Origin of the sequence: Nocardia sp. NPDC058176, from assembly GCF_042883805.1 — a bacterium.
GTDB lineage: Bacteria > Actinomycetota > Actinomycetes > Mycobacteriales > Mycobacteriaceae > Nocardia.
The window spans coordinates 2,043,324-2,158,666 of sequence record NZ_JBHVVA010000001.1 but is presented as its reverse complement, the minus strand read 5'-3'; the positions used below and the strand labels follow the sequence as shown (position 1 = coordinate 2,158,666).

The following is a 115,343-nucleotide window of genomic DNA, read 5'->3' as shown; positions in this document are numbered from 1 at the left end:
CGAACCGAACAGGTACACCCCGACCACCCCGCCCGGATCCGCATGATCCAGGTGGTCACGAATCCGCTCGATCACCGCGTCCACCGACCCCACGCTAGCGCCGTGGGTCAGCGGCTGCCGGGACACATCACCGGGTCATCGGGATCGACCTGTCGGCCGGCATGCTGCGCCGGGCCGACGACGACCCCACCGGACGGGCCCGGACACACGGCAACCCTCCTGCTGGTCGAGCAGGAGGGTTGCCGGAAGTGGCGGTGGCGTCGGCTAGGTGGTGACCGGGGTGCGGGTGGCGCGGTCGATGAGGTACTCGACCAGGTGGGTCAGTACCGCTTTGGCCGAGGGGCGGTCGCGGGCGTCGCACAGGATCACCGGGGTGTTGGGATCGAGGTCGAGGGCGTCGCGGACCTCGTCGACGGTGTAGCGGGGGGCGCCGTCGAAGCAGTTCACCGCGATGAGGAACGGCAGGCCGCGGCGTTCGAAGAAGTCGACGGCGGCAAAGGAATTGCTGAGGCGGCGGGTGTCGGCGAGCACGATCGCGCCGAGGGCGCCGCGGCACAGTTCGTCCCACAGGAACCAGAAGCGGTCCTGGCCGGGGGTGCCGAACAGGTACAGCACCAGGTCCCGGTCGATGGTGATGCGGCCGAAGTCCAGCGCGACGGTGGTCGTGGACTTCTGTTCCACCCCCGACAGGTCGTCGACACCGGAGCTGACCTCGGTGATCAGCTCCTCGGTGCGCAGCGGCGCGATCTCGCTGATCGAGGAGACCATGGTGGTCTTGCCGACGCCGAAGCCACCGGCGATGAGGATCTTCACCGAGGCGGCGAGGTGCTGCCCGCCCGATGATGCTGGGTCAAAGTTTTCGGATGCCATCCAGAACCGCTCGCAATATGTTGAGGTCACCGGCACCGGCCTCGGCCTGTACCGGAGCCCGGAAGATGAGGTGGCCCTCGCCGATGAGATCACCGACGAGGATCTTGGTCACCGCCAGAGGAAGTTTCAGCACGGCCGAGACCTCGGCCACCGACTGCGGACGCTTGCACAGCTGTGCGATCGTCGCGTACTCGGGTTCGGGACGTCGCAAGGTGGGGGCGGGATGCACCGCCACCACCACCGTGAGCATGTCCAGGTCGTGCGCCGCACCCATGGTGCGTCCGCGGGTCACCGCGTACGGCCGGACCAGGGGTCCGGCCGCGTCGTCGAACCACGGATCGCCGAGTCGAGTCATGGTGACGCTTCCTATAGCTCCGCAAGACCGTGCCGCGGCTCGGTCGACAGATAGCTGCCGACCCGCTGCACGGTGAGATTCATTTCGTAGGCGACCATGCCGAGATTGGCCGACTCGTTGGCCTGCAGGGCCAGGCAGGCGTTCTCGCCCGCCGAGGTGACGAACAGGACCGCGCGATCGAGTTCGATCACCGCCTGGCGCACGCCGCCGCCGTCGAAGCGGCTGCCCGCGCTGCGCGCCAGCCCGTAGAGGGTCGACGACATGGCGGCGAAGTGTTCGGCGTCCTCGCGCTTCATCTGCGAGGAACGTCCGAGCAGCAGCCCGTCGGTGGACAGCACGACCGCGTAGCGGACCCCCGCCAGCCGGTCGACGAGATCGTCGAGCAGCCAGTTGAGATCACCTGAGTGCGAAGTATTCACCTCAGCCTTCCTGTTCGTCCTGATTCGATGTGGTCAGTGGTTTGCGACCCTGCCGGGTGCCGTTCTCGATCGCGGACATGATGTCGCGCGCCTGCTCGGCCGAGCGGGGCCGCTCCGGGGTGGCGGGTGCCTCGGCGGCGGGCTCGGCGAGCTCGGGCGCGAGGTTGGTCTGCCGGTTGCGGCGCGGCAGCGCGGGCCGCTCGTCGGTGTCGTGCCTGTGCGTGGTCGGCACTTCGGGCGCGGGCGCCACCGGACGCGGGGTCGGGATCGGATCGGCGACCAGCGTGGCCACCGGCGCCGGCGCCGATTCGATGGCCGCGACCGTCGCGGTCTCCGTGGGCACGGGCAGCCCGCGGCGCATCGGTCCGGTCATCGCGGGCGGCAGGCTCGCGGGATCGGTCTCCCCGGCCAGCAGCTGCTGCGGGATCAGCACGATGGCCCGGATGCCGCCGTAGTCGGATTCGCTCAGGCGCACCGACACACCGTGCGCGGTGGACAGGCGCGCGACCACGAACAGGCCGAGGCGCGAATCCGAGGACAGCGTGCCGACGCCGAAGTCCGGCGGATCGGCCAGCATGTCGTTGTAGCGGGCCAGGTCCTCGGCGCTCATGCCCATGCCCTGGTCGGTGATCTCCACGACCACGCCCTTGCCGACGATGTTGCCGCCCGCCTCGACCCGCGACTGCGGCGGGGAGAACGCGGTGGCGTTGTCGACGAGCTCGGCGAGCAGGTGCACGAGGTCGGCCACGACGGTGCCGACGACATTGACCTCGGGCAGCTTGGTGACGCGCACCCTGGCGTAGTCCAAGGTCTCGCCGATGGCCGAGCGCACCACGTCCATCACCGGAATCGGGTTGCGCCACTGGCGACCCGGACGACCGCCACCGAGGATGATCAGGTTCTCGGCGTTGCGGCGTTCGCGGGTGGCCAGGTGGTCGAGCCGGAACAGCGTCTCGAGCAGCGCCGGATCCTCCTGGCGGCGTTCGGCCTCGTCGAGGATCTCGAGCTGGCGGTGCACCACGATCTGGCTGCGGTGGGCGATGTTGAGGAACACCGCGCGCACGCCCTCACGGGTGCGGGCCTCGTCGACGGCGGCCTTGATCGCGGCGGAGGCGGCGTGTTCGAAGGCCTGGGCGACCTGACCGATCTCGTCCTTGCCGAAGTCCAGCGACGGGGTGGTGTCGGCGGGGTCGACCTCGCCGCCGTCGCGCAGCGCGCGCATGGTGGCGGGCAGCTGCTCGTCGGCCAGCTTGAGCGTCTCGGTGCGCAGGCGGCGCAGGCGGCGGATGATCCGGTTGGCCAGGACCACCGCGACCAGGAAGACCAGCACACTGAGCGCGAGCACTCCGCCGCCGGCCAGCGCGGCGTTGACCTCGGCCTGGCGGGCGGTGTCCTGGGCCAGCTTCTGGATGTGGCGGTTGTGCGCGCCGTAGGCGTCGAGCAGACCGCGGTTGACCTCGGCGGCGGCGCTCTGCCACTCCGGCGTCGACAGCGGCAGCTCGACGGTCGTGCTGGTCGAGGACCTGCTGGTCGACCCGGTGGTCTGGGTCGAGGCGGGGACCGCGAAGCGCTGCACCAGCGCCGATTCCATGTCGGCGAGCTGCTGCCAGATCGGCGAGCTGGTCAGCGCGAGAATGCCGGTGCGCTGGGCCTCGTCGAGTTCGGCGGTGACGTTGGCGATCTCGTTGCGGTAGAAGCCGCTCTGGCGGATGAACTCGTCGAGCCCGATCGTGGTCGGGCCGTCCGCGGACACCATCGCCAGGCCGAGGGCGTTGCTGCGCGACATCGCCTCGGCGGCGTTGAGCAGGCGCATGCCCTCGCCGACGCCGGAGGCGACGACGGCATCGGGGGCGGCGCGCTCGGCGACCTTGGTGCCCTGGGTGAACACGTCGAGCAGCGCGTTGTAGAAGGTGTAGGCGTCGGAGGCGGGCAGCATCCCCACATCGGCGCCACCGCGCACACCGGCCAGATGCGTACCGAGGGTGGCGAATCCGCCCTTGTCGTCACCGATGTTGGAATCGTCGACCTGGCGAATGCCTTCGGAGATCTCGATCAGGCCCTGGAAAGCGGCGTCGAGCCGGGCGCGCGCGGGCGGCAGCGCGGCCATCGCGGTCTGGTCACCGGCCAGGTGCGCCAGGGTGAGCTGACGTTCGGATTGGACCGCTTCGATCAGCTCGCGGGTGTACGGCACCGCCGCCTGCATCTCCGACGCCCAGGTCTTGGCTTTGTTGCTCTCTTCGACCAGGTAGCCCGCCGTACCGACGCCGACCACCACCAGGGTCAGACTGGGTATGAGAGCGATCGCCAGAATCCGGGTGCGAACACCGAGTCTCGCTAAGAACATCGCCATAACGTAACGGAATCGTTGCAGTGTTGTCGTGCGTGTCTCGCTGAGCGAGACGCGATTTGGTTTGTGCCGGAACGGGTTTGATATATAGGCAGACACACGAAAAGGCGAGCTCGCCCCGCCGGCTGAGCCGCGATGGCCCAGTCGGCGGGGGCTCGCCGTGACCGGGCAGCGCCGGGAAAGGTCCAGCCAGGTCAGGTCTTTCGGCGCCGCTACAGCGTGCGGTCGGCGCCCGTTCGGGGTGGCGGGGCGGCTGCCAGGGCCGCGTTCTCCGCCGCGGTCAACTGCCGGGCCCGCAGGACGAAGCGCTGGCCCTGACCGGCTTCGAGCGAGCCCTCGCCCGCCTGGCCGCGCACCACGTCGACGGTGAGGTGCGTGTCCTTCCAGAACTCGAATTGTTCGGGGCTGATCCAGAACTCGGTGTGCCAGCTCAGCCGCCCGAGTAACACGTCGGCCTTCTCGATCGGGAACTGCTTGGCCGATAGGCACACCGGCGCGGTGGCGTCGTCGGCCTGACGGAACAGCACCGGACCGTTGTCCTCGATCAATCGGCGCAGCAGCGTCTGGGCTCGTTCGGTGATCTCCACACGGTGGATCCGGTTCTGCATCAGAACATCCCGAGTTTCGTCGTCGAATAGCTGACCAGCAGATTCTTGGTCTGCTGGTAATGCCCGAGCATCATGGCGTGGTTCTCCCGGCCGAATCCCGATTTCTTGTAGCCGCCGAACGCGGCGTGCGCGGGATAGGCGTGGTAGCAGTTGGTCCAGACCCGGCCTGCCTTGATGCCCCGGCCGAGTCGGTGAGCGGTGTTCATCTCGCGGGTCCACACGCCCGCACCGAGACCGTAGAGCGTGTCGTTCGCGATGCGGATCGCCTCGTCGACGGTGTCGAACCTGGTCACCGCGACGACCGGCCCGAAGATCTCCTCCTGGAAGATCCGCATCGTGTTCTCGCCCTCGAAGACGGTGGGTTCGATGTAGTACCCACCGGGCAGGCCGTCGACCTTGCGTGCTTCCCCTCCAGTGAGCACGCGGGCGCCTTCGGCTCTGCCGATGTCCAGGTAGGACAGGATCTTCTCGTACTGGTCGTTACCGGCCTGCGCGCCGATCATCGTCTCGGTGTCGAGCGGATGACCGGACACGATGGCCTCGGTGCGGGCGATGCAGCGGGCGAGGAACTCGTCGTAGATCGACGAGTGGATCAGCGCGCGAGACGGGCTCGTGCACACCTCACCCTGGTTCAGGGCGAACATCACGAAGCCTTCGACGGCCTTGTCGAGATAGTCGTCGTCGGCGGCCATGATGTCGGGCAGGAAGATGTTGGGGCTCTTGCCGCCCAGTTCCAGCGTCACCGGAATGAGGTTCTCGGCGGCGTACTGCATGATCAACCGGCCGGTGGTGGTCTCGCCGGTGAAGGCGATCTTGGCCACCCGCGGACTCCGGGCCAGCGGCTTGCCCGCCTCGACGCCGAATCCGTTGACCACGTTGAGCACTCCCGGTGGGAGCAGGTCGGCGATCAGTTCCACGACCAGCAGCAGCGAGGCCGGGGTCTGCTCGGCCGGTTTGATCACCACGCAGTTGCCCGCCGCCAGGGCGGGGGCGAGTTTCCACGCGGCCATCAGGATCGGGAAGTTCCACGGGATGATCTGGCCGACCACGCCGAGCGGTTCGTGGAAGTGATAGGCGACCGTTTCGGCGTCGATCTGCGAGATCGAGCCCTCCTGGGCGCGCAGCACACCGGCGAAGTAGCGGAAGTGGTCGATGGTCAGCGGCAGGTCGGCGGCCAGGGTCTCGCGCACCGGTTTGCCGTTGTCCCAGGTCTCGGCCACGGCCAGCGGTTCGAGACTGTTCTCGATCCGGTCGGCGATCTTGAGCAGGATGTCGGCCCGCTCGGCGACCGAGGTCGCGGCCCAGCGCTCGGTGGCGCGGTGCGCCGCCTCGAGGGCCATGTCGATGTCGGCGGCGGTGGAACGGGCCACCGCGCAGAAGGTCTCGCCGTCGACCGGCGAGGTGTTGTCGAAATACCGGCCTTCGACCGGGGCGGCCCACTCACCTCCGATGAAATTGTCGTATCGGGCGGCATAGCTGACTATGCCGGTATCCGATCCGGGCTTGCCGTAGATCATGCGCCTCGCTCCTCGCGACCTGTGCGTGGTGGCTCACACTATGGTCGGCGAAGGTTGGTACGAGGTTGGTGACGGTGTTCGCCCTGCTCAGCCCTGGCGCGCGGTGTACAGCCGGGCCGTCACGACGGCCCGGCGGACATCGTCGTGGGGCAGCAGGTGCAGGGCGTGCTCGTGGATGGCGACATCGCCGGGGCAGCGCTGCCCGAACGCGACGGCGTGTTCGGGCCGATCGCTGGCCAGCACCGCGTTGCGGATGCCGACGTCGAGGTGCGCGCGCCACTGTTCGACACCGGGCAGCTCCGAACCGGGCAGCAGCGGTCCGCGATACAGCCACAGCGCGGAGGTGAGATCGCCGCCTTCGATGGCGGCCAGTAGATCGACCGCGTCGCAGGACACGGGTCCGGTGAGCATGTAGCGCCGGTTGGCGATCTCGCCGCGGGTGGCCCGGCGCAGATGCGAGACATCGGCTTTGAGCGTGTTCAGCGACACCGACCGCTCGCCGTAGACCGCGGCGTGCAGCTGCTCGGGGGTGTAGCCCTCCGGTTCCAGGGCCAGTAGCGCCAGGATCTGGAGCTGACGCGGCGGCAGCGGCACCGGCCTGCCGTCGCGCAACAGCCGGGCTGCGCCAAGACATTCGAGCCGCACACCCGGCGCCGGGGTGGGCGCCTCGGCCCGCAGCATGGTCTCGACCGCGGTGACCAGGGCGCGCACCGAGGTCATCACCATCGGGTGCGAGCGTTCCCAGACCGAGGACAGGTCGAGTACGCCGACCTGCCTGCCGTCGGGGCCGTGGATGGGCGCGGAGTAGCAGACCCAGCCGTGCAGGGCGGCGACGAGATGTTCGGCGGAGAACACCGTGACGGGTTCGTCGTCGTGCAGGGCCAGCGACAGCCCGTTGGTGCCCATGTGGCTCTCGTCCCACACCCCGCCGGGAGCGAAGTTCATCGCCTCGCCCTGACGGCGCAGGGTACGGTCGCCCGCGGTCCACAAGATGGTGCCCGATTCGTCACTGACGACAGCGAGATAGCCGGATTCCTCGGCGATACCGCGCAATTGGCCCGCCAGTTCGGTGACGGGCCTGCGCAGCGGCGATTCCGACCAGCGATCACTGATGTCGTTGAAGCCGGGCGCGACGGTCTGGCTCGGGTCGACGGTGTGCAGCGAACGCTGCCAGGAGCGGGCGACCTCCTGGCGTACCGGTCCGGTGTCGCGCGGCAACTGCATCGGGCGCGACGGCGCGGCCAGCTTGTTCCACTGCTTCTCGAGCGCGCCACGATAGTCCGAGAGCCGGTCGGGCCTCGGCGGACCGGCGATCGGGTCGTCGTGTGCGCCCACGTTCACTCCCTGCTCGTCGGTGACGCACCGGTGCGCGTGCGCGACCGGTGCGGCGTCTCCTGTCTATCAGCTGCGCCGTCGGCGTGTGCGTCGATCGACCGAGAACGACCAGGTCACCGGGATATGCCGTGTCGCGTCGCCTTGACGGCTACTTGTTGAGGAACAGCCCGGCGATGTCGGCGTTCTTGATCGGGGTGTCGACATTGCGCTGTCCGGCACAGAGCAGGTCGACCTGCACGATCATCGAGTCGACGACGGTGCCCGCCGGTTCGTTGTCGGTGCCGGTCTGCTGCTTGATCGCCTTGGTGATGGTGACCCGCTTGGTGTCCGGTTCCTGGGCGACGTAGTCCCGGCAGGTGGTGTCGCCACCCTGGTTGAGCGCCCGCTCGATGTCGCTGCAGCCGGTGGCCAATGCCGCCAGCACCGCGACGCCCACCGCGACGGCACCGGTTCGGGTGGTGGCGTGCATGGTTCCTCCTGGAGTCTCCGCCGTGCGCGCGTGCGCATCGAGTCGCTGACAGCCTAAGCGGTGGGTCTCAGCCGCGGTGGATTCGGAGCGGAACCAGGAGTTCGGCGGCGGTGAGCGAGCCGTGGTGGCCCACCATCATCGACTGCAGCGGTTCGGCGCCGGTGCGCACGACACCGCCGTCCCCGCGCGCGACGACGACGAGATCGCCTATGCGGTAGGAAGATTCGTCGCTGACCCGGGGGCCGAACCAGCCCGCCGCGACGGCCTCGGCGCGGGTGCGTACCAGGAAGTCGTCCCCGAGCACGCCCCGCCAGGTGTCGGCGACCGCGGCGGTGGCGCCGTCGACGGTGTAGACGTGGCGGGCGCGCGGTTCGCCGCCGAGGGTGATCACGCCCTCGGACAGGTGCGGGTGGGTGTCGAAGTCGATCCGGTCGATCAGTTCGACCATGCCGTGATCGGCGGTGACGATCAGCGCCGAGCGCGCGGGCAGGCGGGTGGCCAGTTCGGCGGCGATGCGGTCCACATTGGCGAGTTCGAAGCGCCAGGCCCGCGAGGCGGGGCCGCGGACGTGGCCGGTGGTGTCGAGCTCGGAATGATAGGTGTAGACCAGCGTTTTCGGCGCCGAGGTCAGGGCTTGCAGGACGCCGTCGACGAGGTCACCGACCGAGAAGGTGGGCCGGAAGCCGCCGCCGCGCCACCCGGCTCTGGTCAGCCCGGATCCGTCCTGATATCCCGGTGCTACCTGGACCGCCGTGATCCCCGCCGCGCTCGCGCGTTCGAAGACGGTGCGCTGCGGCTGGATTCGTTCGGGCGGGAACGCGGTGAGGGCGTCGACCTTCGGGCCCTCACCGTTGAGCCGCCAGCGCAGGGTGTTGAACAGCCGTTCCTGCTCGGGCAGGCGCATCAGGTACCCGATGATGCCGTGCTCGCCCGGTGGCAGGCCGGAGCCGAGGGTGGTCAGGCTCGTCGCGGTGGTGCTCGGGAAGCCCGCGGTCACCGAGACCGGTGGCAGGCTCGACAGGAACGGCGCGGCCTCGGGGTGCTCGGCCAGTGCCGTCGCGCCGAGGCCGTCGACGAGCAGGACGCACACGTGGTCGACGTCGAGCGCGAGACCGAGCCGGTCGGTGTCGTCGGGGCTGCCGAGGCAGGCGAGTGCCGAGGGGAGCAGATCGGCGAGGGAACCGTCGCCGTAACGGGGGGTCAGCAGAAGATCGTCGTTCACGCCTGTCCGGTTTCGAATCGGCTGATCAGCCCGTCGCGCAGGACGAACCGCCAGGTCGTGCGCATCGAGCCCCAGCGGCTGTTGGTGTAGTCGGCGGTGAGGGTGAGGCCGTCGGAGTCGACGGACTCCACTTCCAGATGTCCGTTGCTGCTGAAGATCTCGGCCTCGGTCCACTGCGCCAGATTGCGTTCGACCCCGTCGTCGGACATGGTCGCGTCCTCGGTGAGCACGCCGTAGAACTGATCGGCGTCCTGGGCGTTGAGCGCGTCGACGAACGCCTCGACCACGGGATCGAGTTTCGCGGTGGCAGACATCCGGTCTCCTGCTCGGGTCGGCTACGCAACGGACAAGTGCGGTCGACCCCACTGTAGGGGAGGAGTAGCCCGTGATCGGGGGAAAATCGACGGGCGCGTCAGTCCGGCGCCGCCGCGGGCGTGATCAGCGCGGTGAACGCGCGCATGATCGCGTCGACGAGATCGGGCGTGTGGGTGCCCATCTGCTCGCTGCGCTTGTCGAGCTGGCCGTCCAGCCACAGCGAGGCCAGACCGTGGGCCAGGCCCCACCAGGCGATGGCGAGGGTCTCGGCGCGGTCGGCGGGCAGCACGCCTGCCGCGACGCACGCGGCGACGGCCTCGGCCAGCACGTCGAAGGCCGCGTCGCCCGCGACGTGGGCGTCGGGGTGTTTCTCCGGCTGGGAGAGTTCCGGCCGGAACATGAGCCGGAACTGCGCGGGGTGAGCGCGAGAGAACCGCACGTAGGCGGTGGCGAGGTCGGTGAGCGCGGCCAGCGGTGTGGCGGCCGCGGCCCTGGCGGCGGCGAGGTCGGCGGCCAGCTGCTGGAAGCCGTCGACCGACAGCGCCGAGAGCAGCGCGGCCCGGTCGGCGAAGTGGTGATACGGCGCGCCGCTGCTGACCCCGGCTTCCCTGGCGACGCGGCGCAGGCTCACCGCGGCCAGTCCCTCGCTCTCGATCAGGCGCAGGCAGGCGTCCATCAGCGTGGCCCGCAGGTCGCCGTGGTGGTAACTGGTGCGCTTCACCCTCCGAGCGTATGCGAGCCGTGGCGCGGAATCGGCACTGGACAGGAAATCTATGCAGTGTTTAGATTATTTGAGCACCGCTCAGATGAGTGGGCTCCGCCGACGAAATGGGTGAACACCATGACCATTCGGGTACTCGTCACCGGCGCGACAGGATTCGTCGCCGGACACTGCGTCGCCGAACTGCTCGAGCACGGTTACGCCGTGCGCGGCACCGTCCGCGACCTCACCGCGCACGCCAAACGCGCGCACCTGACCGAACTCGCCCGGCGCACCGGCGGTGATCTGGACTTCGTCGCCGCGGCACTCGACGACGACGCGGGCTGGGCCGAGGCGGTGGCCGGCTGCGATGCTGTGCTGCACGTCGCCTCGCCGTTTCCCGATACGCCGCCCGAGGACGAACGGGCGCTGATCGCACCCGCGGTCGAGGGGACACTGCGGGTGTTGCGCGCCGCGTCGGCGGCCGGGGTGCGACGGGTGGTGCTCACCTCGTCGATCGCCGCGGTGGCGCATGGGCACGCGAACGACGATGTGCGCACCGAGGAGGACTGGTCGGTGGTCGAGCGGGTTCCGGCCTATCAGAAGAGCAAGACCCTGGCCGAGCGGGCGGCATGGGAATACGTCGAATCACTCGGGGGCGGTGTGGAATTGGTGGCGCTGAATCCGGGGATGATCCTCGGTCCGGTGCTCGAGGCGCGGACCAGTACCTCGCACGAACCGGTGCGTCGGCTGCTCTCGCGCGGTGTGCCCGGGTCGGTGCGCACGGGTTGGTCGACGGTCGATGTCCGCGATCTGGCGGTCGCGCACCGGTTGGCGCTGGAAGTGCCCGCGGCGGAGGGTAATCGGTACATCTGCGCGGGGGAGCCGCTGTGGATGGGGGAGCTGGCCGCGGCGCTGGCGCGCGAGTACAACCCGCGGGGATTTCGGGTGCCGACCAGGGTGCTGCCGAACTGGCTCGTGCGTGTGGTCGCGGTGTTCGACAAGGGTGTGCGCCTGACCGTGCCGGTGCTCGGCCGCACCGAACACGTGAGCGCGGCGAAGGCGCGGCGCGAGCTGGGCTGGACCATGCGTCCGATCGAGGAGACGATCCGCGACACCGCCGACAGCCTGATCGACTTCGGCATCGTGCCCACGCCGGGTGGTCACGGGCCGGCGCCCGCGACGGCCTCGGCCGTAACCCGTTGAGGCAGGGGAGAAGACGATGCTCGTCACCGCTCTGGTACTCGCGATCGCCGGTGTGATCCGCCGGGCCGTCCGTCGTCGGGCGACCGACGACGCCGAATCCGTCCCGCCGCGCGAGTCCTTCGGGGACCAGCTGGAGCGGGTGCTGGCCGCCACCCTGCGCGGTGCGCAGCGCCTGCTGCGGGAACCGGCCCCTGCGCTGTCCGTCGCCGTCGCCGTGACAGGCCTCGCACTCGCCGGGACCCACCTGGTCTGCTCGGGCCAGGTCTGAACACGGCTGCGTGGCCGAGTTGTTCGCGCATCGCCGGACTGCTGAGCTACTACTCGACGATCTCGGTCGGGTAGGCGCCGGTGGTCGACACGGCGAGGTGGCTTCGATATCGCCGGGCCGCTATTCGATGGTCGGCAGCCAGTCGCTGGCCGGATCGTATTCCAGCCAGCGTCGCCGGCCCGCCGTGTAGACCAGCGCGGTGAGCAGCGGTTCGAGCAATGGTGGTTCGGGGCGGGTGCGCCAGATCAGCGACCAGGCGTAGAGGGGTGTCGGGTCGACGAGGGGGACGGCGTGGATCCCGGTGATGTCGGGGAATTCGACGTCGGCGGGCAGCAGGGCGATGCCGCGCGGATCGGAGCGCAGGCCCGAGAGTAGTGGCGCGAGGCCGAGATTCGGGCCTGCGCGGTGCTCGTGGATGCCGAAGCGTTCGCTGAATCGGGCGAGGAAGTCGAGGCGGTCCAGGGTGGCGGGGGTGTGCAGGACGCTGTCGGTCAGCTGGTCGGGGCGCAGTGCGGTGGCTCCGGCGAGGGGGTGGTCGTCGCCGAGGACGACGTCGACCGGTTCCAGCCGGATGAGCCGATGGGTCAGGCCCTCGGGCAGGGGCGGGTGCACGCGGCCGAATCCCGCGTCGATGTCGCCGCGGATGAGGGCGGCCGCGACCGCGGGCAGATCGCGGCCGTGGCCCGGCTGCAGGGTTGGCGCGTCGGGTGCGGTCGCGACCTGGGCGAGCGTGCGCAGCGGGGCGTATTGGTGGCCCCACACGTCGATACGCACGGGGCCGCGCGATTCCGCGAGACCGGCGACGGCGCGCTCGGCCGCGGCCAGGGTCTCGCGGGCGCCGGGCAGGAACCGTCGGCCGTCCTCGGTGAGGCGCACACCGTGGTGATCGCGGTCGAGCAACCGCACGCCCAGTGTGGACTCCAGCCGGGCCACCCGCTTCGACAGCGCCTGCTGGCTGATCCCGAGCGCGGCAGCGGCGTGACCGAAGTGGAGTTCCTCGGCGGTGCGGACGAACGCACGCACGGTCGCCAAGTCCAGATCCACGCTCGTACTCTAGGCCCCGAGCCGCCCGCGCCAGGGAAGCGGTGTTCGGTGCGGTGATCTGGTGTGACAACCGGTCGTTGTCGGTCATCCCGTGCGGTTGTTGGCCGGTTCGTGGGCGGTGGCGGTTACCTGGGCGGTATGCAGCGTTTGATTCCGACCGGCGATCCGGATCGTCCGGTCACCTTCACCGAGGCGGCCGAACCGCTTCCCGCATCCCATGAGGCGCTGGTGCGCGTCGAAGCCTTCGCCCCGAACCGTGGGGAGACCTTCCTGTTGGAGAATCCGCGTTCCGGTCTGCTGCCGGGCAAGGATGTCGCCGGGCTCGTCGTGCAGGCCGCCGCCGACGGGTCGGGGCCCGCGATCGGCACCAGGGTCGTCGGTCATCCGCCGCTGGGTGGCTGGGCCGAATACGTGGCGGTGCCGACGGATTCGCTCGCCGCGCTGCCCGACGGAATCGACGCGATCCACGCGGCGGCGCTGCCCCTGGCCGGGATCACCGCGCTGCGCCTGCTCCGAGCGGCCGGGCCTGTTCAGGGGGCGCGTGTCCTGCTCACCGGCGCCTCGGGCGGGGTCGGTCACTACGTCACCGAACTGGCGGCGCACGCCGGTGCCGAACTCACCGCCGTCACCGCGACCCCGGAACGCGGACAGCGACTTTCGGCACTCGGCGCGACGCGCGTCGTCCACGACCTCGCCGAGGCCACCGGCCCCTTCGACATCGTCCTCGAATCCACCGGCGGCACCGCGGTCGCCACCGCACTGTTTCAACTCGCCCCCGGAGGCACGATGATCTGGTTCGGCCAGGCCAGCCGCACCCCCGCCACCCTGGACTTCTTCGATTTCTTCGCCGGCCCCGAGAACGCCACCCTCCGCCACTTCCACTACGCGGGCGCACCCTACGACCGCGACCTGGCCACGCTGGTCCGGCTGGTGGACACCGGCCGACTACACCCGGAACTCGGCCGGGTCGCCGACTGGTCCGCGACCGCCGAAGTGCTCGTCGACCTGCGGGAACGACGAATCCGCGGCAAAGCCGTGCTCACCACCGGGGCAGCCCGATGAGCGCGGAGTTGGTCGAGGCGATGTTCGGCCGCGCCACCGGCGCCGGGATCGATGCCCACGACTACCGCCGCACCATGAGCGATGTCGCGGAACCCGCCGACTGGGCACCGGCCTGTGCGCGGGCCGCGGACCACTATCGCGCGATGGCCGGACCGACGGCACGGACCGGCTCGTCCGCCGTGACGCGCGGCGAGTACCTCCTGCTGGCCGCGCGGTGGTCGCACCTGGCCACCCTCATCCCCGATGAACACCAGATCACCCACGCCCGCGCGGCTGATTCCGCTGCCGAAGAAGGCTTCTCGCTGCTCGAACCGGGGACGCGATCGATCACGGGACATGACTTCAACGGCCTTCTCCGCACGCCCGCGGCAGCGGTGGGGACCGTCGTCATCGTGCCCGGGCTCGACTCGAGCAAGGACGAATTCCACCTCATCGCGGATGCGCTCGTGCGGCGCGGTGTCGCGGTGTTCGCCATGAACGGGCCGGGGCAGGGCGCCCAGGTCGCGACTTCGCCGATGTCCGCGGACCATCCCGCGGCGATCAGCTCGGCGATCGACGCGCTCGGTGTGGATCGGGTCGGTGTCGTCGGATTGAGCCTGGGCGGCTACTACGCGGCGACGGCCGCGGCCCGCGACCCGCGAATCACGGTGGCCGCCACCGTGAGCGGACCGCACCATCTGGAATGGACGGACCTGCCGGAACCCATCCGCGAGTTGATGACTCGCCGTGCGGGTTCGGTCGAAGCCGCCGAGACTTTCGCGGCCACCGTCGACCTGTCCGGCACCGCACCGCGCATCACCTGCCCACTGCTCGTCGTCGACGGCACCGACGACATCATCCCCGGCGTCACCAACGGCGAACCACTCGCCCGCCTCGCCCCGCGCGGCCGCTACCTGAGCGTCCCCGGCGGCGACCACCTCGTCGGCAACAACCAACCCGCCTGGTTGCCCGCCGTCGCCGATCACCTCACCGAAGGACTCGCATGACCCGCTACACCGACAAGATCGCCCTCGTCACCGGCGGCACCAGCGGCATGGGTCTGGCCACCGCGCGCCGCCTGATCGCCGAAGGCGCCCAGGTGGTCATCACCGGCCGCACCGCCGAACGGGTGCGAGCCACCGCGGCCGAGCTGGGGCCGAAGGCGATCGGAATCGCCGCCGACACCGCCGATCTCACAGCGCTGGACGCCTTGGCCGACACCGTCACCGACCGCTTCGGCCGCCTCGACCTCGTCTTCGCCAATGCAGGCACCGGCACCTTCGCGCCCTTCACCGACATCACCGAGACCGCCTTCGACCACACCATTGCTGTCAACCTCAAGGGCGTCTTCTTCACCGTCCAGAAGACACTGCCGCTGCTCACCGACGGCGCGGCGATCGTCCTCAACGCCTCCTGGACCCTGCACCGCGCCGACGGCGCGCTCACCCTCTACGCCGCGACCAAGGCCGCGGTCCACAACCTCGCCCGCACCCTCGCGACCGAACTCGGACCGCGCGGCATCCGTGTGAACTCCATCAGCCCCGGCTACATCGACACCCCGATGTCCGCCGCGGCCATGAGCGCCGAATTCGCCACCATGGCGGCGGGCCGGGTGATCGCGGGCCGCTTCGGTCGCGCCGAGGAGATCGCCGCGCTGGTCGCCTTCCTCGGGTCCGCCGAAGCGTCCTACATCACCGGCCAGGACATCGTCGTCGACGGCGGTCTGGTGGCGGCTTTCCCGCAGTGAGTCCAGGTCAGCGGGGGCGGTGCCAGAGCAGCGTGTACCGCCACATCAGCCGCCGCCGCACCTCTGCGCCCGGCAGGTACTCCGCCGCGGCCGCGCGGATCTCGGCGAAGGTGTCCTCCGGGTCGCGCACGGTCACCTCGGGCCCACCGGCGTGCCGGCGATGCCGCCGGTCGACGAGCCACATCGCGGGCAGCCGCAGCAGGTAGGGGAAGTCGTTGAGCGGGCGCACCTTCCAGAGTCCGACGACGGCGAGGGTACCGCCGGGCGCGACCAGTTCGCGCAGCGCGGCGACGCCCTCGCGCAGGGGGACGTGGTGCAGTGTGGCCACGGTCGTGACGACATCGAAGGTGTCGTCGAGATCGCGGAAGTCGGCCTTCTCGAGGTGCACGTTCGGCACGGCCGGAGCGTCGGCGATCACCTGGCCGTCGAGGTCGACACCGAGTACCGCGTCGCAGCGGGCGGCGAGTTTGCGGGCGAGCAAGCCGTCGCCACAGCCGATGTCGAGTGCCGTGCGGGCGTGTTCGGGCACCTGCTCGAGGATCCAGGGATGGTAGTGGGTGTTGTGGTTCCAGTAGGGGTCCGTCGGCATGCCAGGTCAACGGGCAGCGTCCCGGATGGGTTCCGGGCGCAAACCGACCAGCGCGCAGCCGGTTTCGGTGTCAGGTGGCCGTCGCCGCGTACCCGGTGAGCCAGTCGGCGAAGGCGGTGAGGTCGTCGAGGACGATGTCGGCGCCCGCCGCGCGCAGGCCGTCGGCGTCGTAGGGCCCGGTCGTCACCCCGACGGCGAGGACACCGGCCGCCTTGGCGCCGCGCATGTCGCCCGCGTGATCGCCGACGAAAACCCGCGCCGACTGTGCCCGCAGGACATCGGCTTTGCCGGTGGACCACAGATCACCGGCCAGGTGGTCGACCTGCCAGCCGAGATGGTCGACGTGCAGACGGGCATGCGGTTCGAATTTGCCGGTGACCACCAGCGTCCGCCCGCCGCCCGCGCGCACGGCGGCCAGCGCGTCGTGCGCCCCTGGCAGCGCGGGGATGCGGGTGATCACGTCGGGGTAGAGCTCGCGATAGCGGGTGACCAGGTGGGGGATCAGGTCGTCGGGTGCGCCCGCGTCGCCGAGCAGCGTCGCCAGCGGCGGGCCGAGGTGCTCGGCGAAGTGCGCGCCGACCATCGGGAGGTCGAACTCCGCGGCGAGGGTATCGATGGCCACGGCGACACCGGGACGCGAGTCGATGAGGGTCATGTCCAGATCGAAGCCGACGGTGATGGTCACGAGACCGAGCGTATCGGCCGGCTCGCGCACCCGCCGGAGCGCACGGGCGCGGGCACCGAGATCGATTGCCCCCCTGCGATTTCGTGCTGATTCACGTGGAACCCCGCGTGCACTCCGTGCCGAAATCCGCGCGGGAAAGCTGCACGCCGTGCCGAATCGGCATCGAATGCAACTGTGCCGCAACTGCCTTCAGGGATCTGACCGAACGCGAAAGGCGCCTCCCACCTGGGGAGACGCCTTTCGGAACAGATCAGCTCAGCTGCTCGCGGCCGCCGTGAACGGCGCGACCACCGGCACCTTCGTGGGCCGCGACGGGTGCTTCCACACGCCCTTGCTCTCCAGGATCGGCAGTACGCCCTCGCCGAACCAGTACGCCTCCTCCAGGTGCGGGTACCCGGACAGGATGAAGTGATCGATGCCGAGCGCGGCGTATTCGAGCAGCCGCTCGGCCACCTCGGCGTGCGAACCGACCAGCGCGGTGCCCGCGCCACCGCGCACCAGGCCGACGCCCGCCCACAGGTTGGGCGCGATCTCGAGCCCGTCGGTGCGCCCGTTGTGCAGCTGCGCCATCCGGCGCTGCCCCTCGGACTCGCTGTTGGCGAGGCTGGCCTGCACCCGCTCGATCTCCCCGGGCGCGATGCCGGAGAGGAGCTTGTCGGCCTCGGCCCACGCCTCGGCGGCGGTGTCGCGGCTGATCACGTGGATGCGCAGGCCGAAGTCGACGGTGCGGCCCTCGATCGCGGCCAGTCCGCGCACCCAGTCGAGCTTCTTGGCGACCGCGTCGAGGGGTTCACCCCAGGTCAGGTAGGTGTCGGCGTAGCGGGCGGCGACCGGGCCCGCCGGACCGGAGGACCCGCCGAAGAACACCGGCGGCACCGGGTCGGGGCGGGCGCTGAGCAGGGCGTCCTTCACCTGCAGGTGCTGACCGGTGAAGCTGATCGGCTCGGTCGAGTTCCACAGCTCACGCACGATGTGCAAGAACTCGCCGGTGCGGGCGTAGCGCTCGGTCTTGTCGAGGAAATCGCCGTAGGCCTGCTGCTCGCGCGGCTCGCCACCGGTGACGACGTTGAGCAGCAGCCTGCCCTCGGAGTGGCGCTGGAAGGTGGCCGCCATCTGCGCGGCCAGCGTGGGGCTGACCAGGCCGGGCCGCAGCGCGACCAGGAACTTCAGCGTCTCGCTGGTCTGCACCAGCATGGCGGTGGTGAGCCAGGCGTCCTCGCACCAGGCGCCGGTCGGGGTCAGCACGCCCTCGAAACCGTTGTCCTCGGCGGCGGCGGTGAGCTGGTTGAGGTAGCGCAGGGTGGCCGGTCGGTCGCCGGACATGAAGCTGCCGTGGCCACCGGCGACCAGTCCGCGCGAATCGCCGTAAGTGGGCAGGAACCAGTGGAACGACAGTCCGCGCTCGGTCATGTCCGCCTTTTCGTTCGAGGAATGGGAACAGTCTTCGATGCTGGCCGCCCTGGTCGCTGCCGTCACGGATTCGGATCACCGTGCGCCGAAGTCCGGACACGCCGCACCGACACCCGGCCCAACTAGACGTAACTAGGCGAAACACGTAATCTCGAAGGATGCTCGGGCGACGAGGCACGGGCGGTGACCCTACGAAACGAGTTTCCTCAATGACGCGGCATGTCGACGTACTGATCATCGGCGCTGGCCTGTCCGGAATCGGCACGGCCTGTCACCTCACTCGCGAGCAGACCGGACGCACCTACGCGATCCTCGAGCGCCGCGAGAACATCGGTGGCACCTGGGACCTGTTCAAGTACCCCGGCATCCGCTCCGACTCGGACATGCTCACCTTCGGCTTCGGGTTCCGGCCCTGGATCGGCACCAAGGTGCTCGCCGACGGTGCCAGCATCCGCCAGTACGTCGAGGACACCGCCAAGGAATACGGCGTCACCGACCACATCACCTTCGGCCGCAAGGTCGTGCAGCTCGACTTCGACCGCGCCGCCGCGCAGTGGACCGTGCAGGCCCTGATCGAGGCCACCGGCGAGACCGAGACCTGGACCGCGAACTTCGTCGTCGGGGCCAGCGGCTACTACAACTACGACGAGGGCTACCAGCCCGACTTCCCGGGTCAGGACGACTTCAAGGGCCAGATCGTGCACCCGCAGCACTGGCCGGAGGACTTGGACTACAAGGGCAAGAAGGTCGTGGTCATCGGCTCCGGTGCCACCGCCATCACGCTGATCCCGTCGATGGCCGACGACGTCGCCCACATCACCATGCTGCAGCGCTCGCCCACCTACATCCAGGCACTGCCGTCCGACGACCCGGTCGCCATCGGTTTCAAGAAGACCCGCGTGCCCGACGCGATCGCCTACAAGATCGGCCGCGCCCGCAACATCGCGCTGCAGCGCGCCAGCTTCCAGCTCTCGCGCACCAACCCCGAGCTGGCCAAGAAGCTGATGCTCACCCAGGTGCGGCTGCAGGTCGGCAAGAACGTCGACATGCGCAACTTCACCCCCACCTACAACCCGTGGGACCAGCGGCTGTGCGTGGTGCCCAACGGCGACCTGTTCAAGGTGCTCAAGAGCGGCAAGGCCGACATCGTCACCGACCGCATCGCCAAGTTCACCGAGAAGGGCATCCTGACCGAGTCGGGCCAGGAGCTCGAGGCCGACATCATCGTCACCGCCACCGGCCTGAACGTGCAGATCCTGGGTGGGGCGAAGGTCAACATCGACGGTGCGCCGCTCAAGATCAACGAGACGGTCGCCTACAAGAGCGTGCTGTACTCCGACATCCCGAACTTCCTGATGATCATCGGCTACACCAACGCGTCCTGGACGCTCAAGGCCGACCTCGCCGCCGCCTACCTGTGCCGCGTCCTCAACATCATGCGCGACCGCGGCTACACCACCTTCGAGGTGCACGCCAACCCCGAGGACTACGCCGACGAGTCCCTGATGGGCGGCGCGCTCACCTCCGGCTACATCCAGCGCGGCGACGGCGAGATGCCGCGCCAGGGCGCCCGCGGGGCCTGGAAACTGGTCAACAACTACTACCGGGATCGCACCCTCATGCACAAGGCACCCATCGAGGACGGCGTGCTGCGGTTCAGCAAGACCGGCACCGCCGTCGAGCCGGGGGAGAAGGTCCTCGGCGCCTGATTTCCGCCCATCTCCGCGACGGGGCCCGGCACACCACACGGTGTGCCGGGCCCCGTCGTCTGTGAAGCCGTCCTTCTCTTACTGCCGCGAAATATCGCCGCGGCCCGCGACACACGCGCGGAAACGCCGCTGCCGCACATTTTCCTCTACGCGATTCTTGGCCGATCGTTCATTACTCCTTCAGCGTGAAATGCATTGCCTACCTGGTGATCCGGGCAGCCAGTACTGTGTTCATGCTGAATTTATCCGTAGGTAATGGCGGCGCCGGAGTTTACGTTCTCCCTCGAGGCAATTCGTAGTGCCCCGCGAGAGAGGGAAATGTCGTGAGTGGCAGAACAACGCAGCGAGAGGTCCGCGCATGAGGATCTTCGGCAACAATCGTCTGATCCGGAAACTGGGTGCGATCTCGGCGCTGCTCGTCGCCGCCCCGGTATTGCTGGCCGGGTGTGGCAGCGACCGGGAAGAGGGCGTGGTCTATTTCCGCTTCGCCAACTCGCCGACCGCGCTGTCGCTGGTCCGGATCGCCGACGAGCTCGGCTACTGGGACAACGCGGGCGTGCGTCCCGAATACGTCGGACCGGCCACCGCCGTGCCCGCGGTGCAGCTGCTCGACCAGGGCAAGATCGATATCGCGACCGGCATGTTCAACAACGACATCGACGGCAAGGTGAAGGGCTTCAAGTTCACCGCCATCGCCTCGAGCATGCTCGACCTGCCCGACAAGCCGCACATGGCCTACTTCACCAAGGCCGGCTCGCCCATCACCAAGGACAACCTGAAGGCCATCGAGGGCAAGACGGTGGGTCTGTCGGGCTTCAACAGCTGCGTCGACCTGGTGATCATGCGGTACCTGCGCAACAACGGCGTGGATCTGGACAAGGTGAAGTTCCTCGAGCTCAAGAACGAGCTCATCGCGCCCGCGATCGAGCGCGGCGAGGTCGATCTCGGCGTCTTCCATCCGCCGCTGGTCGGCGTGCTGCTCAGCAAGCCCGAGACCTTCACCCAGGCCTTCACCTCCTACGACGACTGGGGTCCGCAGGGCGGCCAGGCGCCGTACGTGGCCAGCAACGCGTGGTTGCAGAAGTACCCGGACGCGGCGCGTGAGTTCGTCGGCATCATCGCCAAGACGGCCAACTGGGCCAACGCGCACCCGCAGGAGTCCGCCGAGATCGCGGGCAAGACCACCGGCTACCCGGTGGAGCAGACCACCAACTGGCACTACGCGCCCAACGCCCTGCTGGACAAGGCGAGCCTGCAGCTGTGGTGGGACCTGGTGGCCGAGGTCGGCGATCCGCTGCCCGGCTCGGAGAAGCTCACCCCGGGCGATATCGCCACCAACGCCTTCAACCCCTACGCCAAGTCCGCCGACCTGCTCGAGTCCCAGGACGAGAACACCACGATTCTCGCCGAGGAGCAGAACGACAAAGTCCTGAAGACACCATTGGTGGAAATCGCGGGCCTCGAGGAATGATGACATGACGCAACAAGTACTCGACGAGAAAATCGTCGAAGCGGCGGCGCCGGACGCGCCACGGATCGATGACACCGCGTGGAAGATCGAAGCGAAAAGGGTCGCCAAGATCTATCCGAAGCCGGGTTCGCGCTCGATCAAGAATGCCACCGCCGTGCTCGACGGATTCGATCTCCGGATCAAGAGCGGTGAATTCGTTTCACTGCTCGGGCCCAGTGGCTGCGGTAAATCCACCTTCCTCAACATTCTGGCGGGTCTGGAGAACTACAACGGCGGTGCCGTCCTCGTCGACGGCAAGCGGGTAGAAGGCGTCAACAAGAACGTCGGCGTCGTCTTCCAGGGCTATGCCCTGTTCCCGTGGCTCACCGCGCAGAAGAACGTGGAGGTCGGGCTCAAGATCCGCGGCGTGCCCAAGGCCGAGCGGCGCGAACGCGCGGCCAAGGTGCTCGAGACGGTGGGTCTGGGCTCGGCGGCGAACCGGCTGCCGCACCAGCTCTCCGGTGGCATGCGCCAGCGTGTCGCGATCGCGCGGGTGCTGGCCTACGAACCCGAGGTCCTGGTCTTCGACGAGCCGTTCGCGGCGCTGGACGCCCAGACCAGGGAGTTCCTGCAGGGTGAGCTGCTGCGGATCTGGGAATCGGGGGAGACGAAGAAGACCGTCCTGTTCGTCACCCACTCGATCGACGAGGCCATCTTCCTGTCCGACCGGATCGCGGTGATGACCCGCGCACCCGGCCGGGTGAAGACCGTCTTCGACGTGGAACTGCCGCGCCCGCGGGGCAGCGAATCACGCAACTCCGAGGAGTTCGCGCACATCCGGGCGCGCGTCGCCCGGATCCTCGAAGAGGAGGTGCGCCTTGGCAACGACGACGATTGAGCCCGCGGGACTCGAGGAGGAGATCACCCCGCCCAAGGCGCCCAACGCGTTCCTCGCCCGGTACGACCGGCTGATCTACGGTGCCCTCGGCCTGCTGGCCTTCCTGGTGCTGTGGTGGTGGATCGTGGCCGGCGGCTACGTCAGCGACCTGTACCTGTCGACGCCACAGGACACCTTCGGGGCCTTCGTGTCGGGGCTGGCCGACGGCAGCCTGCGATCCGAGGTCTGGCCGAGCGTGCAGCGAGCCCTGCTCGGGTTCGTGATCGCGCTCGTGGCGGGCATCTCGCTGGGCATCGTGGTGGGTTCGGTGCCGATCTTCCAGAAGCTGGCCGAACCGATCCTGCTGTTCTTCCGCAACCTGTCGCTGCTCGCGCTGCTGCCGGTGTTCGTGGTGTTCCTCGGGATCGGCGAGGAGTCGAAGGTCGCCATCGTGGTGTGGGCGTGCTTCTGGCCCATCTTCGTCAACGCGGTCGGCGCGGTCGGCGGGGTGGAACGCATCCTGCTCAATGCCGCGCGCACGCTCGGCGCGGGCAGGATCTACATCTTCACCCAGGTGGTCCTGCCCGCGGCGATCCCGGCGATCTTCCCCGGGATCCGGTTGGCCGCCGCCAACGCGTTCACCGCGCTCGTCGCGGCCGAACTCGTCGGCGGCGCCCAGGGCATCGGCATCTACATCAACAACGCGGCGCTGCGCTATCAGACGCCGCAGATGTACGCGGGCATCCTGGCGCTGGGCCTGATCGGCATCCTCGTCAACGGGGTCATGACGGCGGCCGAGTGGCGGCTGACCTCCTGGCAGCGCGGATTGACGAACAAGTGACCGGCATCCGGTTCCGCCGTCCGGCCGGGATCGCGGCGAGGTGGCGGGGCGCTCGTCCGCCCCGCCGCGTCGCCGGCGCGCTCACGGTGGCGCTCGCCCTCGGGCTGCTCGGGTGCGGTTCGCCCGTGCGGGTCGAGCACGAGTCGGTCGACGGGGAGCTGGTGGTCTACGTCGGCGCGGGGGAGGATCGCGAGATCCTGACCTACGCCGCCGAGCACCTGCTGCCGGACTCGGTGCGGGTGCGGCTGGTCGAGGCGACCGAGGACGCGAACGGCAAGGTCGCCGCGGGCGAGGGCGATCTGTCCTACTACCAGCACATCCCGGCGTTCGAGGCCGATGTCGAGCAGCACTCCTACACCGACCTGAGCATCGTCTCGACGGTGAATGTGGTGCCCTACGGCCTGTATTCGTCGAAGTGGCGCGATGTCGCCGACACCGAGAGCTGGGTGAACGTGGGCCTGGTCGCCGACGAGGTCAGCGGAGCGAGCCTGCCGCACGGCTCGCGGGTCGTCCTGCCCGCGACGCCAACCGGCTTCGCGCGCGGCCTGTACCTGCTCCAGAGCGCGGGCCTGGCCCGGCTGGACCGGCCGTTCGGCGGCACCGAGGCGGTGGATCTCACCATCACCGAGGCCAATGTGCTCGACTCGCTGCGCCACCTGTCACTGGTGGCACTCGGCTACGACGAATACCTCGACGCCATCTACCGCAACTACGACGCGGTGGTGCTGAGTCCCAAGCAGGCCGCCTCGATCGGCCTGGAACCGGCACAGGCGCTGGCGGTCGAACCCGGACCCGCCAATCCCTACGCGCACGTTCTCGTCGCGCCGTCCCGGCTGGCGGGTGACCCGCGGGTGCTGGCGCTGACCCACGCGCTGGAGAGCCCCGAGCTGGCGCGATTCCTGACCACCACCTACCGCGGCGCGAACATCCCCGTGACCGCGGCGACGACCAACTGACCCCGTACACCCAGATCGACAAGGAAAACGATGGTAGACAACGACTCCCGCAGGGCACCGGCGCGACGCACCCTCCTGCGCCGCTGCGGTGTCGCGTTCGTCGCGGTGGCGGTCGCCACGGTGAGCCTCGCCGCGCCCGTCGCGGCCCACGTCCGCTCCGACGGCGCGCCGCTGGCCAAGGGCGGCTACGGCATCGTGCGGCTGACCGTGCCCGGCGAGTCCGACACCGCCGACACGATCGGGCTCACCGTCACCATCCCGACCGGCGTCGACCTGAAATCGGCACGGACACAGCCTGTTCCGGGCTGGAACGCCACGGTCGAGCGGGAACGCACCGGCAGTGGCGAGCGGGTGTCGAAGATCGTGTGGACCGCCGACTCCGCCGGTGGGTACAGCGGCGCCGAGTACCAGGAGTTCTCGTTCTCGGGCGGACCGTGGCCCACCGATCGCGACAGCCTCGCCCTGCCCGCGGACCAGCGCTACAGCGATGGTTCGGTCGTCTCGTGGAACGAGGTCGCCCTCGACAAGGACAGCAAGCCCGAACATCCCGCGCCGGTGGTCGCGCTGACCGCGGCCACCGGTGACCACGGCAGCGGCCATGACACCGAGGAGCCGGACCACCACGGCGACACCGCCGCCGCCAGTGCCTCCTCGGGCGTGGGATGGCAGGCGCTGACGGTGGTGAACCTCGTGCTCGCGCTCGCCGCGGTCACCGCCGCGGTGACGGTGCTGCGGCGTACCCGTGGCACCGACGCGTAACGGCTGGCTGCGCTGGTGGTTCCTGCTGATCGCCGTCGCCGCGGCATCGGTGTGGGCCACCGGCACCGCGGCGGCGCACGCGAGCCTGGTCTCGACCGCGCCGGGCAACGGCGCGCACGCCGAGGAACCACCCGCTGAACTGTCGCTCCAGCTCAACGAGCCGGTCACCCTGGTCGACGGTTCGGCGCAGCTGATCGACAGCGCGGGAACACGATTCGACTTCGCCGAGGTGCGCCTCGACGACGGCGGGCGCCGCATCGTGTTGCTCCCGGCCGAACCCGTGCCCGACGGCGCCTACCTGGCCACCGCCCGCGTCGTCTCGGCCGACACCCACGTGGTGTCGCTGTCGATCCAGTTCACCGTCGGATCGGTGACCGAGCAGGGCGAGTTCGCCGAGAGCGCGGCGGCGGGAGCCGAGCAGTACCTGAACTCTCCGAGCAAGGCGATCACCTATCTCGGGCTGGTGCTGTCGGCCGGACTTTTCGTCGCGGCGCGCTGGGTGTGGCCCGCGGCGGTGCGTACGTCGCGATTCCGGGTGGTCCATCGGCTCGGCGCGGTGCTGCTGATCGTCGGCCTCGGCACTCGGTTCGTGGTCCTGGTCGCTCAGCAATCCGGTGGTATCGCGCGGGTTTCGGTGGCGGGCGCGTGGACGTTGCTCACGACGCCACCCGGGCTCGCCATCGGCGCGGCGATCACGCTCTCGGTATCAGCGCTCGTGGCGCGTGGGCGTCCCGCGGCGATCATCGGTGCGCTGCAAGCGATCACCGCGATCCTGGCGGTGACACTCGGCGGGCACGGCGGCTCGGTACAGGGCTGGCCGTGGTCGTTCGCGGGCACCCTGGTGCACGTCTACGGGATCACCGTCTGGCTGGGCGGAGTCGCGATCATCGTCGGGGTACTGCGCGGCGCACCGAACCTGCGGCGCTGGCACGCCGTCGCGGTAGGGCACGTCGGGGTGGTCGTGCTCGGCGGACTCGTCCTGTCGATCCTGCAGGTGCGCCCGCTCGCCGCCCTGGTGAGCACCACCTACGGGCTGGTGCTGGTGGCGAAAGTCGTTGTCGCGGTGGTGGTCATCGGCCTCGGCTACCTCACCTACCGACTGCTCCGCCGGACCGGGAGCAGCGACACCCGGCCGTGGACCGTCCTCGTGGAAGCTGTTCTGGCCGTGCTGATCCTGGGCGTGACCTCGGTGCTGACCACGCTGCCACCCGCGAAGGACGTCTACACCACCGACATCTCGACCACCCTCGACTTCGGTCCCACCGAGCGCATAGAAGTCGGTATCGATTCCATCCGCCGCGGCCCCCAGCAACTCACCGTCCACTACCCACGTACCGGCACGGACCGCCCCTCGGTCAGCATCGACATGTCCTCGGCCTCGGCCAATGTCGCCCGCCTGCCGGTCGATCTGACGCCCGCCCCCGACGGGGACGGCACGGTCGGGTGGCGCAGCGAGCGCCTGATCATTCCCGCCCCCGGCACCTGGAAAGTGACCGTCCGTTTCGAGGGCCGTGACGGTCCGAAGCTGGCGTCGTTCTCGTATGAAGTGATCTAGGCGAAGTAACTACGTCTACCGTACGATCGCGTCGAGGGACACCGCCCGGGGAGACGTGAGGAGGACGGTGTGGGAGTTCGTCTACCGGCGACCATCCGTGACGCGGGGACGTGGTTGCGGCGCTTCGCCGCGACGACGCCGGGTGTGCTCGGGCTGGTGCTCGTGGTCACGGCGCTGGCCTGCCTGATCGCCGGATCGACGGCGGGACAACAGCTCGGCGCGAAGATCGACCGCACCGAGCAGGTCCTCGACCGCACCGAACCGCTGGCCTTCGCGGCGCAGAGCCTCTACGTCTCGCTCTCGGCGGCCGATGCCGGTGCCGCCACGGCCTTCCTGTCCGGTGGCATCGAATCACCGCAGGTCCGCGACACCTACGAGCAGGCACTCGCCGAAGCCGCTGCCGCACTGGCGGAAGCGACCGCGGGCGCCACCGACGCCGAGACCAGGGCGATCGTCGCCCGCATCGCCGCCGACCTGCCCACCTACACCGGCCTGGTGGAGACCGCGCGCGCCAACAACCGTCAGGGCTTTCCGGTCGGCTCCGCCTACCTGCGCCAGGCCTCCGACCTGATGCAGACCTCGCTGCTGCCGCACGCCGAACAGCTCACCGAGGCCCGCTTCGCCGCCGTCGGCGAGGACCAGCGCCACATCGGCGCGCTGCCGTGGACGACGATCGCGCTCCTGGTACTCGTTCTCGCCGCCTTCGCCGCCGCCTCGATCCTGCTGCTGCGCCGCACCAATCGGCTCGTGAACGCCGGGATCGCGCTCGCCGCCGCGGCCACCCTGCTGGCCCTGCTGTGGACCGTCGGCGCCACCGTCACCGCCGCGCAGCTGCTCGACACCGGCAGCTCCGGCGCGGGCGCCCGGGTGGAGAACCTGGCCGGTGCCCGCATCCTGGCCCAGCAGGCCCGCACCGACGAAACCCTGGCCCTGATCACCCGCGGCGACATCACCGCGCCCGAGGCCGCGTTCCGCACCCACACCGGCGAGCTGGAACAGCGCCTCGCCGCCGCGGGCATCGCCGACTCCGATGCCGCACGGACACTGACGAAGTGGACCGCGGGCCACAACGCCCAGCGCACCGCCTACGAGAAGGCCGACTACCCGGGCGCGGTCGCCCAGGCGATCGGCACCGGCCCCGACAGCTCGGCCACCAGCTTCACCCGCCTCGACCAGGAACTGCGCGACGCGCTCGCCCAGGCCCGCGACGACCTGCGCGACGGCGTCGACGCCGCGGGAACCGCGTTGACCCTCAGCCCCTTCGGCGTCCTCGTCCTGCTGCTCGGCGCGGCGGGCGCGGTGATCACCGGCCTGTGGCCCCGACTGAAGGAGTTCCTGTGAACACCCGCCGGAGTCTGCTCGCGGCCGCGCTGGCCGCGGTCGCCCTGCTGGTCGCGGGCTGTGGCGACGCGCCGGAACCGTCGACCATCCCCGCCACCGCCGTCGCGCCCCCGCTGCCCGGCGCCGAGGCGATCACCGAGGCGCCCCTCGAACAGGGCTCCGGCGTCTGCGACACCGAGGGCACGCTGTCGCCAGGCGCCCAGCCGCGACCAGGTGCGATGCCCGCCGGATCGGCCATGGCCGCGATCGTGGCCAACGGCAGGCTGCGGGTCGGCGTCGACCAGAACACCTACATGTTCGGCTTCCGCAACCCGTCCACCGGCCTGCTCGAGGGCTTCGACATCGACCTGGCCCGCGAGATCGCCCGCGACCTGTTCGGTGATCCGGACCGGATCGAACTGCGCTCGGTCACCGCCGCCGACCGGATCCCGCTGCTGCGGGACGAGAAGGTCGACATGATCGTGCGCACCTTCTCCGCCACCTGCGAACGGCGCCGCGAGGTCGGCTTCTCCAGCGCCTACTACCGTGCGGCGCAACGCATCGTGGTTCCGCGCGGCGGCGGGATGAGCACCGCGGCCGACCTGGCGGGCAAGCGGGTGTGCGTGGCCAAGGGCACCACCGCGGCCGCCCCGCTGTTCGACCTCGACCTGCCCACCCCGCCCTCGGTGCTCGGGGTGACCAACTGGACCGACTGCCTCGTCGCCCTGCAGCAGGGCGTGGTGGACGCGATCAGCGGCGACGAACCGATCGTGGCGGGTCTGGTCGCCCAGGACCACAACCTCGAGATGGTGGGCGATCCGATCGGCACCGGCGCGTACGCGGTCGGTGTCCCCAAGGGCAGCGACGAGCTGGTGCGCTTCGTCAACGGTGTGCTCGACCGGATGCGCACCGATGGCACCTGGCAGCGCATCTACCAGCAGCACCTGTCCTCGCTCGGCGCCTCGCCGGGCCCACCCGAGCCCCGGTACGTCGGATGAGCTGGCCGATACTCGACGTCGTCGAGATCGATCGCGAACTGGCCGCGCGCACAGCGGAATTGACGAAGGTGACCACGACACTGCTCGAACTGGACCGGCACCCGGGACTCGTGCTGGTGCGCCGGTACCCGCCACAGGGGGAGACCGCTCGCCGCTGGGGGCCCGTGGACAAGGCACTGGGTGAACTCTGGGAGGACCTGGGCCGGGTGCGCGCCATCCTGAGCGAGGCCGAGACCGTGCGGGGCGGACGCGGGCGACTCGACGACCGGGCCCGCGCCCGGCTCACCGAGCTGCTGCGCGGCCGCCCGCACGAAGTCGCCCGGATCCCGATCCCGTTGGCGCAGCGCGGTCTCACCGGTCCCGGCGAGACCGTGGTGACGGTCGGCATCGCCGACACCCTGGACCGGATGCGTGGCGCGTTCGGCTTCGTCGCGCCGTTCGCCGACGAGGTCGAGGCCGTCGACCGCCAGGTGCTCGGCGCGCTCGCGCCCCTGCAACAACAGGTCGAACAGGCACACGGCGCCCTCGATGCCGCGGCCGAACCCCTTGCCGCACTGCTGCGCCGAGCGGGCACCGACCCGCTCGGCTTCGCCGAGGGCGAGATCGCGACCGCGCTGGCCTCGCTCACCGCCCTGATCGAAACCGAATCCGCCCGCCACGCCGAACATCTCGGCCTCGCCGCCGACCTGCCCGGCGCTGTCGCGGCCTTGCGCACGCGCCTGACCGAACTCGGCGAACTCCAGCGCGACGCCGACGCCACCGCCGCCACCGCCGAGCACAAGATCGCCACCGCCGTGCTGCCCGCGGGCGGCGAACCGGCCATCCGGCTGCGCACCGAACTCGACGCCCTCGGCGCCGAACCCACCCGTCCGACGGTGGAACACCTGATCGCCCTGCGCGTGCGCACCGCCGATGCCGTCGACAAGGCGACGCGCCGTCAGGAATTGGCGCGCGGACTGCTGGACCGGCGGGCCGAACTCCGCGGCAGACTCACCTCCTACCGCGCCAAGGCATCCCGGCTCGGCGTGGCCGAGGACCGCGATGTCCTCGCCGCCGACCGCATCGCCGCGGGCCTGCTCGGTCGCACCCCCTGCGATCTGGGCGCCGTCACCCGGGCGGTCGCGGACTATCGTTCGATCATCGGGGAGAAAGCGGGGCGGACGGCATGACGTGTAGGGAACCGGGGTGCGGGGGCACCATCGAGGACGGCTACTGCGCCGTCTGCGGCACCGCCCCCGTGGCGACCGCGCCACCACCCGAACCGGTCGCGGCGCCGAAGGGCCGTGGCCGCACCACCGCGCAGCCACGCACCGGCGCGCCACTACCAGCGCCACCGGCCGCACCCGGCGCCTGCGGCGAACCCGACTGTGCCGGAACGATCGTCGACGGCTACTGCGACACCTGCGGCACCGCCCCGGTGACCGCGACCGTCCACAGCCCCTCGGCACCGACGGTGAGCGCGAGCGGCCGCACCTCCGGCCGGTCGGTGCGCACGCACAGCTCCGGCTCGGCGCGCTCGACCGCCCGCGGCAGGCTGGGCGCCGGTCTGGTCGAGGTGCCGCCGGTGCCGCGCGTCGACCCGTCCTCGGCGATCCTGGTCGACCCGCAGGTCCCCGAGACCGACCGCTACTGCGGCCGCTGCGACAAGCCGGTCGGCCGGACCCACGATGGCGTGCCGGGCCGCAGCGCCGGATTCTGTCCGCACTGCGGCACCCGCTATTCGTTCGTCCCCCGCCTGCGCGCGGGCGATCTGGTCGGCGGCCAGTACGAGGTGGCGGGCGCACTGGCCCACGGCGGGCTCGGCTGGATCTATCTGGCCACCGACCACCGGGTCAACCGGCGCTGGGTGGTGCTCAAGGGCCTCATCGACACCGGCGACAGCGACGCGCTGGCCGCGGCCCTGGCCGAGCGCCGCTTCCTGGCCGAGGTCGACCACCCCAACATCGTCAAGATCCACAACTTCACCGAGCACGCCGACACCGACGGCGATCCGGTCGGCTACATCGTCATGGCCTACGTCGGCGGCACCTCGCTCAAGCAGATCCTGCGCAAACACCGCGCCGAGACCAAGCGCCACCTGCCCCCGGCCCAGGCCATCGCCTATGTGCTGGAGATGTTGCCCGCCCTCGGCTATCTGCACGCCCGTGGCTGGGCGTACTGCGATTTCAAACCCGACAACGTGATGCAGACCGAGGAACGGCTCGAGCTGATCGACCTCGGTGCCGTCATCGCGATGGACGACCGCACCAGCCCGATCTACGGCACCCTCGGCTACCAGGCGCCCGAGATCGCCGAGACCGGCCCCACCGTGGCCACCGAGGTCTACACCGCGGGTCGCACGCTGGCCGTGCTGATGATGCGAGTGCCCTCCGTCGACGGCAAACTCGGCCCGCTGCCGGGCCCCGAGGACGAACCGCTGCTGGCCGAACACGATTCGCTGTACCGGTTCCTGCTGCGCGCCACCGACCCCGACCCGCTGGCCCGCTTCGGCTCCATGAGCGAGATGGCCGACCAGCTCACCGGCGTCCTGCGCGAGGTGCTCGCCACCGGCGACGGTATCCCGCGCCCCGGCATGTCGAGCGCCTTCGGTCCCGCCCGCGCCGTGTTCGGCATCGACAGCGCCACACCCGAACCCGCCGCCCTGATCACCGGGCTGCCCGCCCCGCTGGTCGAACCGGGCGACAGCGGCGCCGCGTTGCTGGCCACCACCGACGCCGCGACCCCCGCCGAACTGGAACAGGCGCTGACCGCCGGTCTGCGCGCGGTGGTCACCGGCGGCCGGCGCTCGGTGGAGATCCCGCTGCGCCTCGTGCGCGCCGAACTCGAGGCGGGCGATCCCGACGCGGCCCGCACCCGGCTCGGCGCGCTGGACGAGGACCTGGAATTCGACTGGCGTCCGGTCTGGTACCGCGCCCAGGCCGCGCTGCTCAGCGGTGACCATGGCGCGGCCGCCGCCGATTTCGAGGCCGTCTACGCCGCCCTGCCCGGCGAACCGGCCCCCAAACTCGCCCTGGCCGCCGCACTGGAACTCGGCGCGGGCGCGACCGAACCCGGGCCGCCACCCGCCGACTACGCCCGCGCGCTGGCGCTCTACGAACTGGTGTGGCGCACGGACCGCACCTACCTCTCGGCGGCCTTCGGCGCCGCCCGGCTGCGACGCGGCGCGGGCGACCGGACCGGCGCGGTGACGGTGCTCGACCAGGTCGACCGCACCTCCTCGATGTACACCGAGGCCCGCGTGGCCGCGGTGGAAACGCTGCTGGCGCGCCGGGATCCGGCCGATCTCGACGAGGCATTGCTGCGCGAGGCGGGCGAGCGGGTCGAGCGCCTGCGCCTGGACTCGCGCACCCGCGGCGCGCAGGTGCGGATGTATGTGCTCGAGGCCGCGCTGAACTGGATCCGGTCGGGACAGCGACCGAGCGCGGCAGGCAAGCTGTTGGATGTGGAATTCACCGAGCAGGGAGTGCGGACGGGGTTGGAACGATGCTTGCGGACATTGGCGCGCGAGGCCGAGGACATGTGGACCCGGTTCGTCCTGGTGGATCAGGCGAACGCGGTGCGCCCGAGGACCACGCTGTGACCGCGCCGGGGTGCCCCGACTGCGCGGGATCGGCGCGGTCGGGCCACCGCTTCTGCGAAGGGTGCGGACGGGAACTGGGCGTGCGCAAAGTGGCGGTGCCAGTACACGATCCGGTCGCGGTACCGCAGTGCTCGACGTGCGGTGAACGGAGCTACGAGGCGGGGTTCTGCGCGCAGTGCGGCAGCCCGAAGCCCGTTCCCGACCGGTTCGAGGACGATCTGGGCCCGGTGTATGTCCTCACCGATCGCGGGATCAGCCACTCCCGCAACGAGGACGCCGTCGCGGCCGCCGTGCGCGAGGGCGACGGCACCAGGGTGATCGTGGTCAGCGACGGCGTGTCCACCTCCCAGGACCCCCAGGCCGCCTCCGGCACCGCGGTCCGCACCGGCGTCGACGCGGTGCTGGCCGCCCTCGCCGACGGCCACACCGCCCAGGACGCCGTGATGGCCGGTTTGGCGGCGGCGACGGCGGCGGTACGCGGCATGTCGCGGACCCCCGAGTACGCGCCGTCGTGCACCTACGTCTCGGCGATCGTGCGCGAGACCGCCGAGGGCACCGAGATCACCGTCGCCAATGTCGGTGACAGCCGGGCCTTCTGGCTCGCGGCGGGCGACCCCACCGCCTCGCGCCGGCTCAGCGTCGACGATTCGTGGGCCCAGGCCCTGGTCGACGCGGGCGCGCTCGACGAGGAAGCGGCCATGCACGATCCGCGCGCGCACACCCTGCTGCGCTGGCTCGGCGCCGACGGCGGTGAGGAGCCGTGGTCGGCGCACTGCCTGCAACGCATGATCGTCGCCGAACCGGGAACACTGCTGCTGTGCAGCGACGGGTTGTGGAACTACCTGCCCGACGCCGTCTCCCTCGCCGGTTTCACCGTCGAGACCTCGCCGCAGGCCGCTGCCCGCGCGCTGGCCGACTTCGCGTTGAACAGCGGTGGCAGCGACAACATCACGGTCGCGCTGGCTCCGGTACCGGTGCGCGGCGCCGTATCGCCCGATCCAGGAGTGTCATGAGTTCCGCTGAGACCGCAGGTATTTCGATCGCCGTCGACCAGAACGAGTTCCTCGCCGACGGGGCGGGCGTGGTGGACGCGGTGCTCACGGTGACCACCGGACCCGAGCTCGCCGCGATCGCCACCCCGCCGCCCCGGCTCGAGATCCTGATCATCGACTGCTCCGGGTCGATGGGCAACAAGCGCAAGTTCGAGCACGCGCTCGGCGCCACCCGCACCGCGCTCGACGAGATCCCCGACGGCACCGCGTTCGCCATCATCGAGGGCACCGAAGCGGCGCGGATGATCTACCCCACCACCGGCGGCCAGTCGGCGCCCGCCGACCGCGACCATCGCACCGCGGCCCGGCGCGCTCTCGACAAGCTGCGTCCCGACGGTGGCACCGCGATGGGTTCGTGGCTGGCGCTGGCTCGCGAGGTCGCCCTCGCCCATCCGGGCGCCCAGGCCCACGCCATCCTGCTCACCGACGGCAAGAACGAGCACGAGACCCCGCAGCAACTGGCCACCGAACTCGACCGCGCCGAAGGTCTGTTCGTCTGCGACTGTCGTGGCGTCGGCGCCGACTGGGCGGCCGCGGACCTGCACAAGATCTCCGCCAAGCTGTCCGGCGACGCCGACATGGTCGCCGACCCCAAGGACTTGGCCGGCGACTTCGCCGCCATGATGCGGTCCTCGGCGGCCAGGGTGATCCCCGAGCTGACCCTGCGGGTCTGGACGCCCGCGGGCGCGCGGGTGCGGATGGTCAAGCAGGTCTCGCCGGTGCTGGAGGACCTCACCGGGCGTCGCGTCGACACCGGGGCGCAGGTGGGGGAGTACCCGCTGTCGTCCTGGGCCGCCGAGGAACGCGAATACCACCTGCAGATCGAACTGGAACCGGCCGCGCCGGGCCGGGAGAAGCTGGCCGCGCGGCTCAGCGTGCTGGCCGAGGACGAGGTCCTCGGCCAGGGCCTCGTGCGCGCGGTGTGGACCACCGACACCTCGCTGTCCACCCGCATCAGCACCCGCGTCGCCCACTACACCGGCCAGGTCGAGCTCGCCCAGGCCGTGCAGGAGGGCCTGGCGGCCCGCCGCAACGGCGATCTCACCACCGCCACCGCCAAGCTGCGGCGGGCGGTGGAACTGGCGGCCGCCTCCGGCCACGAGTCCACGGCGAAGCTGCTGCGCGGCGTGGTCGAGGTCGACGACCGCGACGGCACCGTCAAACTGCGCGGCCAGGTCGCCGCCGCCGACGAACTGGCCCTCGACATCCGCTCGACCAAGACGGCGCGGGTCCGGCCGGAGGGTGACTGACATGCCGGTGTGCGCGGACGGACACACCTCGCAGTCGACCGACTACTGCGATGTCTGCGGGTCGGCGCTCGCCACCGCCCCCGCACCGGACCCGGCCGCGCTGCGTCTGTGCCCGTCCTGCGCCACCCCGACCAGCGGCCGGTTCTGCGAGGTGTGCGGGCACGACTCGGCCCTGCCCGCGCCCCCGGCCCGGACCGCGACGGACTCGGTGCCACCCGAGGACGACGAGCAGGCCCGCCGGTTCCGCGAGGACCCGACGCTCCTGCGCGGCGGTGACGCGGCGCCCCCGCACGGTGCGGTTCCTGGTCTCGGCGGCCGAGGCGGCACGCCCCGGTCCGATCCGCCACCGGGAACGCTCTGGGTCGCGCGCGTCTTCGCCGACCGTGAGTTCTACACCCGCGTCCAGGCGCGCAAGGGACCCGATGCCGAACGCGTCGCGTTTCCCGACTTCTACCCCGAGCGCCGGATCGTACTGCGGGGCAATCAATTCCTGATCGGCAAGCGCTCCGCCTCGCAGGGCATCGTGCCCGAGATCGACCTGGGAATCGCCCCGGTCGACATCGGGGTCTCGCGCGCGCATGCGATGATCCAGGTGGACCCTGGCGGCGGGCTCACCATCACCGATCTCGGCTCCACCAACGGGACCAGCGTGGACGGGGCCGAGGCGCCGATCGCGCCGCAGGTGGCGGTCGCGCTGGGTGAGGGCAGCCGGATCCACGTCGGTGGCTGGACCACCATCGCGATCAGCACCACATCGATCGCCACCGAATCATAGACATACCTGTTCACAGAACCGTAGGGTCGGGACCATGACGAAGTTCGACGGGAAGACCTGCCTGATCACCGGCGCCGCCAGCGGCCTCGGCCGCGCCACCGCGTTCGCGGCCGCCGCCAAGGGCGCCGCCCTGGTGCTCACCGACATCACCGACGACGCGCTCACCGAGACCGCCGAGGCCCTGCGCGCCGCGGGCGCGACGGTCCATCTGGCCCACGCCGCCGATGTGAGCGACCATTCCGCCGTGGTCGGCCTGGCCGCGCACACCTTCGAGGCCGTCCGGCAGGTCGACATCGTCATGAATGTCGCCGGCATCGCCACCTGGGGCACCGTCGACAAGCTCTCCCACCAGCAGTGGCGGCGCACCGTCGACATCAACCTGATGGGCCCCATCCACGTCATCGAGGAGTTCCTGCCGCCGATGATCGCCGCGGGCCGCGGTGGTCACCTGGTGAACGTGTCCTCGGCGGCCGGCCTGTTCGGCCTACCCTGGCACGGTCCCTACAGTGCCACGAAGTTCGGCCTGCGCGGCGTCTCGGAGGTGCTGCGCTTCGATCTGCGCAGGCACAAGATCGGCGTCAGCCTGGTCTGCCCCGGCGCGATGGCCACCCCGATGGTCGACAGCCTCGACATCGCCGGCGTCGACCGCGACTCCGCGGCGCTGCAGAAGGCGATGCGCCTGTTCCTGCGCCACGCGGTCACGCCAGAACAGGCCGCGACCGCGGTGGTCAAGGGCGTCGAACGCAACCGCTACTTCGTCTACACCTCCCGCGACATCCAGCTCGCGCACTGGGGGCAGCGCTACTTCCCGTACGGCTACACCCTCGCCATGCGCGGCCTCAACAACGTCATGACCAACTACGCCACCAAGAACGAGCTGGTCCGCTGACCCGTCCCGGTCAGCGCACGAGATCGCCGGGATCGGTGTTGGCGCCGCACAGGATCACGCAGACCCGTTCGCCGGGTTCTGGCCGGTAGGCGGCGCCGGACCCGGTGTCGAGCAGTGCGGCCATGGCCGTGGCCGCGCCGTACTCCACGGCGATCCGATGCTCGTCCCAGAGCTGTTGGCGCGCACGACGGATCGCGTCGTCGGGGACCAGCAGTGAGCGCACGCTCTCGTCCTGCGCGGCGGCCAGCGCCATCGCCGAGACGTTCGGCGCGCCGAGGGAATCGGCGGCGATCGAGTCGACGGTGACGTCCACCGGACGCCCCGCCGCCAGCGCCGCGTTGAGCGAGCGGCAGTGCTCGGGTTCCACCGCGATGGTGCGAACACCGAAATGCTGTGCGGCGACGGCCGTTCCGGTGAACAATCCGCCGCCGCCGACGGCGACGAGCACCGTGTCCACCTCGGGCACGCGCGCGTGGATCTCGCGCATCAGCGTGCCCGCGCCCGCGGCGACGAGCGGATGGTCGTAGGCGTGCGCGGCCAGCGCGCCGCTCGTCGCGGCGAACTCCTGGCACGCGGCGAGCGCCTGCTTGTACTCCGGACCGATCAGTCGTACCTCGGCGCCGTAGTCACGAAGTCGCCGGATCTTCACCGGCGGCGCGGTGTCGGGCAGGAAAACCGTCGCGGGCACCCCGGCCGCGCGGGCCGCCCAGGCGCACGCGAGGCCCGCATTGCCCCCTGAGGCGATCGTCACACCCGCCTCGGGCAGGGTCCCGGCCGCGGCGTGCGCGCGCACGAAATTCTGCGCCCCGCGCGCCTTGAACGAGCCGGTGAACTGCAGGAATTCCAGCGCGAAGGTGAGGGGATACGCCCCGGTCGTAGCGGGTGCGACGGCGATCGGACGGACCAGTCCGTCGATCCGCGCCGCGGCCGCTTCGATGTCGTCGAAGGTCGGTGTCACGCCTCGACTATGCCACCGCCAACCCGGCCGCTGACCGGTCGAATTGTTACAGCGGGTTTACGGGGAGACGGGTCTGGGTACATAACAGACCGGTAACAAGCTCGAAGGCGGGATGTCGTGTCGGATTGGGGACGCGAATTCCCCAGGTGTACCGGCGCACGCCCCGGCGTGTCAGCAAAGGATGTGCACATGAGCGAGCGAAGCGAGCGGAAGGCCGACCGGGCCGCCGTCGTGATCATGCGAGAACCGGGCAACAGCGAGGTACGGGCATGAGTGCGAACCTGATGATCGTGGACGACGACGTCCAGATGCGCGGCGATCTGCGCCGTGCCATGGAAGACGAAGGGTACGCCGTCGCGGAGGCGGGCGTGCCGGAAGACGCGCTGGATCGGCTGCGCAGTGACGGCCCACCCGACCTGATGATCGTCGATCTGATGCGCGGCGAGACCGACGGTTTCGACTGCATCAGGGAGATCCGCCGCGATCACGACGTGCCGATCATCGTGATCAGCACCCGCTACGACACCCATGATGTCGTCGCGGCACTGGAAGCGGGCGCCGACGACTTCGTCAGCAAACCGTTCGAGATCAAGGAGATCACCGCGCGGATGCGCGCACTGCGCCGTCGCGCGCGGATCACCGCCGATCGCGACACCACACCCGAGGCGATCCTCGACGCGAATCCCGAGGCGCCGCTGGTGTTGGCCACCGACGCGGGCGCGGTGCGCCGCGGCGCCGACGAGGTCCATCTCACGGTCACCGAGTTCCGGTTGCTGTGCGAGCTCGCGGAGACGCCAGGGCGCGTGCTCAGTCGCTCCGTGCTGCTCGAAAGAGTCTGGGACCAGGGCTTTTTCGGTGACGAGCGGATCGTCGACGTCCACGTGCGCCGGTTGCGCACCAAGATCGAACGCGACCCGTCCGACCCGCGCATCGTGGTCACCGTGCGCGGGCTCGGCTACCGCCTCGATCCGCAGTCGTAGTAAACGATTCGTCATACAACCGCAAAGAGCTCGACACAAAGACCGCAAAGTCGGGCAGACACTGTGGATGTATGCCAACGCCAACCATGTCCAGCGATTCGGGCGCCACTGCGGCGGCAGCGGACTCGGAAGCGAGACTGCGACATCCACGCCTCGGCGACGGGGCCCAGCTGTGGCGGATCGCCCGTGACTCCCAGGTGCTCGACGTCAACTCGAGCTACGCGTACCTGCTGTGGTGTCGCGACTTCGCCGCCACCTCGCTGATCGCCGAGATCGACGGGCGCGCAGCCGGTTTCGTCATCGGCTACGTGCGCCCCGATGCGCCGGACACCGTGTTCGTCTGGCAGATCGCCGTGGACGCCGAGTTCCGCGGTCGCGGTCTGGCCGGCGGCATCCTGCACGCGCTGCTGGACTCGGTGGCCGGTGCGGGCATCACCACCCTGGAAACCACGATCTCACCCGGAAACACCGCCTCCCAGGCGCTGTTCTCCGCGGTGGCCCGAGAACGCGGTGCGGACTTGCGCACCGTCTCTCTGTTCGAAGAGAACGATTTTCCCGATTCACACGAGGCCGAGCAGCTGTATGTCATCTCACCCGCTCAGCGCCAGGAGGAACGACGATGATCACGACCACCGACACCAGCATTTTCGAGGCCATGGAATCGAATGTGCGCGGATACTGCCGAGACTGGCCGACCGTCTTCACCACCGCTCAGGGCGCCTGGCTGCGTGACGAGCAGGGCCGCGACTACCTCGACTTCTTCGCCGGCGCGGGCGCGCTGAACTACGGCCACAACAACCCCGTGCTCAAGCGCGCGCTGCTCGACTACATCGCCAGCGACGGCATCACCCACGGCCTCGACATGTCGACCGTGGCCAAACGCGAACTGCTGGAAGCGATTCGCGATACCCTGCTGACCCCGCGCGGGCTCGACTACAAGGTGCAGTTCCCTGGCCCCACCGGCGCCAACGCCGTCGAGGCCGCGCTCAAGCTGGCCCGCAAGGTGACCGGTCGCAAGACCGTGCTGAGCTTCACCAACGCCTTCCACGGCATGACCCTGGGCGCGCTGTCGGTCACCGGCAACGCCGCCAAGCGGGCGGGCGCCGGTGTGCCGCTCGAGCACGCCACCCCCATGCCCTACGACGGCTACTTCGACAACACCATCGAGGACTTCGGCTGGATGCAGCGGGTGCTCGACGACAGCTCCTCGGGCTTCGACCGCCCCGCCGCGGTGATCGTGGAGACCGTGCAGGGCGAGGGCGGTGTCAACCTGGCGCGCGCCGAGTGGCTGCGGCACCTGGCCGGACTGTGCGCCTCGCGCGACATCCTGCTCATCGTCGACGACGTGCAGATGGGCTGCGGCCGCACCGGGCCGTTCTTCTCCTTCGAGATCGCGGGCATCACCCCCGACATCGTCACCCTGTCCAAGTCGATCGGCGGCTACGGCCTGCCGATGGCGCTGGTGCTGCTCAAGCCCGAGCACGACCAGTGGGCGCCCGGTGAGCACAACGGCACCTTCCGCGGCAACAACCCCGCCTTCGTCACCGCGGCCACCGCGCTGCGCGAGTACTGGTCCGACGACCGCCTGGCCCAGCACACCATCGCCAACGGCGACTATGTGGCCCGCAAGCTGGCCGCCGTCGCCGAGCGCAACGGCGGGATCACCACCCGCGGCCGCGGCATGGTGCACGGCATCGTCTTCGACGATCCGTCGCAGGCGGGCAAGGTGTGCCGCACCGCGTTCGAGCAGGGCCTGCTGGTCGAGACCTCGGGTTCGATGGACGAGGTGGTGAAGCTGCTGCCGCCGCTGACGTTGACCAGCGACGAACTCGACCACGGCCTCACGATCCTCGCGGGCTCGATCGACACCGTGTGTGGCGGTGCCGCATGATCGTGCGCACCACCGCCGAGATCACCGACACCGATCGCGATGTGGCAGGCCCCGGCTGGCGTAGCAAGCGCATCGTGCTGGCCGGGGATCGGGTGGGCTTCTCCTTCCACGAGACCACCATCGAGGAAGGGACCGTCCACGAGTTCCACTACCAGAACCATGTCGAGGCCGTTTGGCTGGTCGAGGGCGAGGGTAGTCTGTACGATCTCGACAACGAGACCGTCTACCCGCTGGGCCCCGGGTCCATGTACCTGCTCGACGGCAACGAACGTCATCAGGTGACCGCCCGCACCCGGCTGCGGATGTTGTGTGTGTTCAATCCGCCGGTCACCGGCCGCGAGGTACACGATGAGAACGGGGTGTATCCGCTGATTATCGAGGAGGATGCCAGTGTCTGACCGGTTCGACCGCTATCCGACCCGGTTGTCCGAGCCCGCCCCGCACATCGAGCGGACCGATCCGACGGTGTGGGGGCGGGTCACCTCGCCGGAGCTGGCCGGGTTCGACGCGAACGGGTTCGCGACGATCCCCGACCTGCTCAGCCCGGACGAGGTGGCCGCCTTCGGCGCCGAGATCGGCCACCTCGCGGCCGATCCGGTGCTCTACGGCGACGAACGGGTGATCGTGGAACCGGAGGCGGGCCAGGTCCGTTCGGTGTTCCAGGTGCATCAGCTCAGCAAACCGATCGCGCAGCTGCTGACCGAATCGCGGATCGTCGGCCTGGCCGAGCAGATCCTCGGTTCGGCGGTGTACCTGCACCAGACCCGGGTCAACTACATGCCCGGCTTCGGTGGCAGCGGATTCGCCTGGCACTCGGACTTCGAGACCTGGCATGCCGAGGACGGCATGCCCACGCCGCGGGCGGTGAGCCTGTCGATCGCCCTGACCGACAACTTCCCGTTCAACGGCAGTCTGATGCTGATGCCCGGCTCGCACCGCACCTTCGTGCCCTGCCTGGGCGAGACGCCCGACGGGCACTACCGGGAGTCGTTGCGGGAACAGCGGATCGGGGTGCCGAGCACCGACGACATCACCTTCCTCGCGGCTCGCTACGGCATCACCCAGTTCACGGGGCAGGCCGGTTCGGCGCTGCTGTTCGACTCGAATGTGATGCACGGTTCGTCGAACAACATCACGCCGTACCCGCGCTCGAACATCTTCCTGGTGTTCAACAGCGTGGAGAACACGCTGGAGGAGCCCTTCGCGGCCCCCCAGCGCAGGCCGCAGCACATCGCCGCCCGCGACTTCACCCCCGTGCGCGGCGCCGGCCCGGAAACGGTGTCGGCCCTGGCGGATCAGACGGGCTAGGAAGGCCGAGGCAACTCGCTGAGCGAGGCCGCGGCCCGCGCATCATCGCGGGCCGCGGCCTTCAGCCATTTCTCGGCGGCGATGCGATCGCCGGCCGCCAGCAACAGCATTCCGAGGTCATAGGCCGCTCCACTGTGTCCCGCCTCGGCCGCCTGCGTCCACAACGCGCGCGCCGAATCCTGTTCTCCCCGTGCGTACATGGCCGTCCCGAGGTCGTGCAGCGCCCGGCTGAACGCCTGATCGGCACTGGCCTGCGCCGCCGGGTCGGCATCGGGGGAGATCGGCTTCAGCGGAGCGGTGACGAGAGCCGCCGACATCGCGAGATCGGATTCTTCCGTGTGCGATGTCGAGGGATCCGATGCCCCGACGCGGTCGACCGCCTCGCGCGCCGGAATCGACGAGAGCGAGATCGTCGACGCGGCTGGGGGAGTCGACGCGAGGAGCGGCGTCGGTGTTGCCGACGGAGTCACGACAGCAGGGGAGACCTGCGCTGCTGATGGGCCCGACGCGATGCGCGGATTCGGCCTCGCGGGCAGGGCAACTGCGGGAGGTGTAGCCGGCGCGCTGGACGCGGTCGACTCCGCCGGCATGGTCTGCCGTTCCGCGGACGTCTGCGCCGAAGGCATCGAGGTCGGGAGCATCGACGTGGCCGAGGAGGCCTGTGCCGACACTGGAGTCGTCGCCACCAGCGGTGGCGGGAGGGCCGAGGAATCCGGCCCGATCAGGGAAGGCTGTGCGGCCGAGGGAGGTTGCGCCGCTCGGGCAGGCTGCGTGGCCGGAGGATGCGGCTCGGTCTGGGCCGGCCCCGCGGCCAAGGGGTGGGGCGGGGGCACGGCTGAAAGGTGCGGCGCTGGGTGTGTGGGCGCGGCCGGGGGAGCGGGCGCGGTCGCGGGGGTGGGCGGATCGGGGACCACCGGTGCCGGCGCGGGACCGGTCGTCAGTTCCACGACGAGTTCGTTGAAATCCGGTGTGCCCGGGCCGGTGCTGCACCACAGCGTCGACGCACCGTCGGGCAGCAGGTCGACCACCACGCCGTAATTGCCCGTCCAGGACTGGTGTTCGCTCGTGCCCGCGACCCAGACAGGGGTGAGGGTGAACAGGGCGTCGGGGGCGTCGGCCGTCACCGAGATGTCGATGCCGTCGACGAGTGCCTCGGACCAGATGTCAACGCCCGCCAGCGATCGCCCGTTCAGGTTCACGTGCCCGTCCTGCACGCTGAGGCCGATGCCGAGCCCGGACACATCCGGTGGCGGCATCACCGACAGCGCCCGCAGGTGCAGCGCCGTCGTTCCGGCGGGCAACGCCTCGGTGTACATGGGATACACGGCGGCGCCGCACCAGTCGATCGGATCGGCGCCCAGATAGCGCTGTCCGAGCGGGACGGGATCGCCAGGGTGTTGCGCGCCGGGATCATTCATCGGTGAGCCCACCCTTTCCGCCGTTCGACCCCCTCGCGGCGCCTGCCCCAGCCCGCGGTTGCGCGCTACACCGTACTCGCGTCGACCCTACGGCGTGCGCCGATTCACCACAACGTCGCGGCGACCACATCGCCCCGGCTCCGGCCCCGGATCAGGATGGTCGGCAACGGGATTCACCGGGACGTTGCCAGGAGCCCCGCTACACGGCGACGGATTCGCCGATTTCCTCCTCCACCGCCGCGGGCGTCACCGGTTTCGGCGCGTTGCGGGACTCGTGCCGACCCGCGACCACCACGAGCACCACCCCGGCCGCGAACCACGCGAACAACCCGAACAGCCGCCCGCCGTACCCGGCGCCACCGTCGAAGTAGAGCAGGTTGCGCAGACCCTCGACGAAGTCGGCGCCGTTCCAGAACGAGTGCAGCGCCCCGAAGAACCCGTTCTGCAACTCCGGCCCGTACACCCCGCCCGAGGTGGTGAAGTTCAGCATCACGAACAGGGTGATGAGCGCGAGGGTGGTCCAGCGCTTCAAGAACGTGTGCAAGCCGATCCCGATCAGGATGATGCCGGTGGTGTAGAGCCAGGCGAAGCCGAACACCGCCGCGTGGTCGTGGTCGATCACGCCGAACACCGGGCCTGCCACCAGTAGTCCGATGACGCTCACCGCCAGCGCCGTCACCACACCGACCGCCGCACGCACCCGCATCCGCAACGTCGCGCCCGCCGCCCCGATCACCGCGACACTGCCGTAGGACCCCACACTCAGCGCCACCAGAAGAAAGAACAGCCCCTGCCCGGTCGGATCACCGTCGGCCTTGGCCGTCACGTCGGTGACCACCAGTGGCACCCCTTGATGATCGGCCACCTGCCGAAATGCCAGTTCCGCGGCCATCGCGCTGGTATCCGAACTCGCGGTGGCGACCAGCAGCTCAGGACGCTGCGCATCGGGTACGTACGCGCCGGTCAGCTCGCGGTCGTGCAGCGCGCCGATCGCCGCCTCACGCGAGGGCACCGTGATGACGTCCACCCCCGCGCCTCCCCGATCCTTCATCGTCTGCGCCAGCACCATCGCCTGCGGCGAGTCACCGACGACGGCGAGCTCGAGATGGTTCGGCGTCGGCTGATGGAACGCCCCGAGATAGGCCGTGGCCATACCGAGGCACATCAGCAGGGGCGTCAGCAGGTGTCCGGCGACGTGCCGGAACTGGGTGCGAGTCATCGACGAGAATCTCCAAACGGTTGGTAAATGCAACTATGTATCGTTGTATGATACAACTGTGAACGCGCGAGACACAAGAACCGAGGCTGTCGACACCATCCAGCGGGAGCTCACCGCCTTCGCCCGCCGCGCCCGCGGCCGCGCCGCCGAACTACACCCCGAGCTGAGCTTGGTCGCCTACAGCATCCTCGACCTGATCCTCGAGCGTGACGGCTGCCAGGCCACCGATCTGGCCGAACAGTTCCTGCTCGACAAGTCGACCGTCAGCAGGCAGGTCGGCGCGCTCGAGCGCCTCGGCTACCTCGAACGCGAGGTCGACCCCGCCAACCGCCGCAACCACCTCCTGCGGGCCACGGAGGCGGGCCGGAAGGTGGCCCGCGCCGCCGAACGCAGCCGCCGCGAGGCCTTCACCGCACGATTCGCCGACTGGACCGACGCGGACGTCGCGGCCATGGCGGGCTATCTGACCCGCTACAACCGCGGCGACTGAGTGGCATTCGGCGAACCGGGCGGTCGACGCGCGCATCACCGCGACCACGCCCGATCGGGCATCCCGCGGGCAACCACGCCCGCCACCCGCGCGCCACGGGCGGTGCCGCGAGCACGCGGCCGAGTCGGTATAGTCGCCGCGGATGAGTAGTGACACCACCCACCCCGTGCAGCAGCGTTCTCCACGCCCGATCAATCGAGCATGGTGGCTGGCGCCGGTGTTGCTCACCATGGTTTCGGTCTTCTGCGTGTGGCTACCGGTGTGGCCGTTCGAACGCTATTCCGGCGGATTCATCGACCTGCAGGTGTACCGCCTCGGCATCGAGGCGATGCGCGACGGCGCGAATCTCTACGGCCAGCTCCCCAAGACCACCGCGGGCATCGGCCTGCCGTTCATCTACCCGCCCTTCGCCGCGGCCGCGCTCGCGCCCTTCGCCCTGCTGCCCTGGGGCGCCGCGAAGACGCTCTACGTCGTGGTCTCCGTCGCCGCCGTCGCCTGGACGATGTACCTGGTGGCCCGCCGCTACCACCGCGACAACAAGCAGGCCGCGCTGCTGGTCGCCGCGTGCGCCCTCCCGGTCGCCATGCTGCTGGAACCGGTGCGCTCGACCATCGACTTCGGTCAGGTGAACCTGCTGCTGATGGTGCTCGTCGCCACCGACTGCCTGCTCCCCAAGACCCGCTACCCGCGCGGCATGCTCGTCGGCCTCGCCGCGGCGATCAAGCTGACCCCCGCCGCGTTCGTGCTGTACTTCCTCGTCCGCAAGGACTACAAGGCCGCCGCCACCGCCGCGGCCACCGGCACGATCGCCACCGTCCTCGCGTTCGCCCTGCTGCCCACCGAATCCATGCGGTACTGGTTCGGCGGCCTCGGCAACGTCTCCGGCCTCAGCGGCTCGGCCTTCCACACCAACCAGTCCATCCAGGCCGTCATGGCCCGCCTGCACATCACCGGCCTGCCGTTCGACGCGCTGTGGCTCGTGCTGGGCGCCGGACTGCTCGTCCTCGTGGTCCTTGCCATGCGCAAGGCCGCCGACGCCCCCGTGATCGCGCTGTCGCTCAACGCGGTCTTCACCCTGCTCGTCTCGCCCATCTCCTGGTCGCACCACTGGGTGTGGATCGCCCCCGCGCTGCTGGCCATCGTCTGCCACGCCTACACGCTGCCCTGGCGCAGTGCCCGCGGCTGGTACGCCACCGCCGTGGTGGTCGCCACCGTCTTCGTGTTCGCGCCGCACAGCTTCCTGCCCGACGGCGAACACCGCGAGACGTCGTGGACGTGGTGGGAACACGTCTTCGGGGACACCTATGTCTGGCTCGCGGTCGCCCTGGTGGTCCTGTTCCTGGTGACCGGTCGGCGGCCCGCTCCACCCGCGGCCGCCGACCCGGTGACGGTCGGGGAGCACGCCCGCGTCGCGTGACCGGCGGTCAGGCGGACCGCCGCGCCGCGACCTCGGTCTTGATGTGCGCGACGTACCGGACCGTGAACACCATCGGCACCGCGAAGGCGAGCGCCTGCGCCGCGATCCGCAGCACGGTGTCCGCGTGGGCCACCAGTGCCAACACCACAGCGCCGACCGTGAAACTCGCCGTCCACACGGACGTCAGCACATACCCGGTGCGCACGAACAGCGGATGACCCCAAACCTCCCGGGGTGTGGTCTGTTTGGCGATCCCGAGGGTGAACGGCTGCCGGATCGCCAGTGAGGTGCCCGCGATGAGGGCGAGCGCGGCGCTGGAGAGCGCGGGGGAGTACGGGTGCAGGGCCGTGTCGGGATCGATGAACGCGAGCACGCTCAGTCCCGCGAAGAACACCACCGTGCCGCTCTCGATGATCAACGCGTCGAAGCCCGCCCCGCCGCGCCTGCGCACCAGTAGTTCGGTGAGCGCGAGCACCGCCGCGGCGAGCGCCGCCCACTGCCAGTAGGCCCCTGGCGCCACCGCGTAGACGATCCACGGGGCAAAGATGCGCAGGTACGACATGGTGACAACTCCCTGGATTCCCGCCGCTCGACCGCGACATTCCACTTCTGACATGTCAAAACTAGGTAGTTCACCAGTGACATGTCAATACTGGAAGGTAGGGTGTCGGCATGAGTCTCCGTCACGCCCTGCTCGGCCTGCTCGCCGACCACCCCGCCAGCGGCTACGACCTGATCCAGAACTTCAAGGAATCCCTCGCCAACGTCTGGCCCGCCACCCAGAGTCAGATCTACACCGAACTCACCAAACTGGCTGCCACAGACCACATCACCGTCTCCGACGAAGGTCCCCGCGGTCGCAAGGAATACACGATCACCCCCCAGGGCCTCGCCAACCTCCGCCACTGGCTCACCGACACACCCCCCAAGCCGGTGACCCGCAACGAAACCCTCCTCCGCGTCTTCTTCCTCGGCACTCTCACCCCCGCCCAGGCCACCGCCTACCTGGAAGCCATCGAATCCCGCTCCGCCGCGACCCTCGCCACCCTCCGCACTCTCGCCACCACCACCGACTGGCCCGACACCCCCCTCGCCACCAACGGCCGCCTCGCCCTCGAATGGGGCGAACGCTTCCACCGCATGAACCAGGAGTGGGCCCAGTGGGCAAAACACCAGCTCACCTAGGCGATTTGGTTTCCGGAACCACGTCGGATAATCTTTTGGCACACCAGCAAGTCCGGGTGGCGGAATGGCAGACGCGCTAGCTTGAGGTGCTAGTGCCCGTATTAGGGCGTGGGGGTTCAAGTCCCCCTCCGGACACCAGTGCTAAACACAACGATGTTTGCGCATACATTAACTCGATGGTCCAGGTGCGAGTACCGCACCTGGACCATCAGCGTTTCGTAGAGTTCCAGCTTGTGTTCCGGGGCGCCGTTCGCGAGTGCGAGCCGAACATTGCCGAGTGAGCCGATGAGCTTACGAACCTCGGTCTCGGTCAACTTCTCGGTCTTGGGCAGGTTGTTGATCTCCACCTCGGCGGATGCTCTGTCGGCCTGTGCTGTGTTCAAGGCGTCGACGACGACTTTCGGATCGACGCCGGCCTCGATCGCCGCGAGGTGTCGGTCGATCTTCGTTTGCGCCTGCTGGATTTTGAGTCGCAGGGCTGACCGGCGAGCATCGCCATCTTCGTCGTTGTTAGCTTCGAGCAGGGCGGCGACGGTGGTATCGAGGTGTTCTGGATCGAACAGGGTCGCCAGCCAGGTATCGATGGGTTCGATGAGGTGGTCCTCGCGCAAGTTGACCGTGCGTGGATGGTGCTTGAGTGCTGGGCTTTCGGGTGCGAGGGTCGAGGCGCGGCACCGGTAGTAGACCGTTCCGCGCAGCAGTTCGCCTTGCATCTTGCGGTTGCACAGGTCGCAGCGGATACGTCCGCGGAACATGTAGGGCGTGGTCGTGCGGGTAGTGCGGGTCCGTTCGAGGCGGCTTCGGGATCGGTTACTCATTCCGGCGCGTTGGCGACGCAGCAGGGTCGCTTCGGTGAAAGTCTCGACGGAGATGATCGCTGGGTGTGCGGGCCGTCGAGATCGGATGATCCGTTCGGCGGGTGAGCGTTTGAACCGGATGACGTGCCCGGCGGCGACGTCGTCGGGATCCAGGAGCACTTCGTGTTTGGTCCAACGTCCGAAGAACGCATAGCCGGTGTAGCGCGGGTTCTGCAGGATCGCGGCGACCGTCGAAGTCTGCCATCCGTCGCCGGAACGATGCCGGTTCTGTTCCGGGCGATGCGCGGACGGGCAGGGGATCCCTTCCCGGTTGAGTTCGATGGCGATGGCCTTGTCGCCTCGGCCGTCGAGGTAGGCACGGAAGATCCGTTGAACGACCGGAGCGGCCGCGGCGTCGATGGACAGGATCCGAAGCTTGAGATTGTCCGCGGCCCGGTTCGGGTTGGGATGCGGAGGCCCGTCGACGACGAGATACCCGTAGGGCGGCCGACCGCCCATGTGTCGTCCCTCATTGAGGACTTGGGCGTCCATACTGGCCCGGGTGCGTTGCTGAACATGCTGGCGCTCGGACTCACTGAGCCCGCCGAGCATGCTCATCATCATCGAGTGGGTGACGTTGTTCGGGTCGAACTTGCCACCGAGCTCGGGCACCCAGATCGAAACCCCGTAGGCCTGGATGCGTGGTGCGACGAGACTGAACTGGTTACCGAACCAGCACCGGGTGCCCTCACCGACCACGATGCCGGTCCAACCACGGTCAGGATCGCGGAGGTCTTCGAGGAGCCGGGCTGCGTGGGTGCGGCGATGCCAGGGCACCGAACGTGATTGCCCGACATCGAAGTAGCTGGTGGTGATTGTGCCGTTGACGAACTTCTCGGCGTTGCCGAGTTGCCAGCGACGCGAGGTCTCGGGGTCTTGGTTGTCCTCGGTGGAGCAGCGTCCGTAGAAGGCGAGGTTCTCGGTGGTGGCGTCGATGTTGTTCGCTGTCTCGATCCCGAGAAGGTCGTCCAGGACGGCCCATTCGTTGTCCATCTCTGCGGACAGCATCAGGTCTCCTTCCTGTGGGGATCTTTCGGTGCTGAGGTTTCTGGTCGGTGGGACTGCAGAAGGCGCAGCAGTGCCCGGGCGGCGGGTCTGCTGAGAAGAGGAGGGGTGCTGGGGCAGACGACTTGGAGTTCGGAAGGTGCTACATCTGGCGGAGGCCTTGTTGCATGGTCATCCGGCATGGCGGTGACGAAATGGTGCGGCCGGCATCGTGAGTCGGACTGTGCTCAGCAACCGCGAAGTCCGTGACGCCGGGATAGCTGGCTCGGAGGCTGGCGTGACCGCCGTTGGGTGAGTCGGCCACAGCTGGCGAACCGACTGGAGTAGTGGCGATGATGGCGACGAGCCGCGAATGAGGAGAGAGAGCACGGAGCTCCTAGCGTTTAGGGTCCCTGGCTCAATGACTCTTCCGCCGTCGAGTATATCCGGTGTATATGTTCGTTCCTGAAGCCGAACTTCTAGGTGCGCACGTTCGATAGGTTGCGGGCGCACATGGACGCTCAGCCCGTCGAATCAGGCTCACCGCCGAGTGGCAGTGCTTGAGCACACGAGACCCTGCGAATACCCAATGACAGCGTGCCAATGCCAGCCGCCTGAACCGAGCTGCCATGCCCGGCTCGATGCTGGGTCCGTATACCTCCGAGAGAGACCCGATGGGTAAGAAGCGGTCAGACAAGGACAGTCGGCGACCAGCGCGCAGGCAGCAGGAAAAGGCTCATCGTGAACCTCGGCGCCTCGAGAGTGGGAGCGTCTGGAAACAGCCGACCTTCAATGAGCAATATCTAACTATCGAGATGGGGCTGCTTCAGGCCAGCCGCACTCTCGACAGCGCATCGCCCGAGGTGGTCACAGCAGGAGGCACACCTGGATGAGAATACGGCCGATCGACCGGCACGGGATATCAGGCCGCAGGTGTTTGCTTGGCGCCTGTTACGACTTCGGCTATCTCGGCCGCGATCTCTTCGAGAGTGCTGTCGGCGGTGCTGCGTGCGACCTTGTCCGCCAGCGACGGGCTTTGTTTCATCACCTCGGCTTTGGTGATCTTGTGCCACAGCGGTAGCAACACCTGTTCACCACTGACATTGCGCGTCACCATGCCGTCGAGTTCGTACTGAGTCCAGTTCTTGGCGAAGAAGGCTGAGGACAGAACGACGACACCGAAGGTACTGCGGGCAATCCCTTGGTCGATCTTGCGACGCAAGCTATCGCCGATGCGCATCTCGAACTCGTCGTACCAGATACGCAGTCCGGCGGCTTGCAGAGCTGCGGCCAGGGGGCGGACTATCTCCACCTTGTCTTCGTGCGCATGGGAAATGAAGACATCCCAGTCCTTGTCGAGGAGCTCTCCATCTGCGCGGTTCATCGCAGCAACCGAACTGGCAAGGTCATCGAGCGGGGCCGCTGATCGCCGCTGCAATACTGGCAACTTTCCTGGCAGAACCTGCACGTTGGCTTTGCCTCGCCCCGCAAGTCCGCCGTAGTCCACGGCGACGTGCCAATGCCCCGTGTTCGGAATCGTAAGGCGCGCGGGTGATCGCGTGACGTGCCCCCCGTAGTAGCGATGCCGATCCCCGCGCCGGTACGACCTGAAGTTGGGACCATCCATCAGCCGGATGTTGGCAGCGCTACCACTGAGGGTGACCTGAATGACGGTACCCTTCGATTGCTGACCCAAATCCCAGTGTAAGAAATCCATGTCGCGCTCCACTTGGCGCTTGGGCTGCTCTTGGCGCGGCCGTCTGGATTCAGAAGTACCACTGACCGCCGACAGCGCGGTGGTGACACGCTGACAACCTACGCTGTGTATCGCATGAGGTTACGTTCATAGTCCAACTGAACGAGCTCGACACGCCCGCGCCTGAATTCGCGTCGGCCGCATCCGCAGAGATGATCCGGGCGACAGCCGAGTTTGACCCAGTGGAACCACCACGCCAGAGAAGACCACTGGCGAATACGAGGCGATTCGGTTGGCGCGCTGGGAAAGGTGGCAGAGCGCGGGCAGTCGCCTGATCAAGCGGGTTTAGAAACTCTCGATGACGAGGCGACGGTCCTCGCGGGCCGAATGCGGTGTGGTCAGCGCTGGATAGTGCGCGAGCGGGTCCTGTCGGTTCAGCCCTCGCGGTGTCAGCACCATGATGGCGTCGGCGTCGACACCGCGGTCCTGCCGCCACCGGTCGTCAGATCCTGTGCCGCGCTCGACACCGTCGGCCCGACGTGGTCGTTTCACGAAAACTGAATGAATCTGTTAGACGAGTCGTGTTGTTCCCGCCGGTGCGGTTGTGCACACTTCAGGTGGATCGCGGGTGCGGTCGTGATTTCACCGCAGAGAAGGAGCCGGCATGGGCAACCTGTCCTCGTGTGCTCACCGCTCGGTGTGCCGGTGCGCGACGACCACATCCCAGCTCTGTTGTCGCTGACCCAGCTCCCGGCCGTACGTGGCCGCGCATTCGACTAGCGCCGTTGTCGGCGCGAGGTGACTGCCAGCGCCGGTTTCCACCACTGTGCTTGTAATCGGTGCCGAATCGTCGGTGCATCCATGATCCGTTCGGGTCCGAACGGATTTCCCCTCTGCTCGCCTGTGTGAAAGCTGTCGGCTTCCTTGCCGATGGTGTGTGCCTGTGCGAGCGATCGAGTTATCGGAGAATCGAAATTCCATGAGCGTTACCCCTGTCCGCGGCCGCCGCCGCTGGGCCGCGATCTTGGCGATCGGCGCCGTCCTGTTCACCGGGGCGTGCAGTTCGGCCCTCGGCGGCGGCGAGTCCGGCGTCGACGGCGACACGCTGCGCTTGGCGCTGTCGCGGCAGATGACCGGTCTCAACCCGCACAACGGCGGTTCGCCCGACAGTGACGGGTCGGTGAAGGGCAGTGTCTACGAGGCGCTGACCTTCCTCGACCCGAAGACGGGGGAACCCAAGCCGCGCCTGGCGACCGAATGGACCAGCCCCGATCCGCTGCAGTGGCGGTTCACCCTCCGTGAGGGCGTGAAATTCTCCGACGGCACCCCGCTCACCGCCGAGGTGGTGGCCTGGAACTTCGCCGAACTGCTCGACCCGCAGACCAAGAGCCAGCTGGGCGCCCAACTCAAGACCTACACCTCGGCGGTCACCGCGGAGGGTGAGCGGACCGTGGTGTTCCAGCTCAAAGCGCCCGCCATCGATCTGCCGTCGCGACTGTGGAACTTCTATCTCACCACCGAGAAGTTCTGGCAGACCGGCAATCTCAACACCGAGGCGATCGGCACCGGCCCCTACCTGCTGTCCTCGATCGACCTGGAGAACGGCGCGAAGCTGACCGTCAACCCGGACTATTGGGGCACCAAGCCAGCATTCGAGAAGGTCGAGTACAAGATCCTGCCGTCCGAGGCTGCGCGGGTGTCGGCGGTGCAGGCCGGTGAGGTCGACATCGCCCTGAACCTCGACCCGCTGAGCCTGGACCAGTTCGCCAACAACGACAACTACGCGTCGAGCCTGTCGGACAGCAACTGGGTGCAGGTCATCTCGATCAACTCGAACAAGGGCGGCCCGCTCGCCGACGTGCGGGTGCGGCAGGCGCTCAATCACGCGATCGACAAGCAGTCCATCATCGACGGTCTGCTGAAGGGCGCGGTGGAGCCGCTGCCCGGTCAGGTGACGGCCCCGCCGCTCTACGAGCCGAACCCGGCGGTGCGCGCGTTCGACTACAACCCCGACCGGGCCCGGCAGCTGCTCGCCGAAGCCGGATTCCCGAACGTCACCCTCGAACTGGACGTCCCCTCGGGCACCTACGCCGCGGGCGCGGCCATCGCCCAGGCGGTCGCGCAGCAGGCGGCCGCGGTCGGCATCACCATCACCATCACCGAAACCCCCTTCCCGGCCTGGCTCTCGCGCCAGAACCAGCCCAGCGAGCAGGCCGCTGACCTGGTCTACATCGGCTGGGGCGGCCAGTACCGCAACGCCTGGACGGTGTTCGACCCGTTCACCAGCAAGACCCGCTACAAGCAGAGCAACATCACCGACCCGGTGTTCGACGATCTGGTGAACCGCTTGCAGGCCGCCACCGACGCCGCCTCCGCCCGCGCCCTGGCCGACCAGGCCACCCAGCGCTACCACGATCAGGCGCACACCGTGTTCCTGTGGCCCGGCACGTTCTCCTCGCTGATCGACACCGATCTCACCTGGACCCCGCGCACCTACCGGTACCTGTTCGCGCAGGAAGTGGGCAAGAAGTGAGCAAGCGGCAACTGTTCCTCGCCGGCTACATCCTGTTCCCGTCGAATCACTACGTCGGCGCGTGGCGACACCCGTACTCCGAACGCGATTTCAACGACCGCGCCCTCTACGAGGACATCGGCCGCACCCTGGAGCGCGCGAAGTTCGACATGGCGTTCATCCCCGAAACACTCGCCTACAACCCGAATTTCGCCCGCTACGGCCTGAGCAACGGCATCAAGCACGAGCCGACACAGCTGGCGGCGGTGATCGCGGGCGCCACCCGTCACCTCGGAATCGGCGTCACCCTCTCGGCCAGCTACAACGCCCCGTACCATCTGGCCCGCACGCTGGGCAGTCTCGACCAGTTCAGCGGCGGCCGGGTGGCCTGGAACATCATCATGAGCAAGGGAGAGCCGACGCAGGCGAACTTCCCATTCGTGGAGGAGCTCGACCGCGAGGAACTCTACGACCGCGGCGACGAGGTGGTGGAAGCCACGGTCGCGCTGTGGAATTCGTGGTCGCGCGACGCGCTGATCGCGGACAAGGCCACCGGGGTGTTCGTCGACACCGATCAGGTCACCACCCCCGACTATCGCGGCAAGTACGTGCAGGTGCGTGGCCCGCTCACCCTGCCGCCCTCGCCGCAGGACGGCCCGGTGCTGATCCAGGCGGGTGACTCCGCGCGCGGTCGCCGTTTCGGCGCCAAGTGGGCGGAACTGATCTTCGCGATCGAGAACAACGAGGCCGACCTGCGGGCCAAACGCCAGGATCTGCGGCGCCTGGCCGCCGAACAGGGCCGCGACCCCGACAGCGTGAAGCTGATCGCGGCGGTGCAGCCGATCGTGGGGGAGACCACCGAGATCGCCAGGGCCCGTCAGCGTTTCCTGGCCACCCTGATCGACACCGATGCCGCGATCGCGTTCCTCTCGCAGTTCGTGCGCACCGACCTGACCGGACTGGACCCCGAACTGTCGTTCCGGGAGGCGGTGGCCGCCCGCGCCACCGACGCGGCCGCGGGAGTCCGCCTGCTGGACAACCTGACCCGGCTGGCGGCGGGCAACGGCGAGGAACTCGACACCGAACTCGGGCTCGGTGAGGTGGCGCGCATCTTCGGCGCCAGCGAGTTCACCCCGCAGATCGTCGGCACGGGCGCAGAGGTCGCCGATCAGCTCATCCACCTGTTCGAGGCCGAAGCCGTGGACGGGTATGTGCTCTCGCCCACCCATTTCCCCGGCGCGTTCGACGACGTGGCCCGCGCGGTGGTCCCGGAGTTGCAGCGGCGCGGGGTGTTTCGCACCGAGTACGCCGACACGACCCTGCGCGGGAACCTGCTGGGCCGCCCCTACGGTGGTTCGACGTGACCGCCGCCGTCACCGGTCCGGTGCTGCGCCTGCCCGTGGACCTGCGCTACCTGGCCCGGCGGGTGGGCACGGGCGTCGTCGCGGTGTGGGGCGCGATCACCGTGGTGTTCTTCGCCCTGTACGGCAGCGGCAACCCGGCGGTCATGCTGATCGCGCCGGACGCACCGGCCGGGGAACTGGAACGGGTCAGCCGCCTCTACGGCTTCGACCGACCCCTTTACGAACAGTACGTGCGCTTCGTGGGAGCGGTGCTGGGCGGCGAGTTCCCCGATTCGCTGCGCTACAACGCCGATCCGCTGGCCCTGGCGTTGAGCCGCCTCGCCCCGAGCGCCACGCTCGGTGTGGCCGCGCTGCTGTTCGGGGTGCTCGCGGGCGGGCTGATCGGGTATGTCGCCGCGACCAGCAGCCGGCCGCTGTTGCGGCGCCTGCCGGTGTCGCTGGCGACCGTGCTGGACGCGATTCCGGGATTCTTCCTCGCGGTGCTGCTGGTCCTGCTGTTCTCGGTGACCTGGCAGCTGCTGCCCTCGCGGGGCGCGGGCACCCTGGCGCACCTGGTATTGCCCGCGCTGACCCTCGGAACCTTCTTCGTGCCGACCATCGCGCGGGTGTTCCGCACGGCACTGGTGGAGGTGCTCGAGTCCGATCACGTGCGCACGGCCCGCGCGAAGGGCCTGAGCCGACTGCGCCTGACCCTGCGGCACGTGGTGGGCAACTCGCTGGGCTCGACGTTGAACGTCCTCGGCATCCAGGCCGGTGTGTTGCTCGGCGGCGCGGTGGTCACCGAATCCATCTTCTCCTGGCCGGGGGTGGGTCAGCTGTCGATCAACGCCGTGCAGAACCGGGACTATCCGCTGGTCATCGCGTGTGTGCTGGTGATCGCGATCGGGTTCGTGGTGATCAACCTGATCGTGGATGTGCTCGCGGCCGTGTTCGACCCGAGGATCGCGCTGTGAGCGCGCGGACCGGTCGGGTGCCGGTGGCGGGCCTGCTCGGGGCGACCCTGCTCACCGTGCTGGTGGTGGTGTCGGTCGCGGCGCCACTGCTGTCCACCCACGGGCCGCTCGATCAGGATCTCGGCGCGGTGCTGCGGCCGCCGAGCGCCGAACACTGGTTCGGCACCGACGAATTGGGGCGCGACGTGTTCAGCCGCGTCCTGCACGGCGGCCGCGTCGGGTTGGGGGTGACCGCGATCGCCGCCGTCGTCGCCGCGCTGATCGGGCTGGTCCTGGGGTTGGCGGGCGCGCTGTTCGGCGGCTGGGTCGACACGGTGGCCGGGCGGTTGGCGGATGTGCAGCTGGCGATTCCGACGATCGTGCTGGCGCTGGTGATCCTGTCGTTCGTCGGCAACTCGCTGGGCCCGCTGATCGTGGTGCTGGTGTCGGGGTCGTGGGTGCTGACCTTCCGGGTCATCCGCGGGCACGCGCAATCGGTGGTGCACCGCCCGTTCATCGAGGCCGCGCGCTTGTCCGGCGCCGGGCGCCGCGACATCGCGGTGCGGCATCTGCTGCCGAGTGTGCTGCCGCTGTTCACCGTGGCGTTCACCCTCAACGCCTCGGCCATCCTGCTGCTGGAATCCAGCCTCGGTTTCCTCGGACTGGGTGTGCAACCGCCGACGCCGGATTGGGGCTCGATGGTCGCCGCGGGTCAGGCCCGGCTCGACACCGCCGCCTGGGTGGCGCTGTTCCCCGGCGCCGCGCTCGTGCTCGCCATCGTCGGGTTCCAGCTCACCGGCGACGCGCTGGCCGAACGTTTCGCCGCGGGACCGCGGGTCTCCGCCCTCGAGAAGGAGCCGATCTCGTGACAACCCTGCTCCCGGTCGCGCCCGATCGCGACGACACCGCCGCCGACCCCGTCGTGGCGATCACCGACCTCCGGGTCTCGGTGGGCCCGGACCGCCACCGCGTGGTGGACGGGGTGACCCTCGACGTGCGGCCCGGCGAAACCGTCGGCCTGGTCGGCGAATCCGGGTCGGGCAAGACGATGACCGCCCTCGGCATCGCCGACCTGCTGCCGCGCGGCGCGCGGGTCGACTCCGGGTCGGTGCGCCTGGCGGGCGCCGAGCTCCTCGAACTGCCCGCCGGGGAACGACGCCGCGTGCTGGCCGACCGGGTGGGCGTGGTGTTCCAGAACCCCACCGCCTCGCTCAACCCGCGCCTGACCATCGCCACCCAGGTGCTCGAGGCACTGCCGCGCACCCTGCGCGGCCGCCGCGCCCGGCACGCCAGGGCGGCGGAGCTGCTCGGCACGGTCGGGATCGACAAGGTCGGCAAGACCCTAGGCGCGTTCCCGCACGAACTGTCCGGCGGGCTCAATCAGCGGGTCGTGATCGCGCTGGCCCTGGCGCGTGACCCGGCGCTGCTCATCGCCGACGAGCCGACCACCGCGCTGGACGTGAGTGTGCAGGCGCAGGTGCTGGACCTGATCGACCGGCTCAAACACGAACTGGGGCTGGGGGTTCTGCTCGTGAGCCACGACATCGGCGTCATCGGGGACCGCGCCGACCGGGTGCACGTGATGTCGGCGGGGCGGGTCGTGGAGTCCGGGCCGACCCGGCGGGTGCTGGGCCGCCCGCAGCACGAGTACACCCGGGAACTCCTCGCGGCCACGCCCGCGCTGCTGACCCGCGACGCGCGGCCCGCGGTGTCGTCCTCGGACACCGAACCGCTGGTGCGGGTTCGCGACCTGCGGCGCGTGTTCCCGGTCGCGGTGCCCGGCAAGCTGCGCAAGGCCCGCCACATCGCGCTCGACGGGGTCTCCCTCGACGTGCCGCGTGGGGCCGCGATCGGGATCGTCGGCGAATCCGGTTCCGGCAAGACCACTCTCGCCCGGCAGATCGTCGGCCTGGATCGGCCCGACAGCGGTGGCGTCGACTACGACGGCACCGCGCTCACCGGTCTGAACCGGGCCGCGACCAAGCGGTGGCGGCGGGCCGTGCAGTACGTCTTCCAGGACCCCTACGGCGCGCTCGACCCGCGGCTCACCATCGAACAGTCCATCGCCGAACCGCTCGAACTCAACGGTGTCGACCTGCACGGCACCACCGTCGGCGCCCGGGTGCGCCAACTGCTCGAGGAGGTGGAACTGCCTGCCGCGCACGCCACCCGACTCCCGCGCGAACTGTCCGGCGGACAGCTGCAACGCGTCGTCATCGCCCGCGCGCTGGCCAACGATCCCCGGCTCGTCGTCGCCGACGAACCCGTCTCCGCGCTCGACCTGTCGGTCCAGGCGCGCATCCTGCGGCTGCTGGAACGCCTGCGCCGCGAGCGGGGACTCACGCTGCTGCTGATCTCGCACGACCTGGCCGTGGTCCGCTACCTGTGCGACCACGTCGTGGTGCTGGAACGCGGTCGCGTCGTCGAATCCGGTGACACCGAACAGATCTACACCGCCCCCACTCACCCCTACACCCGGGAACTGCTCGCCGCCGTCCCCGGCACCACTCTGCGCACCATCGAAGGAGCAACCCTGTGACTGCCGCCGCGGGCACCGACCTGGCCACCGTCCTGTCCGACCTCGCCACCCGCCGTTCCACCCTCGGCGGATTCGGCCCCGCCCCCACCGGACTCGCCCCCGACGCCATCCGCCTGCTCGGCGGCACCCCCGGCGACGAAGCCCTGCCCACCGAACAGCTCCAGCGGGTGTTCGCCGAAACCCTCGCCGACCCCGCGGTATCCGTTGCTGCCCTGCAGTATTCGACAGCGCCCGGTATCGAACCGCTGCGCGCGTGGATCGCCGCCCACGAAGGCACCGACCCCGATCGGGTACTCGTCACCAATGGCGCCCTGCACGGCCTGAGCCTGCTGTTCAGCGCGGTCCTCGACCCCGGCGACACCGTCGCGGTGGAGAGCCCCACCTTCCCGCTGGCGCTGCGGGTGCTCGGACACCGTGGCGCGCGGGTGGTGCCGGTGCCGGTCACCGCCGACGGCCTCGACCTCGATTCGCTCGAACAGCGGCTGCGCGACGGCCTGCGCATCAAACTGCTCTACCTGATCCCCGACTTCCAGAACCCCACCGGCGCCACCCTGCCCGCAGTCGACCGGGCCCGCGCCGCCGAGCTGGGGGAGCGGTACGGGTTCCTCGTGGTCTCCGACAACCCGTACCGGGACCTGCGCTTCGCCGGTGACCCGGTCGACGACCTGAGCCTGGACAGCGACGCGGTGGTGCGCGTGAACACCTTCTCCAAGACCCTTGGCCCCGGGGTGCGGCTCGGCTGGCTCGTCACCCCGGAATGGTTGCGCCCCAGCCTCACCCAGCTGCGCGCCAACATCGACCAGCACACGTCCCTGCTCACCCAGACCGCCATCGCCCGCCTGCTGCACACCCCCGGCGCGTTCGACGACATCCTCACCCACGCCCGCACCCTCTACTCCGAACGCGCCGCCGCCCTCACCGGCGAACTGCGCGATGCTCTTCCCGGCACCCTCGACATCACCGACGCCGAAGGCGGCATCTTCCTGTGGGCCCGCGCCACCGACCCCGACCTGGACCTGACCGCCGTCCAGACCCGCGCCCGAGCCCTGGGTACCGATTTCTCCCTCGGTCGCTACTTCGACCCCGAAGGCGCGGTCCACTACACCGACCACCTGCGCCTCGGTTTCAGCAACAACACCTCGGCGGACCTGCGGGTGGCGGCCCGCCGCCTGGCGGAGGCGTTCACCGCGTCTCATCGACCGGCGTAGTCGTCTGGCGCGAAGAATTATTGCGGCGAAGCGTTACAAGTGTGGTCAGGACGTCGATCGATGTCGTTTGTCCGCCCCGTTCGGACCGAGCACCCCGCGATCGTGCACTCTCGAGATCGCGAGACGGATCGGAGTCTCGTGTTGCGCGACGTGGTGTGCAGATTCTCGGTCGAGGTGAGGCACGCGTATGTCGGCCGGCGGTAGTACGTTCGCCGTTATGACTCCCTCGAACACGACGCCTACCAGCACAAGTGCGGGCGCCGCTGCCGCAATCGCCGCGCAGGGTTCCTCTGGAGCAACGGGTAGCGGCAGCTCAATCGTGGTACACCGGGCGGTTGGCGGCCAAGGTGGATCAGGCGACGGCGGCGGAGCTGGAGGCTCCAACTACATAGGGACTTTCGGATAGGTCCAGCACCTCGGTTGGCCACCCGTCGTGGTCCAGGTGCCCAGGAGCGCTCCCGGATTGAGGCTCCGGACAGCGCTCGAGTGCTCGTGCCACCCCGAGGGGGAGAGAACCCGTACCCAAATCTGCGATGCTTCAAACATTTCTGGCCCGAACGGTCGATGTCGCGGCATAACCCGGACTACGCTGAGCCAGGCGTGAACGGGGTGACAGGGCCGCTCTCGCACGGGTGGAACGGAACTCGGCGGGAGGAACGAGATGCGAGCGGCCGCACCGGATGAGCGAACAGCGCGAACCATCGATTTTGCCAGGGGACTCACCGCGGGCACCGGCAGACGGCGGTTGATCACGGCGCTGGACGCGAGTGAACCGGGTTGGGATCGCGCGATGGTGCGGTTGGATCCCGAGGCACGAGATTCGCTGTCGGGGCCTGGTTTAGACGATCTCGACGAGCTTGTCGGGTACGCAGGGCGGTTGAGCGCACTGTACGACCTGCCTTATGTCACGCCAGGGATCCTCGCGGTCACCTTGGTGTTGACCACCGATCTGCCTGAGCCCGGCCGGGTTCGCTCCGCGGACGTGATGGCTGAATGCTTCGAGTTGGGCACCCTGGAGAACCTCGCACAGGCATCGCATCAGGCCGAAGAACCTGGATGCGCGGCGTCGCCGCCGACGGGCTCCGCTGGGAGCGTCGAATCCGGCGGTTCCGATCGGGTGCCGCTGATGTTCACGCTGACTGCAGCGCCGCTCGCGCGGACGTGGAGTACGTTGTGCGGCACGCTTTTCGGGCTGCTCCGGTGGGCGTTTCTGGTAATGATGATCCTGGCGGTCTTGACGCCGAAGCACTGGTATCTCGTGCCGGCCGCGGTGCTGGCTGGGGTGGTGATCGCCCGACATCCCTATGATCGTCCGCCACTGCTCGAGCGGCTCGGCGCACAGTGGTCGGGAACACGGGTGACCGTGTGGCCGGTGCAGGCACTGGTCTGCGCGGTCGCGACGTTGTGTGGCAGCGCCGCACTGGCGCTGCTCGTCGCGCTGATGACCATGCTGCTCGAGCTGATGCTGGTGGCGGGTGAATCGGGACGGGCCCGTGGAGTGCGGTTCGAGACAGCACAACCCCATCCGTTCTCGGCGATGGCGACGCGGGTACCACGGCTCGGATTCGTGCTGGACAGCGATCGACACGCGGTCAGGGTCGTGCTCGGCTATCTGTGCGCCCTGACCGGACCGGTGGCCGCGGCGACGGTCGCGCCGGTTTCGTTGCTCGCCGCGGGAGCGCTCTTCCTCATGATCGCGTGTGTCGCGCGGGGGCGATTCGGCGTTGCGGCCGGGCTGTTCGTCGTGCTGGTGATCGTGGGTGTACCCGCGGTGTCGACAGGCACGGCCGTCGTGTTCGGCGCGGCCGGATACGGGGTGGTCCGGTGGCTGCACCGGATACCGGTCGATCGGGTGCCGGTGCCCGCACCCGCGTCGCTACGAGGCGTGCGTCGAATGATCGGCCGAGGTCTCATGTCCGACGCCTCGCGGATGCTCGATGTGACGAACCTCGATCGTGACGAAACGGCGATCGCGGTACTACTGCTGCGCGCCTACGCGCGGATGAAAGAGCAGCGACCGCGCAGTGCACTGGCAGAACTCGACGACCTGCAGAGCGGGAAGCGCACGGCATGGCTGCGGCTGGACGCGCACCAGCGAGCGGTTACAGCGGTGATTGAAGTGAATGCCCGGCTCGACCTGCTGGACGCACCCGGTGCCCGGCTCGCCGGGGAAGGTCTCATCGCCTACCGACAGCTGTCACGCTGTCACCTGCCGCTGTTGCGCGAATGCCTGCTCGCCGAGGCGCGGCTGCTGCGTGAGGATCCCGAGGCGCCGTGCGGTGGTCCCGCCGCACTCGCCCTGGTGGAGCATCTGGTCCGGGCGTTGCCTGCCCATCCGCTGACCGGCGGCACACCGGTGTGTGCGCGGCTCATCGCCGCAGCAGCGGAAACCGCTGCCACCGTGGACAATGCCGCAGCGTGCGCGCTCATGTCGATCACGTTCACCACGGCTGGTTTCGGCGGTTATGGCGACGATCGCGGGTTCTCGCAGCGGTACGATCTGGACGACCTCGCCGTGGACGGCGCGGACCCGCCGACCGAGGACTACCCGATCAGTGAGCGGCAACTCGACGGAGTCCGGGAGCGAGAACTGTTGCTCCTTGCCTGGTGGGCCGGACAGCGCCAGGTGCCGGAGTTCGGTGAGCTGTCCACCGCCCGGTCGCGGCGGATGGCCGCGCTGCTCGATCGCTACGGTGAGACCTTCGGCAAGGTCCACAAGGGTCGGCGGACTCGACTGTCCATGTATGGCAGTTATTTCGAGGGTCTCGCGCTGGTGGACGGTGGTGATCTCGCCAATGGATTCTCCGCACTGTGCCTGTCGGCACTGCAGAATCTTCGGGCCAGGCAGACCCTCGGGCATCCTGTCCTTGCTCGCACCTTCGAGGTGCTCGCCACCCAACATTTCCGCTTCGGCGTCTACGACGTGGCCGCTGACGGCTACTGGAACGCGTATGCGGTGCGACTGGATGGGAAGTCGAGGGAGGCCGAACTGACTCTCGCACGGCTGTGCGTGGCTGCTGTCCGGGCCGATCATCGGGAAGCACTCGGATTCGTCCTGGCCGAACTCGAGGGTAGGGAAACGGAATTCGCGCGGTGTATTCGCGCACTGGGAGTGCTGCTGGCGGATCACGAGGCGGTGCGCCTGGGCGAACTCGACGCCGCACTGACCGGTATGCGCTCGGTGAGCGCGCTCGCCTACGCCTACGCCGTCTCCCCGGTCACCGAGTTGCTGGCGCGTGCGGGCAGATCGGCCGAAGCGCTCGACATCGCTCGCCGGGCGATGACCTGGTGCACGGACCATGAGGTGGCGGACTGGGCACTGGCCGAGGTCCGGATGGTCTTCGCGGAGTTGCTGCTCGACGCGCCGGCGCCGGACCACGAACTCGTGCTCGAGATCGCGCTGAAGGCATGGCAGGCCAAGGACGACAGCCGCTACTCCGGATGCGACGAGGAATTGCGCCGCGCCGCATGGCGGGATTTCGGCCGCGCCCGACGCACCGCGCTCGCCGCGGCGGTGCGGACCGGCCGCGACGATTTGGTCGCCGTGTTGATCGAACGGGCCAGAGTGGACAGCGAGGTCGCGACCTCGCTCGAACGGCAGGAACCGCGGTGGAACGCGACCGCGGAGTACGTGGTCGACAGCGACATCTACTCCGACAGCGAGGCCGCGGAATCTCGAGCGGAGTACGAACCGATCGTGCCACCGATCATCTTCCAGAGCTTGGAGGTCAGCTACAACGCGACCACTGTGCACCGGCCGGGCACTCGCGACACCGGACACACCCCGACCGGACCGCGTGCCGAACCGGAGCACGCGCCGATCCCAGTGGTGGACGACCTGCGGGCCGCGGTGCGCCGGGCAGGAATCGATGTGTGGCTCGGGGTGCATCGCGAAGACGACACGATCTACTGGTCGATGCTCACCGCGGACCAGGCGGCATCGGGGGCGGTCCCCGCCGGGTTGGGTACCGAAATCGATTTCGCGCTCACAGAATTCGACGACGGCGTGCGGCTGCGATCCCAAGATCTGCTCGCAACGGCAGGGTCACCGAACGAGCTCGCCCTGACCGGGCCACTGGCGGCGCTGGTGCCGGACGATGTACGGACGGTGCTCGCCGCTCGTGACTCGTCCGCGGATGTGCCGCGGCTGGCCTTGGCCTTCTCCCCTGAACTCGCGGTGGTCCCGTGGCCAATCCTGCCGATCGCCGGGTCCGGACAGCGGCTGCTGGAATCGTGCTGCCTGCGAATCTGGTGCTCGCAGGGAGTGGAGAGCCGCCGGCCACCGCCTCCCGAACCCGGTGCGCCACTGCCGATCGCGATCTGCTGCGACGATCCGACCGGGACTTTGCAGCCGGGGCAGATGCGCGCTGCGACATCGGCGCACTTCGCGCTCGGGTCCACGAATTCCGGCCAGCTCCAGCGTGCCACCAGGGAAAACGTGGCCGCCGCGCTGACCTGGACCAGGGAGAACCTGCCGCGCTCGCTGGCCTTCTTCCGCTCGCACTCGGTGCAAGGCTACGACGCCGCGCATTCCACGTTGCGCCTCGCGGGCGAGGACGAGATCGTGGCCGCCGAACTACACAGTCGCTACGGCACGGGGGAGCCGTTCATACCGATGCCGGCCCGAGTGATCCTGTCCAGCTGTTCGAGCTCGTCGATGCGCGGACACGGCGGCGCCAGCATCGGCCTGGCGGCGGGCTGTCTCGCCGCGGGTGCGTCGGGGGTTGTGGCAACCGGGGTCGACGTCGACGACGTGGCGTTCACGCTGGACCTGGACGACGAGTTGGTCGCCTACCTGCGGTCCGGCGCCGAACACGACAGGCAGTTGCGCGAATTGCAACTGCGGCTGCTCGCCGAGTGGCGCGACGGCGATCGCCAGCGGAGGTGGCCGAACGAGATCACCGACTCGCATCCGCTGGTGTGGTCCTACTACTGGGCGTTCTGAGAAGAAGCAGGGAACGGAGCCGACCGTGGAACTCGTCGTGGAACTGCTCGTCGCCGCGCGTACCCGGCGTTTGCCGGACTGGGGCACCGCGGCGCGGGCCGAAGAGGAACTGCTCGCCATCGCCGACGAGGTGGACGGAGTGTGCGCGGCGACCTTGCCCGACGACCCCGCGCTCGACCAGCTGTTCCGCGAGGCCCGGACCCGGGCTGGTGCTTCCCGGTACGCGAGGACACGGGCCGCGGAGGTGATCGAGGAAACCGCGCGACGTGACGACGATTTCGCGACAGCGTTGTGGCAGGCGGTCCACCGTGGCCTGGAGCCACTCGATGACACCACCGGTCGTCGCGGCGTCGATGTCTTGTCCAGTGCGGGAGACGTCCGTGATCTGCGGAAGCTGACTCCAGCCGGATGGCTGAACCGGATACGGACCTGGCCGCGCGTGTCCAGGACCATCGAATCGGTGACCGCCGACGACTACGCGCCCTACCCACGCTTGGAGCTTCCGGACGTGATCCTGGCGCACACCACGGTGTCGCTCACCGTGGGGCTGGGCGCGCACTACGACCCGGCGACCACCGTGGCAGGTCCGGTGCGGATCCCGTTCCCGCAGCAGCGGATCGACCTGCGGGTCGACATCCTGGTCGACCCGCGATCGTTCACCCTCGACGCGTCCTCGTCGATCGACCTGCCGGTGACGAGCGCCGACCCGTATCCGTCCCGGACCGTGCGACTGACCGCGCACACCGCAACGGAACTGACACCGGAACGCACCATCCGGCTGATCTACCGACTCGGCGACCGGATCGTGGGACTCGCCTCCCGAACCGTCACCGTTACTGATCGGGCCAGGCTCGGGACTGTTCCGCCGCGCGCCCCACTGCACCGCATGCTGGACCTGCTGCCGCTGCTGGAAAGCGCGCCGCCGGACCTGCTGCTGGTGCTTTTCCGCGCCGACGAACACGCCGAGATCTACGTCTGGGAGGCATACCCGTTCGGCAAGCACGTCACGCTCGCCGACGGCGACCGGCGCGGCGCGATCGATGCGTCGGCGCGCGACCTGGCCACGCGCACGGGTCGACTCACTTCGGCCGCCGACTTCCATGGACTGTCCGCTTACGAGACGATCACCGGGTACGGCGATGTGATCCACTCCGCCATCCCGACCGGCATCCAGACGGTGCTGCGCGATCTGGTCGACGGGCGAGCGGAGCCGCCAACTCTGCTGTTGCTCACCGAAGAGGCGTTCGTGCCATGGGAACTGGCCGTTCTCGACCCGCCCCTGCGCACCCCCTTCGGGGGCGAATCTCCGTTCCTCGGCGCGCACGTCGCGATGTCACGCTGGCCGTTCAGCACCGACGGCGGGAGCCGGGGCGTCAACACCCACCGGCATCTGGTGCATCGTCACGCAGTAGTCGCCGCCGAGTATCCCGAGGCATGGCGAACCCGGTTCCGTGAGTTGCCGCATGCAGTGGCCGAGGCGCGCCGCTTCGCCACGGCCTACGCACCGGTCGTCTCGGTGGAGCCCACTCGTGAGGACATCGTGGCCTGCCTGACCGGGGCACGTCCGGTCGACCTGCTACACCTGGCCATGCACGGTGACTACGACCCGAGCCAACGCGAGGACGGCCTGGTGATTCCGGACCCAAGGACAGAACGCACCGTGTTCCTGAATTCGCTGGCAGTGCGCGGACTACGAAACAATGTCACCTCGCCGTTCGTATTCCTCAATGCCTGTCTACTCGCGGCTGCCGACCAGATACTCGGCAGTTACGCCGGATTCGCCGCCGCCGTACTGCGTACGGGCGCAGTGGGGGTGGTGGCACCGATCTGGAGCGTCGACGACGCCGACGCCGCCCGGATCGCCGAATGGTTCTACCAGCACGCCTATGGCGAGCAATCGGTACCCGTCGCCGAACTACTACGCCGTATGCGGGCCGAGTACACCAGGGCAGCGGTCACCGCCGCAGGCGATAGGTCCACGCCCACCGAGATCGCCTACCAGGCGTTCGGTCATCCTCGCCTCACCCTTCTGCGCACCATCACCCCCGAAAGGTAGCGAACTGTGCCCGAGGAAACTTCGCTCGATCCGTCCGGTAGTCCCGTCGAGATCCGCGGCTCGACGACCCTGCGCACGCCCGGCCTGATCGGTCGCGCGAGGGTGTCGGGCGATGCCGGCGTCGCGGCCGCGGCATTGTGGCCGGGATTCGAGGAATCGTTGCGGCGCAACGAGATCGAGGCCGAACTGGCCATCGAGATCCACGATGCGCGGGAGCTGACACCGGCGGCGGGCTCCCGGGGCACAGGTGGCGCCGACGACATCGAAGTGCGGGCTGCCGATCTCGGACCGGGTTGGGCCCAGGTGCTGCTCTACCAATCCGAGGACGGTGCGCTGTCCTGGCATTTCCCGGAACGCGTAGTGGGATCCCAGACCAGGTCGGGCGCAGGTGAGGTCACCTTCCGGGTACCGAAGGCCGTGGTCCCGCCAACCCCGGGCGATGTCCCAGGATCCCGCGGGCTGGCGGGTGCGATCGGTGTGAAACTGTTGGAGATCTTTGCCTTCCGTCTCGTTCGCACGGCGGCAGGCTGGGTTGGCGCGCGATTCGCCGAAGCACTGGAGAAGCAATATCGCCCCCATCGACCGCGCTCCTTCACCCCGGACGATTTCAACACACCCCGTACTGCCGAGCTCGAAACCGAGCAACTGCGCAGGCTCGGTGCGGGCCGCGCACTGCTGGTCGTCCACGGAACCCTCAGCACCACCCATACCGCATTCGGTCGGCTACCGGTGGAGACCGTCCGTACCCTCGACGCCGCCTACGGCGGACGAATGCTGGCGTTCGATCACCCCACCGCCTCCCGGACCCCCGAGCAGAACATCCGATGGTTCACCGACTATCTCCGTGCGCGCGGCGCCGCCCTCGATGTCGACGTACTGTGTCACTCCCGCGGGGGGCTCATCGCCCGGATGGCGTGCGAGCGTCCGGACCTGGCGGGCACCACCGATGTACTGCGGGTCGGGTCGGTGGTGCTGGTCGGCACCCCGAATGCGGGCACCGCGCTGGCCGACGTCGAACGCCTCGAGCAGCTGGTCAACCGTTTCACCGCCCTGTTGCGGCTACTGCCCGACAACGCGGTCACCGATGTCCTGGACATCGTGCTGGCGCTGGTCAAACAGATAGCCGTCGGTGTCAGCGACGGCGTGGACGGGCTGACATCGATGAACCCGCGAGGTGAGTTTCTCACCCGGACATTGACCGGTTCCGCGAGCACCACTGCCCGGTACTTCGCCGCGGCCGCGAACTACGACCCGCCGTCCGGCTCGTCGCTGTCCCGGATCGTCGGTGACGGCGCCGTCGATTTCGTGTTCGGCCGGGAGGACAATGATCTGGTGGTGCCGACCGTCGGCGCATTGGCCGAGTCCGGGCTGTCGTTGCCGATCCAGGAACGGCTGCGTTTCGATATCGCGCACGCCGTCGATCATTTCGGGTACTTCGCCCGCCCGGAGTTGTCGGAGGCGCTCGGTCGGTGGTTGCCGGGAGAGCAGGACGTACAAGCGGTGCTGTCCTTGAGTCATCCGTAGGCGGCGATGCCGGTCACAGCCCGACAATGTGTGCGGGTGGTACTCGCTGGCAACCTGGGTATCGTGCGCGATCGATCCGGTCAGCGAATGGCCGAAGGAGACGGATTCATGAATAGCCCGATGGCACTGCCCGCCGGCTTGCCCGCCCCCGACGATGACGGTGCTGCCGACCACCGCCTGTGCCTGCCCTGCCAGTCAGGGTCGGCGAGCGCCATCGGGACAATCGGACGCTTGTCAAAATTCTGAAAGGCAGATTCACTCGAGGAATGCGGGCGGACCCTGCGGGAGTCGCGCATGTCAGTCATGCCCCAGCCGGGCATGACCCGCACCTGGCCACGTCGCTATCGCTACGGATTCGCGCTTTTCGGCCGGGGCACCGCTGGCGACAACTTACAAACTGAACCTGTTCCGCACCCAGGCGGCATGACCATCGCGGATTACCGATGGGTCCACGAAAATGGACCCGCGACAGCGGCCGGAGATGAACCACACCGTGGTGGTGTCCGCGGAGAACGGAGCGGCCGCACGTGCACCGGTATGAACGCCACGCAAGTGCCAACTGGGATTCTCGGTGCCCTTCGCCGTTTCGCCGTTGTGCAGCGCAGGCTCGACCAGTTGATCGGCCCACTGGTCCACCGTGCCTGCGCGCAGCACGTCCGCGATGCGGTCTTCGGTGACCACGTCGGACAATCCGTCGGAGCACAGCAGGAATCGATGGCCGGGTGCGGCGCGCCCGGACACGAGAGTTGGGGTGAGCGGTTCGCCGGTGAGCGCTCGCATGATCAGGGATCGGCCAGGGTGGCTTCGGGCCTGCTCGGTGGTGATGTGGCTGGCGTCGACGAGACCCTGGAGGAAGGTGCCGTCGTGAGTGATCTGGGACAGCTCACCGGCGCGCAACAGGTAGGCGCGGGAGTCCCCGACGTAGGCTGGGCCGAAGGTGGTGCCGTCGAAGGCCTACGGGTGCGGACTGCTGACCTCGGCACCGCTGGGCGGGAAGGAATGAGGACACCAGCGGCTGGACTGCTACCGGTCAGCTCGATATTGATTGCCGTGGATTTGCCTGACATGTAACGGTCGGCTGTGTGGCTCGGATGTACCGCGGAGTATTCGAAACTACGGACGAGGTGAGCGCAGATGCATCGAGCGGTCGGAGCTTCGGCGTTGTTGGGGGTTGCGGGTGTGTTCGCCGGGATCGCGGTGGTGTCGGGAGGGGCAGCGGCAGCGCAGGCTCCCTATCCGGCGGAAACGCGATTGCAGGTGCCCGGGCTGATCGTTGCGGCCAACCCCGCGAACGGGGCCGCGCTGGTGCAGCCGATGGTGTCGCACGGGCGCGGTGCGATCTATCCGGTGCCAGCGGGCAACGAGTATGTCTACACCTGGCAGAACCTGTCGACCGGTGCGTCGGGAACAGTCACCGGCTGGTCTGGGGATCGGGTGGAAATCGTCACCGGGGCGGGCCAGGTGGTGGTCACGGCTTCGCTGCCCGGTGTCGGCGGTTTCCAGACTCCGAGTATCGGAACCTTCTACGTCGCAGCCTGACCGGTGATCGATTCGGCGGCGGGTGGTCAGCGCGAGCGGCGGCTTCGTTCCCTGTGGCGCCGCCGCCCGCGCAACCGATTCAGCGGAACCGGCCCGCTACGCCGAGACTTCCTCGGCCACAACGTCCTGCGGGCTCGGACGGACTTTCGAGGCGTTGGTTCGTCGGCGATACCGCTGGACGCAGATGCCGTGTCGAGAGCGAAGGGATCATCCATTCCCGGAGCATGCATTCACCAATGCAGGGTTCGGTAGTCGTGCGATCTCGTCGCATCCGCGTCATTGCACGGTGAACGTTGGATTGTTCTTGTCCAGGACCCCGGTCGAGATATCGGGCGCGCCGCAGAATTCCCTGATCAGGTCGACGGCCTCCGACATCGCCGCGCGGAGCTGGTTGTCCGTGGTCGATCCCAGGCAGTCGATGTTCAGTTCGAAATTCTCGGTCTCCGGTCTGATGATCGTGTGCGCACCTTGCCGCCACGCCCAGCGCCGAGTGGCGACCTGGCTGTCGTCGACGAAGACCACCTCGCCCGCCTCGGGGTGTTCGACGGTGCCTTCCTTCGTGAAGGGCACGAAGGTCTCGTCGCCGACGGCCCGTGTCAGCAGGAGTTCACGTTTCACGTCGTCGAGCGAATGCGCCCCGCACGGAACGAGGTGGCGAAGGGACAGCACGGTTCCGATGTCGACGACAGTGGAGATCGCCGGGAGAGGGTTTCCGGCCAGCGTTCGGCGTATCAGCGCTTCGCCTGCCGCGCGGAACTTTCCGGGATCGGCTCCGAAGGATTTGAAGGCACTCCGCCAATCGACGATCTGTGCGATCTGAGCCAACGTCGCGATGTCGAGCGAACCCCGGACCTGTTGCTCTGCCGCGCGCAGCCTGCGGACCAGTCCGGGAGCAGATGGGTCGTTCCGGACTTTCCGCGCGACTACAACACCACGTCGGAAATCTGGCTGCAAATCGAAGACCGAAGTGTCCACGCGTACTTCCGTCGCGTTCCCGAGGAGGTTGTGTACCACCGTCGAATTCCACCTTTCTGTTGTCGAGCTCTTGTTTATTGGGAGTGCTGCTGACCCGAGAGCGGAACTGCGGCTGGGCGTTCGTATCTAACTGCCGAGCAGAGAGACATCGGCGCAGAAATTCGTCACGAACGACATCAGTTCATCGAGGGATTCCGTAAAGAACAGCACTGGTTGATAGTCATGTGTTCCGTACTCCTGCTCGACCATGGCATCGACGTCGGCGGGGCGCATGATCGCGTTCTGGAACTCATCGAGCTCCCCGTATGAGGAGAGCAGGCTGGCGCCGCATGCGAGAATTTCTCCGCTGTGGGAAATCACGCCGTACTCCATCGTGTACCAGAAGACGCGGGACAGGACGCGCAGTGCGGACTGATTCATTGTCAGGCGCTTCGCGGTCAGGCCGAAGATTCGGTACATCTCGGCGAATTCATCGCTGGCGAGCATGGTGCCGTGCCCGATGATTTCGTGCGCCATGTCGGGCTCGGGGGAGAACAGCGGCTGCGAATGGTGGCGGACGAATTGTGTCGCTTGAAAGACGCCGTCCGCCAGTGGCGAGTAGAACTCGTTCAGTGGCACTATGCCCGCGGCAGGCGAGAATTCGAATCCAGTCAGTGGACGCAGGACCTCGGAGACTTCACGCATCTGAGGTATGCGGTCCGCGGGCAGGTTCAACCGGTCGGCGGACCGCAGGAGCTCGGGGTGCACCTTTCGCTGATGGCGTTCGGTCAGCGCGGAATACATCGTCCGCCAGCACTTCTCGGAGCTTTCAGAGTACCGGATGTCCGGTGCGGGATCTCCCCACCTGTGGTGTGCCGCAGCACGCGCGACCGCATCACGCTCACTTCGGTAAGCGGGGTCACCGATCCCGGGATGGTCGGCCGGCAGTATCGTCCGCACCGAACCGTCGTCGTCTACGACGACACGCGCGTACCGCGTTGCTTCCGTAAACACTCTTGCTGTCCCCTCACGGTGTATTCGCGGCCGTACTGCGTGTGGGCGGAAAGTAATCCACCGGTCGACAGCGGGACTACGCCCGGACTCATTCAGTCCAACAGCCATTGCTTGCCAATATCCGAACGTGGCGTTTCTCGGGGCCGAGCAACGTTCGGCCACCCCGAAGGCGGATGAACTCCAGCGGACACGTTCTTGGTCCGTTCTATCCCGTCATCCTGTTGTCGGGGGCTGGCGACGGTTTACCGATCGCGGCGACGGACTATCTGCCGCATCGACGCCCGAACAGATTGGAACTCTGGTCGCAGAGGTTCAACGGACCGATTCGACAACAGCAACCACCACGCCCAGCAGGGAGATCCCGAGGTGCACCGCTATCCAGAGATGGTCCAGCCGGATGCGAGACATCAGCGGATAACTGCCTTCGTGCTGTCGTCGATTGGCCGCCCAATCGTCCTCGAGCAACAGGTCGGGATACAGGCCATCCAACCGGCGGCGAAGGAGCTGGGCGGCGTCCATGTGCATCTTGAAGCGCTCGTAGTACTTCGCCGAGATCAGCGCACCGAAGAGTCCCAGCAACGCGACCGCGATCCCCACCGCCGCCGTGATCGGGCTGGAGCCCGGCTGCGCTGCCACGTAACCCAGCCCGCCGGACGCTCCGATGACAATCACCGCTGTCATCACCGCACGGTGGTTCTCGGACTGCCTTCCCTGTGTGCGCTGCTCCTGCCACAGCCGCAGCAAGATCGCGACATCGTTGTCCTGCGAGCTGGACCTCGACCGAGTCGGTCCCCGATCCGCGGCCAACGGCGGAGGATCCGTCCGGCGCTCCATCGCGGCGTCGCTCACCGCCATCGTGGACGGGCGACTTGCCCACTGTGACAGCTGATCCTGGGCGTTCTCCCACCTGATCAGCCACTCCCCGACATCGCCTCGGCAGGCCTTGACGAAGGCTTCCGTGGTCTCCCATGTCGGGAGATGGTCGCCGCCAGCCGCTTCCGAGAGGGCGGTCCGGGAACGACCGGAGATGCGGGCCATCTGAAGGTACTTCGGGTTCCCTGCCTCCGAGCGCAACTTCCGCAGTTCAACTGCGAAGGCTTGGATCGGACCCGATGACGGATCCAGCAACCGCTCTGGGCGAGGCATGGCATCGTCTCCATCGGTAAGGGACCAACGTCCATGGTACCCAGCGGTTTCGCGCTCTCCGACGCGAGCGCTACTACGATTGCGTCCTGGCGCAATCGAGACCGATTCGCCGAGCATGTTCCCGTCGACGTTGCGAGGTGTCCGTGACGAATCCGCCGCCGGCCTCCCTGGAGAGTTTCTATCACGTCTTTCTGTGCTACAAGTTCGAGGACTTCGCCGCGGCCGACGCACTTCGCGCCGAGCTCGTCGCACGCGGCCTACGGGTGTTCCTGGATGTCGTCACAGGCGAGGACTGGGCCCCGTTGTCATCATCGATCGCTGCGGCATTGGCGAGCTCGCGCACACTCGTCGCGTTGATGACGAAGAATTTCGCGCTCAGTCCGCACTGCCGTGAGGAATTGCATGTCGCGTTGCTGGCTGCGGACCACCTCGATGGCGGCGACACTTCGCGGGTGATGGCGATCGTGCAAGGAATTGATGTCGATGACGTCCGCCCAAAGCAGCTCACCGCTCCTCGGCTTCCGTTCGGGGGACTGCCACCTGCGGCCATGGTCGAGAAGATCATCACCAATGTGCGCTCGCGAACGGGGGTATTCGGGGACGCACCCATGGAGATGCCACGCCTGACGTGGTATCCGCGCGAGCGCCCGACCGAGCGATTCTTTCGTGGGCGGTATGCGGAATTGTGGGAGATCCATTCGGGACTGCGTGCGCGAGAGCGCAATCGGGATCGCGGGCTACCTGTGGTATCGGTGACCGGTGCGGGCGGTCTGGGAAAGACCTCGATGTGCTTGCACTACGCGCGCGTGTTCGGGCGAGATCATCCCGGCGGCGTATTCGTGCTCGATTTCGGTGGTAGCGCCGACCAGGGTGGTGCCTCGTTCCCGTATGCGTTGCGAAGCCGTTTCGAAGAGCATTTGGTCATGATCGCCGAAAGGCTGGACGTAGCGGGGCCGGGCGAGGTCGCAGCGGGTCTCGAAGCACTGGGTCTGCCCTACCTGTGGATTCTCGATGACATTCCTACGGGAGCATCTCCGGAAGATGTGATCTCGCTGTGTGCACCCACCGGAGCGGGCCGAACGCTGATCACCACACGCAATCCCGAACGATTCGCATCCGCCACCGTAGCGCTGGGACCACTCGACCCTGACTCGGCTGCAGGAATACTCACGGCCTATCGTCCCCCCACGGCTGCGGAATCGAGCGATGTCCGCACGATCGTGTCGATGCTGGGTCAGCATCCTCTTGGTCTAACGATCGCCGCGGGTCTGACCACCACGGCGGATTTCACCGGATACGCGGATCTGCTCACCCTGTTGACCGCGTCTGTGCCCGACGAACTCGAAATGGCCCAGTCGACACCGGGGCTGCCCGCCGGCTGCGCTGTCCCGTTCAGTCGGGTCCTGCTGCGTTCCTTCCGTTCACTGGACAAGGCTGGGCGCGATGTGGTGCTCGGGGCGAGCACGCTCGCATCGGCGCCGATTTCACACGCCCTACTCACCTCGATCGTCTCGTCGGTGGCGGGCACCGACGACCAGCTTCTCCTCGCGGGGATCAACTCGGCGTCCGCGCGGGGGTTGCTCGAGGCGGAAGAGTCGAGGTACCGAATGCACGCACTCATCACGCGTGCGGTCCGATTGCTGGTTGGAACAGCCGGCCGCCAGAAGTTTCGCGACGCGGCGGCGGCCGAACTCACTGCCGCAGTGGAGAGCACCCACGAGCGCGGACGGCATCCGCACGTTCGGGAGTACCTGCCGCACGTTCGTGCCGTGGTGGGCGTTGAGCTCGTCGGCGATCGCTGGCCGGTGGGGGAGAAGGAACGGAACCTCCTCAACGAAGCGGGACGAGTCCACATCGATCTCGACCGGCGAGCGCTCGAGGTCTACCAACTGCTCTACGACTCCTGCCCGATCGAAACGGTCGGCGCGTACACGCATTGCGTCGCTCTCAACGGACTGGCGGTCGCTCACGAATTCGCCGGTGAGTATGCAGCGGCGGCGCCTCTCAAGGAACGTGTGGTCGACCTGCTGCGCGCCGAATGCGGTGAGTACGAGCCGGAAACCCTGACCGTGACGAACAATCTCGCTGTCCTGCAATACAAGATGGGGAACCACTGTGCTGCCTACAACACTCAGGTGCGCGTCTACCGGGGCCGACGGATCCACCGGAGCATGGGTCCCACGCATCGGGAGACGGTGGTTGCCTGGAACAACCTCGCGGTATTCCGCGGCCGACTCGGCGACTCACCCGGTCAGCAGAGCTTCCACCGACGTGTCGCGCACCGCATGTGGAATCTTGCCTGCAACCGTTGGCCAACCATCGCTCGCCCCGATGATCGGGATGCCCTGGACGCACTGCAGGGATTGGGACTGAGCCATCGCGCGCTGGGCGACCACTGGGCGGCACTGCCGATGCTCACCGAGGTCTACCAGCGGCGCACACAGACGCTGGGATCCGAGCACCCCGATACCATGGACGCTCTGGAGAACATGCTGATCGTGCAGGAGGAACTGAATGAACGGCGGGGATGACAGTTTCGAGGCGCTGTTGTCTCGACGGCTGCACCATCAGGGTCCTGATCATCCTGACACCAGGCAAACGATGGCCAATCTCCTTCGGGGACGCACCCGCGATCTCACGGGCGCCGATCGAGAGACCGCTGATCGGCCGGGCGGAGCCGAAACGGCCGCGGAAGTGCGCCTCGACGGCGACGCGGTGGACGACGAGATCGACTTGGTCGAATCCGCGTTGGCGATGCACGAGCATCTGGTCGGGGCCTACGGGAACGACGATCCGCGTACCTTGGTCGGGCGCAGCTATCTGGCGTACGCGCTGGCCTTCGCCGACCATCTCGACGGGCAGCTCGAATCCGCGGAAGTGCTGGCCAGAGACGCGTACGAGGGGCTCGCGGATGCCACCGAGACGGGGGAAGCCGGATCGCACGATGCGCGGACAGCGGAGCTCATCCACCGGTGGATCGCCGATCGTGTCAGTCGGCCCGAGTAGTCCCGGCTCCCGGTTCCGAAAGACTCGCCAAGGCGGCGCGAACCTCCGCTGTCCGGGGCGAGCCCATGCTCTCCAATATTGCCGAAGCCTCCCTCCACAGGTCTTTCGCCTGTGCGGCACAGCCCCGCGACTTCGCGACGGTTCCCAAGCCGTGCAGTGCCACCGCCGTCTCGTACCGACCACCTGAGCGTGTATCGGAGTCGATCGCGTCGCGGAACGCCGCTTCGGCCGCTGCGGTTCTCTCGGCGCGTATGTGCAGCCACCCGAGTCCGTTCGCCGCTCTCGCGGCATCCATGTGCATGTTCAACTCGCGCGCGATGATTCGAGACTGTTCGAGGTGCTCGGCAGCGCGAACCCATTGCTCCATGGCGGACTCCGAGATACCAAGACCCCGGAGCGTGATCGCTACGTTCCGGCGGGTCCCTACCGCGAGGTACGTCTCCAGCGCGGCTGAATCGAGCCGGATCGCTTCGGCGAACTCCCCGCGACGTCGACACACAGCAGCCTCGTGCGCCAAGGTGCCGGCGAATCCACGGATGTCGCCCTGCTCGTCGAAGAGTTCGCGTGCGATCCGAAACTGCGCCAGTGCAGCGTCGTCATCACCCTGCTTGTGCCAAGCCACTCCGAGGTTGGCACGACTCATCGCTTCGCCGAGCCGATCGCCCGATCGCACCGTGGCCCGCACGGCTTGCTCGTGGCTGGACACCCACTCGAAGAGGCGCAGGGTTCTGAAGAAGTAGCCGCGCAGCAGAAATGCCAGCCGCCAGCGCGCCGAGTCCAGGGCAGGCAGGTCCAGCTCGCAGAGCGCGACCATCGTCGCCTGCTCAGACTCCAGCCACGACAGCGCCTCCTCGAATGTGTGCAAGGGCGTCGCCTCGACGCTGGTCGCCGACAACTCGATGCGGTACCGGAGCGGCTCGAGCAGTTCGTCGGCCCTGCGCGTCGTGTGCAAGTAGTAATCGAAGAGTCGCGCCAGCGCCGCGTCGGCGGAGTCGCGTGATTCCGCACCGAGTTCAGCCGCGTAGCAGTGCACGAGGTCGTGTAGCTCGACGCGACGGGAATCGGTCAGAGTGACCAGGTGAGCGCGGTCGAGTGCGCGTATCTGCCGCGCTGCGGTCACACGGTCCACGCCGGCCACGGCGGCGACGGCATCGATGTGAACACCGGTGCCGGGGATCAGACCGAGTGATCCGAACATCCTCGCCACGTCGTCGCGCAACTGGTGGTGGGACCACGAGACGATCGTGCGCGGGTCTGATCCGGGATCGTCGTGCTCCAGAACGCTGAGTCGACGGCTGTCGTCGGCCAACTCGGTCGCGAACGACGACATCGGTAGGGCGGGGCGCCCTTTGAGCGTCTGCGCGACGATTTGCAGTGTCAGCGGTAGTCCGGCGCAGAGCGAGATCAACGTCGACGCTGACTCCTCGGCATCTGCCCGCGCGCCGAGCGAGTTCCGAAGCAAGCTCATCGACTCGTCGTCGGACAGGTAGGGCACCTCGACGATCTCGGCGCCGTAACGGACAGCCAAGCCCGTCAGGATGTGTCTGCTGGTCACCAGCACCGCGCAGGAATTCGAGGCGGGCAGCAGCGGGCGGACCTGGTCTTCGTCACGAACGTTGTCCAGGACCACCAGGACCCGGCGGTCGTCGAGCAAGGTCCGCAACAGTGCCGAACGGCTGTCCACATCGTCGGGGACCGTGGCCGGATCGATTCCGAGCGCACGCAGCCAACCTGGTAGGACCACCTCGGGATGCACAGGCCCACCGACACTCCAGCCTCGAAGATCGGCGTAGAGGATCCCGTCCGAGAAGCTGGCACTTCGCAGCCCGGCCCACCGCACTGCCAATGCGGTCTTACCCACCCCGGGCCGGCCGGTGATCACCGCCATCGCGACGCCCGCGTCGCGGGGCCGCACCAGCAACTCGTCCAGCAGCGCGAGTTGCTCGTCGCGGCCGACGAAATCCCGGACGCTCGGGGGCAACTGCTGCGGCACCGAACGGCTGGCCGCCCGACGTTCCCGCGGTGGGTCGGGGTCGGAGCGCCCGCATTCAGCGAGAACCTTCGAGTAGAGCGCTTCCCAGTCGTCGACTTTCGTCACCGCCGGGGGTGCCTCGACCAGTACGGCGCGCATCGCGGGCCAAGTGGCCTGGCGATCAGGGATCGCGCGCCCTCGTTTGGCGTCATACCACACGCTCTTACTGATGCCACTGCGATCCGCGGCGGCCCGATCGCCGCCGAAATGGCGCACCGCGCGTTCGATCGCCGCGTGGAAGCGGGCGCGAGCGTCGCCTCCCCGACCCACCACGTCACCTCCGAGCATCGATCCGCCGCCGGACACGATCACCGGACGAGCCGGCGGCTCACCTGTACGAGCCGGGTTGTCCGGCACGGGAAGGCGCCGGACACCGTTGCCGGACATCAGGCGGTGAAACGAGTCTACGTTCATGACGAACCCCACCATTCCGACCCTGGCGAAGCCCTCGTACGAATCTTCGGTGAGCGGACCCACCACGACGCCCATGCCGGCCCGGCCGGATATCGACCTTCGATTGCTCACTGCGACCCTCGACGTGGTGCATGCTGCTCTCGCCGAGTTGATCGAGACCATCGAGCACAATCGCAGGGCCGCGCCGGAGACCACCGCCGCGATCCAGCTTCTGGTGACCACGATCGCCGCGGCGACGAGTCTGCTCTCGGCACGATGATCGCCGATGCGCTGGGCCTCGATCCGCTGCCCACTCAGATACTCTCCGCGGCTTACGACTTCGATACACCCGTGCGGATCGAAGCTTTCCACGACGCCGTGCTGATGGCCCAACGATATTTGGCGCCCTTCGTGACGAAGGTGGCTGTCGACATGTTGACCGAGATCGTTGCGGCGACCACGGTCGATCCCGGCGCGACGGTCGTCTTCCAGGGACGTGACGGATTCGTGTTCGGCCATGTGTTCGCAGCGTTCGCTCCCGAGTTCTACGCGGCACGATGCGTCCCGCTGTACCTGTCTCGTCGCTTGGTCGACAGCGCCCTGCGCGACTTGGAGACCAACACCGACGCGGCGTTTCCCGGTATCGAGCCCTACCGGCGACGACTGGTCGACAACGGCGGTGGCTCCTGCGGAGCCTGGAATCGGCTCACCGGGTATTTCCATGCCAACGGAGTCCCGATCGGAGCTCCCGGATCAGTCGTCCATCTCGTCGACACCGCCTTGAAGGGCAGCATCCAGGAGATGCTTGCCGCCGCCTATCCCCAGACGACCTTCATAGGACACCTCGCCTTTTACGCGGCGAGCACCGCGGACCCGCACCCCGGCAGTAAGCGGGGCTATGTACTCCATCTCGACGGAACGAACGAAAACGACGGCTGCCCAATCCGCGGTCCGCTACCGGCCGACCGGAAGCTCACATTCCTGCATCGCACCGCGATCCTCGCCGTCGAGAGCCTCGTACAGGGCAGCCACTGCAGCCCCGTCGAGTTCGGTTCGGACGGGCGGCCGCGCGCCGCGCGGGCGCGGCACGACCCGTATTCACTCGCGGCCATCGATCCGTCGGTGATCCGAGCCCCCTACGACGATCCCAGACTGCGTGAAGGTCTCCGGAGCGTTCTGGTCCTCGCGATATGCCGAGTCGCCTCGGCGTTCGCGGATCGCGCCGCAGCCGCCTCGGAACACTGTGAATCGGTTCGGGATTCGGCTTGGTACGCGGATCTCGTCCGCGGCAGCGACGAGTTCGTGCACCAGATTCGCGCCTGGGTCGGTCGTGAGCAGAGTTGCGATCCCCGCTTTCGCACGCTCCTCGACGCGTTGGTTCCCAGAACCTGAGACCTCGATATCGGTGCGTGCGCGTACCGGACCGACCGGATAGGTTCGCCGAATGGCAACAAATCTCGGCAACGGCGCGTCAGGGGCGATCCGCCGGTTCGCCGGCTGGGTCGCCCGCGGTTCGGTCGGTCATCCAATACTGGAAGGCATCAACTACTGGGACGAGCTGAAGGATTCGCCTTCCCAGATGGAGACCTGCTTTGCGATCTTCGTCAACGTCCTGGAATTCGATGACGCGGGAGAACCGATCAACGAGAAGTACGCCGAGAGCCGCGCCGCGGTCTTCCTCTACCGCTACTGCACGGGGGAACTCCCGAGAGGACACGCGGCCATCGAATCGTGGGAATGCGCGCTCTACTGACACGGCCGTCGTGCGCTCGGATCGATTGTGGTCCAGGCATCCTCATTCACGGCATCCTGATCATGAGACCGGTGTGCCGGAGATGTTCACGCTCCGCAGAGACGGCTCAGGTGTTCAATTTCGGCTGGTCAAAACTTGACCAGCTAACGGCCTATCGTTCACCGCGGGACCTCGCCACCCCCGCGACCGCGGCGAGCGAGCGTGCGCTCCTCGCTGACGAGCCTGACCGGCCCTGACTACTCCTGGAAGCGGTATCCCATGCCGGGTTCGGTGAGCAGGTGGCGGGGGTGGGATGGATCGTCTTCGAGCTTCCGGCGCAGCTGCGCGAGATAGACACGCAGATAATGTGTTTCGGTGGCGTAGGCGGGGCCCCAGACCTCCCGCAGCAATTCCTTGCGGCCCACCAGTTTCCCGCGGTGGCGCACCAGCATCTCGAGCATTCCCCACTCGGTCGGGGTGAGGTGGATGGCGGCACCGTTCTTGGTGACCTGCTTGGCGGCCAGATCGACGGTGAACGAATCGGTGACCACCACCGGCGTGACGTCCTCGGTCGCGAGGGTGCCACGCCGCACGGCGGCGCGCAGTCGGGCGAGTAGTTCATCCATCCCGAAGGGCTTCGTGACATAGTCGTCGGCCCCGGCGTCGAGCGCTTCGACCTTGTCCGCGGAATCGGTGCGCGCGGACAACACGATCACCGGTACCGAGGTCCACCCGCGCAGCCCGGTGAGCACTTCGACACCGTCGATGTCGGGCAACCCGAGATCCAGGATCACCACGTCGGGGTTCTTCTCCGCGGCGATGCGGAGCGCGGCGGCGCCGTCGGCGGCGGTGACGACCTCGTAGCCGCGCACCGACAGGTTGATCCGCAACGCCCGCAGGATCTGCGGTTCGTCGTCGACGATCAGTACCTTCACCGTGGTGTGCACGGTCGTGTCCTTTTCACTCACAGGTGTGCCTCTTCGTCGTCGCTCCCGGGAGCTGGTAGGTCGACCAGCATCGTGAGCCCACCGCCTGGAGTCGGCTCGGCACCGACCGTTCCGCCCATCGCGTCGACGAAACCGCGAACCACCGACAGGCCCAAGCCCACCCCGGTGGAGTTGTCGCGGTCGCCCAGCCGCTGGAACGGCTCGAACAGCTGCTCCTCGGTGCCCGCGGGCACGCCTGGACCGACGTCGACCACGGCGATCGCTACCCGCTGACCGGCCCGTTCGGCGGTGATCCGCACCGGCGTCTCCGGCCCGGAATGGCGCAGGGCGTTGTCGATCAGATTGGCCAGCACCCGTTCGAGCAGTCCGGGGTCGGCCAGCACCGACACCTCGCCGACCTCCACCTTCACCCGGTCCATCGCGGCGCGCCGTACCCCGCGCGCGCCCATGCCGACGCTGACCAGCGCGCGATGCACCGCTTCGTCCATGTACACCTGCCGCAGCCGCGGGCTGACGACGCCGACCGCCAGCCGCGAGGAATCCAACAGATTGCCCACCAGGGCGGTCAACTGGTCGACGGATTCCTCGATCGCTTCGAGTAGTTCCCCGGTGTCCTCGGCGGAGAACTCCACATCGTCACTGCGCAGACTCGACACCGCTGCCTTGGCACCCGCCAGCGGCGTGCGCAGGTCGTGGCTGACCGCCGAGAGCAACGCCCGGCGCAATCGGTCGGCCTCCAGCAGCGCGGCCGCGGCGCCGGCCTCCTCGGCGAGACGCTGCTGGCGTACGAGCCCAGCGGCCTGGTTGGCCACGGCGTTGAGCACCGGTCGCTCGTCCGGGTCCAGCGGATGCCCGGCCAACAGCAGCAGGCTGGTGGTGTCACCGGCCTCGATCACGGTGGTCGCCTCGCTGTGGCGGCGCGGGGGATCCACACCCACCTCGGCGACGATCAGGTCGCCGCACCGCATGCTCACCGCGCGCTGGCCATAGGTTTCGCGGACCTGCTCGAGCAGGTTGGGCAGGTCGGCGCCGTGCAGGACCGCGCCCGCGAACAGCGTCAGCAACTCGGCTTCCCGGGAGGCCTTGCGCGCCTGCCGGGTTCGCTTGGTCGCGACATCGACCAGCGCCGCGACCGCGACCGCGACGATCAACAGCACGATGACGGTGATGAGGTTGTCGGGTTCGGCGATGGACATGCTGTAACGCGGCACGGTGAAGAACCAGCTCAGCAGCAGCCCCGACAGCAGCGCCGACACCACCGCGGGCACGACACCACCGAGCAGCGCGACCCCGACGACGCCGACGAAGAACATCGCGGTCAGCCCGCCCAGTTCCAGGACGCTGTCGAGGAAGGACCAGCAGAGCACACTGACCAGCGCGGGTACCAGCAATGCGGCGAGCCAGGCGGTCACGGGCCGCCGCGTACGCGACAGGGGGCGGCGCACCCCCTGGTTGGCTTCCTCATGGGTCACCATGTGCACATCGATCTTGCCCGATCGCTGCACCACCGTGGAACCTATGCCCTCGTCCAGGATCCGTGCCCAGCGGGAGCGCCGTGAGGTGCCGAGCACGAGCTGGGTGGCGTTGACCTCGCGGGCGAACGCGAGCAGGGCGGTCGGAACGTCGTCGCCTGTCACGGTGTGCAGCGACGTGCCGAGCCCGGCGGCGAGGTCTCCGAGCTTGGCCATCCGCGCGGTCGAGACCCCGGCGAGCCCGTCGCCGCGCACCACGTGCACCACCACGAGGTCGGCACTGGATCGGGAGGCGATCCGCCCGGCCCGGCGGACGACCGTCTCGGATTCGGGCCCACCGGTGACCGCGACGACCACCCGTTCACGGGCTTCCCACACGTCGGTGATCTTGTGGTCGGCTCGGTACTTCGCCAGCGCCGCGTCGACCTGGTCGGCCAGCCACAGCAGCGCGAGTTCGCGCAGCGCGGTGAGATTGCCCGGCCGGAAGTAGTTGCGCAACGCCGCGTCGACCTTGTCGGCCGAGTAGACGTTGCCGTGTGAGAGCCTGCGCCGCAACGCTTCCGGGGTGAGATCGACGAGCTCGACCTGGTCCGCGCCACGCACCACCGCGTCGGGCACGGTTTCGCGCTGTTCGATGCCGGTGATCTGGGTGACCACGTCGTTGAGGCTCTCGAGGTGCTGCACGTTCACCGTCGAGATGACATCGATGCCGGCGGCGAGCAGTTGCTCGACATCCTGCCAGCGCTTGTCGTGCGCGCCGCCCGGGGCGTTGGTGTGAGCCAGCTCGTCGACCAGGACCACGGCCGGTCTGCGCGCCAGCACCGCCTCGACATCGAGTTCGGACAGCTCGGTCCCTCGGTAGGTGGTCAGCTTCGGGGCGATCTGCTCGATGCCCTCCAACAGATCCGCGGTCTTGGCGCGTCCATGGGTCTCCACGACACCCGCCACCACGTCGCGGCCGCGTTCGAGGCGTCGATGCGCCTCACCGAGCATGGCGTAGGTCTTGCCGACACCTGGCGCAGCACCGAGGTAGATGCGCAGTTGACCGCGTTTCACCTGTCCATCATCGCGTGTGAACGAGCCGCGCCCCGCGGACGCACCGGCAGTACTTCATGGTCAGCCGTCGCCACAGACACCGCGATCTCACTTTCCCTCATCAGAGTCCGGCGCGCTGTCGCCACCGCCGGTGCGCCCTTTCTACCGGGCCGAAAGTCGCTCGAGCTCGATCTTTACGACTTGTTGACGGCGATCACCTCAGCTTTGACGGCATCCTCACGTTCGGCGATAGCCCGGTGTCAACAATCCGCAAGGGACGACTCTCCCGGCGCTAAGGAATCGTAAGGACACCGCTCCGAGCCGGATCCTGGGGTTTGACTCACCTGAGCGCTTCACCTCGGAGCGCGAGGAGGTCGGAAATGTCTGTCGTGGTGTTCGCGGTGCTCACCGTCGCGATTTTTGCGCTGCTGGGCGCGATCCAGCGGGGCGTGGAAAAGCTGTGATCGCCAACCTGATCGGTCTGGTTCTGGCCGTGCTCGTCGCCGGGTTCATGGTCGCGGCGCTGCTCTTTCCCGAGAGGTTCTAGGTGAATACGACAACCGCCGCGGTCGTGTTCGTCACGGCGCTGGTCATCGCGCTGGCCCTGGTGCATGTCCCGTTCGGCGATTACATGTACCGGGTCTACGCCGGTGCCGAGCACTCCCGCGTGGAGCGACTGATCTACCGCGCCATCGGCGCGAAACCCGAGGTCGAGCAGACCTGGGGCGTCTACGCCCGCAGTGTGCTGGCATTCTCGGCCGTCGGCATCCTGTTTCTGTTCGTCTTCCAGCTCGTGCAGGGCGCGCTGCCGTTGCACCTCGATGATCCGGGCACCGAGATGACCCCGGCGCTGGCGTGGAACACCGCGGTCAGTTTCGTCACCAACACCAACTGGCAGAACTACTCCGGCGAGTCCACCCAGGGCCATCTGGTCCAGATGGCAGGCCTCGCGGTGCAGAACTTCGTCTCCGCGGCCGTCGGCATGGCGGTGGCGGTGGCCCTGGTGCGTGGCTTCGCACGCCGCCACACCGGCGAACTCGGCAACTTCTGGGTCGACCTGGTCCGTGGCACCCTGCGCATCCTGCTGCCGATCGCGTTCGTCTTCGCGATCGTGCTGGTCGCGGGCGGGGTGATCCAGAACTTCCACCTCCACGATCAGATCGCCCAGACCGTCGGCGGCACCCAGCAGACCATCACCGGCGGGCCCGTCGCCAGCCAGGAGGTCATCAAGGAACTGGGAACCAACGGCGGCGGCTTCTACAACGCCAACTCCGCGCACCCGTTCGAGAACCCCGGCACCTGGACGAACTTCCTCGAGATCTTTCTGCTGATGCTGATCGCGTTCTCGCTGCCGCGCACCTTCGGCCGCATGGTCGGCAGCACCAAGCAGGGCTATGCGATCGTGGCCGTGATGGGCACCATCGCGCTGGCCAGCATCACGCTGATCAACCTGTTCCAGCTGCAGCATCACGGCACGGTTCCGACCGCGATCGGCGCGTCCATGGAAGGGGTGGAAACCCGCTTCGGCGTGGCGAATTCGGCCACCTTCGCCGGCGCGACCACGCTCACCTCCACCGGCGCGGTGAACTCGTTCCACGATTCCTACACCAGCCTCGGCGGCATGATGACGATGTTCAACATGCAGCTGGGTGAGGTCGCGCCCGGCGGTGTCGGTTCCGGCCTGTACGGCATGCTCATCCTCGCCGTGATCACGGTGTTCGTGGCCGGTCTGATGGTCGGGCGCACCCCCGAGTACCTGGGCAAGAAGATCACACCCCGCGAGATCAAGCTCGCCGCTTCGTACTTTCTGGTGAGTCCGCTGATCGTGCTCGTCGGCACCGCGATCGCGATGGCCCTGCCCGGTCAACGGGCGAGCATGTTGAACTCGGGCCCGCACGGATTGTCGGAGGTGCTGTACGCGTTCACCTCCGCGGCCAACAACAACGGCTCTGCCTTCGCCGGCCTGTCCGGCAACACCGAGTGGTTCAACACCGCCCTCGGCCTGGCGATGGTGTTCGGCCGGTTCCTGCCGATCATCTTCGTGCTGGCACTGGCAGGCTCGCTCGCCCAGCAGGGCACCACTCCCGCGTCGATCGGCACCCTGCCGACACACCGGCCGCAGTTCGTGGGCATGGTGATCGGCGTGACGGTGATCCTGGTCGCGCTCACCTTCCTGCCCGCACTCGCGCTCGGGCCGCTCGCCGAAGGAATCCACTGACATGACCACTCCCACCCTCGACACACCGGCCGCACCGCGGCCCGAACACCGGACCCCAGGCATACCCAGCGGCATCCTGGATCCGAAGCTGCTGCTCACCTCGCTGCCCGACGCACTGCGCAAACTCGATCCGCGCACGCTGTGGCGCAACCCCGTGATGCTGATCGTGGAGATCGGCGCGGTGTGGTCGACGGTCCTGGCGATCGCCGATCCGAGCTTCTTCGCCTGGGCCATCGTGGTGTGGCTGTGGCTCACCGTCGTGTTCGCCAACCTGGCCGAGGCAGTCGCCGAAGGGCGCGGCAAAGCTCAGGCCGACACATTGCGAAAAGCCAAGACCGACACCGTCGCCCGGCGGTTGGCCGCCTGGACACCTGGAGGCCGCGGTCTGGAGGAACGGATCGCCGCGTCCGAACTGCGTCGTGGTGACCACGTCGTCGTCGAAGCGGGCCAGGTCATCCCCGGTGACGGCGATGTCGTCGAAGGCATCGCCTCGGTGGACGAATCGGCCATCACCGGTGAATCCGCGCCCGTGATCCGTGAGTCCGGCGGCGACCGGTCGGCGGTCACCGGCGGCACCACCGTGCTCTCGGACCGGATCGTCGTCCGGATCACCCAGGAACCCGGTGCCAGTTTCATCGACAAGATGATCGCGCTCGTCGAAGGCGCCAGCAGGCAGAAGACGCCCAACGAGATCGCGCTCAACATCCTGCTCGCCGCCCTGACGATCATCTTCGTCTTCGCGGTCGCCACCCTGCAGCCGCTGGCCGTCTTCTCGAAGGCGAACAACCCCGGTGTCCCCGACACCTCGGCGTTGGACGTGCACGGCATCACCGGCATCGTCATGGTCTCGCTGCTGATCTGCCTCATCCCGACCACCATCGGGGCGCTGCTCTCGGCCATCGGCATCGCCGGAATGGACCGGCTCGTGCAGCGCAACGTGCTGGCCATGTCGGGCCGCGCGGTGGAGGCCGCCGGCGATGTGAACACCCTGCTGCTCGACAAGACCGGCACGATCACCCTCGGCAACCGCCAGGCCGCCGACTTCGTGCCGATGCCCGGGATTCGCGACGACGAACTCGCCGACGCGGCACAGCTGTCGAGCCTGGCCGACGAGACGCCGGAGGGGCGGTCGATCGTCGTGTTCGCCAAGCAGACCTTCGACAAGCGGGAGCGTTCCACGGGCGAGCTGCCCGGCGCGGCCTGGGTGGAGTTCACCGCCCAGACCCGCATGTCCGGCGTCGACCTCGCCGATGGGCACCAGCTGCGCAAGGGCGCAGCCGGTGCGGTCACCGAATGGGTTCGCGCCCAGGGCGGTTCGATTCCCGACCAGGCCGCGGTGATCGTCGACAGCATCTCCGCCTCCGGCGGCACCCCCCTGGTGGTCGGCGAACTCGCCGACGGCGCGGCGCGGCTGCTCGGCGTCATCCACCTCAAGGATGTCGTCAAGCAGGGCATGCGGGAACGCTTCGACGAGATGCGCCGCATGGGCATCCGCACGGTGATGGTCACCGGCGACAACCCGCTCACCGCCCAAGCGATCGCCGAGGAAGCGGGCGTGGACGACTACCTCGCCGAGGCGACGCCGGAGGACAAACTCGCGCTGATCAAGTCCGAACAGGACGGCGGTCGGTTGGTCGCGATGACCGGTGACGGCACCAATGATGCTCCCGCGCTGGCCCAGGCCGATGTCGGTGTCGCCATGAACACCGGCACCTCGGCCGCCAAAGAGGCGGGCAACATGATCGATCTGGATTCGGATCCGACCAAGCTGATCGAGATCGTGGAGATCGGCAAGCAGTTGCTGATCACCCGCGGCGCGCTCACCACGTTCTCCATCGCCAACGACATCGCCAAGTACTTCGCGATCATCCCCGCGTTGTTCGTCGGCCTGTTCCCCGGGCTGGACGCGCTCAACATCATGCGCCTGGCCAGCCCGCAGTCGGCGATCCTGTCCGCGGTCATCTTCAACGCCCTCGTCATCGTTGCGCTGATCCCGCTCGCCCTGCGCGGTGTCGACTACCGGCCGAGCAAGGCCTCGACGCTGTTGAGCCGCAACCTGACGATCTACGGCCTCGGCGGCGTCATCGCGCCCTTCCTCGGCATCAAGCTCATCGACCTGCTCGTCCAACTCCTCCCCGGGATGTCCTGACATGCGTACGCCGACCTGGATCCGACAGCATCTGGCCGCTTTGCGCGCGTTGCTCGTGCTCACCGCGATCACCGGAATCATCTATCCCGTAGCGGTTTTCGCGGTCGCGCAGCTTCCGGGCCTCGACGAAAGAGCCGACGGTTCGCTCATCGAACGAGACGGACGGCTGGTCGGCTCCAGCCTGATCGGGCAGTCGTTCACCGACGCCGACGGCAAGGCGCTGATGCAGTACTTCCAGAGCCGTCCATCGGCCGCGGGCTACGATCCGCTGACCACCGGCGCGAGCAATCTCGGCCCCGAGGACATCGTCGACTCGGCCGACCGTCCCAGCCTGCTGACCACTGTCTGTACCCGGTCCACGGTGATCGCCGACCGTGAGCGGGTCGACGGTGCCCGGCCGTTCTGCACGAAAGAGGGTGTCGGCGCGGTGCTCTCGGTGATCGGCCCGCGTGACACCGACGGTGAGGTCTCGCGACCGGTGCAGGTGGTCAGTATCAACGAGGTCTGCCCGACGCGACCGTTCCTGAGTACGTTCCGCGGTGTGGCCGTGGAGTGCGCGCAGGCCGGCACGGATTACTCGGCGGGCCGGATCATCCCCATCGTCGGTGCTGCCCCGGCCGACCCGGCCGTGCCCGCCGACGCCGTCACCGCCAGCGGTAGCGGACTGGACCCGCACATCTCTCCCGAGTACGCCGCCATCCAGGTTCAGCGGGTGGCGAAGGAGCGCGACATCACCGTGGCGCAGGTGCGCGAATTGGTCGACGCGCATACCGACGGACGCACGCTCGGCTTCCTCGGTGCACCACGGGTGAACGTTGTCGAACTCAACCTCGACCTCGACCGGCGCCACCCCATCCGCACCTGAGCGGCACCCCACTGCGGGCGGTTGGGGCCGCCCATCCTGCGTCAGCCGGACGGCCCGCTGTCCAGCAGGCCGAGCTCGAGCGCCGACCGATCACCGGCTACATCCCAGGGCGAGGAACCGCGACGAGGTCGGCGTCGGACTGGTCGGGAGTTCTGCGGGTGGTGGACTGTCGAATCCGAACCGTTGCCGGGGTGGTGATGGTGGGTTCGGTCGAGTTCGACAGGAGCTGGTCGACCGCCGCGGGCATCTGGGTGTCGGGGTGGAGGTCGATGGCGGTCAGCGCCGGGCGTGCATGTCGGGCTTTGAAGCCGTCGAAGTCCTGGGCCACCAGCAGATCACGGGGGACCTCGAGGTTCAGATCGTGTGCGGCGTCGAGGATTCCGAGACCGAAATCCTCGAACAGGCCGATCATCGCATCGGGGGGTGGATCGGCTTCCAGGGCTCGGGTGGCCGCGCGGCGCGTGGCGGCCACGATGCCCTCGCGCGAGGTGTGGCGGCTCAGCTCGACGGTGTGGACGTCGATCCGGCAGGCCGTCGTGCCTGCCCAGTCCTCGGCGGTGGCGATGGCGATCGTCTCGGACTGCCATCGAATGTCGGTGGCGAGGATGTCGATGGTGTGGGCGCCTTGGTCGCGCAGGTGATCCAACAGGTCGGTGATTCCCTGCCGTGTGTCGGGGGCAACGGTACGAACCTCGGGGTGCTCCGGATCCAGCCCCAGGGCGACGACGGGGATCGCGAGCTCGGTGAAGACATCGATCCGTCGATCACCCGGCGCGGGGTCGAGAACCAGGACGCCGTCCAGGCCGAGTCGGCGCAGCTTCGTCTCCTCCACCGAGGGCGGCAGCAGCGTCAGCGCGCAGCCCCGGTCGAACGCCGCTTGGCTGGCGGTCACCGCCATGTAGGTGTACCAGTCGGTGTCCATGAGTTCGCGCAGCGGTAGTCGGGCGATGGCGGGGAGGGCAAGGCCGAGGACGCCGGAGCTTCCCGTCGCCAACTGCCGGGCCGCGCGACTGGGGGAGTACCGCAGATCGGCCGCCGCCTGACGTACGCGTGCCCTGGTCGCCGCGTCGACGCGGCCCTTGCCGTTGAGGGCATGCGAGACGGTGGTCTCCGAGACGCCGGCCGCCTTCGCTACATCCGCGATCGTCGTCCGTGCTCGGCCTGCCATGCCGAGAAACACTACCAGCACTCTTGACAGTCGCCAAAGCGATTTGGCACAGTGGCGGAACCAGTGCCAAAGCGATTTGGCGACACGGTGCGGACAGGTCTTCGCCGGAGGATCCCCGAGAAGGAGTACGTGGCATGGCGACAGGGCAGGCGAAGGCCGAGCCGACGAGGGTGGGCCCGCGCGCGGTGCTCGGCGTACCCCATCTGGTGTTCTTCGTGATCGCCACGGCGGCACCGGTGGGATTCGTGGTGAGCGCGACGCCGCTGGCGATCGGTCGAGGTGGCGTGGGCACGGTGTCGGCGTTCGTCGTGACCGCGCTGGTTCTCGCCCTGTTCGCCGTGGGCTATGTGGCGATGGCCAACCGGGTCCGCGGTGCGGGAGGTCTGTCCGAGTTCGTGACCGAGGGCTTGGGCCGGATACCAGGGGTCGGGGCCGCGTACGTGGCGGTCGCGACGTACGCGTGCGCGGCGACGGGCGCGATCGGGGTCTTCGCCGTCTTCGCCGACATCGCGAGTGCCGATGTCCTGGGTGTGCGCGTGCACTGGGCACTGTGGGCAGTGGCCGCGACGGTGCTGATGGCGGTGTGCGGTGTCTTGCAGGTCGAAGCCAATGCTCGCCTGCTCGGTGTGGTCATCTGCGTGGAAGTCGCCATGCTCGTGGTCGTCGTGTGCGCGGTGCTCTTCCGGGGTGGCGCCGAGGGCCTGTCGGCCGAGCCCTGGCAGCCCGGCCATGTTTTCAATGGTCACGCCGGTGCGATGTTCGCGGTCGCGTTCTCCGCGTTCGCCGGATTCGAAGCCACGGTCATCTACGCACGCGAGGTCCGGGACCGACGCACCATCGCCAGGGCGACGTTCCTGGTCATCCTGCTGCTCGCTGCCCTGTACTCGTTGGTCACCTGGGCCTTGATCACCGCGTACGGGAACTCCGGTGCGGTGGCGGCGGCGTCGGCCGATCCCACCGCCTTCTTCTTCACGGTGACGCGGACCTATGTGGGGACATGGGCCGTCCACGTCTTCGAAGTGCTGGTCCTCGCGAGCTGGTTGGCATCGATCATCGCCTTCCACAACGCGACTGCCCGATACCTGGCGACCATGGGCGCCAACGCGATAGCACCGGCCTGGCTCACCGCCCTGCACCGGCGATCGGGGGCACCGTGGAAGGCCGGGCTGGCCCACACCACGGCGACGCTGATCGTCATCGCCGGATTCTGGCTCGCCGATGCCGACCCCTATCTCGACCTGTACGTCATGACCAGCGTCCCAGCCGTGATCGGTGTCCCCCTGCTGGAGCTGCTGGCCAGCGTCGCGATCTTCGTGTACTTCCTGCGCCGGGCCCCGAGCCGCCGTCGCACGGTCCTGCTGACCACCTCGGCGCTCGCCGCGATCTGCCTGGCCACGATCATCGGCCTCATCGTGGCCAACATCGACCTGTTCACCGCGCGCAGCGGAGCCGTGAATGTCGTTCTGCCCCTGATCGTCTTCGCGGTGTTCGCGGCCGGAATGGGTTGGGCCGGACTGCATCGGGTCCGTTCGGCGTTGCCGCGCCCCTAGTTTTTCGTCCAACACAGAGGAGAGAGAAATGTCGTACAACCCCTTCGACCGCGGACCGCATCCGGTGGGAGTCCGTTCGGACTCCTGGCGCGACAGCGGCCGCGACCGCGAGCTCCCGGTCGAGATCTGGTATCCGGCCACCGACGACTTCACCGGAGACGACCTCGACCCCGCCCGGCAGGATGCGTTCCTGCCGGGGTGGGCGACCGAGGAGGATCTCGACGGCGGCGCCCCCGAGGACCTGGTCAGGCAGGCGGCGGTGCGCGACGCCACCGTGCGACCGGGAACGCATCCGCTGATCCTGCTGGTGCACGGCTGGGCCGGGTACCGCCGCGAGGCGACCTTCCTCGGCACCCATCTCGCCAGCCACGGATACGTCGTGGTCGCCCCCGACGTGCTGCTCAGCACCTTCGGCGATGTCGACGCGTTCCTGTCCGCACAGCCCGTCCCCGGCGATCCGCAGGCCCTGGTCGACCATGTCACGGCCATCGCCGAGGCCCGTCGCGCCGATGTCCCCTTCCTCATCGACTCGGCGGCCGCCCGTCTCGACATCGCGGTCGACGCCGTCGGCATCACCGGTGCCAGCTTCGGCGGCTGGTCCTCGCTGCAAGCCCCGGCCAGCGATCCCCGAATCGCCGCGACCGTTCCGATGTGCCCCGCTGGTGGCCGGGCCCCCGCCGACGGCGGCTACATCGGCAGCCTGCTGGACTGGAACTGGCATCGACCCGCCCCAACGCTGTTGCTCGTCGCCGACCGTGATTCCCTGCTGCCACTCGACGGCCAGTTCGAGCTGCTGCGTCGCGTGCCCGCACCCGATCGGCAGATGGTCGTTCTGGCCAACGCCGACCACAACCACTTCGTCGACGACATCGACACCGGCCAACAGTGGCTCGCCGAGTTCGCCGACCGCGTCGCGCGGATCTTCCCCGTCTCGGGCGGCAACTGGCCGCTGATCGCGCGGTCGGTGGTGCCGCGCGCGGAACTGTGCTCCGGCGACTCCGCGCAACTGGCGTGGCGTGGTCTGATCACCGCCCACATGGACGCGCACCTGCGCGCCGAAGCAGAAGCACAGGGTCTGCTCGACGGCGGGATCGCCCGGGCCCTGGCCGATCGCGGGGTCGTCGCCTCGGTCGTCGACGACCGCCGTTCGGCGGTTGCGCAACGATGAGCGCCGTCGACGAAATCGGTGCGGTCGTCGACGCCGCGTATCGGTTCCTCGGTTTCGCGGCCGGAGATCAGCCACGATGGCAACAGTTCGGGGCGTTGTTCACCCCCACCGCGGTCTTGGCGCTGCGAGTGTTCCCCGACGACGAGGCCATCTCGGTCATGAACCTGCACGACTACGCCGAGGCCCAGATGCGGCACGGTCTGCGGGATCTCGGCTACACCGAGACGCCCGGCGATCGCACCGTCGACGTCGTCGGCGCGGTGGCCGTCGTCCGGCAGGACTTCACCATGGACTTCCCCCACCGCCCGGCGGCCCGGGCCGTCGACGTGTTCTCCCTGGCCGCAATCGACCACGAGTGGCGGATCATCGCGGTGGTCAGCGATGTCAGCGCACCTCGAGCCGTCACAACAGGCCGGTCGGCGACTGGGGGTGATTCGTAACGGCCCGCTGTGTCCACGGCGACGAACACCCGCGGCGACCGGTGAACCCGGTCGCCGCGGGTGGCGACGTGTGCGTTGAACATCCCGCCAGCGGTGAGGTCGGTGTCGAACACCGCGATGGCGTCGCTATTCGCTCCGGAGCACACGGCCTTCCCACAAGCGGCGCTCGGGGCCCGCGGGATCGGATTCGACGCCGCTGACGGTGTCGAAGACCATCGTCGGGCGGTCGGGCTCGGTGTAGCGCGGCCAGCCGGGGGTGCCGGTGTGGGCGAAGCGAACCCACGCGGCGTGCATGAGGTCGGCGAGCTCTTGGGGCGGATTCGTGCCCACCTGCTGGATCCCTTCATCACCCACCGCGCCGACCACGTCGAGGTTGTCCCAGACGAAGGCAGCGTCCAGGCCGTGGACGGCACCGCGTCGCGGTGCCCGGGTTTCGGCCTGCCACCGGAACTCGTACAGCCATGTCGGGGCGTCGCGGGATTCGGCGAACCGGATGGTCGGGACGCGGAACAGCCAGTCGCTCCATGCCGCCTCCAGCATCGCGCTGGTGTCGCGGAGATGGCGGGGGCCGTCGCGATAGCCCTGGATCAGACTGCGGTCCAGGCGTAGACCATGACGGATCCCGCGATGGATCAGTGGGCGCAGCGGGCGCAGCGCGTCGACTGCCTCCAGGAAACCGGCGACTTCGTTGGCGACGGTCCCGGTGAGCAACGGCACCTGGGACCGGTGGGCTCCGCGTGCGATCCCGTCCAATGCCGAGACCGGAACAGTGTCGGTGTCGTGCACGGTCCGGAATGGGGAGAGCATCAGCGGTCGCCGGTCGAAGCGCAGCAGACCCAACGCGAATCGTTTGGCGGCCGCTCGGGTCGCGGCGACCGTGCGCGCGATCGGTACCTGCGCCATCGCCTCGACGGTCGGTTCGACCCGCAGTGATCGGGCCACCTGACGCGTGAACCGCAGCGCCTCGGCGGTGTCGACGGAGGCGGCGGGACTGGCGCTTTGGGCGATCGCACCGGCGAAGAGTCCTCGGGAATCCGGCATGGCCAAGTGGTTGAACACGCTGACCCCGCCACCGGAGAGCCCGATGAGCGTCACGCGCTCGGGGTCGCCGCCGAAGGCGGCGATGTTGCGGCCGACCCAGGCCAGTGCGGCGGTCTGGTCACGCAGGCCCAGGTTGTCGGTGCCTTCGCCGAGGTACAGAAAGCCCTCGATGCCGAGGCGGTAGTTGATTCCGACGTGCACCACGCCGTCGCGTGCGAAGCTGCGGCCGCTGTAGAGGGGTGCCGATCCGGTCCCGTACATGTAGCCGCCGCCGTGGATGTGCACGAGCACCGGCAGACCGGCGCCTCCGGGATCCGGCGTCCATATCTCCAGGGTGAGGCAGTCCTCACCGGTCACCGCGGGGTTGTAGATCGTGCCGAGGGCGGACTCGTCGGCCGGTTGCGGAGCGCCCGGCCCCGGCTGGGTGGCGTCGCGGACTCCGGTCCACGGCTGCGGCGGCCGAGGTGGGCGAAAGCGCAGCGCGCCGAACGGTGGGGCCGCGTAGGGGATGTCGCGGAACAGGTGCAGGCCGTCGACCCTGGTCCCTCGGACCTTTCCGTATTCGGTGTCGACCGTGGTCATCGGTGTTCTCCTCTGTGCTCGCTCAGGCGCAAGGCGGTGTCGATGAGGGGGACGTGGCTGAAGGCTTGGGGGAAGTTGCCGACCTGGCGTTGCAGGCGAGGGTCCCACTCTTCGGCGAGCAGACCCACGTCGTTGCGGATGGCCAGCAGTTTGTCGAACAGTTCGTGGGCCTCACCGATCCGCCCGATCAGGGCCAGGTCGTCGGCGAGCCAGAACGAGCAGGCCAGGAAGGAGCCTTCCTGGCCGGGTAGCCCGTCGACACCGGATTCGTCGTCGTGGGTGCGGTAGCGCAGAACGAAACCGTCGGGGGTGAGCAGTTCGCGTTGAATCGCCTCGATGGTGCCGATGACGCGTTTGTCCTCCGGCGGCAGGAATCCGGTGTGCGGGATGAGCAACAACGAGGCGTCGAGCTCGGGTGATCCGTAGGCCTGGGTGAAGGTGTTGCGTTCGGGGTCGTAGCCGAATTCGCAGACGTCGCGGTGGATTTCCTCGCGCAGCGCGCGCCAGCGTGTCAGCAGCGGCTCGTCGACGGGTTCTTCTTCGAGCAGGGTGATCGTGCGGTCGACCGCGACCCAGGTCATCACCTTGGAATGCACGAAGTGCCTGCGCGGGCCCCGCACCTCCCAGATCCCTTCGTCCGGCTCGCGCCAGTGCCGCTCGAGGTAGGCGATCAGATGCAGTTGCAGCAGATGCGCGTGGGAACTGTGGGCCAGCCCGGTGGTGCGGGCCAGGGTCAAGGCGTCGACGACCTCACCGTAGACATCGAGCTGGAATTGCTCGGCGGCGGTGTTGCCGATGCGGACCGGAGCGGAGTTCTCGTAGCCGGGTAGCCAGCCGAGGATCGTTTCGGTCAGCTCGCGTTCACCGGCGATGCCGTACATGATCTGGAGGTTCTCCGGGTCGCCGGCGACCGCGCGCAACAGCCAGTTCCGCCAGTCGCGGGCCTCGTCGCGATAGCCGGTGCGCAGCAGCGACGACAGGGTGATCGCGGCGTCGCGCAGCCAGGTGTAGCGGTAGTCCCAGTTCCGGACGCCACCGATGTCTTCGGGCAGCGAGGTGGTCGGGGCGGCGACGATGGCCCCGGTGGGGGCATAGGTCAGGGCCTTGAGAGTGATCAGCGAGCGTACGACGGCCTCGCGGTAGGGGCCGCGGTAGGTGCATCGGGCCACCCAATCCGACCAGAACGCCACGGTGGTGGCCAGCGCCGCGGACAGCTCGGTGTGTGGCGGCTCCGACAGGTGTGACGGCTGCCAGGTCATCGCGAAGCCGTACTGTTCGCCGTGGGCAACCTCGAAATCGGCGTGGGCGGTGAGCTCCGTGTCGTCGGTGGCGGTCTGACCGCTGAACCAGACGGCATCGGGACCGGCGATGGCCACGACACCGGGACCGTGCTCGTCGTGAGCGGGCTGGACCCAGGGCACGACGCGACCGTAGGCGAAGCGGGCACGCACCGCCGAACGCATACGGACGCGCCCGGACAGTCCCTGCACGAGCCGGATCAGTTGCGGGGTGTCCTCGCCGCGGGGTGGCATGAAATCGGTGATCCGCACCGATCCGGTGGGGGTGTCCCACTCCTGTTCGAGGATGAGCGAGTCGGGTCGATAGCGACGGCGGTCCGCGGCCGGGGCGCTGCCGTCCGCGACGGGACCCAGCCGCCAGCAGCCGTGGTCCTCGGTGCCGAGCAGCCCGGCGAAGACGGCGGGGGAGTCGAAGCGGGGCAGGCACAGCCAGTCGATGGTTCCGGTCCTGGCGACCAGGGCGGCGGTCTGCATGTCACCGATGAGGGCGTAGTCCTCGAGGCGGGCGGACACGTGGTGGATCTCCTTCTGGGGTAGCGATCGTCGGGCCGGGGATGGCACGCTCAGCGGTCGGGTTCGGTGCGGGCGGCGACCAGGCTCGCGCGGCGGACTTTTCCGGCCTCGTCGCGCAGCGGCCCGTCGACGCGCTCGAACGATCGTGGGATCTTGTACCGGGCGAGACGTTCGGCCAGATGGGAACCGAGTTCGTCCTCGGTGAGCGGTCGTTCGGTTTCGACCAGTGCGTGTGGCACCTGTCCCAGGTCCTCGTGCGGCACTCCGATCACCACCGCGGAACGCACCTGCGGATGTTCGAGCAACGCGTTCTCGATTTCGGCGGGATAGACGTTGGCCCCGCCGACGTGGATCATGTCGGCCTTCCGGTCGGCCAGGTAGAGGTAGCCCTCGCCATCCATCCAGCCCATGTCACCGACACTCTCCCAACCGCCTTCGCGCACTTGGGCTTCCGCGCCGACGTAGCGATAGGAACCGGCCATGCCTTCGCCACGCCGCATCCACACCTCACCGACTTCGCCGGGCGGGAGCACGGCGCCGTCGGGGTCGAGCACCACCATCTCCCCGACGACCGGTCGGCCCACCGTGCCGGGGTGGGCCAGCCATTCGGGCCCGGCGACGACGGTGACGGCCTGCATCTCGGTGCCCGCGTAGAGCTCCAGAACGCGCTCGGCGCCCAGCCATTCGATCCAGGCGTGCTTGAGCCACGCCGGACACGGCGCTGCCATGTGCATGACCACGCGCAGCGAACCGACATCGAAGCCGGCGCGCTCCGGCAGCCGCCACATGCGGTTCATCATGGTCGGGACCGCGTACATCCACCGCACCCGGTGCGCCTGGACCGAAGCGAGTGCGTCGGCGGCGTCGAATCGAGGCATCAGCACCACGTGCCCGCCCAGCGCGAGACCACAGAAGGTCAGGGTGAAGGGGGCATTGTGGTAGAGCGGGCCGGTGATCAGCACGGTGTCGCGATCGGCCATTCCGATCACCTGCGCCAACGGCAGGAGCGCGTCCGCGGTGGCGGGATCGGCCGAGACGATGAGCTTGGGTCGGCCGCTGCTGCCGCCGGAGGTCGGTGCCTTCAACGCCGCGGCCGCGCCCAGGTCGAACGGGCTGTCCGAGATGTCGGCGGCGGGCCGGAATCCCGCGGCGACGACCTGGTGGCCGGGCGCGTCCTCCTCGGCCACGCCGACCACCAGGCTCGGACGGGCGAGCGCGATGATCGCCGCCGTTTCGCGGCCGGGCAGCTTCGCCGAGATCGGTTGCGGGGTCGCGCCGCACTTCCACGCCGCGATCGCCGCGGTGACGAACTCGATGCCGTTGGGCAGCCCGATCGTGACGAACGAATCCCGGGTCACCCCCAGCTGCTGATAGGCGCGGGCGAGCTGGTTGCTCCTGCGCTCGAGTTCTGCTCGGGTGATCGACTGATCAGCGCAGGTGACCGCGACGCCGTGCGGGTCGGTGCGGGCGAGTTCGGCGAATCGAGCGGCGAGGGTTTGCGGTGCGGCGACGGACATGTCTTCTTTCCTGGATGTGGGATCGGCCGGCTCGAACTGGCTGCGCAGCTTGAACTTCTGCACTTTGCCCGTGGCGGTGCGGGCCAGCTCGTCGCGGAACTCGATCCGTTTGGGGCACTTGTATCCGGCGAGCAGGCCGCGGCAGTGGGCCAGCAGCTCGGCCGCGGTGACCGGGCGACTGGTGACCACCAGCGCGGTCACCAGCTCACCCCATTTCTCGTCCGCGATCCCGATCACGGCGGCCTCGCGGACCGCGTCGTGTCCGAGTAACACGTCCTCGACCTCGATCGAGGACACGTTCTCCCCGCCGGTGATGATCACGTCCTTCTTGCGGTCGCTGATCGTCAGGTAGCCGTCGGTGAGAGAGCCGCCGTCGCCGGTGTGGAACCAGTTGTCCGCCAAGGCCTCCGCGGTCGCCTCGGCGTTGTTCCAGTAGCCGCGTAGGTTGTGGTTGGACTGGGCGAGCACCTCACCGGTGGCGTCGGTGTCGAGGCGAACGCCCAGGACCGGGGTTCCGGCGCGACCCAGCCGCCGGGCTTGCTCCTCGGCGGCCAGCTCGTCCCACTCGGCGCGCATCCGCGACATCGTCAGCAGCGGTGCGGTTTCGGTGAGTCCGTAGATCTGGATGAACTCCCAACCGAGCTCGGCGCGTACCCGTTCGATGACTCGCGTCGGCGGTGGCGCGCCCGCCACGATCGCCCGCACCCGATCACAACCGGGAATCGGCCCGTCCCAGGTGCGTGCCGCCTCGAGCACCGCGCTGATCACCGCGGGGGCGGCGCACAGATAGGTGACGTCGTGCTCGGCGATGCGGCGCAGGATCTCCGCTCCGTCGATCTGCCGGATCACCACCTGCTTCACGCCCATCGCGGTGGCCGCGAAGGGTTGACCCCACCCGTTGGCGTGGAACATCGGCAGCGTGTGCAGATAGACGTCTCGGTCGTCGACCCCGGCGTGCCAGCCGAACACCGTGGCATTGAGCCAGAGGTTGCGATGGGTGAGCTCCACCCCTTTCGGGCGCGCGGTCGTGCCGGAGGTGTAGTTGATCGTCGCGATGTCCGATTCCGCGATTCCCGGCCACGCCCGGGGCTCGGCGCCCGCGGACCAGATCTTGTCGTCGTCGGCGCCGAAGACGAACCCGGCCTTGATGTCGAGGTGATCCAGCGCTGGTTTCAGCGCCGGATCCACCAGCACCACCTCCGCCCCGGAATGCTCGACGATGTAGGCGATCTCCTCGACACCGAGGCGGAAGTTGATCGGCACCAGCACCCGTCCCCACCCGCTGACACCGAAGAAGCTGCTCAACAGCCGGGCGCCGTTCTGCGAGACCGCCGCCACCCGTGCGCCCGGTGCCACCCCGAGTTCGTCGAGCGCGGCGGCTTGCGCACGGGCCCGGGCGCCGAGCTCGGCGTAGGTGATCGCGCCCCAACTCGGCGCAGGCTGGTCGGGTTCGTCGACGATCGCCACCCGGTCGGGGTAGGTGGTGGTGGCTCGGTCGAGGAAATCGTTGACAGTGAGCGGGAACTGCATCTGGTCCTCCGAATGGGTCGCGCAATGAGGGAAGAGGGTGGCGGGCGTCGTGGGGTGGCGGTCCTCACCGCGCGCCGCGGATCGGGAGCACCGCCAGCCCACCGAGAATCGCCGCCACCACCGCACCGGCCAGCAACGCGGTGTAGTTCGGACCCCCGGACCCGAGCGCCAACAGCGGTGTGGCCATGACCGGCAGCAGAAGCTGCGGCATCTGATACGACAGGGCGATCACCGCCAGACCGGTGCCTGCGGCCGCGGAGTCGGGGAGCAGTTCGGTCATCATCGCGACATCCACGGACACGAACGCGCCCTGCCCCATGCCGATCAGGGCCACCCCGATCGTGAACACGGTCAAGTCGTGCGCGAGCAGTGCGACCAGCAGACCCACGGCGGTCAACAGCACCGAACCGAAGACGATCGGCTTGCGCCGCCCGGTGCGGTCGGACAGCCAGCTGAACAGCACGCTGGTGCCGACACCGGCGCCGAAGAGCGCCGTGACCACCATTCCCTGGGCTCTGGTCGCTGCCGCGGTGTCGAGACCGAGCCGGTCGGTGAGCAGGTACAACAGGTACACCGACACCGACGTCAGGGCGAGGGTGACCAGCAGTCGGCACAGCCACGCCCAGGCGAAGTCGCGGTGTCGGATCGGGTTGATCCAATAGCTGCGCGCCAGGCTGATCCAGCTCACCGGGACCGGTTCGGTGCGCACGATGTCGCGCAGGACCACGAACAGCCCGAGGTTGGCCACGAGCACGAGCACCGCGGGTATGCCGAACCAGTACACCGGATCACCGGGCAGCGAGCTGATCATCCAGCTGCCCAGCGCGGGCGCGAGCCCGCTGCTCATCCCGTACGCGGCCGCCACCCTGGCCCGGATGCGGGACGGGATCTGCTCGGCCAGCAGCGCGTTCAGGGCCATGGTCGTCGCACCGAACCCGGCTTGCGCCACGGCCCAACCGGCGACGAGGCCGGGTACGTTCGTCGCGAACGCCAGCGCCGACATGCCGATCGCGCTGAGGACCGCGCCCCCGAGGATGAACGGGCGACGGGTGCCGAGACGAGAGGTCGAGACATCGCTGATCCGGCCGAGCGGAGCCGACACCAGCATGATCACGACGCCACCGATCGCGGCTGTCACCGACAACGTCTGAGCCTTGTGCACCGGGTCCAGTTCCGAGAGCCGGAGCGGAATGCTGACGAACCCGGCCGACATCACCGCCAGCGCCGACCCGAGATAGGCCAGCACCAGCGCCGGCAGGAAAGCGACGGTTTGGGGTCGGCCAGGAAAGCCGGGGGTGGTGTCCTCTGGCGGAGGCGTCTTCAGCGACGATGACATCGGTGTCCTCGGTTCGAGCGTGGGGTCGTGGATCGGGTGGGTCCGGGCGGTCATCGGTGCAGCGTGCGGAGCGCGGCGACGATCCCCGCGCCCACGGTGCGCGCGGTCAGCGACACGCCTTCGAACAACGAGCCGTTGTGTGGCAGGCCGAGCATCTGGACCGCCGAGACCGGTACTCCGGCCTGTGCGAGCGCCGTGGCGTAGCGGGCGCCGTCGTGGCGCAGCGGGTCGAGCTCGGCGGTGACGATGTAGGCCGGTGGTAGCCCTCGCAGGTCGGTGGCGCGCAACGGTGACACGTGCGGGTCACGCGGGTCGGCGCCCTGCAGGTACCAGCGGTTGATCGTGCCCAGCGCGGCGAGTTCGGCTTCGGTCACTTCGTCGAGGTCTCGATCGGCCGGGTCCTCGGCCAAGTCGAGAAGGGGCACCTCGAGGATCTGCAACGCCAGGCGATGGTGTGCGCGTTCGCGATTGATCAGCGTCGATCCCGCGGCCAGCGTGGCGCCCGCGGATTGTCCCCACACCGCCAGTCGGGTCGGATCCAGGCCGAGCTGGTCGCCCGCACCGGCCAGAAAGTCCAGCGCGGCATACCCCTGTTCGAGTGCGGTGGGAAACGGGTGCTCCGGGGCGAGGGCGTAGGAGACCGCCGCCACGACCACTCCGGCTTCGGCGGCGCGCCGGGCGCACTGCGCGTCGACGGCCGGATGATGAAGTCCGCCCTGGATGAAGCTGCCACCGAAGAAGAACAGGCACACCGGAAGTCGAGCGTGGGGGCTGGACTCGGCCGGGTAGTAGAGCCGGACCGGTACCGACGGATATCCCTCGACCGTGACCGTGCGGTCATGGGTCCGGATCGGTACCCGGGAAAGTCCGATGTGGGGGAACAGCGCCTTCTCGTATTCGAAGGCCAGCCTGCGCTGTTCGTCGGGGTCGGGGGACTGCTCGGGCATGGCGATGCCGGCCTCGGTGAGAGCGCGCACGACGGCGGGGTCGAGGGTCATCGACTTTCTCCGATCACGAGGGGATGGACACGGCCAGGGTGGCGCGGCTGCGCAGGAAGGCGCTGACGCGGTACTGCCATTCGCGTGCGGTCGGCGAGGTCCTGGTGAGTGCGCCGCTGCCGTGCAGTTGTCCAGGGGCGCGCCAGCTCTGAACCGGGACCCCGGCCGCCGCGAGTCGCGTGGCATAGGCCTCGCCGCTGTCGCGGAGCGGGTCGAGTTCAGCGGTGATGACCAGTGCGGCAGGCAGATCCGACAGGTCGGCGATCTCGTCGGGCGCTGTCGGTCCCGCGGAGTCGTTCCCCGTACCGAGGTAAGCCGCCCGCAGTTCGGAGAAATCGCCACCCATGTCGGCGAGTTCGGAGTAGTCGCGGAAGGACTGATCCCGCTCGGCGTGCAGGCTCGCCGCCGGTACCTCGAGTACTTGGTGGTCCAGGCGCACGCCGCGATCTCGGGCGTGCATCGCGATCAGCGCGGCGAGATTTCCGCCGGCCGAGGTGCCACCGACGCCGATGCGTTCCGGCGCTATTCCGAACTGGGGGCCGTGTTCGACCAGCCAGTCCAGTGCGTCCAGACCATCGTCGATCGCGGCGGGAAATCGATGTTCGGGGGCCAGCCGGTAGTCGACGTCGAAGACGTCCACCCCGCCCGCCACCGCGCGGGCCCGCCAGAGGCGGTCGTTGATCACCTCGCGCACGCTGCCGAGAAGGAAGCCGCCGCCGTGGAAGGCCAGGTGCGCCAGCCGCGGACCGTCCACCCTCGGCGGCCGGTAGTGCACCACGGTGAGGTATCCGGCCCGGGTCGGGACCCGAATATCGGTGACCGCGCATTCGGCGGGTCCAGGCAGAGTGAACTCCATGGCCAGCGCGTCGGAGAGCTGGTGGGCGCCGCCCCGCCGCTCGGCCCAGTCCTCGGCCGCGAGGGCGGGTAGCTGCGGGACCAGCGCCTGGCCCGCTGCCAGCCATTCCAGTATCGGTGTCGCACATCCGGCGTCGCGCGCCGCGTTCAGGTAATCCGCCATTGGACCTCCGTCGAAGAACTTCTACGAAGCACTTTAGAATCGCGGGACCGGATAAGTCAACGACAGGCGGACGGGAAGTTAAGGTGAGGGCGTGGGGCAATCAGGCGTGACGATCTATCAGGTGGCCGAGACCGCCGGGGTCAGTATTTCGACGGTGTCACTGGCGCTCAATCACCCGGACCGGGTCAAGCCCGCAACGCGTGATCGGGTGATCGAGGTGGCCGGGCAACTCGGTTACCGCCCCGGCGCCACCGCGTCGGAGCGGGCGCGTCGGCGCGTCGGAAGGATCGCCGTTCTCGCGCCTTTCAGCAGCTACGAGACCTATCGCACCCGCTTGATCGGCATCCTCGACACGTTCGGACCCGATGATGTCGAGGTCGTCGTGTTGGACGCGCCCTCGGCCGCCGAGGCGAATTCGCCCCTGCTCGAGACGTTGCCGGTGCGCGGGGACGTCGACGGGCTGTTGATCATGGGGGTCCCGCTCGGTGATCAGGGTGCGGATCGCCTGCGGCGCTGGGGCCCGCCGACCGTGCTGGTGGACTCCGCGCATCCCGCGTTCAGCACGGTGGCCTTCGACGACGAGCAAGCCGGATACCTCTTGGCCGCCCACCTGCTCGACCGTGGTCACACGCGGCTGGCCTACCTGCACGAACCGCAACGATCCGGGGACTACGTCTCCGCGGCCATGCTGCGGCTGCGTGGCATCCTGCGCGCGTTGCGCGAGGCCGGTCATGCCGAGACCGCGTGCGAGGAGATCGTGCTGTCCGGGACCGATGTCGCCACGGCCCGCGCCTTCGCCCCCGGTTTCGCGGCCCGCCCGGATCGCCCGTCCGCGGTCATCGCCCATCACGACGGTCTGGCCGCGGGCCTGCTCAACGGGCTGCGTACCGCCGGTGTCGCCGTTCCGGAGTCCCTTGCCGTCGCCGGATTCGACGACGGCCCGCTGGCGGAGGGGCTCGGCCTGACCACCATTCGTCAGCCCTTCGCCGAGTCCGGCCGTCAAGCCGCCGAGTTGCTGCGCACCCAGATCCAGACGCAGCGGCACACGGGTACGCGAACACTGCTCACCCCTGAGTTGATCATCCGGCAGACCGCCTGAACTCTCCGCCCGAGATGTTGACACTTATGACGTCCGTCACCTAAATTGCTTCGTCAAAGCACTTCGATCGAAGTGTGTACAACGAAGTACATCTGGAGAACCACTCGTGCGGAAAACTGTCCTCTGCGTACTGTTGGCGGCGTTGTCGATGAGCATCACCACACCGGCCGCCCATGCCGAGCTACCCCTTCCGGCCGGTGACGCGTTCTACCGCTACGACGCCCCGCTGGCCGAGATCGCCCCCGGTACCGTGTTGCGCACCCGGGCGGTGACCACTCCGCTGCCCGGGACCGCGACCCAGGTGCTGTACCGAACCACCGACCAGTTGCGCCGGCCCTCGGTGACCGCGGCGCTGGTCGTGCGGCCGGATGGTGCGCGAGGTCCCCTCGTGTCCTATCAGCAGCCCTATGACGCGCTCGATTCACGGTGCAACCCGTCGTACGCGAGCACCACCGGCACTCCCACTGTCGACCAAGGCGTGCTGGCCGCCGCGTTGACGGCGGGATACACCGTGGTCACCGCCGACTACGAAGGCACCGAGATGCACTTCGGTGCCGGTCACGAATCCGGCTACGGCACGCTGGACGGCATCCGGGCCGCACAGCATGTCCTCGAGACCGACCCCGCCACCACGCCCGTGGCCATGGTGGGCTTCTCTGGCGGCGGCATCGCCACTCAGTTCGCCGCCGAACTGGCCGGCACCTACGCACCCGAGCTCGACATCGTGGGAGCGATCGAGGGCGGGTTGCCGGTGCGTCTGCTGAACCTGATCGACTACATCGACGGTAGTCCCAACTGGTCCAAGGTGATTCCGCTCGTGCTCACCGGCACCCTCGAAGGCTTCGACATCGACGTGTCCCGCTACCTCTCCCCGTATGGCATCGATGTCGTACGGCGCGCCAGGAGCATGTGCGGCGCCGACATCCAGCAACTGCCGGTGCTCACGATGCGCGAGCTGCTCGCGCCCGAATACGCCGACTACCACCGCGTTCCGGCCTTCGCGGAGATCAGCGACACCTTGACCATGGGCAGCGCCGGTACCCCGCGATTCCCGATCCTGATGATCGCCGGAAACAGTGACGGCGTGGGGGACGGGGTCATGATCGCCGCCGATCAGCGCGGACTCGCCCGATCCCTGTGCGACCGCGGCGTCGCCGTGGACTACCGGGAACTGCCCGGAGTGGACCATGCCGCGAGCGGCATCTACGCCTTGGCCGAAGCGATGCCGTTCCTGCGAGCACGTTTCGACGGAGCGCCGGCGGTGAACACGTGCGCCGCGACGTGATCGTCGGCGTCGAGCCGCTCCGGGCCCGCGCATCGGTTCACGGGGCCCGATCGGCCCCGAAGGCCGACGGAAGGTGGCGGCCGTCGTGATCCGTCAGGGCGCGACTTTGTCGCTGCGCGGATCGATCAGGATCTTGGCATGGTGGTCAGGGGATCCCAGCGCGGTGAAGGCCGCTTCGACGCCGTCGAGTCCGACCGTGCCGGTGATCAGCGGGCTGGGGTCGACGGTGCCGTCGGCGATCATGTGCAGGGTGTCGCGGAATTCGCCGGGGTCGTAGCCGAGGACGAACCGCAGCTCGATCTCCTTGTTGATGGCGTTGGCGGGGTGGAACGCGTCCTGCTGCATGCACACCCCCACGACCACGACGCGGGTCGACGGCGGTGCCTCGGTGAGGATCTGGTCGATGATGCCGGGGACGCCGACGCATTCGAAGACGACCGGACCGGCCGGGCCACGGTCGAGGGTGTGGGCCGCGCGAAACAGGTACCACCACGGAACATTCGGGATGCGGCGCACGCGTTCCATGACATCGAAGGCCAGGTTCAGCAAGTCCGCGGCGCCGGTGATGCGGGGTGGCTTCGGCGCGGCCGCCCAGGCGGATTCGGTGGTCGGGTCGACCACGACGTCGGCGCCGCAGGCGCGGGCCAGTTCCCGGCGGCGCGGCGAGAAGTCGCTCGCGACCACGGTGCGCACGCCCGCGGCCTTCAGCATGGTGATGACGGCCAGCCCGATGGGGCCGCAGCCGATGACGAACGCGGTCTGCCCCTTGGTGATCCGGCTCTTGCGGACGGCGTGCCAGCCGACCGCCATCGGCTCGGTGAGTGCGGCGAGGTCGGGTGCGAGTCCGTTGGGGACCTCGAACGTCACCGACTCCTGCGTCAGCACCTGTTCGGCGTACCCGCCGGGGGCGTTCGCGGACAGGCCGGTGAGCTCCGGTTCGCGATCCCTGCGCAGAATGGGCATCGCGACCACCGGCGTGCCCGGCTTCCAGCGCCGGTGGGTGCGCGGGCCGTACTCGGCGATCTCGCCGGTGAATTCGTGCCCGAGGACGATCCGCTGATCCGAACGCATGAAGCCGCTGTAGCCGGTGGCACCGGCCAGGTCGGCGAGTTCGTCGCAGTGCGTCCGGGCGTGCAGGTCCGAGCCGCAGATGCCGCAGCGGGTCACGGAGACGAGTATCTGGCCCGGCCCGGGTTCCGGCGTGGGCAGGTCCTCGACCCGGAATTCGCCCTTGCTGACCACCGTCGCACGCATGGGTACCTCCTGAGCTGTGTCGGCCTGTCACCCGGTGGACCGAGCGTGCATTCCCTCGGCAGAGTCGCAGGTCCGCGGTCGTCATCGTAGCTCCGCGAGGACAGCCGGTCAGGTGATCGCCCCGGGCGGTGCTTCAGCGCCTGCGGTATCCGCGGATGGCGAGCGTCGCGAACACCACGGTCAACGCCACCGTCCACGCCAGCGCACGCCAGGTGGGTGCCGCGATCGGTCCGGACGAGGCCATTCCACGCATCGCCTCCACCACCGAGGACACCGGGTTGGCGGCGGCGACGGGCTGGATCCAGGAGGGGAGATCCTGGCGCGGAACGAATCCCGTCGACAGGAACGAGGCCACCAGCAGGATCGCGTTGAGCGCCGAACCCACCGCCTCCCCGGACCTGGCGTGCACCGCGATCGCCACCATCATCCAGGCGACCCCGGTGCCGAACAGCAGTGGCAGCACGAGGAATCCGATCGTGCCGAGCGCTCCGCCGGTGAAACGGAAGCCGAGCAGATGGCCGACCCCGATCACCGCGAGCAGGGTGATCAGATTGCGCACCGCGTCCCCGGCGATGCGCCCGATCAGCGGCGCCGAGCGCGCGATCGGCATCGCACGCAACCGGCGGTCGAAGCCCGATTGCAGATCGTCGTAGGTCGTCATGGCGGTGCCGAGTCCGGCGAACATGATGCCCATGACGGCGAACAGCGGCAGGCTGAAGTTCACGTAGTCGGCCCGGCTGCCGCCCGGGGCGACCAGCGAGCCGAACGACACCGTGATCAGCACCAGCAGGATGAGCGGGAAGAACGTCGCCATCATCAGCAGGACGGGGTTGCGCAGCGTCACCCGGATGGCGCGGATCGTGAGTGCCCACCCGTCGACGAGCACCTGTGGGCGGGGCGCGGTGCGGGTTTCGTTCACAGCGACCTCCGATAGGTCCGGGCCGCCACCGCGACACACAGGACGAACCCGCAGCCCAGCCACAGCAAGGCGATGGTGACCGGCCGGGCGACCGCTGCCTGTGGGTCGGCCAGCGCCCGCATCGCGTCGGCGGTGCGGCTCAGTGGCTGGTTGGCGACGAAGGGCTGCAACCAGTCCGGGAACGCCTCGGTCGGGGTGAAGGCATTCGACACGAGCAGGAACGGGAAGAAGATGACATTGGTGACCACCTGCACCGAATCCACCCGGCCCACCGCGAAACCGATCGCGATGAACCCGGTGCAGACCACCGCGGCGAAAAGCAGTGTGACGAGCACGAATCCGATCGAGGCGAGCAGGCCACCACCGAGGCGGAAGCCCATGAGGGCGCCGGCGGGCACCAGCACCGCGATCGTCACCAGCGCACGGGTCAGCTCCGCGCCGACCAGCCCGAGCACCGGGGAGACGGGCGAGACCGCCATGGATCGCAGTCTGCGGATCATCCCGCCGGTCACGTCCTCGACCGACAGGATGGCCGCCGACATGGCGGTGAACAGCATCGCCTGCAGAATCACCGCGGGCAGCAGGTACTGCCCGTAGTCGCCGCCGATCCGGCGTTCGACCACGGTGCCGAACACGACGTAGAACATCGTCGCGAAGACCAGGGGCAGCACGACGGCGCCGATGATGGAGGCGGGGCGTCTGCTCATCAGCCGCAGGTGGCGCCCGGCCAGGATCGCGGTGTCGGCCCACGCCGACGGATGCGGACGGGACACCGCGGCAACGGTTTCCGTGGCGGTCATGGCGTGTCCGCGGGTTCGCCGGGGACGCTCGGGTGCCCGGTCAGGCGGAAGAACACGTCGTCGAGGGTCGGTCGGCGCAGGGCGATGTCGTCCACGGCGATCTCGGCGGCGTCGAGCCTGCGCACGACGTCGACCAGGGTCGCGGCGCCCGACGCGGCGACGGCGACACCGTCGGCGAGCTCGGCGACTCCGGCCATGTCCGCCAGTGCGGCGGCGATCCGTGGCCGGTCGCCCTCGTCCGCGGTGATGTGGCAGACCGAACCGCCGGCCTGGTCCTTGAGTTCGTCGGCGGTGCCGTCGGCGATGACGCGGCCGTGGTCGACCACCACGATCCGGTCGGCCAGTTCGTCCGCCTCGTCGAGATACTGGGTGGTGAGCAGGATGGTCATGCCGTCGTCGCGCAGGTCACGGACCACGTCCCATAGCACGGCGCGGCTGCGCGGGTCGAGGCCGGTGGTCGGTTCGTCGAGGAAGAGCACTTCCGGTTGGCCGATGAGGGAGGCCGCCAGGTCGAGCCGTCGCCGCATGCCACCGGAGAAGGTGCCGCTGCGCCGGTCGGCGGCCTCGGTGAGATCGAAGCGGTGCAGCAGTTCCTCGGCGCGCTGGGCCGACCGCCGACGGCCCAGTTTCAGCAGCCGTCCGAACAGCGCCAGGTTCTCTCGGGCGGTCAGGTTCTCGTCCAGGGCGACGAACTGCCCGGTCAACCCGATCACCGAGCGGACCGCGCCCGCCTCGGCCACCACGTCATGACCGGCGACCCGCGCGTGCCCCGCGTCGGGCACCAGCAGTGTGGTCAGTACGTCGATCGTTGTCGTCTTCCCCGCCCCGTTCGGCCCGAGCACCCCCGCGATCGTGCCCTGCTCCACAGCGAAACCGAGCCCGTCCAGCGCGGTCACCCCACCGAACCGTTTGACGAGACCTTCTGCCTCCACGGCATAGTCCACCATGGAGGTGAACGTACCCTAACCTAACTTGAAATGGGTGGGCTGCAACGAGTTCGGGCCCCCGAAATCCACGCCGGAGCCGGTGGTCCCACCCTGTGCCGAGCGCAGGAATTGTGTCGCTGCTCATGTAATGTTTCTGGCGCTTACATTGCCTGCTACTGTGAGTTCAGGTCACCAGTCGGCAATCGAAAGGTTCTTCCCGTGCAGACGATTCTCGGAGCGAACGGACAGATCGGGACCGAGCTCGCGCACGAGCTCCATCGGCGTTTCACCAAGGACATCAGGCTGGTGAGCCGCAACCCCGAACGGCTGCACGACACCGATGAACTGGTCACGGCGGACCTCATGGACGCCGAGCAGACCGCATCGGCGGTCGCGGGCAGCGAGATCGCGTACCTGACCGTCGGCCTGCCGCCGGACGCGAAGCTGTGGGCGGAGCGGCTGCCGCTGATGATGGAGAACACGATCGCGGCGTGCGAGAAGCACGGTGCCAAGCTCGTGTTCTTCGACAACACGTACATGTATCCGATGACCGGCCGGCCGCAGACCGAGCAGACGCGATTCGCCCCGGCCGGGAGCAAGGCGCACACGCGGGCGACGATGGCGACGATCCTGCTGGAGGCGATGGCCGCGGGTCGGGTCGAAGCGGTGATCTGCCGCGCGCCGGAGTTCTACGGGCCGGGCAAGACGCAGAGCTTCACCAACGCGATGGTGTTCGATCCGATCGCGGCGGGCAAGAAGTCGCGCGTTCCGTTGCGCGACGACACCCTGCGGACCTTGATCTGGACGCCGGACGCCAGCCGCGCCATGGCCCTGATCGGCAACACCCCGTCGGCCTACGGGCAGACCTGGCATCTGCCGTGCGACGACAACCGGGTGACGTACCGGGGGCTGATCGAGCTGGCCTCCGCATCCTGGGGTCGCGAGATCGACTACTCGGTCATGAAGCGGCCCGTGTTCTTCGTGGCCCGGCTGTTCAACCAGGGCGTGCGCGAACTGTGGGAGCTGCTGCCGCGATACGAAGTGGACAACCTCTTCGTCTCGGACAAGTTCAAGCGGGCCTTCCCGGAGTTCCGGGTCACGACGTATGCCGAAGGCGTGGCCGCCATCCAGGCGGGCGAGGTCATGGCAACTGTGGATTAGCCTGCGATGATCCACTTGGTCGCTGGGTTCGGTCAACAGATCGCGCGAATCAGCTAATGCTTGTTAGCTGAATCTCCTAGGATGACGGTCACCGCTGCTGTCCGAGGAGGCCGATGTATGTCACCCGATCTCGATCATCTGTCCTACGAGCCGTTGACTCCGGTCTCCTTCCTCGACCGGGCGGCGGATGCGCACGGCGATCGGATCGCGGTGATCGACGGATCGGACCAGTGGACCTACGCCCAGCTGCGTGACCGGTGCCGCCGCCTCGCGGGCGCACTCGTGCCGCTGGCCGGCGGCCGACCCGTCGCCGTCCTCGCGCCCAACACCCATGTGCTGCTCGAAGCGCACTTCGGTGTCCCGTGGGCCGGTGTCGCGCTGGTCGCCCTGAACACCCGCCTGGCCGCGGCCGAGATCGCCTATGTGCTCGACCACGCGAAAGTCGCTGTCGTGCTGGTCGATCCGGTGTTCGGCGACCTGATCGACGACGCGGTGTCGCGGCTGCGGACCCGGCCGGTCGTCATCACCGCGGACGAACAGTACGAGCACCTGCTCACCGCGGCGGAACCGGCGACCATCGTGACGACCGACGAACGATCACTGCTCTCGATCAACTACACCTCGGGCACGACCGGGAAACCCAAGGGCGTGATGTACCACCATCGCGGCGCCTACCTGCAGGCGCTGGCGATGGTCGGCCACACCGGGCTGTCCCCGTCGTCGGTGCATCTGTGGACGCTGCCGATGTTCCATTGCAACGGATGGTGTTTCCCCTGGGCGGTGACCGCGGCGGGTGGCACCCACGTCTGCCTGCCCAAGGTGGAGCCGGCCGAGGTCTGGCGGTTGATCGGGGAGCGGGGCGTCACCCATCTCAACGGCGCGCCCACGGTGCTGTCGATGCTCGCGTACGCGCCACAGGCGCAGCCGGTGACTCCGGCGGTGCGGGTGGCGACCGGTGGCGCACCGCCGAGCCCGGCGATCCTGCGCAGGATGGAGGAACTCGGGTTCGACGTCACCCACCTGTACGGACTCACCGAGACCTTCGGGCCCGCGATGATCTGCGACTGGCGCCCCGAATGGAACGGTGTGGACGACACCGCGCGAGCCAGGCTCAAGGCGCGCCAAGGGGTCGGGAACATGATCTCGTGCCGGGTCAGGGTGGTCGGTGCCACCGGTGCCGATGTCGCGGCCGATGGCACCTCGATCGGCGAGATCGCGCTGCGGGGCAACAATCTGATGCTGGGCTACCTCGACGACGAGGAAGCGACCCGCCAGGCCGTGCCGGACGGATGGTTCCGCACCGGTGACCTGGGCGTCGTGCACCCCGACGGGTACATCGAACTGCAGGATCGCAGCAAGGACGTCATCATCTCCGGTGGGGAGAACATCGCCTCCGTCGAGGTCGAGCAGGTCATCGCCGACCATCCGGCCGTCCTGGAAGTGGCGGTGATCGCGATACCGCACGAGCGCTGGGGCGAGGTACCCGCCGCCTACGTGGCATTGAAGGACGGTGCGGCCGCCACCGAGACCGAACTGATCGAGTTCGTGCGCGCGCGGTTGGCGCGATTCAAAGCACCCAAGTCCGTGACCTTCGGTGCTCTGCCGAGAACCTCGACGGGCAAGGTGCAGAAGTACGTGCTGCGTGAGGCCGCGTGGGCGGCGGAGGACCGGCGGATCCGCTGAACCCGCTCAGCGGGCGCCGACGAGTCGCAGCGCGAAATCGACGTACTGCCAGACGATCTCGTTCTCGCTGAGCTCGCCGTCTTCGCGGAACCAGGTGGCGACACCCATCCCGAGGTCGAGGATCGCATACGAGGCGATGCGCTCCGAGGTCACCTGGAACCTGCCCTCGGCCACGCCCTGGGCGATCAGCGACCGGAAGTGGCGCGCGTATTCCGCCCGGCGCGAGAGCACCTCGGTCAGGTACGGCTCGGTCAGGCTCCGGATCTCACGATTGCCGACGAAGGCTTCCCGCCGGTGGCGCGCGTGATAGCGCACGTGTGCCTCCACCGCCCGGCGCAGCCGTTCGGTCGGATCGGCGGTACCCGTGATCGCGCGCCGATGCTCGGCGAGCAGGGCGTCCATGGTGCCGATCGCGATCTCGGCCAGGAGTTCCTGTTTCGAGGTGACGTGCTTGTAGAGACTGGGACCCCGGATCCCGACCCTGGCGCCGATCTCACCCATCGACGTGGCCTCGTAGCCGTGCGTCACGAACAGCTCGAGGGCCGCATCGCGGATCGCGACGCTGCGAGCGGTGGCGGCCCCTGTCATTCCCTGCTCCCTTCGGCACGCGGCTAACGCATAGTAGCCAGTGCGGGCCGCGGAGCAGGGCGGCATCGACGCGAGCCGTGCCCGCGGCGCGTGGAGTGTCGGGACTCCGGCGCGGCGGGCACGGCTGGATTCAGGTCAGGCCACCACGGGTTGGGTGACCGCGGTGGGGCTGTCGGCCCCGGCACTGTCGATGCTCTGCCGGTGCGTCTCCCGGGTCGCCAGGACACACAGCAGGCTGACGGCCGCCACCCCCGCGAGATACACCCCGACGGCGCCGCCGCCGACCGTCGCCTCCAATTGGACCGCGAGCAGTGGCGTCACCGCGCCGCCGAGCACGCCGGCGAGGTTGTAGGACAGTCCGGCTCCGGTGTAGCGGTAGCGCGTGGCGAACAATTCGGGCAGCTGCGCGCCGACCGGACCGTAGGCGAGGCCGACACCGACCTGCGACAGGCAGGCACCCAGCACGAACGACCAGGTCGAGCCGATGCTCAGAATCGGAAAGAGCAACAGCGCGAACACGATCGAGTACACCGTGCCGATGGCCATCATGCGCCGCCTGCCGACGCGATCGCTGTAGAGCGCGCCGATCACGGTGGTGACCGCGAGTGTCGAGCCGGTGCCGATGCCCACCGCGAGCACCGTGGGCGTCGACAACCCGAGTTGCTCGGTCCCATAGCTGGTCAGGTAGGTCACGCCGATGTAGTAGAAGGCGAAGCACATGCTGACGGCGCCCGCGCCGAGCGCGATCTCGCGCGGCTGGCGGGTGACCGCTTCGAACAGCGGTGTCCGACGGGGTTTCGCCGCACGGGTTTCGCGCCGGAAGGTGGCGGTCTCCTCGATGTTCATCCGCATGTACAGGCCGACACCGATCAGCACGATGCTCAGCAGGAAGGGAATGCGCCATCCCCAGGTGGCGAAGGACTCCGCGCTCATGGTCAGTCGGGTGGTCAGGAAGGTCGCGCTGGCCAGGACGAAGCCGAGCGAGGGGCCGAGTTGTGGGTACAGCGCGTAGGTTCCGCGTTTCTCCGGGGGTGCGTTCTCGGCGGTGAGCAGGGTCGCGCCCGCCCATTCGCCGCCCACCGCGAGTCCCTGGCAGATACGCAACGCCACCAGCAGGATCGGCGCCAGTATGCCGATCTGGCCGGTGGTCGGCAGCAACCCGACCGCGACGGTCGACAGGCCCATCAGCAGCAGCGTCGAGACGAGCGTCTTCTTGCGTCCGATGCGATCGCCGAAGTGCCCGAACAGAATCGCGCCGAGCGGTCGCATGACGAAGGCGACACCGAGCGTCGCGAACGAGAGCGTGGTGGCCGCCGCCGTGCCGAGCGCGGGAAAGAACGTCTTGTTGAACACCAGCGCGGCGGCGGTGCCGTAGATGAGGAAGTCGTAGAACTCGATGGTCGTGCCGAGCATGCTGGCCCACGCCAGGCGACGCATCGGGGGCGACTGGTGGGGTTGAGAAACGGACATGGGCGCTCCTGGTTCAGCGTCGAACGGGGATGGATCACTGAACGCACCGACCGATCGTTCGGGCCTGTTCGTGATCCACACCACAGTCGCATGGCGAGAAATCCATGGTCAATGCTGAACATCGCGAAACAGTCTCTGGTCTCTGTTCAGATGTTCAGTTAACGTGAACAGGTGTCGGAGCATCTTGGTTCACCATCGGCGCCCGAGATCGGGTGTGCCGTCAGGAAGGCGAGGACGGCGCGCGGGGTCTCGTTGCGTGAGCTCGCCCGTCGCATCGAAGTCAGTCCCGCCACCGTCAGCGGGATCGAGAACGGTAGGACGCGGCTCGACGTCGGCAGGCTGCACGCGATCGCGGCCGCGTTGGACACCACCGTCGGTGAGTTGCTCGATCGCCATCTCGGCGAACCGGATTCGGATGCCCTCGCGTCCTCGACGATGGTCGCGCCGCACCCCGGTGGTCGGCCGATCGGTCGCGGCTGGCGGGTTTTCGAGCCGTTGACGATCGACATCGTCCTGCGGGCCGCCATCGACGAATTCGTCGAAAAGGGGTATCACGGCTCGACGATGCGCTCGATCGCCCGGCGGGCGCGGCTGAGCGTTCCCGGTGTGTACCACCACTATCGGAGCAAGCAGCACCTGCTGGTGACCTGCCTCGACCTCACGATGGACGAACTGTTCGCCCGGGTGCGGGCCGCACGAGATGAGGGCGCCGATCCCGTGCAGCGGCTCGAATCCATGGTCGAGGCACTGGCGCTGTATCACATGCATCGGCGCAAGCTGGCGATCATCGGCGCCAGCGAGATGCGCAGTTTCGAACCGGCGAACCGGCGCAGAATCGGCGCGTTGCGCAGTGACCTGCAGCATCTGCTGGACACCGAGATCGTCGCCGGTGTCGACCAGGGCTACTTCACCACCGTCAGCCCGCGGCCTGCCGGGCGAGCGATCTCGACGATGTGTACCTCGCTGTCGCAATGGTTCCGCGAGAGCGGTCCGTCGAGTCCTGAACGCATCGCCGCGGACTATGCGCGATTCGCGTTGGACCTGCTGGGCCGCACACCGCCGATCGGTTCCGGCCCGATCGGGGCCGGTGTGGGCGGGGGGATGCCAACCTGATGTTGACGTCGCTCACACCGGTGCTAATGTATGCATTGTCAACTCGATCGTGAGCCCGCGGGGCGCCGGTCGTGCAGTGGCCATGATGCCGGACGAGAGGTACGCGGTGGACAAGTACACGGTCAAGGACGGCGGGGCCAAGCTGATGAATCTCGCGCACCGGCTGGTCCTGACACTGAGCGGAAACCGGTTGCTGGCCAAGCCCTTCGGCATGCCGGTGGTCGAATTGCACACCACCGGACGTAAATCGGGCCAGCCGCGATCGTGCTACCTGACCTCACCGGTGCACGACTCGGATCGGGTGGTGCTGGTCGCGTCGAAGGGCGGCGACGATCGCCATCCGGATTGGTACCGCAATCTGCAGGCGCATCCCGAAGCGGAACTGGTCGTCCACGGCCGACGGCGAGCGGTGCACGCGCGCACCGCGAGCCCCGAGGAGCGCGCCCAGTTGTGGCCGCAGATCACCAGCGCGTACAAGGGGTATGCGAATTATCAAACGCGAACCACCCGTGAGATCCCGGTGGTGATCTGTGAGCTGAAACCCTGACGGCGCCTGTCCGGGAGCTACTGCGCCGTCGGCGCTCGCAGCCCATCGGTGACGGCAGCGGTGAAGGTGGCCACGAGGACGTCCAGTTCGTCGTGGTCGACGCGCAGGGTGTCCGTTCGTGAGGTGAGTGAGAGCAGCCCGTTGAGCGAGGCCCACAGTGCGGTCGCGAGCCGATCCGGATCGAGATCCGCTCGGG

The 115,343-nt window shown here is 68.6% G+C and carries 99 protein-coding genes, 1 tRNA gene and 1 pseudogene (2 of these 101 cut by a window edge); 56 read left to right on the top strand and 45 right to left on the bottom strand.

Annotated features, from left to right (window positions below):
- The 12 genes from ACFVVM_RS10075 to ACFVVM_RS10020 form a co-directional block, all read right to left on the bottom strand.
- Positions 1-84, bottom strand: the 5' end (the start) of a protein-coding gene (locus ACFVVM_RS10075) for an aminoglycoside adenylyltransferase domain-containing protein (protein WP_387615591.1). 699 nt of this gene lie to the left of the window's left edge; only the first 84 of its 783 coding nucleotides appear in the window; it begins with the start codon at positions 82-84; the stop codon falls past the left edge of the window.
- 180 nt (positions 85-264) lie between these two features.
- Entirely contained in the window at positions 265-870 is a 606-nt protein-coding gene (locus ACFVVM_RS10070; protein ID WP_387615588.1) for an ATP/GTP-binding protein, read from the bottom strand.
- The gene (locus ACFVVM_RS10065) at positions 851-1,225 is read right to left on the bottom strand and encodes a DUF742 domain-containing protein (RefSeq protein ID WP_387615585.1); all 375 of its coding nucleotides are present in this window, start codon (positions 1,223-1,225) and stop codon (positions 851-853) included. The genes ACFVVM_RS10070 and ACFVVM_RS10065 overlap by 20 nt, the downstream gene beginning before the upstream one ends.
- Positions 1,226-1,236: 11 nt before the next feature.
- Entirely contained in the window at positions 1,237-1,644 is a 408-nt protein-coding gene (locus ACFVVM_RS10060; protein WP_387615582.1) for a roadblock/LC7 domain-containing protein, read from the bottom strand.
- Between the two features lies 1 nt (position 1,645).
- Positions 1,646-3,988, bottom strand: a complete 2,343-nt coding sequence (locus tag ACFVVM_RS10055; protein WP_387615579.1) for a nitrate- and nitrite sensing domain-containing protein — start codon at positions 3,986-3,988, stop codon at positions 1,646-1,648.
- Between the two features lie 215 nt (positions 3,989-4,203).
- Positions 4,204-4,599: a DUF779 domain-containing protein gene (locus ACFVVM_RS10050; RefSeq protein WP_387615576.1), complete on the bottom strand. Its 396-nt coding sequence runs from the start codon at positions 4,597-4,599 to the stop codon at positions 4,204-4,206.
- Positions 4,599-6,116, bottom strand: a complete 1,518-nt coding sequence (locus ACFVVM_RS10045; RefSeq protein ID WP_387615573.1) for an aldehyde dehydrogenase family protein — start codon at positions 6,114-6,116, stop codon at positions 4,599-4,601. The genes ACFVVM_RS10050 and ACFVVM_RS10045 overlap by 1 nt, the downstream gene beginning before the upstream one ends.
- 87 nt (positions 6,117-6,203) lie before the next feature.
- Positions 6,204-7,457, bottom strand: coding sequence for a transcriptional regulator (locus ACFVVM_RS10040; protein ID WP_387615570.1), 1,254 nt, complete (start codon positions 7,455-7,457; stop codon positions 6,204-6,206).
- Positions 7,458-7,599: 142 nt separating this feature from the next.
- The gene (locus ACFVVM_RS10035; RefSeq protein WP_387615567.1) at positions 7,600-7,920 is read right to left on the bottom strand and encodes a hypothetical protein; all 321 of its coding nucleotides are present in this window, start codon (positions 7,918-7,920) and stop codon (positions 7,600-7,602) included.
- A 67-nt stretch (positions 7,921-7,987) separates the two neighbouring features.
- Positions 7,988-9,142, bottom strand: coding sequence for an alkaline phosphatase family protein (locus ACFVVM_RS10030; RefSeq protein ID WP_387615564.1), 1,155 nt, complete (start codon positions 9,140-9,142; stop codon positions 7,988-7,990).
- Positions 9,139-9,456, bottom strand: coding sequence for a nuclear transport factor 2 family protein (locus ACFVVM_RS10025; RefSeq protein ID WP_387615561.1), 318 nt, complete (start codon positions 9,454-9,456; stop codon positions 9,139-9,141). Before ACFVVM_RS10025 ends, ACFVVM_RS10030 begins: the two co-directional genes overlap by 4 nt.
- Before the next feature lie 98 nt (positions 9,457-9,554).
- A complete protein-coding gene (locus ACFVVM_RS10020) occupies positions 9,555-10,178 on the bottom strand; it encodes a TetR/AcrR family transcriptional regulator (protein WP_387615558.1) in 624 nt (207 codons plus the stop codon).
- A gap of 120 nt (positions 10,179-10,298) precedes the next feature.
- On the opposite strand from ACFVVM_RS10020, the gene ACFVVM_RS10015 reads away from it, so the two are divergent.
- Both ACFVVM_RS10015 and ACFVVM_RS10010 read left to right on the top strand, forming a co-directional pair.
- Entirely contained in the window at positions 10,299-11,363 is a 1,065-nt protein-coding gene (locus ACFVVM_RS10015) for an SDR family oxidoreductase (protein WP_387615555.1), read from the top strand.
- 16 nt (positions 11,364-11,379) lie between these two features.
- Positions 11,380-11,631, top strand: coding sequence for a hypothetical protein (locus ACFVVM_RS10010; protein ID WP_387615552.1), 252 nt, complete (start codon positions 11,380-11,382; stop codon positions 11,629-11,631).
- Positions 11,632-11,751: 120 nt separating this feature from the next.
- On the opposite strand, the gene ACFVVM_RS10005 is transcribed toward ACFVVM_RS10010, so the two are convergent.
- A complete protein-coding gene (locus ACFVVM_RS10005; protein ID WP_387615549.1) occupies positions 11,752-12,675 on the bottom strand; it encodes a LysR family transcriptional regulator in 924 nt (307 codons plus the stop codon).
- A 138-nt stretch (positions 12,676-12,813) separates the two neighbouring features.
- Between ACFVVM_RS10005 and ACFVVM_RS10000 the strand changes: the two genes are divergently transcribed.
- From ACFVVM_RS10000 to ACFVVM_RS09990, 3 genes are read left to right on the top strand one after another with little or no spacing between them, the layout of a single operon-like run.
- Positions 12,814-13,737: a zinc-binding dehydrogenase gene (locus tag ACFVVM_RS10000; RefSeq protein WP_387615546.1), complete on the top strand. Its 924-nt coding sequence runs from the start codon at positions 12,814-12,816 to the stop codon at positions 13,735-13,737.
- Positions 13,734-14,723 (top strand): alpha/beta hydrolase family protein, encoded by a 990-nt coding sequence (locus tag ACFVVM_RS09995; RefSeq protein ID WP_387615543.1) that lies wholly within the window; start codon positions 13,734-13,736, stop codon positions 14,721-14,723. Before ACFVVM_RS10000 ends, ACFVVM_RS09995 begins: the two co-directional genes overlap by 4 nt.
- On the top strand, positions 14,720-15,463 hold the full coding sequence (locus ACFVVM_RS09990; protein WP_387615540.1) for a glucose 1-dehydrogenase: 744 nt from the start codon (positions 14,720-14,722) through the stop codon (positions 15,461-15,463). The genes ACFVVM_RS09995 and ACFVVM_RS09990 overlap by 4 nt, the downstream gene beginning before the upstream one ends.
- A 7-nt stretch (positions 15,464-15,470) precedes the next feature.
- On the opposite strand, the gene ACFVVM_RS09985 is transcribed toward ACFVVM_RS09990, so the two are convergent.
- The 3 genes from ACFVVM_RS09985 to ACFVVM_RS09975 form a co-directional block, all read right to left on the bottom strand.
- Positions 15,471-16,052, bottom strand: coding sequence for a class I SAM-dependent methyltransferase (locus ACFVVM_RS09985; RefSeq protein ID WP_387615537.1), 582 nt, complete (start codon positions 16,050-16,052; stop codon positions 15,471-15,473).
- A 70-nt stretch (positions 16,053-16,122) separates the two neighbouring features.
- A complete protein-coding gene (locus tag ACFVVM_RS09980; protein WP_387615534.1) occupies positions 16,123-16,737 on the bottom strand; it encodes an HAD family hydrolase in 615 nt (204 codons plus the stop codon).
- A 255-nt stretch (positions 16,738-16,992) separates the two neighbouring features.
- Complete coding sequence (locus ACFVVM_RS09975; RefSeq protein ID WP_387615531.1) at positions 16,993-18,147, bottom strand: LLM class flavin-dependent oxidoreductase; 1,155 nt, start codon at positions 18,145-18,147, stop codon at positions 16,993-16,995.
- Between the two features lie 209 nt (positions 18,148-18,356).
- Between ACFVVM_RS09975 and ACFVVM_RS09970 the strand changes: the two genes are divergently transcribed.
- The 15 genes from ACFVVM_RS09970 (at position 18,357) to ACFVVM_RS09900 (ending at position 36,158) form a co-directional block, all read left to right on the top strand.
- Positions 18,357-19,856, top strand: a complete 1,500-nt coding sequence (locus ACFVVM_RS09970; RefSeq protein WP_387615529.1) for a flavin-containing monooxygenase — start codon at positions 18,357-18,359, stop codon at positions 19,854-19,856.
- A 358-nt stretch (positions 19,857-20,214) separates the two neighbouring features.
- On the top strand, positions 20,215-21,327 hold the full coding sequence (locus ACFVVM_RS09965) for an ABC transporter substrate-binding protein (protein ID WP_387615526.1): 1,113 nt from the start codon (positions 20,215-20,217) through the stop codon (positions 21,325-21,327).
- Positions 21,328-21,331: 4 nt separating this feature from the next.
- A complete protein-coding gene (locus ACFVVM_RS09960) occupies positions 21,332-22,204 on the top strand; it encodes an ABC transporter ATP-binding protein (RefSeq protein WP_387615524.1) in 873 nt (290 codons plus the stop codon).
- The gene (locus tag ACFVVM_RS09955; RefSeq protein WP_387615521.1) at positions 22,185-23,024 is read left to right on the top strand and encodes an ABC transporter permease; all 840 of its coding nucleotides are present in this window, start codon (positions 22,185-22,187) and stop codon (positions 23,022-23,024) included. The genes ACFVVM_RS09960 and ACFVVM_RS09955 overlap by 20 nt, the downstream gene beginning before the upstream one ends.
- A complete protein-coding gene (locus tag ACFVVM_RS09950) occupies positions 23,021-23,980 on the top strand; it encodes a MetQ/NlpA family ABC transporter substrate-binding protein (protein ID WP_387615518.1) in 960 nt (319 codons plus the stop codon). Before ACFVVM_RS09955 ends, ACFVVM_RS09950 begins: the two co-directional genes overlap by 4 nt.
- 30 nt (positions 23,981-24,010) lie before the next feature.
- Complete coding sequence (locus ACFVVM_RS09945; RefSeq protein WP_387615516.1) at positions 24,011-24,739, top strand: YcnI family protein; 729 nt, start codon at positions 24,011-24,013, stop codon at positions 24,737-24,739.
- The gene (locus tag ACFVVM_RS09940) at positions 24,723-26,294 is read left to right on the top strand and encodes a copper resistance protein CopC (protein WP_387615513.1); all 1,572 of its coding nucleotides are present in this window, start codon (positions 24,723-24,725) and stop codon (positions 26,292-26,294) included. Before ACFVVM_RS09945 ends, ACFVVM_RS09940 begins: the two co-directional genes overlap by 17 nt.
- A 69-nt stretch (positions 26,295-26,363) precedes the next feature.
- Positions 26,364-27,635, top strand: coding sequence for a hypothetical protein (locus tag ACFVVM_RS09935; protein WP_387615511.1), 1,272 nt, complete (start codon positions 26,364-26,366; stop codon positions 27,633-27,635).
- Entirely contained in the window at positions 27,632-28,612 is a 981-nt protein-coding gene (locus ACFVVM_RS09930) for a glutamate ABC transporter substrate-binding protein (protein ID WP_387615509.1), read from the top strand. The genes ACFVVM_RS09935 and ACFVVM_RS09930 overlap by 4 nt, the downstream gene beginning before the upstream one ends.
- Complete coding sequence (locus ACFVVM_RS09925) at positions 28,609-29,781, top strand: hypothetical protein (protein ID WP_387615506.1); 1,173 nt, start codon at positions 28,609-28,611, stop codon at positions 29,779-29,781. Before ACFVVM_RS09930 ends, ACFVVM_RS09925 begins: the two co-directional genes overlap by 4 nt.
- Positions 29,778-32,192: a tetratricopeptide repeat protein gene (locus tag ACFVVM_RS09920; protein WP_387615504.1), complete on the top strand. Its 2,415-nt coding sequence runs from the start codon at positions 29,778-29,780 to the stop codon at positions 32,190-32,192. The genes ACFVVM_RS09925 and ACFVVM_RS09920 overlap by 4 nt, the downstream gene beginning before the upstream one ends.
- 89 nt (positions 32,193-32,281) lie before the next feature.
- Positions 32,282-33,205 carry a PP2C family protein-serine/threonine phosphatase gene (locus ACFVVM_RS09915; RefSeq protein ID WP_387615501.1) on the top strand — a complete coding sequence of 308 codons (924 nt, stop codon included), beginning with the start codon at positions 32,282-32,284 and terminating at the stop codon, positions 33,203-33,205.
- The gene (locus ACFVVM_RS09910) at positions 33,202-34,494 is read left to right on the top strand and encodes a VWA domain-containing protein (RefSeq protein WP_387615499.1); all 1,293 of its coding nucleotides are present in this window, start codon (positions 33,202-33,204) and stop codon (positions 34,492-34,494) included. The genes ACFVVM_RS09915 and ACFVVM_RS09910 overlap by 4 nt, the downstream gene beginning before the upstream one ends.
- A gap of 1 nt (position 34,495) precedes the next feature.
- On the top strand, positions 34,496-35,269 hold the full coding sequence (locus tag ACFVVM_RS09905) for an FHA domain-containing protein (protein WP_387615496.1): 774 nt from the start codon (positions 34,496-34,498) through the stop codon (positions 35,267-35,269).
- A gap of 34 nt (positions 35,270-35,303) precedes the next feature.
- Positions 35,304-36,158 carry an SDR family oxidoreductase gene (locus ACFVVM_RS09900; protein ID WP_387615493.1) on the top strand — a complete coding sequence of 285 codons (855 nt, stop codon included), beginning with the start codon at positions 35,304-35,306 and terminating at the stop codon, positions 36,156-36,158.
- 10 nt (positions 36,159-36,168) lie between these two features.
- Here ACFVVM_RS09900 and ACFVVM_RS09895 read toward each other — a convergent pair whose 3' ends face one another.
- Positions 36,169-37,116 carry a threonine/serine dehydratase gene (locus ACFVVM_RS09895; RefSeq protein ID WP_387615490.1) on the bottom strand — a complete coding sequence of 316 codons (948 nt, stop codon included), beginning with the start codon at positions 37,114-37,116 and terminating at the stop codon, positions 36,169-36,171.
- A gap of 269 nt (positions 37,117-37,385) precedes the next feature.
- Here ACFVVM_RS09895 and ACFVVM_RS09890 point away from each other — a divergent pair, with 269 nt between their 5' ends.
- From ACFVVM_RS09890 to thpD, 5 genes are all read left to right on the top strand, one after another.
- Positions 37,386-38,096 (top strand): response regulator transcription factor, encoded by a 711-nt coding sequence (locus ACFVVM_RS09890; RefSeq protein ID WP_387615488.1) that lies wholly within the window; start codon positions 37,386-37,388, stop codon positions 38,094-38,096.
- Positions 38,097-38,167: 71 nt separating this feature from the next.
- Entirely contained in the window at positions 38,168-38,719 is a 552-nt protein-coding gene (gene ectA, locus ACFVVM_RS09885) for a diaminobutyrate acetyltransferase (RefSeq protein WP_387615485.1), read from the top strand.
- Entirely contained in the window at positions 38,719-39,987 is a 1,269-nt protein-coding gene (gene ectB, locus ACFVVM_RS09880; RefSeq protein WP_387616809.1) for a diaminobutyrate--2-oxoglutarate transaminase, read from the top strand. Before ectA ends, ectB begins: the two co-directional genes overlap by 1 nt.
- The gene (locus ACFVVM_RS09875) at positions 39,984-40,385 is read left to right on the top strand and encodes an ectoine synthase (protein WP_387615482.1); all 402 of its coding nucleotides are present in this window, start codon (positions 39,984-39,986) and stop codon (positions 40,383-40,385) included. Before ectB ends, ACFVVM_RS09875 begins: the two co-directional genes overlap by 4 nt.
- Positions 40,372-41,295: an ectoine hydroxylase gene (gene thpD, locus ACFVVM_RS09870; RefSeq protein WP_387615479.1), complete on the top strand. Its 924-nt coding sequence runs from the start codon at positions 40,372-40,374 to the stop codon at positions 41,293-41,295. Before ACFVVM_RS09875 ends, thpD begins: the two co-directional genes overlap by 14 nt.
- Here the strand turns inward: thpD and ACFVVM_RS09865 are convergent.
- Positions 41,292-42,713 carry a hypothetical protein gene (locus ACFVVM_RS09865; protein WP_387615476.1) on the bottom strand — a complete coding sequence of 474 codons (1,422 nt, stop codon included), beginning with the start codon at positions 42,711-42,713 and terminating at the stop codon, positions 41,292-41,294. The genes thpD and ACFVVM_RS09865 overlap by 4 nt on opposite strands.
- A gap of 199 nt (positions 42,714-42,912) precedes the next feature.
- Entirely contained in the window at positions 42,913-43,932 is a 1,020-nt protein-coding gene (locus tag ACFVVM_RS09860; protein WP_387615474.1) for a hypothetical protein, read from the bottom strand.
- Between the two features lie 58 nt (positions 43,933-43,990).
- Here ACFVVM_RS09860 and ACFVVM_RS09855 point away from each other — a divergent pair, with 58 nt between their 5' ends.
- Positions 43,991-44,422 carry a MarR family winged helix-turn-helix transcriptional regulator gene (locus ACFVVM_RS09855; protein WP_387615471.1) on the top strand — a complete coding sequence of 144 codons (432 nt, stop codon included), beginning with the start codon at positions 43,991-43,993 and terminating at the stop codon, positions 44,420-44,422.
- Positions 44,423-44,564: 142 nt separating this feature from the next.
- Positions 44,565-45,839 carry a glycosyltransferase family 87 protein gene (locus ACFVVM_RS09850; RefSeq protein ID WP_387615468.1) on the top strand — a complete coding sequence of 425 codons (1,275 nt, stop codon included), beginning with the start codon at positions 44,565-44,567 and terminating at the stop codon, positions 45,837-45,839.
- Positions 45,840-45,846: 7 nt separating this feature from the next.
- Here ACFVVM_RS09850 and ACFVVM_RS09845 read toward each other — a convergent pair whose 3' ends face one another.
- Complete coding sequence (locus ACFVVM_RS09845; protein ID WP_387615465.1) at positions 45,847-46,401, bottom strand: hypothetical protein; 555 nt, start codon at positions 46,399-46,401, stop codon at positions 45,847-45,849.
- Positions 46,402-46,511: 110 nt separating this feature from the next.
- Here ACFVVM_RS09845 and ACFVVM_RS09840 point away from each other — a divergent pair, with 110 nt between their 5' ends.
- A complete protein-coding gene (locus ACFVVM_RS09840) occupies positions 46,512-47,024 on the top strand; it encodes a PadR family transcriptional regulator (RefSeq protein ID WP_387615462.1) in 513 nt (170 codons plus the stop codon).
- Between the two features lie 50 nt (positions 47,025-47,074).
- A tRNA-Leu gene (locus ACFVVM_RS09835) sits at positions 47,075-47,162 on the top strand.
- Here the strand turns inward: ACFVVM_RS09835 and ACFVVM_RS09830 are convergent.
- The 3 genes from ACFVVM_RS09830 to ACFVVM_RS09820 form a co-directional block, all read right to left on the bottom strand.
- Positions 47,141-48,889 carry a recombinase family protein gene (locus tag ACFVVM_RS09830; protein WP_387615459.1) on the bottom strand — a complete coding sequence of 583 codons (1,749 nt, stop codon included), beginning with the start codon at positions 48,887-48,889 and terminating at the stop codon, positions 47,141-47,143. The genes ACFVVM_RS09835 and ACFVVM_RS09830 overlap by 22 nt on opposite strands.
- 898 nt (positions 48,890-49,787) lie before the next feature.
- A complete protein-coding gene (locus ACFVVM_RS09825; RefSeq protein ID WP_387615456.1) occupies positions 49,788-50,582 on the bottom strand; it encodes a DUF1883 domain-containing protein in 795 nt (264 codons plus the stop codon).
- Positions 50,583-50,906: 324 nt separating this feature from the next.
- Positions 50,907-51,113 carry a hypothetical protein gene (locus ACFVVM_RS09820; RefSeq protein ID WP_387615453.1) on the bottom strand — a complete coding sequence of 69 codons (207 nt, stop codon included), beginning with the start codon at positions 51,111-51,113 and terminating at the stop codon, positions 50,907-50,909.
- A gap of 427 nt (positions 51,114-51,540) precedes the next feature.
- On the opposite strand from ACFVVM_RS09820, the gene ACFVVM_RS09815 reads away from it, so the two are divergent.
- The 9 genes from ACFVVM_RS09815 to ACFVVM_RS09775 all read left to right on the top strand — a co-directional run bounded on the left by ACFVVM_RS09815 (position 51,541) and on the right by ACFVVM_RS09775 (position 67,641).
- Entirely contained in the window at positions 51,541-53,094 is a 1,554-nt protein-coding gene (locus ACFVVM_RS09815; protein WP_387615450.1) for an ABC transporter substrate-binding protein, read from the top strand.
- On the top strand, positions 53,091-54,437 hold the full coding sequence (locus tag ACFVVM_RS09810; protein WP_387615447.1) for an NtaA/DmoA family FMN-dependent monooxygenase: 1,347 nt from the start codon (positions 53,091-53,093) through the stop codon (positions 54,435-54,437). Before ACFVVM_RS09815 ends, ACFVVM_RS09810 begins: the two co-directional genes overlap by 4 nt.
- Positions 54,434-55,390 carry an ABC transporter permease gene (locus tag ACFVVM_RS09805; protein WP_387615444.1) on the top strand — a complete coding sequence of 319 codons (957 nt, stop codon included), beginning with the start codon at positions 54,434-54,436 and terminating at the stop codon, positions 55,388-55,390. The genes ACFVVM_RS09810 and ACFVVM_RS09805 overlap by 4 nt, the downstream gene beginning before the upstream one ends.
- On the top strand, positions 55,387-56,238 hold the full coding sequence (locus tag ACFVVM_RS09800) for an ABC transporter permease (RefSeq protein WP_387615442.1): 852 nt from the start codon (positions 55,387-55,389) through the stop codon (positions 56,236-56,238). The genes ACFVVM_RS09805 and ACFVVM_RS09800 overlap by 4 nt, the downstream gene beginning before the upstream one ends.
- Positions 56,235-57,908, top strand: a complete 1,674-nt coding sequence (locus tag ACFVVM_RS09795; protein ID WP_387615440.1) for a dipeptide ABC transporter ATP-binding protein — start codon at positions 56,235-56,237, stop codon at positions 57,906-57,908. The genes ACFVVM_RS09800 and ACFVVM_RS09795 overlap by 4 nt, the downstream gene beginning before the upstream one ends.
- Positions 57,905-59,116: a PLP-dependent aminotransferase family protein gene (locus ACFVVM_RS09790; protein ID WP_387615437.1), complete on the top strand. Its 1,212-nt coding sequence runs from the start codon at positions 57,905-57,907 to the stop codon at positions 59,114-59,116. The genes ACFVVM_RS09795 and ACFVVM_RS09790 overlap by 4 nt, the downstream gene beginning before the upstream one ends.
- Positions 59,117-60,350: 1,234 nt before the next feature.
- Positions 60,351-64,061, top strand: coding sequence for a CHAT domain-containing protein (locus ACFVVM_RS09785; protein WP_387615435.1), 3,711 nt, complete (start codon positions 60,351-60,353; stop codon positions 64,059-64,061).
- A 25-nt stretch (positions 64,062-64,086) separates the two neighbouring features.
- Entirely contained in the window at positions 64,087-66,117 is a 2,031-nt protein-coding gene (locus ACFVVM_RS09780) for a CHAT domain-containing protein (RefSeq protein ID WP_387615433.1), read from the top strand.
- Between the two features lie 6 nt (positions 66,118-66,123).
- The gene (locus ACFVVM_RS09775; protein WP_387615430.1) at positions 66,124-67,641 is read left to right on the top strand and encodes an esterase/lipase family protein; all 1,518 of its coding nucleotides are present in this window, start codon (positions 66,124-66,126) and stop codon (positions 67,639-67,641) included.
- Positions 67,642-68,031: 390 nt separating this feature from the next.
- On the opposite strand, the gene ACFVVM_RS09770 is transcribed toward ACFVVM_RS09775, so the two are convergent.
- The gene (locus ACFVVM_RS09770; RefSeq protein ID WP_387615428.1) at positions 68,032-68,421 is read right to left on the bottom strand and encodes a PP2C family protein-serine/threonine phosphatase; all 390 of its coding nucleotides are present in this window, start codon (positions 68,419-68,421) and stop codon (positions 68,032-68,034) included.
- Positions 68,422-68,820: 399 nt separating this feature from the next.
- Here ACFVVM_RS09770 and ACFVVM_RS09765 point away from each other — a divergent pair, with 399 nt between their 5' ends.
- Entirely contained in the window at positions 68,821-69,180 is a 360-nt protein-coding gene (locus ACFVVM_RS09765) for a hypothetical protein (protein ID WP_387615426.1), read from the top strand.
- Between the two features lie 276 nt (positions 69,181-69,456).
- Here ACFVVM_RS09765 and ACFVVM_RS09760 read toward each other — a convergent pair whose 3' ends face one another.
- The 3 genes from ACFVVM_RS09760 to ACFVVM_RS09750 all read right to left on the bottom strand — a co-directional run bounded on the left by ACFVVM_RS09760 (position 69,457) and on the right by ACFVVM_RS09750 (position 71,997).
- Positions 69,457-70,155 (bottom strand): B3/4 domain-containing protein, encoded by a 699-nt coding sequence (locus ACFVVM_RS09760; protein WP_387615423.1) that lies wholly within the window; start codon positions 70,153-70,155, stop codon positions 69,457-69,459.
- 126 nt (positions 70,156-70,281) lie between these two features.
- The gene (locus ACFVVM_RS09755; protein ID WP_387615420.1) at positions 70,282-71,256 is read right to left on the bottom strand and encodes a phenylalanine 4-monooxygenase; all 975 of its coding nucleotides are present in this window, start codon (positions 71,254-71,256) and stop codon (positions 70,282-70,284) included.
- 204 nt (positions 71,257-71,460) lie between these two features.
- Positions 71,461-71,997, bottom strand: coding sequence for a hypothetical protein (locus ACFVVM_RS09750; RefSeq protein ID WP_387615418.1), 537 nt, complete (start codon positions 71,995-71,997; stop codon positions 71,461-71,463).
- A 440-nt stretch (positions 71,998-72,437) separates the two neighbouring features.
- On the opposite strand from ACFVVM_RS09750, the gene ACFVVM_RS09745 reads away from it, so the two are divergent.
- Positions 72,438-74,825 (top strand): TIR domain-containing protein, encoded by a 2,388-nt coding sequence (locus ACFVVM_RS09745; RefSeq protein WP_387615416.1) that lies wholly within the window; start codon positions 72,438-72,440, stop codon positions 74,823-74,825.
- A gap of 70 nt (positions 74,826-74,895) precedes the next feature.
- Positions 74,896-75,300 carry a hypothetical protein gene (locus ACFVVM_RS09740; RefSeq protein WP_387615414.1) on the top strand — a complete coding sequence of 135 codons (405 nt, stop codon included), beginning with the start codon at positions 74,896-74,898 and terminating at the stop codon, positions 75,298-75,300.
- On the opposite strand, the gene ACFVVM_RS09735 is transcribed toward ACFVVM_RS09740, so the two are convergent.
- Positions 75,284-77,821: a tetratricopeptide repeat protein gene (locus ACFVVM_RS09735; protein ID WP_387615411.1), complete on the bottom strand. Its 2,538-nt coding sequence runs from the start codon at positions 77,819-77,821 to the stop codon at positions 75,284-75,286. The two genes, ACFVVM_RS09740 and ACFVVM_RS09735, sit on opposite strands and share 17 nt — an antisense overlap.
- 28 nt (positions 77,822-77,849) lie before the next feature.
- Between ACFVVM_RS09735 and ACFVVM_RS09730 the strand changes: the two genes are divergently transcribed.
- The 3 genes from ACFVVM_RS09730 to ACFVVM_RS09720 are packed head-to-tail and all read left to right on the top strand — an operon-like array spanning position 77,850 to position 79,478.
- Entirely contained in the window at positions 77,850-78,005 is a 156-nt protein-coding gene (locus tag ACFVVM_RS09730) for a hypothetical protein (protein WP_387615409.1), read from the top strand.
- Positions 78,002-79,117, top strand: a complete 1,116-nt coding sequence (locus tag ACFVVM_RS09725) for a hypothetical protein (protein ID WP_387615407.1) — start codon at positions 78,002-78,004, stop codon at positions 79,115-79,117. The genes ACFVVM_RS09730 and ACFVVM_RS09725 overlap by 4 nt, the downstream gene beginning before the upstream one ends.
- Positions 79,118-79,169: 52 nt before the next feature.
- Positions 79,170-79,478: a hypothetical protein gene (locus tag ACFVVM_RS09720; protein WP_387615404.1), complete on the top strand. Its 309-nt coding sequence runs from the start codon at positions 79,170-79,172 to the stop codon at positions 79,476-79,478.
- Positions 79,479-79,714: 236 nt separating this feature from the next.
- Here ACFVVM_RS09720 and ACFVVM_RS09715 read toward each other — a convergent pair whose 3' ends face one another.
- Complete coding sequence (locus tag ACFVVM_RS09715; protein ID WP_387616807.1) at positions 79,715-80,392, bottom strand: response regulator; 678 nt, start codon at positions 80,390-80,392, stop codon at positions 79,715-79,717.
- 29 nt (positions 80,393-80,421) lie between these two features.
- Complete coding sequence (locus tag ACFVVM_RS09710) at positions 80,422-82,932, bottom strand: ATP-binding protein (protein WP_387615402.1); 2,511 nt, start codon at positions 82,930-82,932, stop codon at positions 80,422-80,424.
- Between the two features lie 526 nt (positions 82,933-83,458).
- Here ACFVVM_RS09710 and kdpA point away from each other — a divergent pair.
- The 3 genes from kdpA to ACFVVM_RS09695 are packed head-to-tail and all read left to right on the top strand — an operon-like array spanning position 83,459 to position 88,143.
- Positions 83,459-85,129: a potassium-transporting ATPase subunit KdpA gene (kdpA, locus tag ACFVVM_RS09705; protein WP_387615399.1), complete on the top strand. Its 1,671-nt coding sequence runs from the start codon at positions 83,459-83,461 to the stop codon at positions 85,127-85,129.
- Between the two features lies 1 nt (position 85,130).
- Positions 85,131-87,278, top strand: coding sequence for a potassium-transporting ATPase subunit KdpB (gene kdpB, locus ACFVVM_RS09700; RefSeq protein ID WP_387615397.1), 2,148 nt, complete (start codon positions 85,131-85,133; stop codon positions 87,276-87,278).
- Position 87,279: 1 nt separating this feature from the next.
- Positions 87,280-88,143, top strand: a complete 864-nt coding sequence (locus ACFVVM_RS09695) for a potassium-transporting ATPase subunit C (RefSeq protein WP_387615395.1) — start codon at positions 87,280-87,282, stop codon at positions 88,141-88,143.
- 97 nt (positions 88,144-88,240) lie between these two features.
- On the opposite strand, the gene ACFVVM_RS09690 is transcribed toward ACFVVM_RS09695, so the two are convergent.
- Positions 88,241-89,311 carry a LacI family DNA-binding transcriptional regulator gene (locus ACFVVM_RS09690; protein WP_387615392.1) on the bottom strand — a complete coding sequence of 357 codons (1,071 nt, stop codon included), beginning with the start codon at positions 89,309-89,311 and terminating at the stop codon, positions 88,241-88,243.
- 134 nt (positions 89,312-89,445) lie between these two features.
- On the opposite strand from ACFVVM_RS09690, the gene ACFVVM_RS09685 reads away from it, so the two are divergent.
- The 3 genes from ACFVVM_RS09685 to ACFVVM_RS09675 are packed head-to-tail and all read left to right on the top strand — an operon-like array spanning position 89,446 to position 92,469.
- Positions 89,446-90,861, top strand: a complete 1,416-nt coding sequence (locus tag ACFVVM_RS09685; RefSeq protein WP_387615389.1) for an APC family permease — start codon at positions 89,446-89,448, stop codon at positions 90,859-90,861.
- A 28-nt stretch (positions 90,862-90,889) separates the two neighbouring features.
- Complete coding sequence (locus ACFVVM_RS09680) at positions 90,890-92,029, top strand: alpha/beta hydrolase family protein (protein WP_387615386.1); 1,140 nt, start codon at positions 90,890-90,892, stop codon at positions 92,027-92,029.
- On the top strand, positions 92,026-92,469 hold the full coding sequence (locus tag ACFVVM_RS09675) for a hypothetical protein (protein WP_387615384.1): 444 nt from the start codon (positions 92,026-92,028) through the stop codon (positions 92,467-92,469). The genes ACFVVM_RS09680 and ACFVVM_RS09675 overlap by 4 nt, the downstream gene beginning before the upstream one ends.
- 126 nt (positions 92,470-92,595) lie before the next feature.
- Here the strand turns inward: ACFVVM_RS09675 and ACFVVM_RS09670 are convergent, their stop codons facing one another.
- The 7 genes and pseudogenes from ACFVVM_RS09670 to ACFVVM_RS09640 form a co-directional block, all read right to left on the bottom strand.
- On the bottom strand, positions 92,596-94,092 hold the full coding sequence (locus ACFVVM_RS09670) for a carboxylesterase/lipase family protein (protein ID WP_387615382.1): 1,497 nt from the start codon (positions 94,090-94,092) through the stop codon (positions 92,596-92,598).
- Positions 94,089-95,903, bottom strand: coding sequence for a glycoside hydrolase family 15 protein (locus ACFVVM_RS09665; RefSeq protein WP_387615379.1), 1,815 nt, complete (start codon positions 95,901-95,903; stop codon positions 94,089-94,091). The genes ACFVVM_RS09670 and ACFVVM_RS09665 overlap by 4 nt, the downstream gene beginning before the upstream one ends.
- Positions 95,904-95,953: 50 nt before the next feature.
- Positions 95,954-97,420 (bottom strand): AMP-binding protein, encoded by a 1,467-nt coding sequence (locus tag ACFVVM_RS09660; protein WP_387616805.1) that lies wholly within the window; start codon positions 97,418-97,420, stop codon positions 95,954-95,956.
- A gap of 36 nt (positions 97,421-97,456) precedes the next feature.
- Positions 97,457-98,950, bottom strand: a pseudogene (locus ACFVVM_RS09655) (AMP-binding protein); the annotation flags it as partial.
- 64 nt (positions 98,951-99,014) lie between these two features.
- On the bottom strand, positions 99,015-100,340 hold the full coding sequence (locus ACFVVM_RS09650) for an MFS transporter (protein ID WP_387615377.1): 1,326 nt from the start codon (positions 100,338-100,340) through the stop codon (positions 99,015-99,017).
- The gene (locus ACFVVM_RS09645; RefSeq protein ID WP_387615374.1) at positions 100,337-101,284 is read right to left on the bottom strand and encodes an alpha/beta hydrolase; all 948 of its coding nucleotides are present in this window, start codon (positions 101,282-101,284) and stop codon (positions 100,337-100,339) included. The genes ACFVVM_RS09650 and ACFVVM_RS09645 overlap by 4 nt, the downstream gene beginning before the upstream one ends.
- Positions 101,285-101,297: 13 nt before the next feature.
- A complete protein-coding gene (locus ACFVVM_RS09640; protein WP_387615372.1) occupies positions 101,298-102,302 on the bottom strand; it encodes an alpha/beta hydrolase in 1,005 nt (334 codons plus the stop codon).
- A 91-nt stretch (positions 102,303-102,393) separates the two neighbouring features.
- Between ACFVVM_RS09640 and ACFVVM_RS09635 the strand changes: the two genes are divergently transcribed.
- Positions 102,394-103,401 carry a LacI family DNA-binding transcriptional regulator gene (locus tag ACFVVM_RS09635; RefSeq protein WP_387615370.1) on the top strand — a complete coding sequence of 336 codons (1,008 nt, stop codon included), beginning with the start codon at positions 102,394-102,396 and terminating at the stop codon, positions 103,399-103,401.
- A 148-nt stretch (positions 103,402-103,549) separates the two neighbouring features.
- Positions 103,550-104,686 (top strand): lipase family protein, encoded by a 1,137-nt coding sequence (locus ACFVVM_RS09630; RefSeq protein ID WP_387615367.1) that lies wholly within the window; start codon positions 103,550-103,552, stop codon positions 104,684-104,686.
- A 93-nt stretch (positions 104,687-104,779) separates the two neighbouring features.
- On the opposite strand, the gene ACFVVM_RS09625 is transcribed toward ACFVVM_RS09630, so the two are convergent.
- The 4 genes from ACFVVM_RS09625 to ACFVVM_RS09610 all read right to left on the bottom strand — a co-directional run bounded on the left by ACFVVM_RS09625 (position 104,780) and on the right by ACFVVM_RS09610 (position 108,606).
- The gene (locus ACFVVM_RS09625; RefSeq protein ID WP_387615364.1) at positions 104,780-105,940 is read right to left on the bottom strand and encodes a zinc-binding dehydrogenase; all 1,161 of its coding nucleotides are present in this window, start codon (positions 105,938-105,940) and stop codon (positions 104,780-104,782) included.
- Between the two features lie 133 nt (positions 105,941-106,073).
- Positions 106,074-106,859, bottom strand: coding sequence for an ABC transporter permease (locus tag ACFVVM_RS09620; protein ID WP_387615362.1), 786 nt, complete (start codon positions 106,857-106,859; stop codon positions 106,074-106,076).
- Positions 106,856-107,659, bottom strand: a complete 804-nt coding sequence (locus tag ACFVVM_RS09615) for an ABC transporter permease (RefSeq protein ID WP_387615356.1) — start codon at positions 107,657-107,659, stop codon at positions 106,856-106,858. The genes ACFVVM_RS09620 and ACFVVM_RS09615 overlap by 4 nt, the downstream gene beginning before the upstream one ends.
- Positions 107,656-108,606 (bottom strand): ATP-binding cassette domain-containing protein, encoded by a 951-nt coding sequence (locus tag ACFVVM_RS09610; protein WP_387615354.1) that lies wholly within the window; start codon positions 108,604-108,606, stop codon positions 107,656-107,658. Before ACFVVM_RS09610 ends, ACFVVM_RS09615 begins: the two co-directional genes overlap by 4 nt.
- A 30-nt stretch (positions 108,607-108,636) precedes the next feature.
- Between ACFVVM_RS09610 and ACFVVM_RS09605 the strand changes: the two genes are divergently transcribed.
- Positions 108,637-109,746 carry an NAD-dependent epimerase/dehydratase family protein gene (locus tag ACFVVM_RS09605; RefSeq protein ID WP_387615352.1) on the top strand — a complete coding sequence of 370 codons (1,110 nt, stop codon included), beginning with the start codon at positions 108,637-108,639 and terminating at the stop codon, positions 109,744-109,746.
- A 117-nt stretch (positions 109,747-109,863) separates the two neighbouring features.
- Positions 109,864-111,429, top strand: a complete 1,566-nt coding sequence (locus ACFVVM_RS09600) for an acyl--CoA ligase family protein (RefSeq protein ID WP_387615350.1) — start codon at positions 109,864-109,866, stop codon at positions 111,427-111,429.
- Between the two features lie 6 nt (positions 111,430-111,435).
- Here the strand turns inward: ACFVVM_RS09600 and ACFVVM_RS09595 are convergent, their stop codons facing one another.
- Together ACFVVM_RS09595 and ACFVVM_RS09590 are read right to left on the bottom strand one after the other, a co-directional pair.
- Complete coding sequence (locus ACFVVM_RS09595; protein WP_387615347.1) at positions 111,436-112,017, bottom strand: TetR/AcrR family transcriptional regulator; 582 nt, start codon at positions 112,015-112,017, stop codon at positions 111,436-111,438.
- Between the two features lie 135 nt (positions 112,018-112,152).
- A complete protein-coding gene (locus ACFVVM_RS09590) occupies positions 112,153-113,487 on the bottom strand; it encodes an MFS transporter (RefSeq protein ID WP_387615345.1) in 1,335 nt (444 codons plus the stop codon).
- A 171-nt stretch (positions 113,488-113,658) separates the two neighbouring features.
- Here ACFVVM_RS09590 and ACFVVM_RS09585 point away from each other — a divergent pair, with 171 nt between their 5' ends.
- Together ACFVVM_RS09585 and ACFVVM_RS09580 are read left to right on the top strand one after the other, a co-directional pair.
- Entirely contained in the window at positions 113,659-114,600 is a 942-nt protein-coding gene (locus ACFVVM_RS09585) for a TetR family transcriptional regulator (RefSeq protein WP_387615342.1), read from the top strand.
- 85 nt (positions 114,601-114,685) lie between these two features.
- Positions 114,686-115,147 carry a nitroreductase family deazaflavin-dependent oxidoreductase gene (locus ACFVVM_RS09580; RefSeq protein WP_387615339.1) on the top strand — a complete coding sequence of 154 codons (462 nt, stop codon included), beginning with the start codon at positions 114,686-114,688 and terminating at the stop codon, positions 115,145-115,147.
- 17 nt (positions 115,148-115,164) lie between these two features.
- On the opposite strand, the gene ACFVVM_RS09575 is transcribed toward ACFVVM_RS09580, so the two are convergent.
- On the bottom strand, positions 115,165-115,343 hold the 3' end of the coding sequence (locus ACFVVM_RS09575; protein WP_387615336.1) for a TetR/AcrR family transcriptional regulator. Its footprint extends 445 nt past the window's final position; the window shows 179 of its 624 coding nt (coding positions 446-624); its start codon lies beyond the right edge, outside the window; it ends in the stop codon at positions 115,165-115,167.

Excerpts from the sequence above, each read along its gene's own strand:
- ACFVVM_RS10070 (WP_387615588.1), bottom strand. The coding sequence starts at position 870 with ATGGCATCCGAAAACTTTGACCCAGCATCATCGGGCGGGCAGCACCTC.
- ACFVVM_RS10065 (WP_387615585.1), bottom strand. The coding sequence starts at position 1,225 with ATGACTCGACTCGGCGATCCGTGGTTCGACGACGCGGCCGGACCCCTG.
- ACFVVM_RS10055 (WP_387615579.1), bottom strand. The coding sequence starts at position 3,988 with ATGTTCTTAGCGAGACTCGGTGTTCGCACCCGGATTCTGGCGATCGCT.
- ACFVVM_RS10050 (WP_387615576.1), bottom strand. The coding sequence starts at position 4,599 with ATGCAGAACCGGATCCACCGTGTGGAGATCACCGAACGAGCCCAGACG.
- ACFVVM_RS10045 (WP_387615573.1), bottom strand. The coding sequence starts at position 6,116 with ATGATCTACGGCAAGCCCGGATCGGATACCGGCATAGTCAGCTATGCC.
- ACFVVM_RS10035 (WP_387615567.1), bottom strand. The coding sequence starts at position 7,920 with ATGCACGCCACCACCCGAACCGGTGCCGTCGCGGTGGGCGTCGCGGTG.
- ACFVVM_RS10025 (WP_387615561.1), bottom strand. The coding sequence starts at position 9,456 with ATGTCTGCCACCGCGAAACTCGATCCCGTGGTCGAGGCGTTCGTCGAC.
- ACFVVM_RS10015 (WP_387615555.1), top strand. The coding sequence starts at position 10,299 with ATGACCATTCGGGTACTCGTCACCGGCGCGACAGGATTCGTCGCCGGA.
- ACFVVM_RS10010 (WP_387615552.1), top strand. The coding sequence starts at position 11,380 with ATGCTCGTCACCGCTCTGGTACTCGCGATCGCCGGTGTGATCCGCCGG.
- ACFVVM_RS10000 (WP_387615546.1), top strand. The coding sequence starts at position 12,814 with ATGCAGCGTTTGATTCCGACCGGCGATCCGGATCGTCCGGTCACCTTC.
- ACFVVM_RS09995 (WP_387615543.1), top strand. The coding sequence starts at position 13,734 with ATGAGCGCGGAGTTGGTCGAGGCGATGTTCGGCCGCGCCACCGGCGCC.
- ACFVVM_RS09990 (WP_387615540.1), top strand. The coding sequence starts at position 14,720 with ATGACCCGCTACACCGACAAGATCGCCCTCGTCACCGGCGGCACCAGC.
- ACFVVM_RS09985 (WP_387615537.1), bottom strand. The coding sequence starts at position 16,052 with ATGCCGACGGACCCCTACTGGAACCACAACACCCACTACCATCCCTGG.
- ACFVVM_RS09975 (WP_387615531.1), bottom strand. The coding sequence starts at position 18,147 with ATGACCGAGCGCGGACTGTCGTTCCACTGGTTCCTGCCCACTTACGGC.
- ACFVVM_RS09970 (WP_387615529.1), top strand. The coding sequence starts at position 18,357 with ATGACGCGGCATGTCGACGTACTGATCATCGGCGCTGGCCTGTCCGGA.
- ACFVVM_RS09965 (WP_387615526.1), top strand. The coding sequence starts at position 20,215 with ATGAGGATCTTCGGCAACAATCGTCTGATCCGGAAACTGGGTGCGATC.
- ACFVVM_RS09960 (WP_387615524.1), top strand. The coding sequence starts at position 21,332 with ATGACGCAACAAGTACTCGACGAGAAAATCGTCGAAGCGGCGGCGCCG.
- ACFVVM_RS09945 (WP_387615516.1), top strand. The coding sequence starts at position 24,011 with ATGGTAGACAACGACTCCCGCAGGGCACCGGCGCGACGCACCCTCCTG.
- ACFVVM_RS09925 (WP_387615506.1), top strand. The coding sequence starts at position 28,609 with ATGAGCTGGCCGATACTCGACGTCGTCGAGATCGATCGCGAACTGGCC.
- ACFVVM_RS09920 (WP_387615504.1), top strand. The coding sequence starts at position 29,778 with ATGACGTGTAGGGAACCGGGGTGCGGGGGCACCATCGAGGACGGCTAC.
- ACFVVM_RS09910 (WP_387615499.1), top strand. The coding sequence starts at position 33,202 with ATGAGTTCCGCTGAGACCGCAGGTATTTCGATCGCCGTCGACCAGAAC.
- ACFVVM_RS09905 (WP_387615496.1), top strand. The coding sequence starts at position 34,496 with ATGCCGGTGTGCGCGGACGGACACACCTCGCAGTCGACCGACTACTGC.
- ACFVVM_RS09900 (WP_387615493.1), top strand. The coding sequence starts at position 35,304 with ATGACGAAGTTCGACGGGAAGACCTGCCTGATCACCGGCGCCGCCAGC.
- ACFVVM_RS09890 (WP_387615488.1), top strand. The coding sequence starts at position 37,386 with ATGAGTGCGAACCTGATGATCGTGGACGACGACGTCCAGATGCGCGGC.
- ectA (WP_387615485.1), top strand. The coding sequence starts at position 38,168 with ATGCCAACGCCAACCATGTCCAGCGATTCGGGCGCCACTGCGGCGGCA.
- ACFVVM_RS09875 (WP_387615482.1), top strand. The coding sequence starts at position 39,984 with ATGATCGTGCGCACCACCGCCGAGATCACCGACACCGATCGCGATGTG.
- thpD (WP_387615479.1), top strand. The coding sequence starts at position 40,372 with ATGCCAGTGTCTGACCGGTTCGACCGCTATCCGACCCGGTTGTCCGAG.
- ACFVVM_RS09865 (WP_387615476.1), bottom strand. The coding sequence starts at position 42,713 with ATGAATGATCCCGGCGCGCAACACCCTGGCGATCCCGTCCCGCTCGGA.
- ACFVVM_RS09860 (WP_387615474.1), bottom strand. The coding sequence starts at position 43,932 with ATGACTCGCACCCAGTTCCGGCACGTCGCCGGACACCTGCTGACGCCC.
- ACFVVM_RS09850 (WP_387615468.1), top strand. The coding sequence starts at position 44,565 with ATGAGTAGTGACACCACCCACCCCGTGCAGCAGCGTTCTCCACGCCCG.
- ACFVVM_RS09845 (WP_387615465.1), bottom strand. The coding sequence starts at position 46,401 with ATGTCGTACCTGCGCATCTTTGCCCCGTGGATCGTCTACGCGGTGGCG.
- ACFVVM_RS09840 (WP_387615462.1), top strand. The coding sequence starts at position 46,512 with ATGAGTCTCCGTCACGCCCTGCTCGGCCTGCTCGCCGACCACCCCGCC.
- ACFVVM_RS09830 (WP_387615459.1), bottom strand. The coding sequence starts at position 48,889 with ATGCTGTCCGCAGAGATGGACAACGAATGGGCCGTCCTGGACGACCTT.
- ACFVVM_RS09825 (WP_387615456.1), bottom strand. The coding sequence starts at position 50,582 with ATGGATTTCTTACACTGGGATTTGGGTCAGCAATCGAAGGGTACCGTC.
- ACFVVM_RS09815 (WP_387615450.1), top strand. The coding sequence starts at position 51,541 with ATGAGCGTTACCCCTGTCCGCGGCCGCCGCCGCTGGGCCGCGATCTTG.
- ACFVVM_RS09770 (WP_387615428.1), bottom strand. The coding sequence starts at position 68,421 with ATGCGAGCGCTCACCGGCGAACCGCTCACCCCAACTCTCGTGTCCGGG.
- ACFVVM_RS09755 (WP_387615420.1), bottom strand. The coding sequence starts at position 71,256 with ATGGCTGTTGGACTGAATGAGTCCGGGCGTAGTCCCGCTGTCGACCGG.
- ACFVVM_RS09740 (WP_387615414.1), top strand. The coding sequence starts at position 74,896 with ATGGCCAATCTCCTTCGGGGACGCACCCGCGATCTCACGGGCGCCGAT.
- ACFVVM_RS09735 (WP_387615411.1), bottom strand. The coding sequence starts at position 77,821 with ATGGGCGTCGTGGTGGGTCCGCTCACCGAAGATTCGTACGAGGGCTTC.
- ACFVVM_RS09725 (WP_387615407.1), top strand. The coding sequence starts at position 78,002 with ATGATCGCCGATGCGCTGGGCCTCGATCCGCTGCCCACTCAGATACTC.
- ACFVVM_RS09720 (WP_387615404.1), top strand. The coding sequence starts at position 79,170 with ATGGCAACAAATCTCGGCAACGGCGCGTCAGGGGCGATCCGCCGGTTC.
- kdpB (WP_387615397.1), top strand. The coding sequence starts at position 85,131 with ATGACCACTCCCACCCTCGACACACCGGCCGCACCGCGGCCCGAACAC.
- ACFVVM_RS09695 (WP_387615395.1), top strand. The coding sequence starts at position 87,280 with ATGCGTACGCCGACCTGGATCCGACAGCATCTGGCCGCTTTGCGCGCG.
- ACFVVM_RS09690 (WP_387615392.1), bottom strand. The coding sequence starts at position 89,311 with ATGGCAGGCCGAGCACGGACGACGATCGCGGATGTAGCGAAGGCGGCC.
- ACFVVM_RS09685 (WP_387615389.1), top strand. The coding sequence starts at position 89,446 with ATGGCGACAGGGCAGGCGAAGGCCGAGCCGACGAGGGTGGGCCCGCGC.
- ACFVVM_RS09680 (WP_387615386.1), top strand. The coding sequence starts at position 90,890 with ATGTCGTACAACCCCTTCGACCGCGGACCGCATCCGGTGGGAGTCCGT.
- ACFVVM_RS09675 (WP_387615384.1), top strand. The coding sequence starts at position 92,026 with ATGAGCGCCGTCGACGAAATCGGTGCGGTCGTCGACGCCGCGTATCGG.
- ACFVVM_RS09670 (WP_387615382.1), bottom strand. The coding sequence starts at position 94,092 with ATGACCACGGTCGACACCGAATACGGAAAGGTCCGAGGGACCAGGGTC.
- ACFVVM_RS09660 (WP_387616805.1), bottom strand. The coding sequence starts at position 97,420 with ATGTCCGTCGCCGCACCGCAAACCCTCGCCGCTCGATTCGCCGAACTC.
- ACFVVM_RS09650 (WP_387615377.1), bottom strand. The coding sequence starts at position 100,340 with ATGACCGCCCGGACCCACCCGATCCACGACCCCACGCTCGAACCGAGG.
- ACFVVM_RS09645 (WP_387615374.1), bottom strand. The coding sequence starts at position 101,284 with ATGACCCTCGACCCCGCCGTCGTGCGCGCTCTCACCGAGGCCGGCATC.
- ACFVVM_RS09640 (WP_387615372.1), bottom strand. The coding sequence starts at position 102,302 with ATGGCGGATTACCTGAACGCGGCGCGCGACGCCGGATGTGCGACACCG.
- ACFVVM_RS09630 (WP_387615367.1), top strand. The coding sequence starts at position 103,550 with ATGAGCATCACCACACCGGCCGCCCATGCCGAGCTACCCCTTCCGGCC.
- ACFVVM_RS09625 (WP_387615364.1), bottom strand. The coding sequence starts at position 105,940 with ATGCGTGCGACGGTGGTCAGCAAGGGCGAATTCCGGGTCGAGGACCTG.
- ACFVVM_RS09615 (WP_387615356.1), bottom strand. The coding sequence starts at position 107,659 with ATGACCGCCACGGAAACCGTTGCCGCGGTGTCCCGTCCGCATCCGTCG.
- ACFVVM_RS09610 (WP_387615354.1), bottom strand. The coding sequence starts at position 108,606 with ATGGTGGACTATGCCGTGGAGGCAGAAGGTCTCGTCAAACGGTTCGGT.
- ACFVVM_RS09605 (WP_387615352.1), top strand. The coding sequence starts at position 108,637 with ATGGGTGGGCTGCAACGAGTTCGGGCCCCCGAAATCCACGCCGGAGCC.
- ACFVVM_RS09600 (WP_387615350.1), top strand. The coding sequence starts at position 109,864 with ATGTCACCCGATCTCGATCATCTGTCCTACGAGCCGTTGACTCCGGTC.
- ACFVVM_RS09595 (WP_387615347.1), bottom strand. The coding sequence starts at position 112,017 with ATGACAGGGGCCGCCACCGCTCGCAGCGTCGCGATCCGCGATGCGGCC.
- ACFVVM_RS09590 (WP_387615345.1), bottom strand. The coding sequence starts at position 113,487 with ATGTCCGTTTCTCAACCCCACCAGTCGCCCCCGATGCGTCGCCTGGCG.
- ACFVVM_RS09580 (WP_387615339.1), top strand. The coding sequence starts at position 114,686 with ATGCCGGACGAGAGGTACGCGGTGGACAAGTACACGGTCAAGGACGGC.